This is a genomic window from Streptomyces sp. NPDC045022 (assembly GCF_056432605.1).
Window position 1 is genome coordinate 56,406 of record NZ_JBWKIR010000006.1, and the last position, 112,029, is coordinate 168,434.

Below are 112,029 nucleotides of genomic sequence, written 5' to 3' on the forward strand. Positions count from 1 at the left end.
CGTCGGTGAGGGATGCGGGGGTGGTCGGGTACGGGAAGGAGCCGGTGTCGGTGAGGGATGCGGGGGTGGTCGGGTACGGGAAGGAGCCGGTGTCGGTGAGGGATGCGGGGGTGGTCGGGTACGGGAAGGAGCCGGTGTCGGTCATGGGGGCGGGGGTCCCGGTGTTCACCATCGCCGGTGCCGGTGCCGGTGCCGGTGCCGCCGCCGTCGCGATCGCCGCCCCGCCGGATGTCGCCCACTGCTGCTGCCACTGTTCCGCCGCCTGCCCCACCTGCCCGACCAGCCCTGTCTGCCCCGCCTGGGCCATGGCGGGCTGACTCACCACCCGCTGCGCCCCGGTGTCCCAGGCGGTATCCGCGAGGACGGGCTGGACGGTGCGGGATGTGGCGAGCTGGGCGGTGTGCCGGGAGAGCAGATCGCGCGCCTTGGTGAGCTTGCGCCGATTGCCGGCCTTGGAGACGGCGGGGGCGGAGCGACCGGACGCGGCGGGGCCGGGCAGTGCCCCGGGCACCTGAACCGACGCTGCCTGCGCGGCGGGCAGCGCGGCGACCGGCAGCACCGCCGTCTCTCCGAAACTCCCTGCGGCCGGTTCCGCCGTACCCGGACCGGGCAGTCCGGCCATCGATCGGAGCCCGCCGGGACCGAGCGGCTCCGGTGCCGATCCGAGCGCCCCGAGAGCGGGGAACTCAGGCGCCGACATCGGCGCCGCGAGACCGAGCGGTCCCTGTGCGCCGACTGACTGCAGTCCCGCCGATCCGGGCAGCGCCAGTTCCGGCGTACTGCGGACACCCGGCTCGGCCGCTACCGATCCTGCCAACTCGCCTGCGGCGCCCGGCGCTTCGGGGCTCCATGCGCCGGGATGTGCCACGTGCCCGCTCTCCAGGGCCGCCAGGGGCCGACTCGCCGGGTCCGTCGCCGAACCGGCCGTCAGCTCGGCCACCGCGCGGCCGGCGCCCTGCTCCAACTCGGGCCGCCGTCCGGACAGGCCCGTTCCCAGGGCCGCCCGTTCACCGCCCGCAGGCCCGGGTACGTCTCGTTCCCCTCCCGGAAGAGCGAGGGCCCCTCTCTCACCGCCCGGGAGGGCGCCCCCCAACCTGTCCCGGGAGCGCGCCGACGCGGCCGGGCCGGCGGGCAGCCGGTCGGCGGGCAGGGCGGCGGGGACGATCGGGCCGAGTCTGGCGCGTGCCGCGTCGAACCACTGCCGGGCCACCTCGTCGAGCGCGGGATCCGGTTGCCCGCCCCGCGGCTTGGCCAGGGGCACGCCCCGTGAACGCCTCCGGGCCGCCATGGCCCTGGTCGCGTTGAAGTTCCCGGTCGCGTTCTCGGCCTGGTCGTAGAGGGAATCGATCCGCTGCCGCACCTCGTCGCGGCTCTCCGGCGCCATGGAAGACGTGCTCCTTCCTTGCCCTTTAGGGCAGTTGGGCCGTTGCGTCCGACCGTCGAGCACTCCGGTGCCGGACCACACGGCGGCCCGCCGGGGGTGAGCCGGGCGGCCTCGCGTCAACCTAGCCAACGTGTGTCCCTCGTGTGAAGGTTGAGGTGTGGAATGTCCGATACGTATTTGTGATGTTCGTGGTGACGTTCGACCGGGAACAGGTGGGGCTCGCGTTTTCCTGTGAGATCCCGGTGAATTCGCGATTCGGTTGAACACAGTGGCACCGTCCTCCGTATGAGGCGGGGGAACTCCATGCCCGACCCGCAATGACACACACAGGGGACGACCTTGGTACGCAACAGGCGCAGACGCCCGACCGGCGCACGACGCGCGACCTTCGCAGCGGTCGCCCTGATGCTGGGCGGAGGGGGGATCGTCGCGGCGAACGTCTATGCTTCGGCCACCGAGGGCTGGGGCGGCGGCTCGGACACGAACGCCCATGGGCGGGTCCTGTCCGGCATGGCGACGATCGACTGCCCCGACGTCGGCAGCCGGCTGACGACCGTTCCGGACGAGGCCCGAGCGGACGTCGACCGTGAACTCGCCGCGCTCGACCAGCAGACGGCGGCGGCCTACCAGCAGCTCCAGGCTTCGGGGCAGGCCGGGGGACAGGACACCGACTCCGTCGACGGCGCGATCATGAACCCGCTGAAGGAGAAGCGGACGGAGACCGTCGAGCGCATCGCCGACGCCATCGACCGCGCGGGGGAGCGCCCCGACGGCCTCGACGACCTGGCCGAGTGCACCCTGCGCCCCGGCGGCAGCGACAACGGCGGTCAGGCCACGGCCACTCCCGGTGACGGAGCCCAGCAAGGCGGCGACAGCCAGGGCGGCGCGGGTCAGGCGCCGGCAGGCGCGGGCCAGGGTGGGAACGGACCCGTCGTCTCCGACTACACGGACATCACCTCCGTCCAGCCCGAACTGCCGAACCCGCCCCAGCAGGCCGACGCCTCGCGCGGCACCTTCACCTCTGACTGCGGCGTCAACGCGAACGGCCTGTTCAACTCGGACAACGTCATCGTCGCTCCCGGCGTCTCCAACGGCGCGCACCACTTCCACGACTACGTCGGCAACCAGGGCAACAGTGCCTTCGCCAGCGACGAGGACCTGGCGAACGCCGGCACGAGCTGTGTCGACAAGGGTGACAAGTCCACGTACTACTGGCCGGTGCTGCGCCTGCAGAACGGCACCCAGGAACGGGACGCCGGAGCCCCGGGAGGCGGCACGGAGGGCAACGCGGGCCAGATCGTCACGCCGAAGCAGGTGACGCTGACGTTCGTGGGCAACCCGCGCGAGAAGGTCACCGCCATGCCCCGCCTGCTGCGCATCATCACCGGTGACGCCAAGGCCTTCGTCAACGGCCCAGGCAACGCCAACGCGTCCTGGAGCTGCACCGGTTTCGAGGACCGGCAGCTGAAGGACAAGTACCCGCTGTGCCCTCCTGGCAGCGACGTCGTACGCACTTTCCGGTTCCAGAGCTGCTGGGACGGCCGCAACATCGACAGCGCCAACCACCGCACCCACGTGGCTTTCGCGGCCGCCGACGGTTCCTGCCCGGCGGGCTTCCGTCCCGTCCCGCAGCTCGTGCAGCGCATCGTCTACGACGTCGACGCACCGAGTGTGCAGGACGGCGGCCGTACCGTGCCGCTGTTCGCGGTGGACTCCTTCCCGGAGCAGCTGCACAAGCCCGTGACCGACCACGGCGACTTCATCAACGTCTTCGACGACGGCCTGATGCGGGAGATGGTCGACTGCATCAACTCCGGACACAACTGCGGCCCCGACGGCAACGGGAACGGCAGTGGCGACGGCGGGAGCGGCAACGGCGGTAGCGGCAGCGGCAACGGCGGTAGCGGCAACGACGGTGGTGCGACCGCTACGCCGACGGAGAGCTCGGGCACCGGTGTGAGCGCCGCGCCCACGGCCGGTTCCGGCGGCGGTGCGACGCAGACCCCGGGCGGCGGTGCCACCACCGGTCCGGGCGCGAGCGCCACGTCCGCCCCGGCACCGTCGGCCTCCCCTCGGAGTGAGGCACCGAGGACCGACCCGACGACCGAGCCGCCCCGTACGACCAAGCGCGACGCCGGCGGCAAGGCCACGCCGGTCAGCTCCGCCAAGCCCGGTTCAGGGCCCGCCCGTTCGGCAGCGCCGGCTCGGTCGGCGCCATCCCCGTCCGCACCCGCCGCGTCGGCACCCGCCGCCTCCGCATCCAACGGGTCCGCGTCGGCCCCGGCCGCCGCGGCCGGACACACCCCGCCCGCGGCCGCGCAACCGCAACCCCAGGCGACACAGGGGGGACTCGCCGAGACGGGTGCCCACCTCTGGCCCGCGGCCATCGGCACGCTGCTCGCCATGTCAGGCCTGCTCATGCTGCTCCGGGCCAGGCGCCTCCGCTACTGACCAGCACACCCCCACACCCCACACCCCCACACCCCCACACCCCCACACCCCGTCCCACCGCTCCCGGCGACTGACGCCGGCCCCCGAACCGGCTTCCCGCGCGGCGGCCCGCCTCCATGAGGCGTGGTCGCCGCGTGTCGTTCGCGGGGGCGCAGCGGCTCGACCGGAGGTGGCCTCACCGGCTTTCGCGAAAAGCCCTTGTGGGAGCGCTCCCAAAGGGTCGAGGATGCCGGCATGTCCTCCCAGCATCCGAGCCCCGCGATCCGGCCCTACCGCCTCACCGACCGCGATGCCGTGGCCGACGTCTGCGTCCGCACCGCGCACAATGGCGGCGACTCCCGGGCGATCCACCCCGACCGGCGCCTCATGCCGTCGATCTTCGCCGAGCCGTACTGTCACTTCGACCCGGACCTCGCCTTCGTGCTGGACGACGGCACGGGCCGGGCCGTGGGGTACATCGTCGGCACCGCCGACACCGAGCGCTTCGTCAAGGACTTCCGGCGGACCTGGATCCCCCGGCTGGCCGGCCGTTACCCGGAACCCGCCGCGCCGCCCCGTACGCCCAGCGAGGAGATGATCCGCCTCCTGCACCACCCGGAACGGATGCTCGTACCCGAACTCGCCGCCTACCCCGCCCACCTGCACATCGACCTGCTGCCGCCGTGGCAGGGGCAAGGCCACGGGCGCCGGTTGCTGCACACCTTCCTGGACGCCCTGCACCAACAGGGCGTCCAGGCCGCCCACCTCGGCATGGTCACCGTGAACACCGCCGCCCGAGCCTTCTACGACCGGCTGGGCTTCCACGAGATCCCGGTCGCGGACGCCGGCCCCCTCACGTACCTCGGCCGGCCAACGACCGCCGACTGAGCCAGGCGTCGACTGAGTCCGGCGTCGACTGAGCCGGATGTCGACTGAGCGAGGCGCGGGCGGCGGCCCTCAGGCCAGCCTGAGCGTCTGCTTGGCGAGGTCGTAGGCGGGCCGCATCGCCTCGTGCTCCTCGGTGTCCATGCCGCCGAGGTGCAGGACGACCGGGCCGTCGGGAGTGCTGACCGCGAAGGCGCTCTCCTTCTTCGTCTCGTCCAGGAGCTTGCTCGTGTAGAGGTACTCCACCTCCACGCCGGGCAGGCCGCCGCCGGTCTTGAAGGCGTGGTACCTCGCCTTGCTGACGTTGTCCTCGGCGGCGACGAACTCCCGCAGCACGCTGCCCGCGTCGCCGTCGCCCGCCTTGCCGGTCCATACGCGAAGAAAGCCGATGTTGCCGGCCGGCTTGGCGTCGATCTCGCAGGCTGTGGTGACCGGCCCCTGGCGGAGGAAGGCATCGGCGAGCGCTCCGGTCAGATCGTCGTCGGAGCCCTTCGACGCCTTGGACAGCTCGGCCTCCGCGTCGACCGCCTTGGCCTTCCAGTCCTTGGCGATGGCGAAACTGACGGGCAGTTCGCAGGCGGAACCGGCCGCGCCGATCGTGCCACCGCGGGCGGTCGTCTCCGCCGGCTTCGACGCGCTGGACGCGCTCGACGTGCTCGGGCTCCCCTTGCCGCCCGGCCCGCTCGACTCGGAGCACCCGCTGAGTGCCGTCACCAACAGCGTCGTGCCCACTGCGACGCCCACCGCTGTGCTGCGCATGATCCCCACCTTGACCTGCACCTTCATCTCCCCATTGGTCCGGCCGGACACTGTAACCGAGGGGGCGGGCAACGAGCGGGGGAATAAGGGCCGGACTCCTTGCTGACAAGGATTCAATATTGCCCAACCGTGACCTCCCGTCGGCTACCGCCGGTAACTTACTCGAAAGTAAGGTCCCTGCCAGTCGCTTCGGAGCCCCCTGCCCCACCACGCCGCCCAGGAGGTCCACCATGCCCGTACGCACCCGTGTGCCCGCCCTCGCGATCGCCGTCGCCGCCTGCCTCGGCGCGCAGACCGCCGCCACGCTCCCCGCCACCGCCTCGGACACCGTGGCGTCCCGCGGCGTCACCATCCCCGCCTTCTACACCCCGCCCACCACGCTGCCCGCCGCCGACGGCACCGTGGTCCGCAGCGAGCGCCTGCCGTTGGCGCTGAGCCTGCCGGGCCTCGACGGCCCCCTGCCCGGCCGGGCCACCCGGCTGATGTACAAGTCGACCGACTCCACCGGACAGCCGGTCGCGGTGACCGGCGCCTACGTCGAGCCGACCGCCTCCTGGAAACACGGCGGACCGCGCCCCCTGGTCGCGGTGGCCCCCGGCACCATGGGGCAGGGCGACCAGTGCGCCGCCTCACTCGGTCTGGAACATCCTCTGAGACTCAACGGCCGCACGGTGTCCGTCGGTTACGAGGACCTGGCGATCTACCGGCTGCTCTCCGAGGGCGTGGCCGTCGTCGTCACCGACTACGCCGGACTCGGCGCGACGGACCGGCTGCACACCTACGTCAACCGCCTCGACGGCGCCCACGCGGTGCTGGACGCGGTGCGCGCGGCCCGGAACCTGGAGGGTGCCTCGGTGACCGCGGCCTCACCCGTCGGACTGTACGGCTACAGCCAGGGCGGCGGTGCGACCGCGGCCGCCGCCGAACTCCAGCCGTCCTACGCCCCCGACGTCACCCTGGCCGGCACGTACTCCGGTGCGCCGCCCGCCGATCTGACCGAGGTGACCAAGGCGATCGACGGCAGCGATCTGGCCGGCGCCCTCGGCTGGGCCGTCAACGGCTTCCTGCAGTCCGACCCGGCACTGAAGCCGATCGCCGAGCGGCACCTGAACCCGGCGGGCAAGGCGGCGCTGGCCGACCTGGCCACGATGTGCGTCGGCGACGCGATCCGGTCCTACAATTCCGCGCACAGCACGGCCTGGACGACCGACGGCTCCACTCTCAGCGACGTCATCAGGGCCGAACCCGCCCTGCGGGACTTTCTCGACCGGCAGCGCATCGGCACCGGCAAGCCGGCGAGCCCGGTACGCGTGGCGACCGGCATCAACGACGACCTCGTCCCGCACGCACAGGCCCGCCGGCTGGCCGTCGACTGGTGCCGCAAGGGCGCCCAGGTCACCTATGTGCCGGTGGCCGCACCGCAGTTGGGCCGGGCCCTGCTGAACCACGTCGCGCCGCTGCTGACCGACCAGGGCGACGTCATCGGCTGGCTCACCGACCGGCTCGCCGGCAGGCCCGCCGGTTCCACCTGCCGGTCTCTGCCCCTCCAGCCCTGACCGGCCTCACCCCGCGTCGCGCCCGCAGTGCAGGAACAGGTGCGGCTCGGGTACGGCGTCGGGGTGGGCCGGTGCGAACACGGCGTGCTCCTCGGCCAGCACCGACAGGCCCGCCCCGGTCACCAGCTCCGTGAACGCCCCGGCGGCGAAGCTGGTCACCCGCACCGGCTGCCCCATGAACACCCCCGCGACGTCCTCCACGTCGAGGGGCACGGTGGCCAGCGCGACCAGCCCGCCGGGCCGTACCGCCCGCGCCAGCCTCGCCACGACGTCGGCCTGTTCGGCGCGGGACATCTGCAGCAGCGAGAAGTACCCGCACACGGCGTCGAACGAGGCCTCGCTCAGCGGCACCTCACGAATGTCGGCGAGCCGGAACTCGGCCCCGGGCACCTGCCGGCCGGCCAGCTCCACCATGACCGGCGAGACATCGACGCCCAGCACCCGGTGCCCGGCCTCGGTGAGGGACTGCGCGGTCGGCCGTCCCGTCCCGCTGCCCACGTCCAGCACCCGGCTGCCCGGCGGCAGCCGCTCCAGGAGCCACCGCAGCGACGCCCGGTGCGGCTCGGACGCGGCGAACGCCTCCTCGTAGGCGAGCCCCAGCGCGTCGAACACCACAGCGGCCGGTGCCCGGCCGTCGTCCTCGCCCACCCTGTCTCCCTCCGTCGCCGCGTGCGTGCTGCCGGGCATCGTCCTACCCCGGACCGGTGCCCGCGACGCCCTGTCGTGCCCGTCGTTTGCGAGCGGTGGCAGACGCACGGCAGGGTGCGGGCTGTGCCTACCTTGCTGATCGTCCATCACACCCCGTCGCCCAACTGCCAGACCCTGTTCGAGGCCGTCGTGTCCGGCGCCACGGCACCGGAGATCGAGGGCGTCCGCGTCGTCCGGCGGGCGGCCCTGTCCGCCACGGCCTCCGACGTCCTCGAAGCCGACGGCTACCTGCTCGGCACCCCGGCGAACCTCGGCTACATGTCCGGCGCGCTGAAACACTTCTTCGACCAGATCTACTACCCCTGCCTGGACGCGACCCGGGGCCGCCCCTTCGGCTACTACGTCCACGGCGGCAACGACGTCACCGGCGCCGTCCGCGCCATCGAGGCCGTCACCACCGGCCTCGGCTGGCGCCGCGCGGCCGAGCCGGTGACCGTCACCGGCGAGCCCGGCAAGCCCGGCACGGAGGCCTGCTGGGAACTCGGCGCCACGGTCGCCGCGGGGCTGATGACCGACGGGTGAGGACGGGGGCACAGGGCGCGCGGCCACCGTAGTCCTCACCGGGCTGGTCCCGGCCCGGTGACAGCGGATCACGGCCCCCGGACAGCGAAACACGGCCCCCGGACAGCTGATCACAGCCCCCGTGCACACCGGGGCCGGTGACGCGGACGTCGCACAGGTCGGCCACCGGTGCGGTGGGCCGGCCGGCACGTCCACCTGTGCGGGGGCCGGCGGCACGTCCACGTGGCGACACCGCGCGGCCTCCACTCGATCACGACTACACCGGGCCCTCCCACGAGTTCCCGTCGTGCCACCTGCTCCGCGAGTACATCGAGCACCTGCGCACGGTCGTCCCCGAGACCCGCGAGGCCGTCGACGACGCACTCACCCCCTACCGGGGCCCATCGTGCGTACCCAGGCCTACCGGCTCAAGGACCGCGCCAACCCGCCCGAGGGCTACCCCTTCCTCACCCTGCCCACCACCTCCGTGCCCACCACGGCAGGCCCGGTCGTCGTACCGGTGCGGTACTACGACTCCCTCCTGCGCCGCCCACCTGTGCTTCCCCGTCGGCATGGACGCCGCCAGGGGCTTGCTGCCCCACGTCACCTGGCTGACACCGAGCCGGCTGGGCCGGCGGGCGCTCGCGATGCTGTCGCTGTACGAACACCGCTGCACCACGATCGGCCCCTACACCGAGATAGCCCTGTCCGTCCTGGTGGACGACCTGTGGCGGCCGCGCCCGTACGACGTCGCCACCGACCTGCTGCGCCGCGTCGACCTGCGCCGCACCGGGCGGTACGTCCTCTCCCCCCGCGGTCACCAGCGAGGAGGCCCGGGCGGTCGCCCAGGAGATCTGGGGCCAGCCCGCGATGCGGATGACCGCCGAGGCCGACCTGACGGGCCGGGGGATCGCCGCCCGCTCCCGGGACCTCGGGCTGGCCGTCGGGGGCCGTCCCGGACCGGGCGTCCGCTGCCCCGAGGCCGACTGGGTCCTCTACGGCCGCCGCGGCCAGAGCACCGTACGCACCCTGGTCCGGGCCCATGGCCGACCGCGGCTGCATGCCGGCGCCGGGGTCAGGGTACGGCTGGACACCGCGGCGGTCGAACCCCTCGCCGGGCAGCTGCGCCGACTTCGCATCGACGCCACCCGTCCCCTGTTCGTCCTGACCTGCCCCCGGTTCATGTCCACCGCAGCGCCGGAGCCGTCCTGCCGTGCTGAAGTCCCGCATCCGCCCAGCCGATTGGGAGCCGCCATGGTGACCGAGTCCCCCCGAGCGACCGTGACCGCGACCGGGATCGCGACGGCGACCACGGGTGAGGCCGACGATCTCCTCGCACACGTGGGCACCTTGCGCGCCGACGCCGATCCCATGGACGGCTACGCCCGCCGGCTGCTCGCCACCGCGGCCACGCTGAGGGGCTGCCCGACGGCACCCGAGTGGGGCCCGCCCGCCCTGGAGCAGCAGGCCGCGGCCTGCACCACGGCGGCGCGGTAACTCCGCACCACCGCCAAGATGTTGCTCACGCACACACGAGCAGGGTACTGAGCCCGACGAGCGTTCAGCGCCGACCACCGGGGACTGAGCCCACCCCGGTTCAGCTACGCGCCGGTGCACCGGCGCAACGGCCGTGCCCGGACACCCCGCGCCACGCCGCCGGCGCGCCACCGCGCGGGAGGCATGCTCCTCTACCGGGCCTTCCACGACCGCGGACCTCGAACATGTCCTGGCATCGGGCATCTATGCTGCGACCTGAGGCCACCGTCTGATCTTCTGTCTCCGCAGCGCAATGATCACCAGGGGCCGCCCCCCCGTTCCCGCACCAGCCCCGGCCAGCAAGACCACGATCTGGGGCGGAGCCAGCTGTGGAGTTGAACCGGCCCGATGGACATGTCTTCCCGAGAGATCCGCATCCCCCTCGACAAGGCCGTCGCGGTTTTGCTGGACCTGGAGGAGTTCGTGGTTTCCCTCGACCGACTCGGATCCCGCATGGCGGGCGGAGACGCCGACGAGTACACCGTCGGCAAATTCGTCGGCGACTGGGATGTCGCGCGGCGACTGGCCCGCGCCCGAGGCGTCCTCAGTCTCGCGCTGGATGAGGAACTCAGCTCGGACGAGAGACTCGAGTTCGAGGACCTGTGCGAGCAGGGCCGCTTCTACACGGACGACGTCGGCTACGCCTCCCCGGACCAGTCCAAGTCCAGCTGACACGGCGAGCGCGTCAGGCCGGAGGTGGCGCTAGTGGCTCTGCTCGAATCGCTGGCCGGGTAGCGGACCTCTCCGGGTTTTCCGATGTGGCCGGACGCTGCGGAGAAATTCGGCGACGGTTCTCGCGGGTCGTGCCAGTGTGAGGGTGTGGCAACAATCGAGTTGGCAGATGTGTTCGCGGCCGGACGCCGCGGTGGGGGTGGGAGTCTCTATGCGTATCGGGTGCGCGGGCTCGGCCGCAGCGCGGTAGTTCTGTGGATCGGTGGCGGGGGTGACGAACCCGATCAGGTGCTGGCGTTGCCAGAAGCTGATCGCTGGCAGGTGCCGGTGTTCATGACTGTTCGGCAGGCGCGGAAGTATGTAAGCCGGCGGGGGCGGAGGCTGGCGACTTCTGAGGTCGACACGCTGGAGCTCGCCCGTGTCCAGCATTGGCTGGAGGACCCGGTGCGCCGGCGCGTCCCCCCAGGTGCGGTGTTGGAGGCGTGGAACTTCTTCGAGGATCTGGCCCGAGGACTCGGCGGGGTCCACTGGCTGCCCCAGCAGGGAGCGGTGCATAGCAGCGCCTACGGGAAGCTGTTCGGAGGCGAGTGCGTCGCATGGACTCCCGACGAGCAACGCGCGGTACTGGAACTGATCACGGCCGGGGTGGAGCTGTGGATCTCCTGCCCAGTGATCGTAAAGCCCCGCTGGAGCATCGTCTTGCACAGTGGGCGAGGCGCCCCCCGGGGTTTGTGATCCGTGCGTCGGCCGGCTCGTGGGCTGCGCGAGCTGGGCCATCTGCCGGCCGACGCGCCGACGACGCTGCGGCTGCTGGGCCGGGTCACCACTGCGCCCCGCCGGTCGGCCCGCTCGACCACCGACTCCTCGAAGTCCAGGGACTCCAGGTCAGCCTCACCGGAACACAGGAGAAGCTCGCGCAGCTCGACGCCAGGCAGGACAGAAGGTCATCGAAGGCATTCCTCGGAGTCCCGTCGTTCGACCAGATCGGCACTCGCGATCTCGACGCTTCCGCTAGCAGCCAGGCAGACCGTGCTGGAGACCTTCCATCGGCTTGGCACGACAGGCGAGGGCATTGAGCGGTTCCGGATGGTCGCGCTGGACATCCCGCCGACGGCGGACCTTCCCCGGATCCGCAGGTTGCTGGAACACGGCGAAGTCGAGGAATGGTGGCACTGGGAGGAAGGGTGCGTCACCGCGGCCTGGACAGCTACGGCCTCGGACTAGGGCCAGGACAGCCGAGGTTTGATCAAGCCCTCGGTCGGCTCGCGGGGCAGCCGGTCGGGGACAAGAAGGGTGATGAGCACGGCTCCGGGTCCATTGGGCAGTCCTCCGGAGATATCACCCGCTCACACCACCTGCAGACCAAATCAGCTCGCGCACCAACCGCGTTGAGGCGCCTCGCGGCATCCACCGCGGCCTCGAACCATGTCCGATCCACAAGCGTCGTCGGAGCGGCTTCAAGCAGCTGCTTGGTTCGCCACGCGCTCAGCCCGGTCACTGACCGAATCGCCCGGACAAGGTCGAGCCCTCGGCCTCCGCTCGAGGCCAACAGCACGTCGAACTCTGGTTCCTCCACCATCCCCCCCATCGGATGCAACCACACCGTCTGGTGGGAAGACCCCACCACGGGGTGTCGGATCATGCTGCCGGGATCCACTCTGAGGCATCAACTTCAATAGTTCAGAGAAGCCTGCGTCCGCTGCTCTCTCCTCCGTCCCGATCCTGCCCAGCGTGACCGACTGGTGGAGATTCGTGGGCCCTCTCGCCGACGGCGTGCTTACTCCGGTCGCCGCGTCCAGGCCGGCGTCGTACACAGGTGTCATGAGCCAGGACAGCGACCAGGTTTTTTTTCACCCCGGTGAGATTGTGCCGATCTCCGGGATCCACGAGTGCGACTGCGGGCAGCGTCACGAGTACAGCACCGATGTCAACAGCACCGATGTCAAAGGCCACCGGTTCCCGCCTCTGCGCAATGGCGGCAGCGGCAGCGGCTGGAAGCTCAAAGCCGCTTCCCACCCCGACAGCTGATGCCGGCCGTCGGCGCCAACACCGTGGCTGCTCGGCTGGGTGATTGCCACCGGCGGGTCAGAGCCGGTCCGGTGAGTGCATCGCCTGGCCGTGTGTGGAGCCATTCAGTGAGACAGGGGGCAACAGTCATGCCGGGTCCGGAGGCGAGTGGCCCTCTTGCAGGACCGCGAAGAAGATAACTCGGGGCAGCCGATGAGAAGGGTCCAGTCATGCCGGTGTCGTGTCAGAGCGTTACGGGGCGGATCCGGACGCGCCGACGGAGATCGCGCAGCGCATGGCCCGGACACTTCCCGCTCGGCTCGCCGACAAGGCGGGTCAGGGGCGACGGTTCGACGTCGAGGTGGTCAGTGAGCCCTTCACCGCAGGGACCGAGGACCCGCACCGCGCCGGCGGCGACCTCATGGACCTGGCGATGCTGACCCGGGCCCTGAAGAACCACAACGGCCGCGGCCTCGGCCGCACCGTCGCCGCGACCGCCGCGGTCACCACCATCACGGCCACGGACCTCTACGCGGCCGTGACCCGCACCCGTAGGAGCGCCCTCATGGAACTGACCGCGACCACCACCGTGGGCAAACCTCCGGACGAGGTCCACAGCCTCTGCTCCGAGACCGACCGGCCGCACGCCCTGCGCCAGGCCATCCTGTCCTGCCGGAGCGGCGGCGTGGTGTCGGTCATCGGCGTCTACGGCGGGCTGATCGACAAGTTCCCGGCGGGTGCCTGGATGAACAGGTCCCTGACCCTGCGCACCGGGCAGTGCCATGTGCAGAAATACATGAAGCCCCTGCTGGGCCTGATCGAGCAGGGCAGGATCGACCCCACCCGGGTCATCACCCACCGGCTGCCCCTGACCGAGGCACCGACCGGCTACGACCTGTTCAAGAACAAGAAGGACCGCTGCGAGAAGGTCGTCCTCACGCCGTGAGGCCGCGCCGATGAACTTTGTCTTGCGCGGGCCCGGCTTCTGCTTCTGCCTGTGGAGGGGCGGCGTCGCCGCACGCGGTCAGCCGCGGCGGCGAAGCAGGCCACGGCGCTGCCTGCCCGCCTCTTGGCCGTGGTCCTCCTCTGGCTGCGGCGGTGCGGCGGCCTGGAGGCGGGCGGCTTCGACGGCGGCTTCCTCGCGGGCGTCGTCGCCGGCGTGACAGCTGCCGGACACGCGGGATCAGGACCCGCAGCGAGGAGAACATCGCCGGTGGCCTTGGCGGAACGAGCTCAGGGTCATCGGGTTCGAGATGACCTTGCCGACCACGCCGAGCTCGGCAAGGTCCTTGGTGTGACGCCTCTTACTGACGGCCGTCAGCCCGCGACCGGTCATCCGTCACCACCCGCACGTGAGGGGGTGAGCTGGACCTTCTCCGCAGAGGACGAGGAGCGGCTCCGACCTCTCCTGCAATCCCCTTCTTGTCCAGCCACTTGGTGATCTGCCCTGGGATCGGGTTCTCGGAGATTACTTTGTAATCTATCCCGCGCTCGGAAGTGATACCGGACTTCTGCCCTTCGGTGGAGAAAACTCCCCAACCTCTTGGGACCTTTCAAGGTGTTTTCGAAGAACTTCCCGGTTTCTGCCTCGCCCATCGTGACTGACCGGGCAAAAAAACTTGGTGGACGTTCCACGACCACCTCCAAGATCAGGCCTTGGACAGTGTGATGGTCGACGAGCAGCGGGTCGATTACTCGGCTGAGGCTGCGTGACGAGCCACTAGCATGGCTGAATGGGAAGAGCTGGGTGTCCGTGCATCCTCTGCACGCAGTCGTCGCACGAAGCGTCGTGGGATCAGCGGGACCGGGCGATAGCCGCCAGTACGCGGAACTATGGCTGGCATGTGATGGGAGTCGCCGCCGACGATGAACTTCCGGCCAGCTGGGCGTATTCCGTCGGTCTGTGGCACACGCTGCGCAGCCCGGAGATATGTGTCTTCGGGCTGGCGGTCGACACCATGATGTCCCTGATCAACGAGGCAGGCGAGGCCGTGCGCAACGGACCTCCTGTGGTGCCCGACCAGCGCCGGGACGACATCTTCGACAACTTTCCCGCCGTTATCCGGCCTGTGCACGAGAGCTGGTGCAAGGACTTCTTCGGCGCAGGGCTGGACTACTACCAGGTCTCGCCTCTGCCCGTGGCCCAGCTCTTCTGGCCCGACAGGGAAGGCCGCTTCCCCTGGGAGGACGGCGCTGCCGACTACTGCCGGGACAACCAGCCTCTGCTGTGGATCCCCAAGCCGGACACCCCCGGTCCGTGGGGAGCCAGCTGAATCCCGACTGATGGTCCTACAGCCGCGATGACCGGCCCGGTCAGTGAGGGCCATGGCAGAGACTGCCGATCAGTCGCCGACGAACCATACGTACCCATGCACCCCTTCCTCTGCTGTCCGGCACATGGCGCGCACCCGATCGACCCAGGGGCCGCTTCGCTTCGCGGGCAGTCGATCCAGCTCCTCCAGCAGCATGGGTCTCTGCCAGCTGTTGAAGACGGTGTCCGGGTTTGGGCACAGCCCGGCGAGCTTGGGGAACTGTGCTCGATCGATGTCCATAAGCGCCGCGTCCCGGGACACACCGCGGGAAGGCGCCAGGATGGTCCCGACCTCATCCCGAACCTGCAAGTCGATCACTGAAACAGGCTACCGCGCAATCAACCAACGGCCTCACTGACTCCAACCGTCTTGCGTCACAAGATCAGCGCCAGAGAGCAATCGTCAATGGTTGTGGATCAGTTCACCCTTCTTGATCTCCGCTCGGGAGGCCGGCATCCGGCTGCCTGCGTAGACGCCTGATCTCCGCGATGAGCCGAGGGTCAGCTTCCCGGGCGGTGGCGATGAACTGCACGTTCTCGTCCCAGCACTCGTCAGCGGTGTCGACGTAGCGGGGGCGCTGGACCAGAATCGCGGCCACGATCTCGCGATGGCCGAGTTTCCAGAGGGGCCGTGTCCGTCATGCCCCTGCAGCGCGTCATCAGCACCTCGAGTGCCTCGTTGAGATATTCGCGGAACACCCCGCCTTCCTCCGGGGGCAGCATCGAGGGCACAGCGTGGCCGAGTTGGGCGTGGCCCAGGTAGACGGTGTATGCGAGCAGTCCGCGGCGGCGGGCTTCCGGTTCGGGGAAGCCGAGGTCGGCGAAGAGCTGGGCGAGGTATGCCACCCTGCGCTCGGTCACCCGGCGCAGGGCCGCTGCGACCTGGGGTTGCGTCGCGGTGGCGAGCAGTGCGACCTCGAGCGGGTTGGCCGTGGCCGACGTGATGGCTTCGGCGAAGAGCAGATGGATCCGCTTCCTGGGGTCTGGTTCCGCCTCGACCTCGCTGATGGTGCCCTCGGTGTTGATCTGTGCCCAGCGGTCGAGAGCGGCCTCGATGAGCGCGTCACGGTTGGCGAAGTGCCAGTAGAAGCTGCCCTTGGTGGTGCCGAGCCGGGCCGCCAGGGGTTCCACGGCGACGGCCGCGATACCGCCCTCACCGATCGCGGTGAGCGCGGCGTCCGCCCAGTCCTGGGCGGTCAACCGGGGCTTCCTGTCCTGTCGTTGCTGCCGTTGCGCCATGACCGTACGCTACCGTATGGTCAACCATACGTCAGCGTATGGAGGTAGGCAATGACTGCGGTACGCAATGTCCACGAGCGTGTGATCGACGCCCCCGCGGCGGCCGTCGGCGCCCTGCTCGACCGCCTCTCCGCCGCGGACGACCCGATCTTCCCGACCCCGGCCTGGCCGCGTATGTGCCTCGACGGCCCGCTCGCCGGGGGCGCGGACGGCGGGCACGGCCGGATCCGCTACCACGTCACGGCGTACGAACCCGGGCGTCGCGGGCGCTTCGACACCCCGCCGGGCGGCGGCCTCGACGGATACCACGAGCTGACGGTCGCACCGCTCGGCGCCGAACGCTGCCGCGTACGCCATGTCCTCGAGTGCGAAGCGCGCGGCCTCGTCCGGCTCCAGTGGGCCTGCGTCATACGGCACATACACGACACAATGATCGAGGAGATCTTCGACAACATCGAGCGCGCGGCGGCCGACGGCGTTGCCCGCCCCATGCGCTGGTCACCGTGGGTGCGGCTGCTCCACCGGCTCGGCTGGGCCCGGCCCCAAGCCATCGCCAGACCGGCGGCGGCCCAGCTGATCCGCACCTCCCTCGACCGTACCGACTACGAGGACGCGTACCGGATGGAACTCCTGCCGGGCCTGCCGCGTGACCCAGCGGCCTGGACGGGCATTCTGCGCGACGCCTTCCCGGTCCTCGCCCAAGCGGGCGGAGAGCTGCTCCTGGACGTGAACACGGCGGGTCTGACGGCCCGCGCCTCGATCCTCATCGATGAGCGTTACGTCACCCTCAGCACGGCTGTGAAGGCCGACGGCCTGCGCGCGCGCCTTTACTGGGGTGTGGCCAAGCGCGTACACCCCTTCATGGCCCGCGCCATGTTCCGGCGTACACACCGCACGTTGGCCCTCGCAGCGCCGAGCGCCGGAGAACGGAGTCGGGCCGTCTCGCTCAGAGCGTCCGCCACTGGATCATCGGATGCGGGATGAGCGGCTGCGGACGTACCAAGGGCCTGGGTGGCTGCTTGCGCGAGTTCGTCGAGTTGGTTGAGTCCCCTCGCCGGGGGGCGGTTCCGGGGTGGTCATCAGGCCGCAAGCTCCTCTCGTTCCACGAACTGGCCATTCTCGAATCTCGCGCCCGCGCGGACCAGCGGGACCAGGTGGGCTCCGGCGATCGCTCGCCAGCGGGCCTGGGCAGACTCGACGAGCTTGAACACCATCGCCAGGGCTGCGGCCGGGCTGCCGGCCCCGCGGGTGACCTTGGTGCGGAGCTTGACTGTGGAGAACGCGGACTCGATGGGGTTCGTGGTCCGCAGGTGGACCCAGTGCTCGGCGGGGAAGTCATAGAACGCCAGCAGCTCGTCGACGTCATCGGTGATCTTCTTGACGGCCTTGGGCCACTTCCCGCCGTAGGTCCTCGCGAACGCCTCGACCGCCTTCCCGGCGTGCGTACGGTCCTCGGCGTTGTAGATCTCCTGCATCGCCTTCGTCGCGCCCGGCTGCGCGGACTTCGGCAAGGCGGTCGTGACATTCCGCGCCTTGTGAACCCAGCACCTCTGATGCCGGGCAGCGGAAAAGACCTCCCGAAGCGCCTTCCACAGGCCCATCCGATCGCGCCGTCGGCGACCACCAGTTCGGGGTCATGCATGCCCCGTCGGCGGCAGTCGCGCAGCAGGTCGGCCCACGACTCCGCCGACTCCCGCAGCCCCTCGGCCAGGGCGATAAGCTCCTTGCTGCCGTCCAGCCCCACCCCGAGCAGGACCAGCACGCACGAGTGTGCCTGGCCGAGCCGCACCTTCGGGTGCACCCCGTCGGCCCACACGTACACGAAGTCGCGGTCCGACAGGTCCCGCTCCTGGAACGCGGCGTGGTCATCCTGCCACTGCCTGGTCAGCCTCGTCACGGTGGCCGGCGACAGCCCGGCAGCCGAGCCGAGGAACTGCTCCAGCGCCGGGACGAAGTCCCCCGACGACAGCCCGTGCAGGTAGAGCAGCGGCAGCACCTCGGAGACCTTCGGCGACTTACGGCACCACGGCGGCAGGATCTTGGAGGAGAACCGCGTCCGCTCACCGGTCGCCTCGTCGATGCGCCGGTCGTTGACCCGCGGCGCCTTGACCTCGACCGGGCCTGCGGCCGTGGTCACCGACCGCTCGCGGTGGTAGCCGTTGCGGACCACCAGACGCCGGCCCACCTCGTCGCACTGATCAGCCAACCCGGCGATGTAGGCGTTGACTTAGGCTTCCAGCGCGGCGGCCAGCATCCGCCTCCTGCCCTCGCGGACGATGTCGTCGATCAGGGAGCCGGTCTCGGTGGAGCCTTCGGCATTCACTACGCTGAGCACGGGCGTGCCTTCCCGACCCGCGCGCCAACGCGGGCCTACTCGATGACCAGAAGTCGATCACTCGGGAAGGTACGCCCTTCGCATCCAATACGAGGCCGATCCACAGGTCTTGAGCATTGCTCGCGCCAGAGCTGAATCACGTGATCGCCCACACGGAAACCTGGCATCCCATCACCAAGATCACAATCCACGGCTGGAGTACTGGCCTCGCGCTTTCACGAGCCGAGCTCGCGAACGACGTCAGAAAGACTGTGGGAGTGCTTCGACCTGGCACGAACGTCGTTTCCGAGCTGGTGAACGGGTTGGGTCACCTGCACTTCCGGGGTGGAGTACGAGTTAGACGCCGTCCGTGCTGCATCAATATTCCTTGCACCGGGTCCGGAGACGTGCGGAGGATGACCTGTGCGGAAACTGGATGACTGGCTCGCTGACCGGCGAAAGGCTCTCAAGGCCACAGGTCGGGAGAAGATGACCTCCTTCGAGCGGGTCGCTGAGGCGCTGCCCACCTACTTGGCGGCCTTGGAGTTGACCGACCTCGGTCCGATGGTCGGCAGCCCACTGTCTCCCAACGTGCTCCGCGAGGTCCGACTGGATGATGGATCTGTCGCCGTTCTGAAGCTGATCGGAGAACCCCAGCACGCGGAGGCCGCGACGTTGGCGGCCTGGACGGCACACCGGGTGCCGTGCGCCCCTCTCCTCGACCACGGTGTTGGTGCCTATGCCCCAGATGTCACTCACCTGTTGCTGGGCAAGGTCTCGGGCGTCGGGCTGCTGCACACGGAGATGGCCGCAGCCACGGAACAGGTCGTCGGATTGTTCCACCAGGCGCACCTGACACCGCCGGCCGGAGTGCCGCGCTTGCAGGACTTCCTTGGGCCGAGGCTTCATAACGCGGTACGGGTCTGGCACGAGGCTGGACTGCCCTCGCCCGACGGCGTGTTGCACGCCCTTGAGGATCCGGCGATCGAGCCGGTTCTGCTACATGGAGATGCGGTCGGGCTCAATCTCCTGAGATCGGGGGGAGAACTCGCGCTCATCGACCCCGCAGGCGTGTGCGGACCTGCGGAGTTCGATGCCGCGCGCTGGGTGGCACGATCCCTGGCTGTCACCGGCCCGAGCGCCTTGGCTGGCCTGACTGAGACCGCACTATCCGCAGACCCGTCGCTGAGCCGGCGCTTGTTCGACACGTGCGTCGCGGTCGAGCTGGTGATTGAGGTCCGGCATCGGACCACCAGCCCCCACGTGTTTCTCAGTATCGGGGCTCCAGCCCAGACCTTCACCTCCGACACCCGTCGGCTCGCCGAGGCGGTGACCCATCGCCTGACAGGGGCCCGTTGATTGACCGAACGCCCTCAAACGGTGTGCCAGCCACGGTTGGTGGTGCTCTCGGCATGCGAGACCGCGGGTCGGGAGCACTGCGCCGGACGAGCTGGTGGGCCTTCCTGCCGCCTTCCTCGGCACGGGCGCGTACGCCGTGATCGCCACTCGGCGGGCTGTGCCGGACGAGGCCGCGAGCCTGGTGACGCGGGTCTTCTACCGCCTGCTCGTCGAACAGGGAGATGCCCGCTGCCGTGGCGCTGCGGCATGCTCAAATCCGGGTGCGCGACGTCGCGAACGCCGAGTTGACGGATACGGGTCTCCGACCGGAGACGGACGCGGCACACCTGGGGCCGGTGTCCCGCAGGATCTGGGACTCGAGTCGCGGGTTCGGCCATCCGACCGAGTGGGCGGCGTTTACCTACACCGGCGTCTGACCGCCGGCCCACGGGGCGTTCTGGCTGGTTGGTGATTCGCCGGCTGGTGCTGTGTCGCACCCCGCGCTCCGGCCAAGGGCGGGTTCTTCCACTCGGCGGGCGTGCGGCAGGCGACTTCTTCGGGTATTTCGGTTCTCCCGCAAGTCCCTTGCACCGAGGACGGATTGGAAGTGGGGTGCCGAGCCGGACGCGCCTGTCCTATGCTGGGGAATCGTCATGCGAGTCGTGGGATCGGTGCGCCCTCACCAGCGATCGCCGGTCGACCCGCGATGGGGCAGCAGCGCGCCGAGGACGTTCCTGGAAGGAATTTCTGGCCTTGCCTCAACCAGCGGAGCGATTCGACAAATGGATCCGCCGATTTCACCCGGCGCCGAACAGCGGAGCCCGACTCGTGTGCCTGCCGCACGCCGGCGGGTCGGCGAGCTTCTTCTTTCCGGTGTCCAGGGCGCTCACGCCCGCGGTGGAGGTGCTGGCGGTTCAGTACCCGGGGCGGCAGGACCGGCGTCACGAGCCGAACATCGCGAGCCTCACCGACCTGGCTGACCAGATATGCGCGGCGCTGCGCCAACTCGACGAGCGGCCGCTGGCCTTGTTCGGGCACAGCATGGGCGCCGTTCTCGCCTACGAAGTCGCGCTGCGCATGCGGGACGCCGGCCTTCCCTCGCCCGTACGGCTCTTCGCCTCCGGCCGACGGGCGCCCTCCTGCCACCGTGACGAGCGGATCCACGAGCAGTCGGACGCACAGATCGTGGCCGAGCTCAAGGCGCTGAGCGGCACCGACGCGGCCGTGCTGGCCGACCCGGAAATGCTGGAAATGATCATGCCGGCCCTCCGTAGCGACTACCGGGCCGTCGAGACGTACCGGTACCGGCCCGGCCGCAAGCTGGACTGCCCCGTGACGGTGCTCACCGGAGACAGTGACCCCCGCGTCTCGATCGACGAAGCGGCAGCCTGGCAAGAGCACACCACCGGACAGACAGACCTCCACGTACTCCAGGGAGGGCACTTCTTTCTCGTCGATCAGAGCGAGCGGGTGATCGGACTCCTGGCGGAGAAACTGGACCGTCAGGACGTCGATACGCACTAGACGGCCGCCGATGTGGCCGTACGGCTTCATCGCGCCGGACGACGGTGGGGAAGGCGCTTGTGCGGGCAGTTGCCGGTATGTCAGATTTCGATGGCAAGCGCTCGCACACGTCATGTTGCCAGAAGGGATGCAATGAGCACCGAGACGCTGGAGTTTCAGGCCGAGGCCCGGCAGCTCCTGCAGTTGATGGTCCATTCGATCTACTCGAACAAGGACATCTTTCTGCGTGAACTCATCTCCAACGCCTCCGACGCCCTGGACAAACGGCGCCTCGCCGGGCTGACGGACGACGGCCTCCGGGCCGACGACCCGCACATCGGCATCGAGGTCGACAAGGAGGCCCGCACGCTGACCGTGCGGGACAACGGCATCGGCATGTCGCGCGACGATGTGGTGGAACTCATCGGCACCATCGCCAGATCCGGAACGGCCGAGACGCTGCGCCGCCTCCGGGAGAGCAAGGAATCGGCCGAGCTGATCGGTCAGTTCGGTGTCGGTTTCTACTCCGTCTTCATGGTCGCCGACAAGGTCACCCTGCTCACGCGCAAGGCCGGCGAGGAGACCGGTGTGCGCTGGGAGTCCGACGGCGACGGCACGTACACGATCGAGACCGTCGAGGATGCGCCGGTGGGTACGGCGGTGACCGTCCACCTGCGTCCGGCGGACACCGAGGACGCGCTGTACGACTACGCCGACGAATGGAAGATCCGGGAGATCGTCAAGCGGTACTCGGACTTCATCTCGTTCCCCATCCGGATGGGCGACGACACCCTCAACTCGATGAAGGCGCTCTGGGCGCGGCCGCGGTCCGAGGTCAAGGACGAGGAGTACCAGGAGTTCTACCGGCACATCAGCCATGACTGGTCGGAGCCGCTCGAGGTCATCCAGATGAGGGCGGAGGGCACCTTCGAGTACGAGGCTCTGCTCTTCATCCCGTCGCGCGCCCCGCACGACCTCTTCCAGCGCGACGCCCGCCATGGCATCCAGCTGTACGTCAAGCGCGTGTTCATCATGGACGACAGCCGCGAACTCCTGCCCGGTCACCTCCGCTTCGTCAAGGGCGTGGTGGACGCCGCCGACCTGTCGCTGAACATCTCCCGCGAGATCCTCCAGCAGGACCGGCACATCCAGCTGATCCGCCGCCGCCTGGCGAAGAAGGTCCTGTCGACCATCAAGGACCTCATGCGCAACGACGCCGAGAAGTACCGCACTTTCTGGCGCGAGTTCGGCCCCGCCGTCAAGGAGGGCCTGCTCAACGGGAACGAGGACCACAAGGCGATCCTCGACATCGCCTCGTTCACCTCCACCGCGGGCGAGGATCCCACCACCCTGGCCGACTACATCACGCGGATGAAGGACGGCCAGGACAAGATCTACTTCATGACCGGCGAAAGCCGCGCGCAGGTCGAGAACTCCCCGCACCTCGAAGCCTTCAGGGCCAAGGAGTACGAGGTCCTGTTGCTCACCGACCCGGTGGACGAGATCTGGGTCGAGGCGGTGCGGGCCTATGACGGCCGGGAGTTCCAGTCGGTCGCACGGGGCTCCGTCGACCTGCCGTCCGAAGAGGAACTGTCACAGGAGAAGTCCGGTGCGTACGCGCCGTTGCTGACCTGGCTCAACGAGACGCTCGACGACGTGCAGGACGTACGGCTGACGACCCGTCTGACCAGCTCACCGGCGTGCCTGGTCAGTGATGCCGAGGGCATCACGCCGACTCTGGAGAAGATGTACCGGGCGATGGGTCAGGAACTCCCACCGGTGAAGCGCATCCTGGAGCTGAACCCCGAGCATCCGCTGGTCAGCGGGCTGAGGTCCGCGTACGAGCAGCGCGCCGCGGACCCGGAACTGACCGAAACGGCCGAGCTGCTGTACGGCACCGCGCTGCTCGCGGAAGGGGGCGACCTGGCCGACCCGGCCCGCTTCGCCAAGCTGCTCGCGGACCGCCTCGCCAGGACCGTGTGACCGGCACTCCGTCCGTCGTGGGCGGGGACGCCCCGCGCGGGATCAGCGGCAGCGGGAGGCAACCGCGGTGTCGTGCCGGTGCCAGACCGCCTCGACCACCCGGCCGTCGGGCAGGGTGTGCCGGGGCGGCCCCTGGTCCGGGACGAAACCCGCGCGGGCCAGGGCCCGCCGGCTCGCGGTGTTCCCGGTCTCGGCGCCCGCCCGGACGGTGGCCAGTCCGGTGTGGGTGTGCGCGAGCGTGACGCCCGCGCGGAACAGCTCCGCACCCAGGCCCTGGCCGCGGCAGCCCGGCGCCAGCCAGCCGCCCATCTCGCCCGATCGCTGGTCCAGTTCGAGGGCTCCGGCGTAGCTCAGGTCGGACCTGCGCACGCAGACCAGGATCATCGGGCTGCCGGGCCCGGGCACGAACGGCTCGGCCAGCAGCCGGGGGACACGGCGGCCGTCGTCGCCGGCGGGCCGCCACCGCAACAAGGCCCTGCGGGTACCGGGATCGGGCACGACCTGGTCCGCCTGGGTGCCGAGCCACCGCTGCGCCTCGGCGTCCGCGCACGCGGCGAGCGCCGCCGCCACGTCGAGGCGGTGCCGCGGCGTGAACAGCAGCAGCCGCTCCGTGGCGAGGGCGTGCCGGTCCAGCACGCACCGCCCGGGCACGGGCAGGCCGGATGCGGCTCGGACCCGGCGGATGAGCGACCAGACCATGAAACCCTCGAACCCCGACGGAACGGCTTGCGCGGCGGACGCGGAGCCCGTGGGGAGGCGAGCCGCCGACGGATGCGGACCACCCGCACCGGCGGTCGAATCTAGCGGGTATCGGAGTGGGGCGCCTTGTCCCGGGGTGTTTCGGACGCCATCCGCCCCTGGTGAGCCGAGAGGCCAGGGCAGGGGGTCTCAGCCGGCCTGCTCCTGGGAGCCGGGCTTGGGCCGGGTGCGGGTCCAGGACGGGTCGGCGGCCGGGGCGGGGTGGGGGGTGGTGTGGTGCATGTGAATCCTTCGGACAAGTGGGGGCGGTCCGTGGGGTGTTGGTGTCAGGAGTGGCGGCCGGAGGGCAGCTCCGCCCGGGGCGGGGTGCGGGCCGTCCGGGCCGGGGCGTCACACCCCGGCCACGGCTCAGTGCCTGGGCCGGCGAGAGCGCGCGCCCGTGCCGGCCGGCGGGTACAAGGCGCTGGGGACGGGGAGCGGGGTTCCGTACCCCGTGCCGGCCGGCGGGCCGAAGGTGGTCGGGACGGGGAGCGGGGCCCCGGAGGCGAGCCGGTCGGGACCGTCGGGCCCAGGGAGCCGACCGAGGCGCTCGCCTCCGGGGGGTCTGGAAACACCGGCCGGGACCGGCGGTCGGTGCGCACGGAGGGCGGGCAGGCGTGACAGCCCTTGTTCCAGGGGCGACCGGCCCGGTCTCCGGTCCTCGGGAAGCCGGTGAAGCGGTCGGGGGGAGGAGGGCCGAGCCATCGCCGTGTGCCTTTCGTCCGGCCTCGCGGGTGGGGGGTGTGCGGGTCGGCCGGCCGCTCGCGCTACAGACGGCACACCGCCTCCCCGGAGGTGTGTGCGGGCCGTTCTCCGCCAACGCGGCCGCGCCGACCGCTCCTTGGGCCGGCCGGAGCAGTGCCTCAACTGTGGCACCTGCCGACAACGACCCGCAACCGGCAAGTTGAAATTTGCAAGGAGCCAAGTGCATGCTGCTTCGGTCGGCCGGTGATCGAATGGCTCGGGGAATCGAGCGCGTGCCGGGCCGGCCCTGAGACCTGGTGAGGGGGTGGAGTGTGACCACGGAGACCGACTGGGGCGGAGCCCCCTCCGTCCTGCGTATGATCCTCGGCCGGCAGCTGGAGGAGCTGCGGACCCGGGCCGGTCTCGGCTACGCCGAGGCGGGCGCGGCCATCGGCGTCAGCCACTCCACGATCCGCCGCATGGAGGCCGCCAAGGTGGCCCGGCTGCGGCTCGCGGACGCCGAGAAACTGCTCCAGGTCTACGGCGTCACCGACCAGCAGGAGATCGACACCTTCCTGCAGTCCGTGCGCGAGGCCAACAAGCGCGGCTGGTGGCACACCTACCGGGATGTGATGCCCGACTGGTTCGCCGCCTACCTCAGCCTGGAACAGGCGGCTTCGCAGATCCGCGCGTACGAGAACCAGTTCGTGCACGGCCTGCTGCAGACCGAGGACTACGCGCGCGCCCTGCTCGCCGCGGGCAATCCGCACGCCTCCGCCGAGGCCACCGAACGCCGGGTCGCGCTGCGCATGCGCCGCCAGGAACTGCTGGCCAGGACGGCACCGCCGCGCGTGTGGGTCGTGATGGACGAGACCGTGCTGCGCTGGCCGGTCGGCGGGCCCGAGGTGATGCGCGCGCAGATCGACCACCTCATCGAGGTCAGCCGGCTGCCGCAGGTGACGGTGCAGCTCATGCCGTTCGCCAACGGGCCGCACCCCGCGATGCGGGCGGGCGCCTTCCACCTCTTCCGGTTCCGGGCCCCCGAACTGCCGGACATCGTCTACCTCAACGGCCTCGTCGGAGCCGTCTACCTCGACAAGGCCGACGACGTCGTGGTGTACCGCGAGGCACTGGACCGGGTGGGTGCCCAGGCCGCATCCGCCCGCAAGACCGAAGCGCTGCTCGGTGCGATCCGCAGGGAGCTGTGATGCTGCCCGCGGTGAGCGAACTCCCTCTCCAGCGGCCCTCGCTGTGCGAGTCCCCCACCCCCGACCCGAATGGGAGACACGGAGTGCCCGACAACGGATGGCCGGCCGACCGGATCGACACCGAGAACGCCCACTCCGCCCGTATCTACGACTACATACTCGGCGGCAAGGACTACTACCCCGCCGACAAGGAGGCGGGTGACGCCATGTCCCGGGAGTGGCCCGCGCTCCCGGTCCACATGCGTGCCAACCGCGACTTCATGAACCGCGCCGTGCGCTGGCTCGCCGAGGAGGCGGGCATGCGCCAGTTCCTGGACATCGGCACCGGCATCCCGACCTCGCCCAACCTGCACGAGATCGCGCAGGCCGTGGCCCCCGACTCCCGGGTCGTCTATGTCGACAACGACCCGATCGTCCTCACCCTCTCCCAGGGCCTTCTTGCCAGCGCCCCCGAGGGCCGCACCTCCTACCTCGAGGCGGACTTCCGCGACCCGGCCGCCATCCTGGACGCCCCCGAGTTGCGCGAGACGCTGGACCTGAACCGGCCGGTCGCGCTCACGGTGATCGCCATCGTCCACTTCATGCTGGACGAGGACGACGCGGTCGGCGTCGTACGCCGCCTGCTGGAGCCGCTGCCCTCGGGCAGCTACCTGGCCATGTCCATCGCCACCGCCGAGTTCGCGCCCGCCGAGGTGGGCCGCGTGGCCCGCGAGTACGCGGCCCGCGACATGCCGATGCGGCTGCGCACCATCGACGAGGCCCACGAGTTCTTCGCGGGCCTGGAACTGGCCGAACCGGGCATCGTCCAGGTGCACAAGTGGCATCCCGACGGCACCGGCGAGAAGAACGTCCGCGACGAGGACATCGCCATGTACGGCGCGGTCGCCCGCAAGCCGTGACAGACGCGGGGCCGGGGTCCGCACCCACCTTCCGGACCCCGGCCCCGTCCATGCCGTACGACGGGCCGGGCCGCCCCCTCCCGAGCCGGTAGCGTTGGTCCATGTACGCCACCCGAGCCACCCGGCACGTGCAGGCGCCCCCGCAGGCCGTCTACCGGGCCCTGCTGGACCCGGACGCGCTCGCGGCCTGGCGGGTCCCGGCCGGCATGACCGCCCACGTCCACACCTTCCAGGCTCATGAGGGCGGGGCCTTCCGGATCTCCCTCACCTACGGCGACGGCGGCACCGGCAAGTCCGGCGGGCACACCGACACCTACCACGGCCACTTCACCCGGCTCGTGCCCGGCGCCCTGGTCGTCGAGGTGTTCGCGTTCGACACCGGCGACGACGCCCTGCGCGGCACCATGACCATGACGACGACGCTCACCGCGAGCGGCGGCGGCACCGACGTGCGGATCCTGCACGAGGGAATTCCCGACGCCGTCCCCCGCGCGGACAACGAACTGGGCACCCGCATGGCCCTCGACAACCTCGCCCGGCTGGTGGAAGGGCGGTTCTCCCAAGGGGAATGACCGAAAGGGAGAGGCAACGCGTCCGGAATTCGCCACAACCTTTCCGGCACCTCAAGTACCCAGAATTGCTGGGGAAGAAAGAAGAAAGAAGCGGAACCGGAGCGAGGAAAACGGGGTCTTAAGGTCCGTCGACGGCCGGGATCGGACCGGTCGCGAAGAAACCGGGGGAATGAGACAGATGACCGTCCGCAGCCGCAAGACCCTCCTCACCGCCGTGGCCCTCACCGCCGGCCTGACCTTGGCCGCCGTGACGCCCGCCCTCGCGGGGAATGCCGCGAGCCACACCACCCGTGCCGCCGCCGTGTCGTCCGCCCAGGGTGACCCGCGCAACGTCACTCAGCACGTGGCCGACTTCTACGGGGCGTACATCGACTCCGTCTGGGCCAATGAGGACCCGTCCGCCGCTGCCAACGCCAAGGCGCTGCGTGCCTTCTACCTCTCCGCCGCCGCCCGGAAGACGGTCGCCGCCTACGAGAAGAAGGAGCACGCCGACGGCATCCTGTTCGCGCAGAACGTGCCGGTGAAGTGGAAGGTGACCTACACCGGTTCCGGTGCGGGCCACGCCACCAGCCGGGTGACGCTCACCTGGAGCGACGGGCCGCACGCCCAGGTCAGCAAGATCGATGTGCAGTCCGACCTGAAGACCCTCAAGATCACCGACCTCAAGCCGGTCGGCTGACCCGGAGGACAGGGCGTGCGGTCCCGCCCCGCCCCACTCGGGGCGGGGCGCACGCCCGCGGCGCCGGTCGGACGTGCCCGGCCCACGGATGCTCGCAACGGCTGGTGAGCCGGGCGACCCCGTAGACCGAACGCCGGCGCGAAGAGAGTGGAACGCGCGTGCCACCGGCCGCCGGGCGGTCGGCTGTCACTGCGGCAGGCCCGGCGGTGGCTGACGGTGGGAGCCGGGACCGGTGGCGTGGTGGGTGGTGTCGCCGCCGACCGCGCGTCCGTGGTGGCGGCGCCGCTCGGTGGGCGTGCGGTGCAGGGCGATGAGCGCGGCGTCGTCGTCCAGCCGGCCGCCGACATGGCTGAGCAGGTCGCGCCGCAGGTGGTGCATGAGCGCCTCGGGGCTGTCCTCGGTCCAGCGCGCTACCCGCTCGGCGAGCGGGTAGAACCGGCCGCGGGCGTCCCGGGCCTCCACGACACCGTCCGTGTAGAGCAGCAGCGTGTCGCCGGGTTCGAAGGAGAACACGTCGAGGATGTGCTCGGCGCTCGGGTGCACGCCGAGCGGCGGTGACGGGTGCAGGCTCGGGACCGTGACGACATGGCCGGGGCTCAGCAGCAGGGGCGGCGGATGACCGCAGCTGGTCATACAGGTGACCGGATCACGGTCCGGAATCTCCACCAGCAGGGCGGTGGCGAATCGCTCACCCGCCTCCTCGGGCGGTTCCAGGTCGGCCGAGTAGCGGCTGACGCTCTGGTCCAGGGTGGCGGCCAGCTCCGTCAGCGGGATGAGCCGGTGCGCGCTCTCCCGGAAGGCGCCGAGCAGCAGAGCGGCCTCGCCGATGGCGGGCAGTCCCTTGCCGCGGACGTCGCCGATCAGCACGCGTACAGCGCCCTCGCTGAGGGTCGCCGCGTACAGGTCGCCGCCGATCTGCGCCTCGTCCTCGGCGGCCAGGTAGAGGGAGGCGATCCGCAGGGGGCCGATCTGCTCGGGCAGCGGCCACATCAGCACGTGCTGAGCGGCCTCGGCGACCGTGCGGACCTGGGCCAGCTGGGCCTGCCGGCGCTTGCGCAGCGCGCTGTAGAGGACACAGAGCACCGAGAGCACCGCCAGGGTGATGATCTGCACGATGTGGTTCGTGGTGCCGAGGCCGCCGTGGGCGGCGCCGATCATGATCTGGGCGGCCAGCGCGAGCGCGCCGACGGCCGCCGTGGTCCGGGGTCCGGCGAAGGAAGGCGTGAGCGCGGGTGCGATCACCAGGGCAGGGCCGAGATGGATGCTGGTGGGCGCCTGCATGTCCACCACCGTGATGACCACGATGAGCGCGATCGGGAGCAGTATCAGGGCGTGCGCCGACTGCCACGGCGGCCGCCCGGCCGCGACCTTCAGCCCGGCTCTCATGCCTACCAGCGTGCTCCCGGGCGGGACGGGCGGCCACTCGCCGACCGGAGAGGGGCGCCGCCCCGTCACCGATGTGACGCGGTACCGGGCTGGGCCATCTGCCTGACCGCCCACGCGGAGCCCGTCGGCAGCCAGCGGAGTGCGCCCGCGTCCACGAGCGGTTCCGCACGCCCGGCCGGGCCACCGTCCGCGAACACGCCCCGGTCCGTGGGCAGGTCCTCGCGGCCGGAACGCCGGCGCTCCTCGCGGCGATTTCAGGCACACCGAACCGTTTCCCGGTGTGCCGTGTTGGTGCGGGCCCGCCGGGTACCCGTAGGAACCCCCGGCCGAACCGGCCGACCAGGGGTGCAGGGTGCCGCGAATGGAGAGGTCATGACGCACGACGGGGAGGACACCGCGCCCGCCCGGCGACCGGAGATCACGGAACTCCGGCTTGCCACGGACGAACTCGAACAGGGGGCCTCGCCGGCGCCGGAGACATCGGATCTGCCCCAGGACCGCAGCCAGGCGATCCTGGAGGCCGCTAAACAGATCGGCGCCCTCCTCAAGCGCGCGGGCCACCCGTTCGCCCTGGCCGGGAGCGTCGCCGTCTACGCCCACGGCGGCAGCCGCTACCTCCAGCACGACGCCGACTTCTGTGTCCTGCCCGACGACGCGGAGGCGGTGGCCGCCACACTGCGCGAGGCCGGACTCGCGGTACGGATCCCGCCCGAGGACTGGTTGCTGAAGACCACGTGCCACGGGCAGAACGTCGACATCATCTTCGCCCTGGCACACCAGCCCGTCGCCAAGGACATGCTCGACCGGGCCCATGTCCTTCCGGTCGACTCGGTGCTCATGCCCGTGCTGTCCCCCACGGACCTGATCGGCAGCCTGATCAGCGCCTTCTCGGAGCACTACTGCGACTTCGGGTCGGTCCTGCCGGTGGCCCGGGCCGTGCGCGAGAAGGTCGACTGGGAAGCGGTGCGGGCGACCTGCGGCGACCAGCCCATGCCGGCCGCGTTCCTCTTCCTCCTCGAACGGCTGAACGTGATCGACCCCCAGGAGGGGCAGTCATGACCGACACAAGCCCGCCGACACCGCCGGCGGCGGCGAACCTGGACTACCGCGTCGCACACGTCGCCGAGCACCTGGCCTCCGGACACCTGGGGGAACTCGGCGTCCGGCTGGAACCGCACGGTGACGCCGTCCTGCTGACCGGGACCGTGCCGTCCACCCAGTGCCGGGACGACATCCTGCGCATGGTTCGCGAGGAACTGGCGGGGCACCCGGTCCACTGCGACCTCCTCGTCGCCGGGACCTCCTCGCCCGACCACGGGGAGGAGCTGACATGATCCGCGTCGCGGCCGTCGGGGACATCCACATGGGCCCCGAGAGCCAGGGCACGCTGCGCCCTTCCTTCGAGACGCTGCCCGAGTGCGCCGACGTACTGCTGCTCGCCGGCGACCTGACCCGACACGGCACACCGGAGGAGGCCTCGATCGTCGCCCGGGAGATCAAGGACCTCGGGGTGCCGGTCGTCGCCGTCCTGGGTAACCACGACCATCACGACGAACGGCCCGAGGAGGTCACCGCGATCCTCCGGGACGCGGGCGCCCACGTCCTGGAAGGGCAGGCGGCCGTCGTCACCGCCGACGGGGCACGGATCGGGGTGGCCGGGACCAAGGGCTTCGGCGGCGGTTTCGTCGGCCGCTGCGCCGGGGAGTTCGGCGAACCGCTCATGAAGGAGTTCGTCCGCTACACCCGCCGCTGCGCCGGCGGCCTGCACGCGGCTCTGAAGGACCTGGGCGACTGGAACTGCGACGTGCGGATCGCACTGACCCACTTCTCGCCCGTGCCGGACACGCTGGCCGGGGAGCCGCCGGAGATCTACCCGTTCCTCGGCAGCTATCTGCTCGCGGAGGCCATCGACACCGGTGGCGCCGACCTGGCCGTGCACGGCCATGCCCACGCCGGCACCGAGCACGGCATGACCAGCGGGGGCGTCCGGGTGCGGAATGTCGCCCAGCCGGTGATCGGACAGGCGTTCCACGTGTACCACCTGCCGGGCCGGGAGGAGCACCAGGGGGCGTGAGCCCCGGGCGCCGCGTCAGGCGGCCGTGCCCAGGGCCGCCCGGCCGGTCACGTCGTCCCTCGCGGTCAGCGTCACCGGCACCGGGACGTCGCGCCGGCGGACCAGCAGGCCCGCGCCGATCGACCCCGCGATGAGCAGCCCACCGGCGACCAGGGCGCCGCGTGCCCCGGCCCACTCCATGAGCAGTCCCAGCAAGGGCGGCCCGCCGAGGCCCCACACCGTGCCGACGCTGCTCCACACGCCGAGCACCCGGCCCCGCAGATGGGCGGGCGGGTCGGTCTGCAGCACGGCCGTACCGGCGGTGTCGGAGACGGACTCCACCACGGCCATGGGCAGCACCAGTACGAGCAGGACGGCCAGCGACGGCGACAGCCCGGCGACGACCTGGAGCAGCGCGCCGGCCGCCGCGAGCAGACCCACGGTCCGGACGGACGGCTTGCGCAGCCGGGCGCCGAGCACCGCACCGAGGATGCCGCCCACGGCCAGCACCGTGGAGACCGTGCCGAACGCCCGGGCGCCGCCGGCGAGCGGACCGGTGACAAGGACGGCGAGCGTCAGGCCGTAGTTGCGGCCGAAGACGGAACTGATCCCGGTGATGCCGGCGAGCGCGACCAGACGAGGGCGGCGCGCGAAGAACACCAGTCCCTCGCGCACGGTCATCTCCGCGCCCGCCGGGACGGCCCGCACGTCGGTCACCGGCTCCTGGACGGCGCCGGGGGCGGGTCGCAGGAACGGCACGACCGACGCGACGAACAGGAACGACAGCCCGTTGGCGGCGTACGCGGCCGAGGTGCCGAGGAAGCCGACGGTCACACCGGCCAGGGCGGTGCCGGCCAGCCGGCCCGCGCTGTGCACGAGCGCGCCGACGCCGATCGCGGACGGCACGTCCTCGACGGGCACCAGATCGTTGCCGAGCAGCGCGCACGCCGGTCCGTCGACGGTGGCGATGACGCCGGTCACGGCGGCCAGCATCAGCAGCGCCGTCATGTCGATCCGGTCCAGCGTCACGAGCAGCGCCGTGGTGAACGCCACCGCACCGAGCAGGGCCTGGCTGACGGCGACCGTCAGCTTCCGGGGCCAGCGGTCCACGGCCGCACCGCCCAGCAGGCTGACGAACAGCGCGGGCGCCGCCTGCACGGACATCGACAGACCGGTCGCCGCCGCCGAGCCCGTGATGTGCAGCACCAGCAGGTTCTGCACCGTGAGCTGCATCCAGGTGCCGGCGTTGGAGACGAAGTTCGCGGCCGACCACCAGCGCATGCCGCGGTGGCGCAGGGACCGCCACGGCGAACGCGAGACGGCGGTACGCGGCACGGGCGTGGGCAGGGCAGGGGCAGCGGCGGGGGCAGCAGACACAGCGGAGTACTCGACAACCAGGGGAGTCAGAAGAGAGACCGGCGGAACCCGTCGGGCCTGCGGCGCTGCGTGGCCGGGCCGCCTGGTCAGGGCGACGACCATGGTGGCAGACGGCATGGGCGAGTCGGCACCGGCGCCCGCTGCCGACAGGGGCGCGAGAACGCAAAGTTCCCCGCGCGTACGTGACTTGGCCCCCGCGTGTGCTTCCTCACAGGATCGGACAGGCTGGTGACGCGGCTGGTGGCCGGCCGCCGAACAGCACACCTGGCTCCGGGAGCGGGGCTCGGCCTCGTCACGGCGGGAGCGGGGCGTGGCGGCCGCCCTGGGCCGGGCCCAGGCCCGGGCCCGCTGTCGGGAGCGCGCGCCCTAGCGGTGCCCTGTGGGTCACGTCACCCCGTACCCCACTCCCGCGCCCGGCTAGCGGTTGACCGCGCGCATCCCCGCCTCGTCGTACCGCTCGCCCGCCGCCTCGGGCAGCTCGGCGTCGATGCGGGCCAGGTCCTCCTTGGTCAGCTCGATGCCGACCGCGGCGGCGTTCTGCTCCAGGTAGGTGCGGCGCTTGGTGCCCGGGATCGGCACCAGGTCCTCGCCCTGGGCCAGCACCCAGGCGATGGCCAGCTGGGCCGGGGTCACGTCCTTCTCGGCGGCGATCTCCTTCACCTTCGCCGCCAGCCGCAGGTTCGCCTCCAGATTGGCGTCGGTGAAGCGGGGGTTGTTGCGCCGGAAGTCGTTCTCGTCCAGCTCGTCCGGGGAGCTGAAACGGCCCGCGAGGAAGCCGCGGCCGAGCGGCGAGTACGGCACGAAGCCGATACCCAGCTCCCGGCAGACGGGCAGCACCTCGGCCTCGACCTCCCGCGTCCACAACGAGTACTCGCTCTGCACGGCGGTGATCGGGTGGACGGCATGGGCGCGCCGGATGGTCTCCGCACTCGCCTCGCTCAGCCCGATGCAGCGCACCTTGCCCTCGGCGACCAGCTCGCCCAGCGCGCCGACCGTCTCCTCGATGGGTACGTCCGGGTCGACCCGGTGCTGGTAGTACAGGTCGATGCGGTCGGTACCCAGGCGCTCCAGCGAGCCGTGGACCGAGCTGCGCACATGCTCGGCCGAGCCGTCCTGCCGGCCGACCGTGCTCATGTCGCCGGGTACGGCGTCGTCCATCCGGTAGTTGAACTTCGTCGCGATCACGTACTCGTCGCGGTGCCCCCGTATCGCCTCGCCGACCAGCGACTCGTTGGTGAGCGGGCCGTAGACCTGCGCGGTGTCCAGGAAGTCGATCCCCAGTTCCAGGGCGCGCCGGATGGTCGCGATGCCCTCATCCTGGTCGGCGGATCCGTAGAAGGCGGACATCCCCATGCATCCGAGGCCGATGGCCGATACCTGGAGGTCCCGCAGACTGCGCTTCTGCATCTGATGTCCCAGCCTTTCGTGCACACTCGTCGGTCCTTCTCCGGGGCGCGAGGGCCTTCTTCCATCTAGCGACGGATCCCGGCACCCGGCATCCCGTGAGGGAGGCCGGGTGCGGCCGGCCGCGCGCGCCGTCTGCGACGCTACGAGTTGGAGCGCTCTCCAAGTCAAGGCGGTCCGGGGAAGGGCTACGGGTTCAGCCGCACCGGCAGCTCGAACAGGTCGTTCTGCGTGACCACCGGCTTGTTGCGCAGCTCGGTCACCGGTACCGCGAGGTCCAGGCCGGGGAAGCGGGCGTACAGCGCGGGGAGCGCCACACCCGCCTCCAGACGGGACAGTGCGGCACCCGGGCACACATGCGGGCCGTGGCCGAAGGAGATGTGCCGGTTCTTGGTCCCGCGGGTGATGTCGAACTCCCCGGCGGTCGGCCCGTGCGCGTTCTCGTCCCGCCCGATCGCGCCGTACGACACGATGAGCGCGTCCCCGGGCGGGATCACCTTGTCGCCGACCGGCACGTCCTCGGTCGCGAACCGGATCAGGACATGGGAGGTGGGCGTGGAGTGGCGCAGGGCCTCCTCCACGACCGCCGGCCAGCCGGCCTCACCGGACAGCACCAGGGCGCGCTGGTCGGGGTGCGTGGAGAGGTAGACGACGGCGTGACGATCAGGGAGATCGTCGTGAACTCCTGTCGGGGCTGGCCCGCCCGCGCGGACGGGTCGGCGTACCGGTTCTTGACGTGCTGCACCAGCGTGATCAGGAGGCTGGCGCGGCAGCCGTCCGATGTCCTCGGTGGCGCTCTCCAGCCGGCGCCGGATGCCGCGCCGGCCCGCAGGGCGTGTGCGGCCGTGGCCACCGCGGCGCTGAGCACGACCGCCACCGCGCCCCGCCCCAGGCGAGCGGGGCGCGCACCGAGTCCGGTGCCGCCGACACGGCCGCGCAGACCACGAGCGCCGACAGGACACCGGTCACGGCGAGGGGCTGAGACGAACGTGCGGAGGGAAGGTCGGTCGCCGGGATGGGTGGGCCGGTCATCGGTCCGGACTGGTCCTCGCGGCAGAGACGGGCAGGTGAGGGCTGGCACAAAGCGTTCGGGTGGTGAGGCGTGACACTCGTTGGCGAACTGGCGGTCACCATACGAGAGTTCGTGATCAAAAAATGAAGGATCCGCGCCCCTTCCATGGTGGGACGGTCATGCCCGCCGAGAGCCTGAACCGCAGGACGTGTCAAAGGGGACGAAGGTTGCCTCTCGGCACCCGATTCCAGCGTGGGTCTTCCCACCCGTAACGAATCTTGACGCCCGCCTCCCGGGTCGCTGAACTGTCACCGATCGGGCCTTATCACCACCAAGGCCCGTCATGACGGAGCCGATGTACGTGACGGGGGAACCGAAGGTGATGGGCTGCCGTGTCTCATGACCACTGAAGGGCACGTCGAGCGCTTGCGCCCGCTGTCCGCCCGGCTCGCCCGGTTGACCGGGCGCACGCTGCGGGCCGAGTGGCACGCCGTCGTCGTCGACCCGGTGCGACGGCTCGCGCGGCGCGGACTGTCCGGGCTGCTGCTGGGGTTCGTCGCCGCGTTCGGCGTCATCTTCTTCCACGACATCGCCCAGCACCGCACCGGCGCGTTATGGGTACGGCGGCTCGGTGGTGTCATGGCCGACCTCCCGCTGTGGCTGTCCCTGCTGCGCACCCCTGTGTCGCTGTACGTCCCCGCGCTGGACCTGCCGGTGTGGGCGGGCATCACACAGCTCTTCCTCGCCTTCGCGCTCGCCGAGCTGGCTCTCGGCCGCGCCCGCACCCTGGTGATCGCCTACGCCACCACACTGGCCGGCACCCTCACCGCCCGACTGATGATCGCGCTCGGGCCCGGCTGGTGGGGGTTGGGACTGCCGCCCGAGTGCGGGCAGGTGCTGGACACCGGGCCCTCCGCGGCCGTCGTGGGCCTGTTCACCTATCTCGCGGTCACCAAGCGCGCCCCCGTGGTGTTCGCGCTGACCGGCGGCTCCATGGTGTGGGAGTCCATCGCCGTCCCCAACCTGGCCGGCCGTGAGCACCTGATCGCCGTGGGCGCGGCGATCGTACTCGGGCTGCTGCACGGCCGCGGCAAGCGGCTGCGCGCCGCCGTACGGTCCCTGCTGTCCCCCCGGGGCACCGAACGCCCGCCCGTGCGCTGCCGGCCGGCCCCCGCACCCGCCCGCACCGTCCCGGCCCCCGCACCCGCCCGCACCGTCCCGGCCCCGGCGGCATCCGCCGACCGCCCCGGAAACGCCGGCCCCAGGGTTCCGACGAGTTCCCTCGAACGCTAGTCCGGATTCGCGGAATCATCCCCCTGGGCCCTCGCCCCGCCACCCCGGCCGGCACGGCGCGCCCCTGTGGCGCCGACCACCCCGTCGATGTGATGGTTTTCGCACGTCGACCTGTGCGGGCACCCCCTAGGGTGGCCGCGAGGCAGGGCAGAGCGTGGCTGACACCAGGGTGTTCGTCGCCGGCAGGCAGCTGAAGGGAATCCAGGATGTTCCGCAAGGTGCTGGTCGCCAACCGTGGAGAGATCGCGATCCGCGCGTTCCGGGCGGGCTACGAACTAGGCGCGCGCACCGTCGCCGTGTTCCCGCACGAGGACCGCAACTCGCTGCACCGGCTCAAGGCCGACGAGGCGTACGAGATCGGAGAGCCGGGACATCCGGTGCGGGCCTATCTCTCCGTGGAGGAGATCGTGGGCGCCGCCCGCCGGGCGGGCGCGGACGCCGTCTACCCGGGATACGGCTTCCTGTCCGAGAACCCCGAACTGGCCCGCGCCTGCGAGGAGGCGGGCATCACCTTCGTCGGCCCCAGCGCGCAGACCCTGGAGCTGACCGGCAACAAGGCCCGCGCGGTCGCCGCCGCCCGCGCGGCCGGTGTGCCCGTGCTCGGCTCGTCGCAGCCCTCCAACGACATCGACGAACTGGTGCGCGCCGCCGAGGAGATCGGCTTCCCGGTCTTCGTCAAGGCGGTCGCGGGCGGCGGCGGGCGCGGCATGCGCCGCGTGGAGGACCCCGCCCAGCTGCGCGAGTCCATCGAGGCCGCCTCCCGCGAGGCCGCGTCCGCGTTCGGCGACCCGACCGTCTTCCTGGAGAAGGCGGTCGTGGACCCGCGCCACATCGAGGTGCAGATCCTCGCCGACGGCGAGGGCAATGTCATCCACCTCTTCGAGCGCGACTGTTCGCTCCAGCGCCGCCACCAGAAGGTCATCGAGCTGGCGCCCGCGCCCAACCTGGACCCGGGGCTGCGCGACCGGATCTGTGCTGACGCCGTCCGTTTCGCCCGCGAGATCGGCTACCGCAACGCGGGCACCGTGGAGTTCCTCCTCGACCGCGACGGCAAGCACGTCTTCATCGAGATGAACCCGCGCATCCAGGTCGAGCACACCGTGACCGAGGAGGTCACGGATGTCGACCTGGTCCAGGCCCAGCTGCGCATCGCCTCCGGCGAGACCCTCGCCGACCTCGGCCTGTCCCAGGAGACCGTCACCCTGCGCGGCGCCGCCCTCCAGTGCCGTATCACCACCGAGGACCCCGCCAACGGCTTCCGCCCGGACACCGGCCGGATCAGCGCCTACCGCTCTCCGGGCGGCTCCGGCATCCGCCTCGACGGTGGCACCACGCACGCCGGTACGGAGATCAGCGCGCACTTCGACTCCATGCTGGTCAAGCTCACCTGCCGGGGCCGGGACTTCAAGGCCGCCATCGGCCGCGCCCGGCGCGCGGTCGCCGAGTTCCGCATCCGCGGCGTGGCCACCAACATCCCGTTCCTGCAGGCGGTCCTGGACGACCCGGACTTCCAGGCGGGCCGGGTCACCACGTCCTTCATCGAGCAGCGTCCACACCTGCTCACGTCCCGCCACTCGGCGGACCGCGGTACCAAGCTGCTCACGTACCTCGCCGAGGTGACGGTCAACAAGCCGCACGGCGAACGCCCGAACCTGCTCGACCCGGTCACCAAGCTCCCGCCGCTGCCGGCCGGCGAACCCCCTGCGGGCTCCCGGCAACGCCTCGTGGAACTCGGTCCCGAGGGCTTCGCCCGGCACCTGCGCGAGTCGCCGACGATCGGCGTCACCGACACCACCTTCCGCGACGCCCACCAGTCCCTGCTCGCCACCCGGGTGCGCACCAAGGACCTCCTCGCCGTCGCCCCGGTCGTCGCCCGCACCCTGCCGCAGCTGCTCTCCCTGGAATGCTGGGGCGGCGCCACCTACGACGTCGCGCTGCGCTTCCTCGCCGAGGATCCCTGGGAGCGGCTGGCCACCCTGCGCGAGGCCGTACCCAACATCTGCCTCCAGATGCTGCTGCGCGGCCGCAACACCGTCGGCTACACCCCCTACCCGACCGAGGTGACCGACGCCTTCGTACAGGAGGCCGCCGCCACCGGCATCGACATCTTCCGGATCTTCGACGCCCTCAACGACGTCGGCCAGATGCGGCCCGCCATCCAGGCCGTACGCGAGACCGGCACCGCGATCGCCGAGGTCGCCCTCTGCTACACCGCCGACCTCAACGACCCGGCCGAGCGGCTCTACACCCTCGACTACTACCTGCGCCTCGCCGAGCAGATCGTCGACGCCGGCGCCCACGTCCTGGCGATCAAGGACATGGCCGGTCTACTGCGCGCCCCGGCCGCCGCCAAGCTCGTCTCGGCGCTGCGCCGCGAGTTCGACCTGCCGGTGCACCTGCACACCCACGACACCGCCGGCGGCCAGCTCGCCACCTACCTCGCCGCGATCCAGGCGGGCGCGGACGCGGTGGACGGGGCGGTGGCCTCGATGGCCGGTACGACCTCGCAGCCGTCGCTGTCGGCGATCGTCGCCGCCACCGACCACTCCGAGCGGCCCACCGGACTCGACCTGCAGGCGGTCGGCGACCTGGAGCCGTACTGGGAGGGCGTCCGCAGGATCTACGCCCCGTTCGAGGCGGGCCTCGCCTCCCCGACCGGCCGCGTCTACCACCACGAGATCCCCGGTGGCCAGCTCTCCAACCTGCGCACCCAGGCCGTCGCCCTCGGCCTCGGCGACCGCTTCGAGGACATCGAGGCGATGTACGCGGCCGCCGACCGCATCCTGGGCCGCCTGGTCAAGGTCACCCCGTCGTCCAAGGTGGTCGGCGACCTCGCCCTGCACCTGGTCGGCGCCGGAGTCACCCCGGCGGACTTCGAGTCGACCCCCGACAAGTTCGACATCCCCGACTCGGTCATCGGCTTCCTGCGCGGCGAGCTGGGCACTCCGCCCGGCGGCTGGCCGGAGCCCTTCCGCACCAAGGCGCTCCAGGGCCGCGCCGCGCCCAAGCCCGTCCCCGAGCTGTCCGCCGAGGACCGCGACGGGCTGGCCAAGGACCGGCGGGCCACCCTCAACCGGCTGCTGTTCCCCGCCCCGACGCGCGAGTTCGAGACGCACCGCCAGGGCTTCGGCGACACCAGCGTCCTCGACAGCAAGGCCTTCTTCTACGGTCTGCGCCCGGGCAAGGAGTACGCCGTCGACCTGGAGCCCGGGGTCCGGCTGCTGATCGAGCTGCAGGCGATCGGCGAGGCCGACGAGCGCGGTATGCGCACCGTGATGTCGACGCTCAACGGCCAGCTCCGGCCGATTCAGGTCCGGGACCGGGCGGCGGCCTCCGACGTCCCGGTGACGGAGAAGGCCGACCGTTCCGACCCGGGCCATGTCGCGGCGCCCTTCGCCGGTGTGGTGACCCTCGCCGTGGCCGAGGGTGACGAGGTGGCGGCCGGTGCCACGATCGCCACCATCGAGGCCATGAAGATGGAGGCGACGATCACCGCGCCGAAGGCGGGCCGGGTGTCCCGGCTGGCCATCAACCGGATCCAGCAGGTGGAGGGCGGCGACCTGCTGGTGGAGATCGCCTGAGACGACGCGCTCGCCGCGACCGGCACGACCGGCCGCGGCGAGCGTGCGGCGCGGGTGGGAGAGGGCACAAGAGCTGCCGCCGGCGGACGGCTCAGTCCCAGAGCGGGTAGGTCATGACCGGCTTGAAGCCCTCCGGCCGGGCGCCGGAGTAGGTGAGGCTCATCCGGGTGAAGTGCTGCACCTTGGGATCCTTCTTCCACGCCTGTGGGCGGTCCAGGCGCACGGTCACCTGGTAGTAGCGGAACGTGCCGGCCGCACAGTACGGCTTGCAGTCGTTGACCAGGTTCACGCCCACTGCCGTCGCCGTATCGAAGCCCCACTGCTTCCACTCGAGCCCCGCCAGCCGGCTGTTGCCGTCACCGCAGGCGAGGATGAAGTCGACCGGGCGGATGTCGCGCTGCCACTGGCAGCCGACGAGCACGGGCGGCGGCGGCTCGGCCTTCGGGGCCGTGGCCGCCGGGCTGGCCGACGCCGTGGTCATGGCCGCCGTGAGCAGGACTCCCGCCGCCAGCGTGACCGCTGTTCGAACCACTGATCCGCGCATGGCCGCTCCTGCCCGTCGTGCTGTGTCGGACCGCACATCGACGCTACGACCGTCCGCCCGAATGCACCAATCGCGCAGGTCGCAGCGCGTGTCAGCCGTGCGAGACGGTCAGGCCGTAGAACCCCACCCGGGCACCTTTCGTGGTGCTGTCCGAGGAGGACTGGTTGTAGGAGCCGGCCTTGAAGTACTGCTTGTAGGGCTTGAACGAGGACGGGATGCCGTAGTGGGTGGTGGTGCCGTTCACCGTCAGGCCGATGGTGTTCCCGCCGGAGACGGCGATGGTGTAGGTCCAGGTCTTGCCGACGGACACGTGCCCGACGGGGTGCTGCGTCTGGCCGCCGGACGGTGAGTCCTCGGTGCCGAGGACGATGTCCCCGTTCGCGCGGTAGTACAGCTCCAGCAGCGGCTTGGTGGAGGAGCCGCCGGTGCCGAGGTGGATCTGGCCGACGCACACGTTCTGGGTCACGGACACCACGCGCAGGGTCGCGCTCATACGGTGGGAGCCGGCGAGCGGCCAGTCGGCGGCGGTGCCGTCGCGGTTCATCTCACGCAGCTCGGAGCGGGCGTAGTTCGAGTTCGGCGTGGTGACGCCCTTCTCGGGCGCCCAGAAGGTCATGGCGCCGTCACGGGTGTCCGTGTAGAAGTACGCGTCCTGGTAGCCGTTCGGGCCCTGCAGCCGGGACGAGGGGATGGTGGGGGGCTTGCCGGGGGAGCCGACGGGCTCCTGGAGCTGCCACACGGACAGGTCGAAGTTGCCGCCGGGCGCGACATGCGGATCGGCCGCGTCCGCGCCGCCGGTGCCGAGGACGGTGAGAGCGACGGCGAGGGCCGCGGTGGTGGCCGCCGCGAGAAGCCGGGGTCGGGTCATGTGGGGGTCCCTTCGTCGGACCGGGGATGCGTTCAACATGCTGAACGCTGAACGCATCCTTGGTCGCCGGTGACCCGAGAAGCTAAAGGTCTGAACCTGACACGTCAAGAGGTTCGGCAGGTCCAGCAGGCTCAGCAGGCGCCCTCGTCCTGCCACGGCCCCCATTCCGAGGCGCCCGGCACCTCGTTCTGGGTCCACCACTTGGCCTTCCAGTTGTGCTTGTCGTACGAGACCTCGTTCCCGGTCGTGTAGACGGCCGACGAACTCCAGGCCGTCTTGCAGGAGCCGGGAGTCGGCGTCGGCGTCGGAGTCGGCGTGGGGGTGGGTGTGTTGGTCGGCGGGGTGACGCCGGCGAACTTCACCGAGTACTTGGCGAAGTCCCAGGCGTTCTGCGCCACGCTGGAGCACGTGCCCGAGGTGCGGCCCCCGTTGTCGGCCGGGGTGCACTGCCGGTCCCGGTTCAGGGACCAGAACGTGAACCGGTCCATGTGGTGGCCGGTCGCGTAGTCGAGCACGGTCTGGAAGTCCGCCTGGGTGAAGTACTCGCCCGTGTCACTGCGGCCGTTCATGCCGGAGAAGCCCTCGTGGGCGTACGCGGTCGCCTCGTCCCAGCCGAAGGTGGACCGCAGGATCGAGTTGAAGTTGGTCAGCGCGCCGGTCTGGCTCGCGGCACCGTTGAAACCGCCGTCGAACGGCATGATGGAGAAGTTGTTCGGGGTGAACCCCTGCGACTTGGCCTCCAGCAGCATCTGCTTGCCGAACCATCCGGTGCCGTCCGCCGTACCGGCCGTCGTCACCGACACGTACAGCCCCGGGTTGTTCTGCTGGAGGATCTTCGCGGCGCCGATCTCGTTCTTGATGGCCGCGCTGTTCTCGTACTCCGGTTCCTCGAGGTCGAAGTCGATGGCGTGCAGCCCGTACTTGGTGACGACCTGCTGGTAGGCCGCCGCCGTGGCGGCCGCGTCCGTGCAGGCCTGGCCGAGCTTGGTGCCGCCGTAGCCGCCGATGGAGACGGAGACGTCACCGCCCTTGGCGCGGATGGTGTTGATCACCGACTGCACGGCCGTGTCGGAGGAGACGGACGCCGTACCGCCCCAGGTCGGCGTGCAGCCACCGCCGCTGGGGGCGAGGACGAAGGCCAGCTGGAAGGCCTTGAGGCCGGTGGCGTCCATGATGGCGGCCGGGTCCGGCGGGTCGTTGTCCAGCGGCATCAGATAGGGGGCGGCGGCGTACCAGCGGTTGCTGAGCCCGCTGGTCGCGCCCGAGGCGTTGCTCGCGACCAGGGCGGTCGTGCCCGTGGCGGCGAGGGTGACGGCCGCCGCCGCGCCCAGACATGCCCGAAGACGTCTCACTGCGTGCCTCCAGAGGGTGGGGGTGGGGAGAGCCCCGGAGTGGGGGAGCCCCACCCTCTGGGAGGTGTTGCGACCACGTCAATAACTTGGACTAGACCAACTTCCTCTTTGGACTAGACCATACGATCTCTTTACCTCTCGTCGACCAGCCGGAGGGTGAAGCCCCGGTCCAGTGAGCGGCTCGGCGTCGTGAGGGTCGTGACGTGCGTGCCGGCGTCGTACGACCAAGCGGAGCCCGGGAGTTGGCGCCCGTCGAGGAGGACGCGCGCGGGTGCGCGGTCGCCGTGCACGGTGAACCTGTACGTCCGCGCGTCCACCTTGCCCGCGTAGTCGCCCTTGCTCGCGCCCACCGCCACGGTCGTTCCCCCGGCGTCGGCGCGCACCGACACCCGCTGGGCGGCGGCGGAACCCTTGGCGAAGTCACGCGTCACGCCGTCGTCCTCGTACAGCGTGTAGTGGCTCGTGCCGTGGGCGGACGGGTACAGGTCCCAGTCCAGCTCGTGCCGGTCGCGGGTCTGCCAGCTCGTCGTCCCCTTCGGCCACATGGGCACGATCGCGCCCTCGCGCACGAACAGCGGGAGCGTGTCCAGCGGGGCGTGGTAGCCGTTCAGCGTGGTCGGGCCCTGATAGGTGCGCCCGGTCCAGTAGTCGGTCCAGGTTCCCTTCGGGAGGTAGATGCCGTCTCGGGTGTCGGAGTCCTGGTAGACCGGGGCGACGAGGAAGTCGCGGCCCGACAGGAACTCGTACCTGGCCTGCTCGCCGAGGGTGGCGGCGTCGTCCGGGTACTCCAGCCACAGCGGACGCACCGCGCCGACGCCCGACTTCGCCGCCTCGGCGGACAGGGTGTACATGTACGGCAGCAGCCGCTCCTTCAGCTGCAGGTACTTGCGGTTGACGGAGGTGTACGGCTCGCCGTCGAGCCAGGGCTGCTGGTCGGCCGGCTTCTTGGTCGTGAGGTCGGTGGCCCAGCCGTCCATCGTCATGATGGTCGGCAGGAACGCCTTCCACTGCAGGTCGCGGGCGTACATCTTGGCGTCGTGACGGTAGATGCTGCCCACGTCACCGGTGTTGTAGGCGATGCCGGACATGGTCGCGCCGGCGTAGGTCGGGATCTGCCAGCGGATGTAGTCCCAGGACAGCTTCTGGTCGCCGCTCCACAGCACCCCGCACCGCTGGGCGCCCGCCCAGGACACCGGCAGCCATACGAACCCGCGGGCGTCGCTGTTGTCCTCGATCCCCTTCTTCGCCGCGTCGCAGGCGTCCAGCGCGAACTTGTAGCCGTTGCCGACCCAGGCCACGTCCAGCTTGGCCACCCGCTGACCCGCCTTGACCTGGTCGGCCAGCTTGCCGATGCCGTCCTGGGTCCACAGGCCGAGCTGGGCGTGGTGGTCCCGCAGGCCCTCGGCGGTCTGCTCCAGGTTCTCGTACCCGCAGCCGTAGCCGTCGTTGACCAGCATCCAGCCGAGCGGCATCCGGTGCTCGGTGTACCCGTCGGCGATCTTCAGCGCGTCCAGGGTGTGCCGCTCGCCGCGGTTGGCGTTGTGCAGGTAGCAGTCGGAGTCGCCGGGTTCGAGACCGTAGACCGGCGGCATGAACGGCTTGCCCACCAGCGCGGTGTACTCACCGATGACCCGCTTGGCGTCACCGAGGAAGTAGTAGGCGTCCAGGCGCCGTTCCTGCTGCCCGGTGGTGACCGGTGAGCCGAAGGTGTACACGCCTGGCGCGAAGGTGTTGCGGAAGACGCCGTAGCCGGCGCTGGAGAGGTAGAACGGCTGGGAGTTGTTGTAGCCGCCTTCGTCCCAGTCGAAGCTGTTGGCCACGTACATCGTCCGCCCGCGGTGCGAGAAGCTGCCGTTCTGTTCGCCGCCGCCGAAGAACTGCTCGTCCGGGCCCCGCGTCAGACTCTGCCGCATGCCGCCCGTGGACCAGCGCAGCGGCTTGTCCTCCTGCCAGATCCGGGTGCGGTTGTCGCGCCGGTACAGGCCGAACCGCAGCGGCTGCTTGTACACGCGCAGGACCGCCTCGGGGGAGCGGATGCCGTAGTAGTCACCCGCGTCGAAGGACGAGGTGTGCCGCTGGAGGGCGGGCTGTTCGCGCACGATCGCCGTACCCGCCGGATCGCTCAGCGAGCCGGACGGATCGGCCTGGAGCCGCAGCCGGCCTCCCTTCAGGAAGTCGGCGCGGGCCGTGAGTCCACCGGCCCCGATGGTGTAGCTGCCGTCACCCCCCGAGAAGGAGGTGAGGTTACCGGCGTCCGTGGTCGCGGGCAGGTACGCGGTGCCGGTGAAGGAGTTGTCGTGCACGTCGTACGGCACGACGAGCACGTGGTACGTGCCCGAGGCCCGCGGGATGACCGTGGCCTCGGGGTCGGCGGTGCCCGCGCTGGACGCCACCTGCTTGCCGTGGTCGTCGTAGACGTACAGGTCGAAGTCGTCCGAGGGGTGCTCCCACTTGACCGACAGCGGGATGCCGCCCTCGGGGTTGTCGTCCCAGTAGCCGTCCGGCACCGAGACGGTCAGGTCGAAGCGGTCGCAGACCGTGTTGCCGGGGTCGGCGGCCGCATCGGGGCAGCTCTCGGTGCCGCCGCCGGTGCCTTTGGCGTAGACCGGGCTCTGCCAGCTGACGCTGCTGTGAGCGGGGTCCAGTACGGCGCCGGTGGCGGTGGCGGCGGCCTCGGCGGGCGCCGGGCCGGCGAGCAGGGTCCCGGCCAGGGCGGTCGCCAGCCCCAGCGGAATCCAGACCGGCCACGGCACACGATGTCGGAGTCTTCGCACGGCGGAACAGCTCCCCTCGCACCCTTGCGGATTGTCTGTCCTTGCTGAGAATGCTCGGAGACGCTTGAAAAGAGCGGCCTTCGAGCAACTTCACGCACGAAGCCTCGGGGTTCATGCAGGTTCATGTCAATACCGGCGGACCTTCCGTCGCCTGAGGCACCCTTGACAGCGTGCGTGCTGTTTCGCCAGGTTTGAGCCATGTCCCACGCGGCGGGGATCGGCGGACACAGGAACCAATGGCAGGACGCGCCCGGCGCGTCATGGGGGGAGCGATCGCCCATGCGATCCATGAGCCATGAGCCACACGCATCACCGGCCTGTGCCCTCTGCGGCACACCGTCCACCGACCCGGCGGAAGGGCGGTGGAGCTGACGTGCGGATCACCATCCACAGACCCGGCGAGCTGACGTCCGAGCTGCGCGGCGCCTGGCACCGGGCCATGGACGAGTCGCCCGAGTACGCCAACCCCTTCCTGGCACCGGAGTTCGCGATCGGGGTCGGCCGGTTCCGGCGCGGGACCCGGGTGGCCGTGCTGCGCGCGGGCGCGGAGCCGGTCGGCTTCCTCCCCTACGAGCGGGGGCCGTTCGGCACCGGGCGGGCCATCGGGCTCGGCCTGTCCGACTGCCAGGCCCTGGTGCACCGGCCCGGAGTCACCTGGAACCCGCGGGAACTGCTGCGGGCCTGCGGGCTCAGCATCTTCGAGTTCGACCATCTCGTCCAGGAACAGCGGCCGTTCGCCCCCCACGTCACCGGCACCTTCGCCTCACCGGTGATCGATGTGAAACCGGGCGACGGCAGCTACCCGGAGTGGCTGCGCGGCGCCTATCCGGGGCTCGCCAAGACGACCCTGAAGAAGGAACGCCGACTCGGCCGGGACGTCGGCGAGGTGCGGTTCGTGTTCGACGAACGCGACCCGGACGCGCTGCGCACCCTCATGCGGTGGAAGTCCGCGCAGTACCGCAGGACCGGCCGCATGGACCGGTTCTCCCGGCCGTGGATCGTCGGCCTGGTCGACCACCTGTTCCACGTCCGTGAGGAGCACTTCACCGGGGTGCTGTCCGTGCTGTACGCGGGCGACCGGCCGGTCGCGGCCCACTTCGGGCCCCGGTCGAGCACGGTGCTGGCGGCCTGGTTCACCGCGTACGATCCCGAACTGCAGTATTACTCGCCCGGGTTGATGATGCACCTGAGGACCGCCGAGGCGGCCGCCCGGCACGGGGTGACCCTCGTCGACCTCGGGCGGGGCGACAAGGAGTACAAGGACTGGCTGAAGACCCGCGAACTGCGGGTCGGGGAAGGGTTCGCCGACCGCCCGCATCCGGTGGCGCTGACCCAGCGGCTGTGGCGCAGACCGGTCCGCGGCCTGCGCAACACGGTGCTGGCCCACCCGCGGCTGCGCGACCCCGCCGACCGGCTGCTGAGAACCGTGGGCACACTGCGCACACGCGGTCAGGAGGCCGCCCGTACGCGCCGCGGTTGACCGGGCGGACGACCTCGCGACGATCGGCGCGTGACTCAGCCGCCGCGCACCACCCGACCGACCTCCGTGCGCAGCGCCACGAAGCCGGGCAGACTCCGCGTGGTGATCTGATCGCGCTCGCCCGGGAGGTCGACCGGCAGGTCCCGGACGACGCGGGAGCCGGGACCGGGGGAGAGGACGACGACACGGTCACCGACGTACACGCTCTCGTCGATGTCGTGCGTGACGAACACGATGGTCGTGCCGTCGGCGCGGTGGACCTCCAGCAGCAGGTCCTCCAGGTCCTCGCGGCTGCGGGCGTCCAGGGAGCCGAACGGCTCGTCCATGAGCAGCAGGGCGGGGCGGCAGACCAGGGCACGGGCGATGGCGACGCGTTGCTGCATACCGCCGGACAGCTCCCGGGGCCGGTAGCGGGCGACCCCGGGCAGGCCGACGCGTTCCAGGATCGTCTCGGCCTCGGCGCGGCGGGCGGCCCGGCCCAGGCCCCGGCGTCGCAACGGCAGGGCCACGTTGTCCCGGACGGTGAGCCAGGGCAGCAGCGAGCGGCCGTACTCCTGGAAGACAACCGCGAGCCGCTCGGGCACGCCCGTCACCGGGATGCCGTCCACCGTGACCGTGCCCTCCTGCGCCGGCAGCAGCCCGGCGATGGTGCGCAGCAGCGTGGACTTGCCGCAGCCGGACGGCCCGACCACGGACAGGAGCTGGCCCTCGGGGACGGTGAGGCTGACGCGGTCCAGGACGTGATGGTCGCCGAAGCGCCGGCTCACGGAGTCGAGGCGGAGCATCGCTCACCGGGCCCAGGGCTCGTACAGGGTGCCCGCGCTGCCGGCGACGCGCAGGTGCAGCAGGAAGGGGCCGGCGTCGTCGCCGCGGCCCAGGGCGTGCTTCAGGGCGGCCGGCAGCTCGCCGGGGTGTTCGGCGCGGGCCGCGGGGCAGCCGAGGGACTCCGCGAGCGCCGCGAAGTCGATGCCGGTGATGTCGGTGCCGGGGACGGGCGCGATGCCGATGCGGCGGCCCAGCGCGCGGACGGCCGCGTAACCGCCGTTGTCGAGGAGCACGTAGGTGACCGGAGCCGCGTGCCGGACCGCGCTCCACAGGGCCTGCACCGAGTACAGCGCCGAGCCGTCACCGACGACGCACACCACCCGGCGCCGGTCGGCGAGCGCCCGGCCGACCGCGAGGGGCAGGCCCCAGCCGAGTGCCCCGCTGCCCGTGGTCAGGAAACCGCCGCTCATCTCGACGGGCACGCGCGCGTGCAGCGTGTCGCGGTGACTCGGCGCCTCCTCGACGAGGACCCGGTCGCGCGGCAGCCGAGCGCGGAGCAGGTCGAAGAACAGCTCCGGGGTGATGTGCCCGTCGGCGCGGACGGCGGCAGGCGCGGGGCGGGGCGGCGGGGGCTCGCGGTCCGATTCCCTCAGCAGCTCGGTGAGCCGGGTCAGGGCGGGCCGCAGAGTGGTGACGAGACTGGTGCCGGTGGGCAGCCAGGCGGCCTGGCCCGGATCACAGTCCAGATGGAACAGCTCGGTGCCCGGCGCCAGGAGCGGACCGTCGTCGGCCACGTGGTAGGTGAACAGGGGCGTGCCGAGGGCCACCACCACGTCGTACGGGGCCAGGCGGGCGGCCAGTTGCCCGGCGACCGGCGGCAGGAACCCCTGGAACAGCGGGTGCGACTCCGGGAACCCGGAGCGGCCGGACAGCGGGCTGATCCACACCCCGGCGCGGATCCGCTCGGCCAGCACCCGGACCTCGTCCAGCGCGTCCTCGTCGTCCACGCCCGGACCGACCACGAGGGCCGGGCGCGCACAGCTCTCCAGCCGGGCGGCGAGGGCGCCGAGCGCCTCCGGGCCGGCCGTGAACGCCGTATGCACGCCGCGGGGCGCGACGGGCTGGGCGGGCCGGTCCCAGTCGTCCTCGGGCACGGAGACGAAAACCGGGCCGCGCGGAGGTGTCATCGCGATCCGGTACGCCTCGGCGAGCACGGCCGGCACGTCCTCGGCCCGCTCCGGCTGACGGGCGGCCTTCACGTACGGGCGGGGGAAGAGCGCCGGGTCGTCGGCGCCCAGGAACGGGCGCAACTGGACGAGCGAGCGCGCCTGCTGGCCCGCCACGATCACCAACGGCACCCGGTCGCGGAAGGCGTTGAAGACGGCACCGAGCGCATGCCCCACCCCACCGGCCGAGTGCAGGCTGACGAAGGCCGCGCGCCGGGTGCCGAGCGCGTGCCCGGCCGCCATGCCGACGACGACGGACTCCTGCAGGCCCAGCACATACGTGAAGTCGTCCGGCCAGTCGCGCAGCATCCGCAGTTCCGTGGAGCCCGGATTGCCGAAGACCGTCGTCATGCCGGTGTCCCGCAGGAACCGTACGACCGCAACCCGGACCGTGGCCGTCGTCATGTCGTCCTCCCTGGGCCGACGAGCCGTTTCTCGACCGCCAGCAGACCGGTGTTGAGCAGGAATCCCAGTGCCCCGAGCAGCAGCAGCGCGGCCCAGACGGTGAGCAGGTCGGAGCGCGTCTGCGCGTCGGTGAGTGTGAAGCCGATGCCGTTGTCGCTGCCCGGCAGCAGCTCCGAGAACACCATGAGGATCAGGCACAGCGACAGGCTGAGCCGGAGCCCCGCGAAGATCCGGGGCAGTGCCGACGGCAGGATCAGGAACCACAGCCGCTCGGGCCACGTCAGCCGCAGCACCGCGGCCACCTGCAACCGCAGCGGGTCGGTGGCACGGGCGCCCTCCGCCGTGTTCAGCAGTACCGGCCACACGGCGCTGAACACGATCGACGCCACCTGCATGGGTGTGCCGAAGTCGAACACGACGACGAAGACCGGGACCAGCGCGGGCGGCGGCACGGCGCGGGCGAACTGGAGCACCGGGTCGCACAGCGCGTACGCCCGCCGTGAGCGGCCCACCGCGATCCCGAGGGCGACCCCGGCGACGGCGGCGAAGCCGAACCCGGCCGCCATGCGGCCCAGGCTGGGCAGGATGGTGTCGACGGCCGCCCGGGTGAGGAACAGATGGCCGGCGGGCCCCGAGAACCACAGGTGGCGGGCGTGGCGGACAATGCGCAGCGGCGGCGGGAAGTACACACTGCCCCGCGCGCGGGCGGCCGCCTCCCAGGCGGTGACGCAGAGCAGGAACACGGACCAGCGCAACAGGACGGGGACGGCGGTACGGGGCGGGCGGCTCGCGGCACCGCCGGGGCCGGAGCCGGCAGGGCGGGGGCGGCGCCGGAGGGCCCCGGGAGAGGCGGAGGCGTGCCGGGTGGAGCGGCCGTCCGGTTCCGGATTCATGCCCGCTTCCCCTGCCTACGCCGCCCCGACGGGCGCGTCCGGCCTCCGGGCTCGTGGGCCCACACGAACAACCGTCGCTCCGCGCCGACCAGCACGCCGTTGACGACCAGCCCCAGAACCCCCGCCCACACCACCCCGGCCAGAACATCGCGTGTGCCGTCCGTGGCCGTCTGGGCCTGCGCGATGAAGGTGCCGAGCCCCTGACCGAAACCGGAGAGGATCTCGGTCGCGACGGCCAGGATGAGCGCGACCCCGGCGGAGATCCGCACCCCGGCCGCGATGAACGGGGCGGTGCCCGGCAACTCCACCCGCAGCAGCACCGCGAGCCGCCCGAAGCCGAACGCCCGCAGGGTGTCCCTGGCCAGCGGATCGGTCTCGCCGAGGCCGTAGACGGTGTTGAACAGCACCGGCCACAGGGACGCGTACGCGATCAGCGTCACCTCGGTCTCGGTGCCCGAACCGAGCAGCAGCGACACCAGCGGGCTCAGCGCGACGGACGGCAGGGGCCGCAGGAACTCGACGACCGCGCGCACGGCTGCCTCGGCGACCGGCACCGTACCCAACAGGAGTCCGAGCGGTACGGCGATCGCGCAGGCGAGGCCCAGGCCCAGCGCCCATGCCCGCAGCGTGACCCCGATCCCGTCGAGGAAGGCCCGGTCGCCCGCCAGCCGTACGGCCCGGGCGAGGACTTCGGAGGCGGGCGGGAGATAGCCGCGCCGTACGAGCCCGGCCCGGGAGACCGCCTCGCAGACGCCGAAGGCCAGGACCGCGCCCAGCAGTCCGAGCAGTGCTTCCTGACGCCGTGTCATCTCACCAGCAGGGGCGCGGGATCGATGTCCTTCTGGAGCAGCCCCTGGCTGTGCATGAGCCGGATGAGCCGGCGCAGCCGTGTGGCGTCGGCGGTCGCCGGATAGGCGGGCAGATGCAGCGCCTCGGCCTGGTCCGCGGTCACCTTGGTGTACTTCGGCAGCTCGGCGCGCACGGCTCCCGGGTCCTCGGCGGCGATCCTGGAGGCCGCCTCGATGGCGCGCCGGAAGCCCTCGGCGGCCTTCGGGTACTTCTCGACGAAGGCGCGCGTGGTGACGTACCCGCTCGCGGGCAGGCCGCGCGCCGGTCCCGAACCGCCGTCCAGCAGCACCCGTGCGCCCAACTCTCCCTGGATCGCGGTACTGAAGGGCTCGACGGCGTGCACGGCGGCCACCTGTCCCTTCTCGAGGGCGGGGCCGATCTGCGGGAAGAGGATCTGCCGGTATGCGGGGCGGCCGGCGCCCTCGGCGTCGAGGATCGCGTTCAGCGTCAGGGACTGGATGTTGTTCAGGACGGCGACGGCGACCTTCTTGCCCGCGAGGTCCGCGGGCGTCCTGAGCGCCGAGTCCTTGGCGACGAGGACGTCCATCATGTGCGGGGCGATGCGGACGCCCTCGGCGAGGATACGGAGGTCGAGGGTGCCCTTCTCGTACGCCTGGAAGTAGGTGACGTAGTTCGCGCTCGCGATCACGTTCACCTGGCCCTTGAGCAGCGCGGGCAGGGCCTGGATGCTCTGCTGCACGGGCTGGACGCGCACCTCCAGACCCTCCTTGGCGAACAGCCCGCGGTCCCGGGCGAGATAGAGGGCGGCCGAGTCGGTGAGCGGCAGCGCCGCCACGGTCAGCCGCTGCCGTCCGCCGTCGCCGGAGGACGTGCCACCGCTGTCGCAGCCCGCGAGGACCAGTGCCGCCGCGGCGACGAGAGCGGCGAGCCGTTTCGTTCCCGATCGTGATCGACGTAAAGCCATACGGGCATGCCTACCCTCCATTTGTCATGATCGCTACACGCGGAAGGGTGGTTCAGCGGTCCCGGGCTAGGCGGACGGAGTCGCGATGCGCAAGGTCGTCGAGGGCGGTGGCGTCGCGGAGTCGGTGGTCCCGATGACGTCCGTCCACCAGTCGGCGCCGTCCTCGATGTAGCGGAGCAGGACACCCTCGCGGATCGCCCACGGGCAGACCACGGCCCGGCGCAGACCCATGAGCTTGAGCGCCGTGTGCCCGACCACGGCACCGGCCAGGCTCTGTGCCGCCCGCGGCGCGGAGATCCCGGGCAGCTGGGCGCGCTCGGCGGCGGGCAGCGCGGCGAGGGTGTGCACCGCCTCGCGCAGGTCCCGGCAGCTCAACTCGCGCTCCACGAACGGGCCGAACCGCCCGGGCGCGGCCCCGCACAGCCGGGCCAGCTGCTGGAACGTACGGGAGCTGACGGCGGCGGTGCGCGGCAGCTCCCAGCGGATGCGCGAGGCCACGTCCCGCAGTTCATGGCGGATCCGGCGGCGCAGCTCCTTCAGCTCGCCCGGTCCGGGAGGATCCTGGACGCCCAGGTGCTCCCGGGTCAGCCGGCTCGCGCCGAGCGGCAGGGAGGCGGCGAAGTCGGGCAGCCGCCCCCTGCCGAAGGCCACCTCCAGCGAGCCACCACCGATGTCGAGCAGCGCGAGCGGCCCCGCGTTCCAGCCCAGCCAGCGACGGGCGGCCAGGAAGGTCAGTTCGGCCTCGGTCTCACCCGGCATGGTGCACATGCGGATTCCGGTGCCGGACGCGACCCGTTGCAGGACGTCCTGGCGGTTGGGCGCGCCGCGGACCACCGTGGTCGCGAAGGCCAGCGGACCCGCCGCATGCCACCTGCGGGCCGTGGCGCCCGCCGCGGCCACCGCCTTGACCAGACACTCCACCGCCTCGTCGGCGATGGTGCCGTCCGGGCCCACATGTTCGGACAGGCGCAGCTTCCACTTGACGGTGTGCACCGGCAGCGGAACACCGCCCTCCACATCCGCGATCACCAACCGGACCGTGTTCGACCCCGCATCCACCACGCTCACTCGCATGGCCGGGAGGTACCCACTCCACCGGCAACGACCCTTCGCACGAGGGGCGCGCCGGTGCACGCAGTCCCGGCGCCCGCCTCAGGACCGGTTCGCGCGGCAGTCCGACGCGGACCGGTGGCGCGACACGCACGGACCGGAGTCCAGCGGGCGCCCGTCGCGCGGCAGCGTACGCGCGCACCACCCGCCCACCCGCGCACCATCCGCACACCGCCTCCACCCCGGCTCCGGCGGCAGCACACTGAACCCCGGTTCCTCCACCCGGCGCCCCCTTCCACCTCGCCCGCGACTCCCGCCGGAGCGTGTCCGGATCTCGGCGCTTCCGGGCCCCGCTCGCCCCGCGCTGCTCTTAGATGGTCATGACCACAGTCAGCACGGGGAGCGGCACGTGACCGGAGCGGATGCGACGAGGGTACTGGTGATCGGCGGCGGCATCGCGGGTACCGCGACCGCGCTGGGCCTGCACAAGGCCGGCCACGACGTCACCGTGTTCGAGGCGCATCCCGACACGGCCGAGGACATCGGCGCGTTCCTGACCCTGGCGAGCAACGGCATGCGCGCGCTGGCGCAGCTCGACGCCACGGACGCCGTCACCGCCATCGGTTTTCCGCTGACTTCCCTCCGGCTGCTCGACAGCCAGGGCACCGAGGTGACGTACGCGCCGCTCGGCGAGGCCACCGATCCCGCCCTGCGCTACCGCTGCCTGCGCCGTGGCGAGCTGAACGCGGCCCTGCAGGGCGAGGCGGCCCGCCGCGGCATCCCGCTGCGTCACGATGCCCGGCTGGAATCGGTGACGGACGGCCCGGACGGCGTCACCGCCCGTTTCGCCGACGGCACCAGCGCCACCGGCGACCTGCTCATCGGCGCCGACGGGCTGAACTCGACCGTGCGCAGGCTCATCACGCCCGGAGTCCGGCCCCGGTACGCGGGCCAACGCGTCTTCTACGGCTACACCCCCGCCGCACCCGGGGCCGGACCGACCGGCGCCATCACCATGGTGCGGGGCAGCGAGGCCGCCTTCGGGTACGCGGTGTCGCCCGAAGGGGAGACGTACTGGTTCGCCCGCGTCGGCGGGGACTCGCTGCCCGCGGGCGCCCCCGCGGAGCCGTCCGCCGCGCTGCGCGAGCAGTTGCTGCCGCTGCTGCGCGCGGACTCGACACCCGCCGCCGGCCTCGTCGACGCCGCCGGTGACGCGATCACGGTCACCAACGCCACCGAGCTGCCCCTCGGCGCCACCTGGCGGTGCGGACGCGTCCTGCTCGTCGGTGACGCGGCCCACGCGGCCTCCCCGGCCACCGGCCAGGGCGCCTCGATGGCGCTGGAGGACGCCGTCGTCCTCGCCAAGGCACTGCGCGATCTGCCCGACTCCGAGAGCGCGTTCACCGCGTACGAGCGGCACCGTCGCCCGCGGGCGGAGCACAACATCACCGTCAGCGGCGGCATCTCCCGAGGCAGCCACACCCCGTCACCCCGCCCGGCTCCCGCCATGGCCCGCCCCGTGGCACCGGACCAGGCACTCACCCGCCAACTGGCCTGGGACGCACCGCTTCCCGCGGACCCGCCCGAGAAGCACTGAGCCTCACGTTCCCACGCGGACGCGCCTCGCACGGGACGTCCTCCCGCACACGTCAGCGCCCGGGTGGCGCACGTCCGCTCGCGAAAGTGCAAGAGGCGCGGCACTGGAGTCCATTGCCGGGGAAACCGCCGGGGCCGGATCGTTCCGTGCAACCGGACCTTCGGCAACAAGGAGCAACGTTGCGACTCTTGAGCAGAGCAGGCGGCGCCATGGCCGCGACCGCCGCCCTGGTCCTGGGCGGTGGCACAGCGTCCCCGGCGTCGGCCGTGCCTCCCACCGACACCACCTATACCGTGACCGTGGGGACCCCGGTACCGTTCGCCCACCCCACGGACACCCCCGCCACCCCGTACGTCGACAGGGACGGCACCTTCCACTACCAGCAGTCCGCCGCCCTCTACGGCGCCACGGACCCGCGCGTCTGGGACTTCTACACCGGCGAGGACTTCGACACCGCCACCTACGACAAGACGCTGAGCGAGGCGGTGAACCCGGCCGACCCCGCCGACCGCAACGACGACACCACCTGGCGCTGCAACAACAGCCCCACCGGCCGGGAGGCGACGTACGCCCCGAGCGGCTCGGGCTACGCGCAGAAGAACTACTGCGACCTGTCCGGGGTGTGGGTCGACCCCGACACCGGCGACTGGTACGGGCTGGTGCACAACGAGTTCACCCCGCGGCCCTTCGGCGACGGACTGCACTACGACGCCGTCGACTACGCCGTCTCCACCGACCGGGGCCGCACCTGGACCATCAAGGACCACGTGATCACGTCCCCGTACAGCACGAAGCGGGGGGACACGGCGGCCTTCCCGAACCAGACGTACTCCTACGGCGACGGCGACCAGCGCCTGTTCGTCGACACCGCCTCCGGATACTTCTACGTCTATTACGGCTCGCGGATCGTCGACAAGAGCGGCGGCTGGAAGGCGTTCTACGAGCACGTGGCGCGCGCCCCGATCGCCGCGAAGATGGCGCCCGGCTCCTGGCGCAAGTGGTACGACGGCGCCTGGTCCCAGCCCGGCACCGCCGGCCGGGAGAGCAACATCGTCCCGGTCGACAGCGGTCACCCCGCCGGCTACACCCCCGCCGCCGCCGAGTACGACCCGGCCGGCACCGGCACCGCCGCCGAGCAGATCGCGTCCGGGAAGATGCCCCCGACCTCGCCGCTGTTCGTCATGAACATCGCCTACGACGCCTATCTCGGCCTGTACATCGGCGAACCCCAGGCCGTCGACCAGAGCGGCGACTCACCGCAGTACCTGTACGCCACCGACGACCTGACCGGCCAGAAGTGGCACCTCCTCGGCGACACCGGCGGCTACACCAACGCCTCCTGGTACCGCTGGTTCCTGGACCGCGCCAACCGCACCAGTTCCACGATCGTCGGCAGGACGTTCCGCTCCTACTGCTCCTTCGGCTGCTCCCACGACGCCTCCGGTGAGTACGTCGACATCACCATCGGCGCCGCCACGCCCGCCGCCCCGCCCGTGGACACCGGCCGCCGCTACCGTATCGCCAGTGGCGCGGGCCGGTACCTCGCCCAGGCGTCCGGCGGTTCCGCCACCACCTCGATCACGAGGCCCACCGGGTCCGGCCGTGACGCCTGGATCTTCGCCCCGACCGGCGACGGCGCCCTCACCGTCGCCAACGCCGCGAGCGGCCGCTTGCTGGGCGTCGACTCCACCGGCACCGCCGGCCGCGCCTGGGGTGCCAGGCCCACCGCCAACGCGGCACGGGCCGGCCGGCCCGCCGTCGGACAGCAGTGGTTCCTGATCCCGGCCTCCTCCGGCGGCGGCTACCGCCTGGTCAACCGTTACAGCGGCCTCGTGCTCGGCCTGACCGGAACCTCCGGCCGGCTCGCCGAGACCACGCCCCTGCGCAACTGGACGGACCGGAGCGGAAGTTCCGTCGGTGGCGGCCGAACAGCGGCCGAACAGACCTTGTCCCTCACCCCGGCCGGGGCGTAGCAGCCCACACCCGGTCCGCGCAGGCACTCCCGCCTGTGCGGGCACGGGCGCGACTCCATCGATCGCCCGACCGCTTCCGCCTATCCTGCGCCCATGTCGATCAGCAACGAGGAATCCGACGCCCAGCTGGCCGTGACGGCGGCACAGGCCGGCGCGGCCGTGGTGCGTGACCTGTACGGCAAGCGGCTCGCGCGCTATGAGAAGTCCGCCGGTGACTTCGCGACGGAGGCGGACCTCGCCGCCGAACGGGCCATCCTCGACGTCCTGCGCGAGGCCCGCCCCGAGGACGCGGTGACAGGAGAGGAGAGCGGACGTACCGGCGCCGCCGGCGCCCGGCGCAGCTGGCTGGTCGACCCGCTGTGCGGCACCCTCAACTACGCCGTGCACACCATGCTCGTCGGCGTGAACGTCGCCCTGCGCACGGGAGCGGAGGTCACGGCCGCGGCGACGGCCGACCCGTTCAGCGGCGAGGTGTTCTGGACCGACGGCGCGCGGGCCCGGGTCCGCCGGGACGGCACCGACGAGGAACTGACGCCCTCGGCCCGGTCCGCGCTGGTGGACGTCAACCTCGACCCGCCGTTCCCCAACGCGCCCGGCTTCCAGGCCGCACGCCTGCTGGCCGACCCGGGCTTCGCCGACCGGTTCCGGCCCCGCGTGGTCTCCAGCACCCTCGCCGTCGCGTGGGTCGCCGCCGGGCGCAGGGCCGCCTATGTGACCGACGGCGACCTGCGCGACAGCGTGCACTTCGCGGCCGGGATCGCGCTGTGCCGGGCGGCGGGCTGCACGGTGACCGGCCTGCACGGTGAGCCCGTACTCACCGGTGCGGGCGGGCTGATCGCCGCGGCCGACGCGCAGACACATGCCGCGCTGCTGGAGCTGGTCGAGAGCCAGGGGAGTCGGCGCTGTTGAACCATTCGGCTTCCGAAGGCTTGTGAACCGCTTGGTTCATCACTTAAATCAAAACATGAACTAAGCCGGAGGGTCAGCCCCTTGACCCCAGAAGCCGTATGGAGCCGCCGCATGAGAGCACGTCGGACGACCGAACGTCGTACGAGACCGAGACCTCTGGGAGTCGCGTTCGCCGCCCTGGCCGCGCTGATCGCCCTGCCCCTCACCCACGCACCCGCCACCGCGGCCGAAACCCCCTTGTCCCAGGGGAAGACGGCCACCGCGTCCTCCCAGGAGAGCTACGGCACCGCAGCCGCCGGCGCCGTCGACGGGAACACCGGGACCCGCTGGTCCTCCGCCGCCACCGACGACCAGTGGATCCAGGTCGACCTCGGGGCCACCGCCTCGGTCAGCCAGGTCGTCCTGAACTGGGAGGCCGCCTACGGCAAGGACTACAAGGTCCAGATCTCGAAGGACGGCACCACCTGGACCGACCTGAGGTCCGTCACCGGCGGTGACGGAGGCGTCGACACGCTCGACGTGTCCGGACAGGGCCGCTACGTGCGCCTGCTCGGTGTGCACCGCGCGACCCAGTACGGCTACTCCCTCTGGGAGTTCCAGGTGTTCGGCAGCACGAGCGGCACCCGGCCCACCTGCGGTACGGCCGACTCGGCCCAGGGCAGGCCCGCTTCGGCCTCCTCCACCGAGAACGCCGGCACCCCCGCCTCCGCCGCGTTCGACGGCAGCACCTCGACCCGCTGGTCCAGCCAGGCCACCGACCCCCAGTGGCTGCAGGTCGACCTCGGCTCCGTCGAGGAGCTGTGCAAGGTGGACCTGAACTGGGAGGCCGCGTACGGCAAGGACTTCCAGATCCAGGCCTCCTCCGACGGGCAGAGCTGGAGCACCCTGAAGAGCGTCACCGGCGCGACCGGCGGCACGGCGTCGTACGAAGTCAGCGGCTCCGGCCGGTACGTCCGGATCTACGCCACCGCGCGCGGCACCGGCTACGGCTACTCCCTGTGGGAGGTCGCCGTGCACACCGGCTCCACCGGCGTCCCGCCCGTCCAGGGCGGCGGCGACCTCGGCCCGAACGTCATCGTCGTCGACCCCTCCACCCCGAACCTGCAGCAGAAGTTCGACGACGTCTTCGCCCAGCAGGAGTCGAGCCAGTTCGGCACCGGCCGCTACCAGTTCCTGCTCAAGCCGGGCACCTACAACGGCATCAACGCCCAGATCGGCTTCTACACCTCGATCTCCGGCCTCGGCCTGAACCCCGACGACACCCAGATCAACGGCGACGTCACCGTCGACGCGGGCTGGTCCAACGGCAACGCCACCCAGAACTTCTGGCGTTCGGCGGAGAACCTCGCCATCAAGCCGTCCAACGGCACCGGCCGCTGGGCGGTGGCCCAGGCTGCCCCCTTCCGCCGCATCCACGTCCAGGGCGGCCTCAACCTCGCCCCGAACGGCTACGGCTGGGCCTCCGGCGGCTACATCGCGGACTCGAAGATCGACGGCACCGTCGGACCCTACTCCCAGCAGCAGTGGTACACCCGCGACAGCTCGGTCGGCGGCTGGACCAACGGCGTGTGGAACATGGCCTTCTCCGGAGTCCAGGGCGCCCCGGCCACCAACTTCGACAGCGGCCCGTACACCACGCTGGACACCACTCCCGTCTCCCGCGAGAAGCCCTTCCTCTACCTGGACGGCTCCACCTACAAGGTGTTCGTCCCGGCCGAGCGCACCGGCGCCCGAGGTGTCTCCTGGCCGGCGAACGCGGGCACGTCCCTCCCGCTCGACCAGTTCTACGTCGTGAAGCCGGGCGCGACCGCGGCCACCATCAACGCCGCCCTCGCCCAGGGCCTCAACCTCCTCTTCACCCCCGGTGTCTACCACCTCGACCAGACCATCGACGTCACCCGCGCCGACACCGTCGTCCTCGGCCTCGGCCTCGCCACCCTGGTCCCGGACAACGGCGTCGACGCCATGCACGTGGCCGACGTCGACGGCGTGAAGCTCGCCGGGTTCCTCATCGACGCGGGCCGGGTCAACTCCGACACCCTGCTGCGCATCGGTACCCCCGGAGCCGGCGCCGACCACTCCGCCAACCCCACCACCATGCAGGACGTCTTCATCCGCGTCGGCGGCGCGGGCCCCGGCCTCGCCACCAACTCGGTGGTGGTCAACAGCAACAACGTCATCATCGACCACACCTGGCTCTGGCGCGCCGACCACGGCAGCGGCGTCGGCTGGGACACCAACCGCGCCGACTACGGACTGCGCGTGAACGGCAACGACGTCCTCGCCACCGGCCTGTTCGTCGAACACTTCAACAAGTACGACGTGTACTGGAACGGAGAACGCGGCCGGACGATCTTCTTCCAGAACGAGAAGGCGTACGACGCCCCGAACGCCGCCGCCATCACCCACGACGGCATCGTCGGCTACGCGGCCTACAAGGTCGCCGACACCGTCACCGACCACGAGGCATGGGGCCTGGGCAGCTACTGCAACTACACGGCCGATCCGTCGATCGTCCAGGCCCACGGCTTCCAGGTGCCCACGGGCTCCGGCATCAAGATGCACGACCTGCAGGTGATCTCCCTCGGTGGCATGGGCCAGTACGCCCACGTCGTCAACAGCACCGGCGCACCCACCTCGGGGACCAGCACCGTCCCCTCCAAGGTGACGTCCTTCCCGTGACCGGCCCGTGTCCCCGGGACGGAGCACGCTCCCTCCCGGGGACCCTGTTCGCCAACCGCACAGCGCGTACCGTCACCGGGGCCGCGGGGGCGATGCCGACGACCCTTCGGCGCGGCGCAGGTCCTCCCACGCCCGGTGGCGCAGGTCCGCGCCCCGCAGCACGTCCACGGCCGTGCAGGCCAGCGCTTCCACGACGGCCAGGAGGACACGGCGGCCACGCTCCGAGGCCGCCGCCTCGGCGAACTCCGGTGTGTGATCGGATCCGTCCGCACCCATGATTGCGACAAAAGGGTGGATGGCGGGCACCCGGCCGCTGACGTTGCCGATGTCGGACGAGCCCAGATAGACGCCCGGAGCGGGCGGGGTGAGCGTGATGCCGGCCCGGTCCAGATGCCCGGCGAACCGCTCGGAGAGCACCTCGCTGTCGCGGAAGTGCTCGTACCGCACGCTCGCGCGGTCCATCGTGACGGTCGTGCCGGTCGCCCGGGCGACGCCCTCGGCGGCCGTGCGCAGCTGAGCGGCGAGGTCGTCCAGGGCGCCGGTGGTGAGCGCCCGCAGTCCGAAGCGGCCCTCGGCGTACTCGGGCACGATGTTCGTGGCCGTGCCGCCGTGGCTGATGATGCCCTGGACGTGGGACCCCTGCGGCAGCCGCCGGCCGAGTGCCGACAGCACGTTGAACAGCTCGATCAGCGCCGCGAGCGCGTCGACGCCCTCGGTCGGATTGCCCGTCGGATGTGCGGCCCGGCCCCGGAATCCGACCCGGTACTGCTCCTGCGCGGTCAGCGGCGCCCGTACCCAGTCGTACACCCCGGGGTGGAACATCAGGGCGGCGTCCACGTCGTCGAAGACCCCGGCCTCCACCTCCAGAGCCTTGCCGCCGCCGCCCTCCTCGGCGGGCGTCCCCACCGCCAGCACCGTTCCCTCGCTTCCGTCCAGCACGGCCTTCGTGACCAGGGCGGCCCCCAGCCCCGCCGCCGCGATCAGGTTGTGCCCGCAGGCGTGCCCCAGGCCGGGCAGGGCGTCGTACTCCAGGGGAAAAGCGACGACGGGCCGCCCCCGGCCCGCGCGGGCCGTGAACGCCGTGGGCAGGCCGGCCGTCTCCCGCCGCACCTCGAAACCCGCGCGCTCCAGCTCGCCGGAGAGCAGCGCCGCCGCCCGGTGTTCGGTGAACGCGGTCTCCGGGTCTGCGTGCAGGGCACAGGCCACGGCCCACAACGCGTCGGCGCGCCGCGCGACCTCCTTTCGGACAAGGCGGTGCTGCGACACGAGGCCTCCTGCGGCTCGGCGGGTTCCTTCCGTGCCGGACCGGGTTCCACCCGGACGGGCTCCCGACACCGGCTCGCGTGTTTGGAGTGCGCGGCAGGTGCAACACGGTCGGTGCGGCACCGACCGGCTCAGGAGGACAGCAATGGACCACTCACGCGTACCCGTCCTGGAGGCCCTGCAGGAGTTCCGGCGACGAGGTGACGTGGCGTACGGGCCGCCCGGGCACAAACAAGGCCGCGGTACCGACCCCCGGGTCGCCGAGATCCTCGGCCTGGACGTGTTCCGCTCGGATGTGCTCACCCTGAACGGGCTGGACGACCGCCGTCAGTCGCAGGGGGTGCTGGAGCAGGCGCAGGAGCTGATGGCGGACGCCGTCGGCGCCGAGCACGCGTTCTTCTCGACCTGCGGCAGCTCCCTCTCGGTGAAGACCGCGATGTGCTCGGTCGCCGGCCCGGGGGAGAAGCTGCTGCTCTCCCGCAACGCGCACAAGTCGGTCATCGCGGCCGTCATCATCAACGGCGTGGAGCCGATCTGGGTGCACCCCAAGTTCGACGCCGAACGGCACATGGCCCATCCGCCCGAGCCCGACGACGTGCGCGACCGGCTGCGGGAGCACCGGGACGCCAAGGGCATGCTGCTCATCACGCCCACCGACTGGGGCACCTGCGCCGACATCCGCGCGGTGGCCGACGCCTGCCACTCCTTCGACGTGCCGCTCATCGTGGACGAGGCGTGGGGCGCCCATCTGCCCTTCCATCCGGGGCTGCCCGCCTGGGGCATGGACGCGGACGCCGACCTGGTCGTCACCAGCGTCCACAAGATGGGCGGCGCCGTCGAACAGAGTTCGGTCTTCCACCTCCAGCACGACCGGGTCTCACCCGACGTGCTCAAGCAGCGCGAGGACCTGCTCGGCACCACCAGCGCCTCCAGCCTCGTGTACGCGTCCCTGGACGGCTGGCGGCGGCAGATGGTGGAGCAGGGGCACGCGCTCCTGGACGCGGCCCTGCACCGGGCCGAACGCGTCCGGGCCCAGCTGCGGGAGCTGCCGGGGCTGCGGGTGATGGGCGGGGAGATCATCGAGGAGGGGCTGGCCGCCGAGTTCGACCCGCTGAAGATCGTCGTCGACGTACGCGGTCTCGGCGTCAGCGGCATGCAGGCGGCCGAGTGGCTGCGGGCCAACTGCCACATCGACGTGGGCGGCTCCGACACCTGCCGGATCAGCGCCTCCATCACCCACTCCGACGACGACGAGACCGAGAAGCTCCTCGTGGAGTCCGTGCGCTCGCTCGTGGAACGCGCCGACTCCATCGAACGGCAGTCCGCCGTCCGGTTGCCCGAGCCCCGCGCGCTCGAACTGGAGCAGGCGGTCCTGCCCCGCGACGCCTTCTTCGGGCCCGCCGAACAGGTGCCCGCCGAACGGGCCGCCGGGCGGATCGCCGCCGAGATGATCTGCCCCTATCCGCCGGGCGCGCCGGTCGTGGCGCCGGGCGAGGTGATCACGGCGGAGATCATCGACTACCTGCGCAGCGGTGTCGAGCACGGCTTCCTGATCGCCGGCGCCGCGGACCCGTCCCTGAAGACCGTGCGGGTCGTGGCCCGTCCATGATCGTCCTGTCCCGAACTGCGCGGATGGGGGCCGGCGCTTAGGGTGGCGTGTGCGGGCGGCCCGGTGCCTGCCCGCCCCGGGTCAAGAAGCCGGCCCCTCTGGCGAAGTCACCCTCGGCAGGGGGCCCTTGGCCCTGTCCGGTGGTCTCCGGGTCCGGATCAGTGTGTCCGGCGGGCCTGCTGTCCCGGCAACGCGCTATGAGACGGCCCGACTTCACCCCGACCGGGAAATCCCCGTGATTCCCGGTTTCGGACGCCCCGGCCCGGGGACCTCCGTACGAGGGCCGCGTCGACCCCTTTCAGCGTATTTCTCCCTGATGTGATGTGTTCAAGCCGTCGGCTGCATGCCCCGGGCGAGGCCGCCGCGCGTCGGATCCCGCATCCGGCCCGGGCCGGGCCCGCCCGCCCCGATGACCAGCGAAGGAAGGGTATTGATGAGCGAGACCAACCCTCTCAGGCGAGCGGCGGACAAGGTGGCGGACGCCCTCAAGGGTGAGCACACCGGACCGGAGGACGGCATCCCCGGAAAGCCGGGCCCCGCGTCGCCGTCGGTCGCCGAGCCGACCGAGGCCCGGGAGCCGCTGCCCCCGAAGCCCGACCAGAGCGGCCCCGACACCGTCTCGCCCACCGGGCAGCCCACCGGCGCCGACCAGGCACGGATGGCGCAGAGCGGCAGTTATCTCACCAACGCCCAGGGCACCCGGCTCCACGACACCGACCACTCGCTCAAGGCGGGTCCCCGCGGCCCGGTGCTCCTGCAGGACCACCATCTGCGGGAAAAGGTCATGCACTTCGACCACGAACGCATTCCCGAGCGCGTGGTCCACGCCCGCGGCGCCGGAGCGCACGGTGTGTTCCGCAGCTACGGCACGGCGGCCGGCGTGACGAAGGCGGCCTTCCTCGCCGAGGACGTCGAGACACCCGTCTTCGTGCGCTTCTCCACCGTGCTGGGCTCCCGCGGCTCCTCCGACACCGTCCGCGACACCCGGGGCTTCGCGACGAAGTTCTACACCAGCGAGGGCGTCTTCGACCTGGTCGGCAACAACATCCCGGTGTTCTTCATCCAGGACGCGATCAAGTTCCCGGACGTCATCCACGCCGGCAAACCGCACCCGGACCGGGAGATCCCGCAGGCCCAGAGCGCTCACGACACCTTCTGGGACTTCGTCACCCTGCACACCGAGGCCACCCACCACACCCTCTGGAACATGTCCGACCGGGGCATCCCGCGCTCGTACCGCACGATGGAGGGCTTCGGCGTCCACACCTTCCGCCTGGTCAACGCCGCCGGCGAGACGACCCTGGTGAAGTTCCACTGGAAGCCGAAGCTGGGCGTGCACTCGCTGGTGTGGGAGGAGGCGCAGATCGCCAACGGCGTCGACCCGGACTTCCACCGCCGGGACCTCGCCGACGCCATCGAGGCGGGCGCCTACCCGGAGTGGGAGTTCGGCATCCAGACCTTCCCCGACACCCCCGACCAGACCTTCGAGGGCATCGACCTGCTGGACCCGACGAACATCGTCCCCGAGGAACTCGCGCCCGTGCAGCCCATCGGGCTGCTCACCCTGAACCGCAACCCGTCGAACTTCTTCGCCGAGACCGAACAGGTCGCCTTCCACGTCGGCCATCTCGTCCCCGGCATCGACATCACCGACGACCCGCTGCTGGCCGGCCGGCTCTTCTCCTACCTGGACACGCAGATCACCCGCCTGGGCGGCCCCAACTTCCCGCAGCTGCCCATCAACCGGCCGCAGGCCCCGGTCAACGACATGCTGCGCGACGGCATGCACCAGACGGCGGTGCACCGGGGCGTGGCCCCCTACCGCCCCAACTCCCTCGACGGTGGCTGCCCGTTCACGGCCGGCGCGGATGTGGGGGCGTACATCGAGACCCCCGTCCGGGTCCCGGAGGCGACCAAGGTCCGCGAGGCGCCGGAGTCCTTCGACGACCACTTCAGCCAGCCGCGCCGCTTCTGGCTCAGCATGAGCCCGGTGGAACGCGAGCACATCATCGGCGCCTACACCTTCGAACTCGCCAAGTGCTACGAACAGGCCATCCGGGAACGGGCGTTGCAGGTGCTGGCCAACGTCGACCCCGAGCTGTGCGCGGGCGTCGCGGCCGGCCTCGGCCTGCCCGCCCCCGAACCCACCGTGCCCCTGGCCGACGTCGAGCCGAGCCCCGCTCTCTCCCAGGTCGGCCACACCTGGCCCACCGACGGCCGGATCATCGGCATCGTCACCGGCCCCGACGGCGACCTCGACGGCGTACGGGCCGTGCGCCAGGAGGTGCTGGACAGCGGCATGGTCCCGCTCATCGTCGCACCGGCCGGCGGCACCCTCGGCGCCGGCCCGGACGCCCTGACCGTCCAGCGGACCTACGCCACCGCACGCTCCGTCGAGTTCGACGCCCTGCTGGTGGCCGGCACGCCCGGGGTCGGCGCCGACGCCTACGGCGCCCGCGACGCCAAGGCCGGCCTGCCCGCGACCCAGCAGGCCACCCCCGACCCCCGGGTCGGACTGCTGCTGGCGGAGGCGTTCCGGCACGGCAAGGCCATCGGCGCGGCCAAGGGCGGCGAGGCCACGCTGGAGGCGGCCGGCATCCCGCTCGACGCCCCGGGTGTGGTCGCGGGCGACGGCGCCACGGGCGTACTGCAGGAACTCACCCAACTGCTCGGCGCCCACCGGGTCTGGGAACGCTTCCCGTCCGCCGCCTGACCGACACGGCGGGGGCAACCACTGCTCCAGCCAGTGACAAGAGCCGTGCGCCGGCTGCTCTCGGAGAGGAGCCGGCCCACGGCTGTTCAGGACGTGGTGGTGCGGCAGAGCAACAGGCAGATGTCGTCGTCGTGTTCGGAGTCGTGCAGCATCGGCTTCAGCAATGAGTCGGCCGCCGTGTCCAGGCCCTCCAGATCCGCCCCGCCCAGCGCCCCGATGGCCTCCGCGAGCCGGTCGATGCCCGCGTCGATCCCGGCCGACCGCCGCTCCACCAGACCGTCGGTGTAGAGCGCGAGTGTGGAGCCCACCGGCAGTTCGACGGTGTGCTCCTCGTACTCGTAGGGCACCGGCACGCCCAGCATGATCCCCGGTTTGGCCTCCAGCACCCGTACCTCTCCCCCCGGCCCCCGGGTGAGGGCGGGCGGATGCCCGGCGGCGGCCAGGACCACACCGGGCGCACCGGGCGTGAACCGGGCGATCGCGCAGGTCGCGTACAACTCGGGTTGCTGGTGCCGCAGCATTCGGTGCAGCAGGGTCAGGATCCGGGCGGGTCCGTTGCCCTCGACGGCGTACGCGCGCAGGGCGGTGCGCAGCTGCCCCATGATCACCGCGGCCCGCAGTCCGTGCCCGGTGACGTCCCCTATCACCGCCAGCACACTGCCGTCCGGCTGTGGGAAGGCGTCGTACCAGTCGCCACCGATGTTCAGGCCATGCGTGGCCGGCAGATAGCGGGCGGCCAGCGCGAGGCCCGGGGTGGCGGGCAGGTCGGTGAGCTGGGCCCGTTGCAGGGCCTCGGCGACGTTCCGGTGCTGCTCGTACCGGCGGGCGTTGTCGAGCGCGATGCCCGCCCGCCGGGCCACCTCCAGCAGCATCACGGTGGTGTCCGGATCGAAGCGGTCTCCGGGCGCGGCCAGCGTCAGCACACCCTGCACGGTGCGGGCGCCGAGCGGCAGGCACAGCAGCGGCCGGTCCGGGGACAGCGCGGAGGCCGGCAGGTCGTCCACCCCCGGAAGTTCACCGGGGTGCGGGCCGGCGTGCTGGGGGCGGCCGGTGCGTGCCGCCGTCACCGTGGCCGCCGCCCGACCGCCCGGCGGTGTCCGTTCGTCGTCCACCAGCCAGATGTCCACGTGCCGGGCGTACTCCGGGACCAGCAGCTCGGGCAGCCGGCGCAGGATGTCCTCGTGGTCGAGGGAGGCGTTGAGGGCGGCGCTGGCATTGGCCAGGAAGGTCAGCAGCCGCCGGGCGTTCTCGGCCTCCGCGCGCGCGGCCCGCTCGGCGTCGAGGAGTTCGCGCTGTGCCACCGCGGCGGCCTCCAGCTCGCCGTGCAGCGCCAGCACGCCCTGGTTGGTCTGGTGCAGCTCCTCCCGGTGGAAGCGGACCAGTTCCTCCGTCTCTTCCAGGCTCGCCAGGACGGCGGCCGCGTCCTCGTCGGCGGCCAGCAGCGCCTCGGCCAGCCGGGCGTCGTCCAGGCCGGCAGGATCGGGCAGCGGGCCGGACACGGGGGAGGGGCAGACCAGCGTGTGCCGCCACGGCTCGGGCCCGGCCAGGCGGATGTCCAGTTCCCCGTCCGGGTGGGCGGTCAGGGTCAGTGCCGTGCTGCCCGCCGTGTCCAGGCCGCGGCGCAACCGGGCGCCGAGCGCGGTCAGGAAGCGGGCACGGTCGAGCGCGGGCACGCCGGCGTCCGCCGCGAGCCGCGCCAGCAGGGCACGGGCGCGGACCGCGTCGGCGGCGGAGGCGATGGTCCAGGTGTCAGAGGCGGCTGTCATGGGCGCTGGTCCGGCGGTCGGGGGCCAGTACGGCCACGCTGGTGTCGTCGCGTACGGGGCGGGCGGGGCTGCCGGCGTCACGCAGGATCGTCGCGGCCACCACCGACGGATCGTGGCCGAGCAGCTGGGGGTCCTCCGGCGGGGTCCAGCGGCTGGGCAGTCCGTCACTGTGCAGGACGAGCAGACTGTCCCGGCGCCACGGCATCCTGCGCAGGGGGACGTGCGCCGGGAAGTACGCCCCGACGATCCCCGGGTGGGAGACGAGGGACGTCCAGGTGCCCCCGGTGCACAACCGGGCGCCGACGTTGCCGACCCCGGCGAAGCTGAGTTCCGCCCGGCCCGTGTCCAGCTGGGCCACGGAGACCGCCGCGCCCCGGGTGGGCCGCAGCGCCGTGTGCAGCCGGCGCAGGATCTCCGGGGGCGGCAGATGCGCGGCGCGGCGCAGCTCCGCCAGCGCGGCGCCGGCCGCGTGCGCGGCCTTGGGGCCGTGCCCGAGGCCGTCGGCGAGCAGCAGCGTCAGCAGCCCGCCGGAGCGCACCCAGCTCCAGGCGTCCCCGCACTGCTCGGCCTGCGCGAGGGCGACGGTGATCCCGCCCGCGGGCACGTCGCCCGCCGGTGTCCCGCGCCCGCCGGGCTCCGGGTCGATCCGGGCCGTCGCCACCGTCCCCCGGCCCGGCCCGCTGTACAGACGGAAGGCGTTCGCGCTCCGCAGGCAACTGCCCAGGCCCGCGCCGAGGGAGACGTCCGCGGTGGTGTAGCCGTCCCGCAGCGCGGCGGCCACATCGGCGATGCCCGGCCCGTGATCGAGCGAGAAGAGCTGCACGGACGTACCCGCGCCACCCGCCGGCGGCACGACCAGGTTCACCACCATGAGGCCCCCGCCCGCGTACTTGAGCAGGTTGGTGGCCAGCTCGGTGGCGACCAGCTCCGCCACCGCCGTACGCGGCGCCACCAGTCCCGCGTGAGCGCACGCCTCCCGCGCGGCCATCCGGGCGTCCCGGACCCGCGTGGAATCGTGCACCGGGACCTCCCACACCCGGCTCATCCGGCCCCCGTACGCGAGGAGGGCACCTGCGCCACCCAGGCGACGGCCGTGACGGTCGTACCCCGGCCCGGCTCGGTGTCCACGCTGAACTCGTACACCAGCCGCTTCGCGCCGCTCAGCCCCAGCCCGAGGCCGCCCCCGGTGGTGTAGCCGTCCGTCATGGCCAGCTCCAGGTCGCGGATGCCCGGACCGCTGTCGATGAAGCACATCCGCAGGCCCCGGGTACGGCCGTTGTCCAGCGGAGTGATCTCCGCCCGCCCGCCGCCGCCGTACACCAGGGTGTTGCGGGCCAGCTCGCTCGCCGCCGTGACCAGCTTCGTCTGCTGGACCAGGCCGAAACCGAGCTGCGCCGCGCACTGCCGCACCTGCTGCCGGACCCAGGCCAGATCCGCGTCCGAGCCGATGGGCAGGCTGGTCGCGGAAGCCTGGCCGGTCGTCTGCATCATGTCCCCCTCTGGGACAGCAGTTCCATGGCACGGTCGACGTCCAGGGCGGTGACCAGCCCGGGCAGGGTCAGCCCCAGCTCGACCAGGGTGATCGCCACGGCGGGCCGCATCCCGGCCAGCACGGTACGCGCCGCCAGCAGCCGGGCCGTGGAGGCGATCTCGGCGAGCACCCGGCCGAGGAACGAGTCCACGATGTCCACCCCGGAGATGTCGATCACCACACCGGTCACCCTGTCGGAGGCGATGCGGCTGGTGATGTCGTTCTGGAGCTGCTCGGCCATGCCGTCGTGCAGCTCGCCCTGCAGCGAGACGAGAAGGACGTCGCCCAGGGCGAGCACCGGGATCTGGGTCGGCTGACCGGGAGTGGGCTGGTTCACCGGGCGCTCGCACCCGTGTCCGCGCGGGAGACCTCGATGCCCTGCCGGCTCAGCGCGTAGGCCAGCGCGTCGGCCAGCGAGGCACGCGTGAGCACCGAGCCCAGATCGATGCCGAGCTGCACGATCGTCTGAGCGATGGCCGGGCGGATGCCGGAGACGATGCACTCGGCGCCCATCAGCCGCGCGGCCGCCACCGTCTTCATCAGATGCTGCGCGACGAGCGAGTCGACCGTGGGCACACCGGTGATGTCCAGAATGGCGTACCGGGCTCGCTGGTCGACGATGGCCTCCAGCAGCGACTCCATGACGCCCTGGCTGCGCGCGCTGTCCAGGGTCCCTATCAACGGTACGGCGACCGTGCCCTCCCACAGCTTGATGACCGGGGTGGCCACTTCGAGCAGCTGCTGCCGCTGCCGCTCGATCAGGTCAGAGGTCGCGTCCAGCGCCGTCTCCATCACCACCAGGCGCAGCGTGCCCATCAGCAGGGTCAGCACCAGCACACTCTCCTGGGCCTGCGGGGCAGCGGGATCGGCGAACTCCTCGCGCAGCAACTCGACCACGGGGGTGCGCAGTTGGGCCACCTCGTCGGCGATCTGGGCCGGCGTGGAGCCGTTGCGCGCCCGGGTCTGGGTCATCCGCCCCAACTGGTCGCGCACCGGCCCGAAACCGGACGCCCTGGTGTCCTCCAGCCGTCCGCTCACCGCCACTTCGGACAGCGCGTCCACCACGGCCTTGCTCGCCTCGACCGACTCGTCGCGGGAGACGGTGAAGACCGAACGGAACAGCTGGGCGTCGGCCCAGCGCTGGGCGATCTGTTCGCGGCGCCCCTCCAGGAAGGAACTCACCACCTGCGGCGCCGATTCGGCCCCGTCCTGCTCCGGCACTCTCATCTCTCCTCTCGTACAGCCAGGCGCCGCCGGTCGGCCGGCTCCGAGCCGATCATTGCCGTCCGGCAACAGTAGCCGCCGGGTTCCGGCCCGGCCAAACCCCGCGGCGGGCTCCCCGGCCGTCAACCGTGGGAACACCAGGTCACTCCCGGCCGGCGGGCCCGGCTCCGAGGCCGGGCACTCACGGCCGGACGGTACGGGCGTGGCCGAGGGGCCCGACGCGGACGTCCGGACCGGCGCCCCGCTGCGATGCGGCGCCACCTAGTACCCTGACGACCTCAGTGCCTGCGAAAGGGGGACCGTGGCCGCCTTCCGCACCCGTCCACCGTCCGACGAGGCCGCCAGGGTGACCGCCACCGCCGCGGAACTGCTGGAACTGCTGTCGGGACGCGTCCCCACGGCACCCGCGTCCACCTCACAGGTACGCGTGCTCCTCGTCCTGGAACAGCACGACGGCATCAATCTGCGCACGCTCGCCAACAGCCTGGGCGCGGCACCACCGTCCGCGAGCCGGCTGTGCGACCGGCTGGAGACCACCGGGTTTCTCGAACGCGAGCCCGGCGCCGCCGATCGGCGCGAGGTACGGCTGCGCCTCAGCGGCAGCGGCCGCTCCTTCCTCGCCGACCTGCGCTCCCGCAGGGAGGGTGAGGTGCGGGCGGTCCTGGCCGCCATGCCGTCGGCGAAAAGGGAGGCGCTGCTGGAGGGACTGGAGGCGTTCTGTTCCGCCGCGGCCCTCAGGATCCTGGGCCAGGAGACCTCTTGAGCCACGGCCCGCGCCACCTTGACCTCATGCGGCCACCGGCGTAGGGCGTGCGTGGCCGGCTGCCGGTGCGAGGGAAGAGCCCCCGGCTGCCGCTGCGAGTGAAGGGCGCCCGCCCGCGGGTACCCGCGAAGGGCGCCTGCCCACCGGTACGGGCGGAGGGCAGGCGCCCGCCGGTACCAGGGGTGGGCGCTCGGCCGCCGGCGCGGAGGATCGGCGGTGGACGGGTCGGCGTCCGTCCGCCGGCACGCCCCGGTCTCTTTCCCACGCACGTCGAAACGGCTCCTTCGTTGCGTCAAGCGGTGTCGGCCCGGCGGCTTCCGCCGCCGGGCCGGTGTCGGGGAGCCGTCTACCCCGGATCACGCCGGACTCTCCTGGCTGTTGCCGACGTCACCCGGGAGTGCGACCGATCAGAACACGTCGCTGCCGCCGGGGCCGCCGACCTCGCCGCGCCACGCCCCGGTCTCCTGGCCGCCGCGCTCCTCGATGAACTTCTTGAACCGGTGCAGATCCCCCGAGACGCGCCGCTTGACCAGGCCCAGCTTGTCGCCGACCGTCTCGGTCACGCCCTCGGGCTCGAAGTCGAGCTGGAGCATCACCTTGGTGGTGGCGTCGTCGATGCGGTGAAAGGTGACCACACCGGCCTGCCGCGCCGACCCGTCCACCGTGGTCCACGCGACCCGCTCGTCGGGCCGCTGCTCGGTGATCGCGGCGTCGAACTCCCGCCGCACTCCGCCGATGTTGGTCACCCAGTGCGTGAGGGTGTCGGTCCGCTGCTCGATGCGCTCGACGCCTTCCATGAACGCCGGGAAGGTCTCGAACTGGGTCCACTGGTTGTAGGCGGTGTGCACCGGCACCTCGACCCGCACGGATTCCTCGACCTGAGACATGAGTGATCCCTCTCGTTCGTCGACTGCGTGAGAGGACCGGGTTCCTGTCTGAGCGCGGGATATGCCTGGGCCGGGCGAGGAAACGAGCCCCTCCACGGAAACGGCTCGCCGAACAGCGTGGACCCGGCCGGTTCCTGACGCTTCCCCAGCGCAGAACGCACACCATCCCGTCCCGGTCGGCGGCGGACCCGCGCCGACGTGTCCCCGGGTCCGTCCGGCCCGGCTCAGTCCCGCGCCTCGGCCGGGGCCTCGGAACGGGCCGGCTCCGGCGCCGGGGAGGACGACCGGCGCGGCCGCAGCAGCAGCCGTCGCGCCGGGCACTCCACCGCCTCGTACAACACCCACGACAGCGCGAGCGACACGACGAACACGGCCGTCGTGACGGCCAGCCCCGCCAGGACGCCGAAGTGCGGCTTCGTACCCAGCAGAAGGGTCGCGGCGCGCAGCACCAGCAAGTGGATCATGTAGAAGGCGAACGACAGCTCCCCCAGCCGCACGAGCCGTCGGTGCCGCCACAGCGAGGGCAGCCCGTGCAGGTCCGCGACGGCCGCCGCCGGAATGAGCAGCGTGAACCCGATGAGGGTGCAGAGGGTGGCGGTGTAGCCGGGCGTGACCTGCGGGACGAAGAAGTAGCCGATGAGCGCCAGGGCGAGCGAGGCCTCGAGACCGGGCCCGCGCCACCGGCCGAGCAGCAGCAATCGCGCGGTGACCGCGCCGAGCACGAACTCGGGCAGCCGGGCGGCCGGCAACGAGTACAGCGTGTAGGTCCACCAGTGGTGGGCGTCCGTCCAGGCCAGCACCAGGACCGCCGCCGCCGACAGCCCGCCCAGCGCGGTCGACCCGCGCGGGCCGAGCCGGCGCAGCAGCAGGATCAGCAGCGGGAAGGCCGCGTAGAAGAACGCCTCACAGGTTAGGGACCAGCTGACCGGGTTGAGCGTCTGCCACCACGGGTGCCACCAGGAGTGCAGCAGCAGCCCGTTGGCCGCCGCCTGCTTCAGCGTCGGCCGCGGCTGGTGCACCGGCGTGTACGCCATGAGCAGGGCCACGGCCAGGGTGGCCAGGTGCACCGGGTAGACACGCGCGACGCGCCGACGCCAGAAGGCGACCGCGCGGTCGCCGGGCCGCGCCGACCAGGTCAGCACGAATCCGGACAGCACGAAGAAGAACGACACTCCGGTGGCACCGGCACCGAATCCCCAGGACACCACGCGGCCGCCGGTGCCTCCGAAGTAGCCGAAGTTGTTCACGTGCAGTCCGAACACCAGCAGTGCCGCCATCCACCGCAGCCCGGTGAGGGACGGCAAGGAGGGCATGGCGGCGGATGGGGAGAACCCGGCGGTCCGCTCGCCGGCTCTCGTGGGCGGCGTCCGGAGCGCCCGGGGCGTCGCCGTGGTCATCCGATCACCTGCCGCAGGGGGTTCGGTTCACGTGGGGCATGAGGGGGAACGTTGCCCGTTCACGCCGGTCCCTCACGTCGCCTGGCAAACATCACACTCCTGCCGAACGACCCAGTCCCCCGTATGCCACGGACGGCCGGATCCGGTGCACCCGTAAGAGCGACCGCCTCCACGGCGTGGATCAGCCCGCCCCCGCCCCGCCCGTGACGAGGGCGGCCTCGCACTGCACGCCGCCGGTCAGGCCGCGGCCCCACGCCGGCCGAGGGCCTCGGCGAGCTGCTCCCGGGTCATCTTCGACCGGCCCGGAACGCCCGCCGCGCTCACCCGCTCGTAAAACTCCGCCTTCGACAGCGACGCCAGGTCGTCGGTCGCCTTTCCGCGGGCCGTCTCCTTCCCGTGGGTGGCCGCCTTCCGCCGGTGGCCGCCTTTTCGCTGCCGGTCTGCTTCCTGCCGGCGGTCTCCTTCCGGCCGCCGCGCGCCGTCCACCGGCGGCACGCGGCCCGCGCCCGGCGCCGCCGCCCGCACGGCCCCGGGACCGGCTCTCCTCGACGCTCCGGCTGAGCGCCTCCATGAGGTCGATGACGTTGGTCGCCTCCGGGGCTCCGCTTCGCCGACGACCTCCTCGCCCTGTTCCACGACCACGTACTCGCCGTCACCCAGTTCGTACCCCTTGACGATCCGGCCGGTGTCGACGTCCTTGCCCGTGCGTTCGTTGACCCGCTTGTTGCGGACGCGGTCCGAGGTGCCGGGCTGGAGCTGGTGGAAGTGCACGGTGTGGTCCGCGGTCGCGGTGTACAGGCCCACGGGCAGCGTGACCAACCCGAAGGTCAGGACGCCGGTCCAGATGGGTCGCGCCATGGCTCCTCGCTTTCCGTGGAGGTGCCTGCTCGGCCGGTCGTCCGGCCGGTCCGGCCTCGGGGGCTATGGGGCCTCTCGTTTGGATCATGCCGGGCTCGCGGGGCCTGGCAGGCCCTGGCCGGGGGCCAGTCGTTCCAGCTGTGCGGCGGCCGCGCCCGCCCGGCGCCGGGCCTCGCGCACGACCCGGTCCGCCTGCCGTGCCCGTTCCCGCGCGGCCTGCTCACCGGTGCGGGCCTGCCGCTGCTCGTCCTCGGCGCGCCGCAGCTCCGCGCGCAGTCCACGCACCCGCTCCTCCAGCTCGGCCACCCGGGCGCCGGCCTCCTCCACCTCCCCCTCGGCGGCCTCGGCCTCCTTCTCCCGGATGCGCAGCTCCCCCTCGGCGGCCTCGGCCTCCTTCTCCCGGATGCGCAGCTCCCGCTCGGCGTCCCGGGCCTGCCTGCGGGCCTCGGCCAGGCGGCGGCGCTCCTCGTCCTGGGCGCGGTCCGCGCGGCCCCCGGGCTCCTCGTCCCGGGCACGCTCCTTCGGCTTGGCCGCGGATACGGCGGGCCGGCGTTCGAGTACGGCCCCGTCGGCCGTCGGAAACCCGATCGTGGATTGGAGCGGTTTCGCCAGCCGGCCCGCCGCCCACTCCCGTGCGGCCTCAGGGTCGGCGAGTACGGCGTGCAAGGTCTCCTCGACCTCACGCTGGACGCCCTCGCCGACCGGGTGCCCGGCCTGCGCGGCCAGCCGCCGGGCCTGCCGGCCGAGCGCGCCGATCACCTCCGTCTGCCGGCGGGCGAGCCGGCGCAGCTGCGGACCGTCCAGTTCGCGGTGGGCGCGGCGCAGCTCCTCACCGAGGGCGACCAGCGGCTGGACCTCCTCCGGCTGCCGGCGCACCAGGAGGTTGCTGACCCAGGCGGCCAGGCTCGGCCGCCGCAGGGCGCCGATCTCCTTGGCCAGAGCCTGATCGCCGGACCGGCGGGCGTCCAGGGCGCGCCGGTCACGGGCGGCGACGAATTCCTCGGGCCGCAGCGCGTACAGCTCGTCGGCGACGGCGTCCAGGTCCACCAGCGTCCCTCTCGACTGCCACCCCGGTGATGATGTCCGGGTTTCACATCTTATAAGGCTTATATTCCTTGCCTGGTGGTTCATTCGAGTGGTCGCCCGGCCGACGTGAGTGCGACGTCCGGCACCCGACCCCCACCTTCGGTTTTCGTGCCGTAGACGGCCGGCCCCGGACCGCAGACGTCGGCGAACGGCGGGGGAGTGCCGGGGCTCGGCGGGTTGGCGACCTCGGGGGCGGGGCTTCGGCATCTCGGAGCCGGGCGACCCGAGGCCCGGGGGCCCGGAAGCCCCGCCCCCGGGATCCCGGGCCCCGGAAGCCCCGCCCCCGGGATCCCGGGCCCCGGAAGCCCCGCCCCCGGGATCCCGGGCCCCGGAAACCCCGCCCCCGAGGCCCGGAGCCCGGAAACCCCGTCCCCGAAGCCCGGAGGCCCGGGAGTCCTGTCCCCGAGACCCGGGAGCCCTACTCCCGAGACCCCGAGACCCCGAGACCCCGACACCCCGAGGGTCGGCTGCCTGGAGGCCCGGCGGCCCCGAAGCCCCCCACCCCCCCGCCGCCAGGCGCGCTGGGGGAAGCGGAGGGCAAGCGCCTCCCCGAGGCCCCGCCCCCGAAGCCCAGGCCCGAAGCTCCGTTCCGGAGGTCCCAGCCGCCTAGAGGCCCCGCGGCCCCGAAGCCCCCCCGCCCGAGGCCCTCCATCCGAGGCCCCGTCCCCGAAGCACTGAGACCCCGAAGTCCCGACGCCCCGAAGCCCCGCCCCCGAGGGGCGAGACCGCGAGGCCCCGGGCTCGCCCGTTCGGGGGAGGTCCCGGCTTGGCGTGCGGTGATGGGTGATCCTCGGCCGCATCATGCGTGCATGCCTGCGTCGGACCGCCGGCCCGCCTCCGCCCGCCGTCGAGGGCGAAGTCACGCGGGGGCAAACATCGGGCGACGGCGCGGGCATGAAATTTGTATTGCTCGTTTTCTTGAACCGTTCGTGTTTATGAGGGTAGGTTGCCTCCATGACCGCCTCCCCGACCCCGACCACCGCCGAGCAGCTCCGCGGTGCCGGCCTGCGCGTGACGGCAGCCCGCGTCGCGCTGCTGGAGACCGTCCGGGACGGCGACCACCTCGGCGTCGAGGCGATCGCCTCCGGGGTCCGCGACCGCGTAGGCCACATCTCCCTGCAAGCCGTCTACGAGGCCCTCCACGCCCTTACCGCGGCGGGACTCGTGCGCCGCATCGAGCCGGCCGGCCATCCGGCCCGGTTCGAAGGACGTGTGGGCGACAACCACCACCACCTCGTGTGCCGGTCGTGCGGTGCCGTCGCCGACGTCGACTGCGCGGTCGGCGACGCGCCCTGCCTGACCGCCTCCGACGACCGTGGCTTCTCCATCGACGAGGCCGAGGTCGTCTACTGGGGCACCTGCCCCGACTGTTCCCCCGGCCGCAGTTCCTGAGACCGAGTTCCGTCCCGTTCGGAAGGATTTCCATGACTGAGAACCACGACGCGATCGTCACAGACTCGAAGTCGGAGGGGGGCAGCGGCGGTTGCCCCGTCGTACACGACCGCGCCCTGCACCCGACCCAGGGCGGTGGCAACCGTCAGTGGTGGCCGGAGCGGCTCAACCTGAAGATCCTTGCCAAGAACCCGGCCGTGGCCAACCCGCTCGGTGAGGACTTCGACTACGCCGAGGCGTTCAGGAGCCTGGACCTTCCGGCCGTGAAACGGGACATCGAGGAGGTGCTCACCACCTCCCAGGACTGGTGGCCGGCCGACTTCGGGCACTACGGCCCGTTCATCGTCCGTATGGCCTGGCACAGCGCGGGCACCTACCGCATCAGCGACGGCCGCGGCGGCGCCGGCGCCGGCCAGCAGCGCTTCGCCCCGCTCAACAGCTGGCCGGACAACGCCAACCTGGACAAGGCCCGCCGACTGCTGTGGCCGGTCAAGAAGAAGTACGGCCAGCGGCTCTCCTGGGCCGACCTGCTGGTCCTCGCGGGCAACGTGGCCCTGGAGTCCATGGGCTTCGAGACCTTCGGCTTCGCCGGCGGCCGTGCGGACGTGTGGGAGCCGGAGGAGGACGTCTACTGGGGTCCCGAGACCACCTGGCTCGACGACAAGCGCTACACCGGCGACCGCGAGCTGGAGAACCCGCTCGGCGCCGTCCAGATGGGCCTCATCTACGTCAACCCCGAGGGCCCGAACGGCAACCCGGACCCGCTCGCCGCGGCCCGCGACATCCGTGAGACGTTCCGCCGGATGGCGATGAACGACGAGGAGACCGTCGCCCTGATCGCCGGCGGCCACACGTTCGGCAAGACCCACGGCGCGGGCCCGGCCGACCACGTCGGCGCCGACCCCGAGGCCGCCTCGATGGAGGAGCAGGGCCTCGGCTGGAACAACACCTTCGGCACCGGCAAGGGCGCCGACACCATCACCTCCGGCCTCGAGGTCACCTGGACCGCCACGCCGACCCGGTGGAGCAACGGCTTCTTCGACAACCTCTTCGGCTACGAGTGGGAGCTGACCGAGTCCCCGGCCGGCGCCAAGCAGTGGCGGCCGAAGGACGGCGCGGGCGAGGGCACGGTCCCGCACGCCCACGACTCCTCGAAGAAGATCGCGCCGAACATGCTCACCACCGATCTGGCGCTGCGCTTCGACCCGGTCTACGAGCCGATCTCCCGCCGGTTCCACGAGAACCCGCAGGAGTTCGCGGACGCCTTCGCCCGCGCCTGGTACAAGCTCACCCACCGCGACATGGGCCCGAAGTCGCTCTACCTCGGCCCGGAGGTCCCGGAGGAGACCCTGCTGTGGCAGGACCCGCTGCCGGAGCGCGAGGGCGAGCTGATCGACGACGCCGACATCGCGAGCCTGAAGGCCAAGCTGCTCGACTCGGACCTGACCGTGTCCCAGCTGGTCACCACCGCATGGGCGTCCGCCTCCACGTTCCGCGGCAGCGACAAGCGCGGCGGCGCCAACGGCGCCCGTATCCGCCTTCAGCCGCAGCGTGGCTGGGAGGCCAACGACCCCGACCAGCTGGCCCAGGTGCTGCGCACCCTCGAGGGCGTCCAGCAGGAGTTCAACGCCTCCTCCGGCGCCAAGAAGGTCTCCCTGGCCGACCTCATCGTCCTCGGCGGTGTCGCGGCCGTGGAGAAGGCCGCCAAGGAGGCCGGGTTCCAGGTCGAGGTCCCCTTCACCCCGGGCCGGGTCGACGCGACCGAGGAGCACACCGACGTCGAGTCCTTCGAGGCCCTGGAGCCGACCGCGGACGGCTTCCGCAACTACCTGGGCAAGGGCAACCGCCTGCCGGCCGAGTTCCTGTTGCTCGACAAGGCGAACCTGCTCACCCTGAGCGCTCCCGAGCTGACCGTCCTCGTCGGCGGCCTGCGCGTCCTGGGCGCCAACCACCAGGGCTCGCAGCTCGGTGTCCTCACCAAGACGCCCGGCGTCCTCACCAACGACTTCTTCGTCAACCTGCTCGACCTGGGCACGACGTGGAAGGCGACCTCCGAGGACCAGACCACGTTCGAGGGCCGTGACGCCGCCACCGGTGAGCTGCAGTGGGCCGGCAGCCGTGCCGACCTCGTCTTCGGCTCCAACTCCGAGCTGCGCGCGCTCGCCGAGGTGTACGCGAGCGACGACGCCAAGGAGAAGTTCGTCAAGGACTTCGTCGCCGCGTGGGACAAGGTCATGAACCTGGACCGGTTCGACCTGGTCTGAGTCACCTGAACAGGACGTCCGGGTCCGCCCCGCGGGGCAGGCCCGGACGTTCCGCTGTCCTGGCCACCTCGGACGGCGCGGGGGTGGCCGGGTCAGCGGCCGAGCGCCGCGGCTCCCGCCTGCGCGTACTTCTCGTCCAGGTCACCCGACGGGGCGCCCGCGACGCCGATGCCCGCGACCGGGGCGCCCTTGGCGGTCACCGCCTGCCGCACGCGAGGAACAGCGTGCCCGGGATGTCCTTCAGCTTCATCAGTGAGGCCACGGTCAAGACCCACCTGCGCCGCCTCTACGACAAACTCGGCGTGGACAACCGCGCGGGCGCCGTCGCCGTGGCGAAGGAACAGCGGCTGCTGCCCTGACAGCGCACGCCGCCTGCGTGATTCAGGTTTCTTGCCGCCGACCGACGGACTCAGCCGACCGGGTCGCCCGGGGCCACGGGGTGCGCCTCCAGGTCCGGGGCGGCCAGCAGGTCCGCGATCAGTGCCGGGGACCCGCCGACGTAGCTACTGACCAGGTCCACGTCGCCGCCCAGGCACCAGGCGCGGTCCTCGGGCCACCACAGGTCGGGCAGCTCGGCGAACTCGTCCAGGCGCACCGGGGAGACCGCGTCGGCCAGGGTGCCGGCGAGCAGCACCTCGTCCCGGCCGGGCGTCTCGAAGACCGGGAAGCCGTCGAAGTCCCAGCGCCCGTACCCGTGCCACAGCCCGAACCAGCAGCGCTCCGGGGTGCGGGTGTGCCGGGCCAGCACGGGAATGAGCGCCTCGGCGACGGCCGGCGGTGTCGGGCCTTCCCACGGGTGTTCGTCCCAGACGCCGGGCAGGCCGTACCCGGAGGTGTTGTGATAGTCGAGGGGCATGCCGATGACCTCGTGCCACCGCGTGCCCGGTGCCACCCGGGTCCCGTGTGCCGCGGCCACCGTCGACCAGCGCACCGGCCGCTCGTCCAGGGTGGCCGGGTGCAGGATCCGCGCGTACGCGGCGAAGCCCGGCGCCGCGACGCCCGCCACTGTGCCGAAGTCGCCGTAGCCGGGGTGCCGTTCGGTGAGCCAGTGGGCGGGGGACAGGTCGGTGGTCCGGACGCGCAGGCGTCCGTACCACTCCGGAGCGGGATCCCGCTGGATCGGGCGATGGTCGTTCACCCGTCCAGTGTGCCTTGCCCCACCGGCCGCGCCCCGGTGCGGGCTTCGGCGTCCCGCGCCGGTCACCGGCCCGGCGATGCCGTCCGCGGCCCGGGGCGCGCACGGCCCGCGGACAGGCGGGTCAGGTGGCCCGGTGCGCCACGCGGCCGCCGGTCACCGTCAACACGGCGGGCGCGTCCGCCAGTTGGTCGCCGGGAGCATGCACCGGGTCCACGGACAGCGCGGTGAGGTCCGCGCGGAAGCCCGGCGCGATGCGGCCGGCGACGGCCGACTCACCGGCGGCCGCGGCCGCGTGGCTGGTGCAGCTGCTGCGCGAGCGCGTCTGCTCCGCGATCGCCCCGGCCACCCTCGATCTGACCCCGTGGGACGCGGCCGTCGAGGCCTGGGCCCGCTCCTACCGCGCCGCGTTCGCCGCGCACCCCCGGGCCATTCCGCTGCTGATGACGTCACCCGTACGAGCGCCCCGGGTCCTGGAGCAGTACGAACGGGCGGTCGCCCTCCTGCTCGCGGCCGGGTTCGACCGCGCCGGGATCATGCCGTTGGTCATCGCCCTGGAGAACCTGGTGCTCGGCTCGGCCCTCGACCTCGCCGCACCGGAGACCATGTGGGAGCTGACGGACAGCATCCCGACCCCCCACCTCGCGGAGGCACTCGCCGCGGTGGCCGCCGGGCGGGCCGACCGTGCTTTCGAGGTGGGCCTGACCGCGTTCATGAACCACGCGCGGTCCCTGCGTGACGACCGGCCCCGGTGATCCCGCCGGCACGTTCACGCTCGGGGGGCGCGGCGTACCACGGTGAGCGAGCTGACGCTGGGCGGGATCGTCAAGCACCTGGCCCAGCACGCGGGTCACGCGGACATCAGCCGGGAGGCACTGGACGGAGCCAGTACGACCGCACAGCGGTGACGAGACCGACGGCGTCAGTACGAGTTTCCCAGTACCGCCAGTAACATGATCACCTTGTCTCTGGGTGTACCAGTCAGTCAACTCGGCGCCGTCCCAGGACGGCCCTGCCCGGAGAAGTCCATGTCTTCTGTCAACGACGCGTTGGAAAACGCGCGCCTCACGTACGAGCAGCACATGCGGACGTGCCGCCAGTGCCATGCCGATGCCGCGCTCTGTGCCGTGGCGAAGCACCTCCTGCGGATCTACAACAGCGCCCGCCGGGACCGGATGCGCGCCACGGGCCCCGACGCGCCGACGGCCTGACGCGCACCGGCGGGGGCTCACGCCGTCCGGGACGCCCGCCGCGGAGCGTCCTCGCAGCTCGGTGGCTTTCGGCGGGCCCGATCCGGGAACCCGTTCGGCTGTCCTGTCCGCCCGAGACGCAGGAGGCCGCCGTGACGGACCAGCACGGTGACCGGCCGAACCCGGTCACACAGCACGCCCGCCCTGACTTCCCCTCCCAGGACCAGCCGCATCCGGGCTGGACCGGCCCGATGGACCCACCGCCCGACCACGGCGAGGAGTCCTACCGCGGCGCCGGCCGGCTGGACGGCCGCAAGACCGTGATCACGGGAGGGGACTCCGGCATCGGACGGGCGGTGGCGCTCGCCTTCGCCCGCGAGGGTGCCGATGTGCTCTTCACCCATCTCGCCGAGGAGGTGGACGAGGCCCGCGAGACGTCACGTCTGGTCGAGGACGCGGGCCGCAAGGCGGTCGCCGTGTCCTGCGACATCCGCGACGAGGACAACTGCCGTTCGCTGATCGAGCGGGCGGTGTCCGAGTTCGGCCGCATCGACGTCCTCGTGAACAACGCCGCCTACCAGATGTCCCAGCCGGACGGCATCGAGGCGATCAGCACCGAGCAGTTCGACCGGGTGATGCGGACGAACCTGTACGGCATGTTCTGGCTGACCAAGTTCGCCCTGCCGCACATCCCGTCCGGCGGCTGTGTCATCAACTCCACGTCCGTGCAGGCGTACCAGCCCAGCCCGCACCTGCTGGACTACGCGATGACCAAGGGCGCGATCGTCACCTTCACGCAGGGGCTGGCACAGATGGTCGCCGAGCGTGGAGTGCGGGTCAACGCGGTGGCGCCCGGGCCGGTGTGGACGCCGCTCATCCCCGCGACCATGCCGGACACGAAGGAGTTCGGGAAGCAGGCTCCGCTGGGCCGCCCGGCCCAGCCCGCCGAACTGGCCCCGGCCTACGTCTATCTGGCCTCGCCCGAGGCGAGTTACATCACCGCGGAGATCCTCAACGCCACCGGCGGCACCCCGCTGCCCTGACGTAGGCCCCGCTCGCGCCCACCCGGTCCGTGCATCCGGCCACCGCGTCCGGTGATCCGGCCGGGCGCCGACCTGGCATGGACCGCGGGCGCGGACGGCCCGGCGAGCGGGGCAAGCCCGGCGGGGACATGCGGCGCCGTGGGGACGCGGCCGTCAGCCGATGGCGGGCCGCTTCCACTCCAGCCGGCCTCCCCGGCCGGACCGGCCCCCGCGGCCGGCCGGTTCGTCCACATCTGTCAGAAGGGTGGATCGTTGAGAAGTTCGAGCAGCCACTGGGCGCCCTGCTCGGCTCCCGGCTCCGGGCCGGAGGTGCCGGGGAACATACGGCCCCAGGAGGCGGCACGGCCCAGCGCGCTCAGGCGCCAGGCGAGACTCGCCGCGCGACGCAGGTCCGCCGCCGTACGGCCCACGCCCGTCCAGGGCTCCAGGTAGGCGTCGAGCAGCCGGGCCAGCACCCGCGGCCCGTACCGGTCGCACGCCCGCTCGGCGGGGACCCGAAGGCTGCAGAACGGGTGGGAGACGGTGGCGTCGCCCCAGTCGAAGAACGTGAACCGGCCCGGTGCCGGATGGAACAGCTGGCCGTCGTGCAGGTCGGCGTGGTCGAGGGTGTCCTCGACACCGACGGCGGCGAGTTCCGCGCACCAGTCCGCGACGCGGGGCCGGAGACTGCCGAGCCGGGCGCGCTCGTCCGGACGCAGCGCGGTGTTCCCGGCGAGCAGTCTGTCGAACACCTCGGGCAGATCGAGGGTCCGGGCGGAGGGAACGCCCAGCCGCTCGATCTCGCGCGCGTGCGGAACCAGGGCGTGCTGCGTGCCCGCGTACTGGCGGAGCAGGTCCTCCCAGGTCGTCGGCTGGACCGGCCCCCGGGCGAGCACGTCGCGGAACAGCGCGCCCCCGTCGGGCAGCAGCGTCCAGCCGCGCCCGGCGTCGACGGCCAGCGGCTTCAGCACATGCCCGGGCACCCAGCGGGCCAGCGCCGCGGTCAGCGGGCCCTCGAACGCGCTGGCCGGCGGATTCGCCTTGAACCAGACCGCGTCCGGTCCCGCCACGGGTACCCGTACCAGCACGGACCACGGGCGCAGCCGGACCTCGAGGTCGCCTGTCGCGTGCAGGCCGTGCGCGGTGAGCCGGTCCGCCACCCAGCCGAGGGCTGAGGCACGCCAGGACTCCAGCTCCCACGGAGTCACCGCGTCCTGGTACTGACCCCGGTCCACGATCGCCGAACGTTCCTGCCGCATCGTGCCATCCCAGCATCGCCGCAGATCGGATGCCATCGAATTTCGCCAGACGTCCTGGCGTCTCAGCCCTTCAAAAAAGCCAGTACCGCCAGCACTCGCCGATTGGCCTCGGGCGACTGCGCTATCCCCAGCTTTCCGAAGATCGACGCGATGTGTTTCGCCACCGCGCTCTCGCTGATGTGCAGGCCTTGGGCGATCGCCGTGTTGGAGCGGCCCTCGGCCATCAGGGCGAGGACTTCGTGCTCGCGCACCGTCAGGGAGTCGACGCGGCCACGCTTCTCGCTGCGGGTCAGGAGCTTGGCGATGACCTGGGGGTCCATCACCGTGCCGCCGGCAGCGACCGTGCGCAGGGCGTCGAGGAACTGGCCGGTGTGGGTGACCCGGTCCTTGAGCAGGTAGCCGACGGCGCCCTCGCCGGAGGCCAGCAACTCGTGGGCGTAGAGCTGGTCGACGTACTGGGAGAGGATCAGGACGGGCAGGCCGGGATGCACGCGGCGGGCGGCGAGCGCCGCCTTCAGACCCTCGTCGGTGTGGGTCGGTGGCAGGCGGACGTCGATGACCGCCACGTCGAGGTCCGTCACAGCCAGCGCCCGTGCCAGCGCGGGGCCGTTGTCGACCGATGCGACCACCTCGCAGCCGTGTTCGCGCAGGGTGCGGGTCAGGCCGTCGCGGAGGAGGAAGAGGTCTTCGGCGAGGACGACACGCACGGAATCTCCAGGGTCACGATGGTCGGTCCGCCCGGCGGACTGCGCAGGGCGAGTGTCCCGTCGAAGGTATCCAACCGGCGCCGGACGCCGAGCAGTCCGGTCCCGGCGGCCGGGTCCGCGCCGCCGTGGCCGTCGTCGGTGAGGCCGATGAGCAGGACCTCGCCATCGTGCGTGAGTGAGATGTCCACCCGGGTCGCGCCCGCGTGTTTGGCCGCGTTGGCGAGCAGCTCGCAGACCGCGAAGTAGGCCGCCGACTCGACGGGAGCGGGGAGACGGGCCGGTGGCAGGCGTACGTCCACCTCGACGTCCAGGTGGCTGTCCAGGGCCAGGGAGCGGACGGCGTCGGCCAGGCCCCGGTCGGCCAGGACCGGGGGATGCATACCGTGCACGAGGTCGCGCAGGTCCTCGAGGGCACGTTCGGAGGTGGCGCGGACGTCACGCAGGAGGGTGCGAGCGCCGTCAGGGTCCGTGTCGAGCAGGCGCGTCGCCCGGTCCAGGGTGAGCCCCAGGGCCACCAGCCGTGCCTGGGCGCCGTCGTGCAGATCCCGTTCGATACGGGTGAGTTCGGCCGCGTGCGCGTCCAGGGCCGTGGCCCGGGTGTGGGCCAGCCGGGCCACCCGCCGGGCCAGTTCGGTGGAACGCGGTGCGGACAGCAGACGGCGGATGAGGCGGGCGTGCAGGAGGGCCGCGACCGGTGCCAGGCGCAGGCCCGCCGCCATGAAGGCCAGACCCAGCAACAGGGCGGCGACCATCGTGGGCACGGAGGTGACGGGAACGAAGGCGTACCAGTTGCCCTCGCCCAGCCGGCGCCACACGAACGGCTGGACCAGCACGCCGAACGCCCCGTACTCGACCAGCGCGAGCGGCACCGCCGCCAACAGCCCGCCCGTGCAGGGCTCCAGCCAGGCCCAGCGCAGGTCGTGCCAGAAACCGTCGTCTCCCAGGATCGCGGCGCTGCGCCGGCGGGCCGTGGTGCCGTGGGGGAGGGGGCCGGGCGGGCTCAGGGGACGGCCGCTGTGCAGGGTCGCGCGGGCGCGGTAGTGGTCGGACACGCGGCGCAGGACCGAGGCGGCCGGAGGCAGCAGCCGCAGACCGGGCCCCAGCGGCAGCAGCGCCAGAGCCCCGCCCACCAACAACCCGGCACCGGACGCCAGGAAACCGGTCAGCCAGATGACCTGGCACCGACCGAGCGCGACCCAGTCACCGCGCCGGAACCGCTCAGCCACATCCGCCCCTGCCGTCATCGCGACCCGCCTCCGGCCGGTCATGGCAACCGGCCCTGGCCGAGCGCTGCCCCGTCACTGCCGGCCCAGCCGCGGCACGACCCCGCCCCGTACACCCGTCCCACTCACCCCGCAGTCGCCGGGATCGTAACAACCGGCCGCCGCCCGGACCGCCACACCCACGGCACCGCTGCCACCGCGCACGCCAGCCCGAACAGGACCATGGGCACCGCCCTGCCGGTCTCCTCGTCCATGAACAGCAGCATGCCGAGGTTGACCAGGGCGTGGAAGCCACCGGCGAGCAGCAGGCGACGGCCTCCCGTCTCCGCCTCCAGGGCCCGCCCCAGTACGACGGACATGGCGATCGTGGCCAGCAGGAAGCCGGCCGCGTACACGGGGCTTCGTGTCAGTACCTGGACGTGCCACAGACCCCACATCACCCCGACCGCCGCCGACGCGGTGAGCGGACCGAACCTGGTCCGCAGCAGGGGCTGCAGCAAGCAGCGCCAGCCGATCTCCTCGCCGCACGCGCCGACGAGTTGGGCGACGGCGATCAGCGGGAACGGGTGGTGCAGGGTGCGCGGGTCGGTGATGTGGGCGGTGCCGGTCAGGAGGGTGTAGGGGCCCGCCGACAGGAGGATCACCAGGGGCGGCGTCATGAGCAACGGCCACCACCGGCCCACCGCACGTCCTGCCGTCCCGGCGAGCAGCCCCCTTGTCCGGGCCGGCCACAGCAGGGCCGCCGCGGCCACGCCCAGGGCCGGCCCGAACTGGGTGAGCTGGACGACCTCAGCCGGTATTCCCGTGGCCGGCTGTACGGCTCCCAGTGCTCCGGCCGCGACGAAGGCGATCGTCAGATAGACCCCTGCCAGTGCTGTCCACCGCTGTCTCTTCCGCATGGCTACGACGATGCCGGGCGGGCGGTGCGCGCGGACTGCACCTGATTGCCGAATCAGCCTGTACCCAGCTCCACCCCCGCCGCCCGTGTCCAGGGTGTGTTCGTCGAGGAAGCGCTACTCGGCGTCTGTGCCGGGCCGTTGACGAGGGACCGCTTCCTCGGGTGGGCGGAAACAGGCGGTGACGGTCTTGCCACGGGGGCAGGGGCGGGCCTCCCACTCGTCGGCCAGCGCGTCGACGAGGAACATGCCCCGCCCTCCGAGGCGTTCCGTGCTGGGCGTTCGCGGCGTCGGCAGCTCACTGGAGGCGTCGTGGACGGCGATGTGCAGGCACTGGTTGTCCCAGGCCAGTACCAGCTGCGCGTTGCTGTGCGCGTGGGTGTGAGCGTTGGTGACCAGTTCGGAGACGGTCAGCAGGACCGCGTCCACCATGTCGGGGGCGCTGGTGGTCCACCCCAGGGAGTCGAGGTGCTCGCGCGCCCAGTCCCGCGCCGCTTTCACCTCGCTGTTCAACGGCAGTGAGCGCGCCCAGCCCACTGCTCGGAGCGACGATCCGTCCACTGTGCGACCTTTCCTCATCCGACCTGACCGTCTTCAGGTACCCAGGAACCACCGCCGATGCCGCAGAGTCGGTGGATCCGTTCACCGGCGACCGGGTTCTTCGTGTGCGGAGCGACGTCCGGGACCGGATATCGAAGCGAGGTATGAGTGTCGTGAGGCGAGGGGGGGCAGCTGGTCGACGGCGTGCGCGGTTGTCGACGAGCGTGGCGGGCCGGCCGGCAGAGCGGGACATGGTCGCCGCAGCGGATCGGTCCCCGACCGCGTCGACCCGGCGCGCGTGGTGTACGCCGGGGCACTCGGCCGGCGGCCGGCCGGCCCTGTGGGCCGGTGTCCGGCACCGGCTGCCCGGCGACGCACCCGGCCTGGCGGCCACTGCTCCCGCGACGCTCGGCGTGCCGGCCCTCGCCCCCACGGCCGACCTGGCGTGGGCCGACGAACCGGGCAGCCGACGCACCGGGCAGCGGGCGAGGCGCGGTCGCGGGCCTGCTCGGCGGCGGACGGACCGACGTACCGGATCGGGTGGGCCGCCGCCGGTCCCGCGGCACTGGGCGGGCCCGTCGGCCGTACGGTCGTCGTCCACGGCGCCCTGGACGAGGCGCTGCCGGTGGCCATGGTCCGCCGCTGTGCCGAGACGACCGGCGCGACCCTCCATGAGCTGCCCGGATGAGGGCACTTCGATGTCATCGCCCCCGACTCCGCTGCCCGGGGTCACCGGCGCGCTGCGCGCCCTCGTTACCGCGGACCACGCCCCTGCCCCCCCCGACGGCACCGCCGCACCCGCTGACCCGACGGGGCCGGACCCCGAGCCGGACGGTCGGTGAAGCTCCTTGCCGGGACGGTCCGTTCAGCGAACCGGGAAACCGAAGGAGTACCCCTGCTGCTTCAGCCAGGGCAGCAGGGTGCGCAGCGCGGTCACGGTCTGGGAGCGGTCGCCGCCCGCGTCGTGGAAGAGGATCGTGGGCCCGTTGGTCACCTCGGACTTGACGGTGGTGACGATGGAGGCGGTGCCCGGCCGCTCGAAGTCCTTGGAGTCGACGTTCCAGCCCAGCGGCCGCATCCCGTGCGAGGCCGCCAGCTGCCTGCTGTACGGGGTGAAGGCGCCGCCCGGGGCCCGGTAGTACATCGGGCGCACGCCACCGGACGCCTTGGTGATCTGCCGTTCGGCGTCCAGGATCTGCTGCGACTGGTAGGCCTCGGACTTGGTGTCCATGGTGGTGTCGTGCGAGACCGTGTGGTCGCACAGGCGGTGTCCGGCCGCCACCACCTGCTTGACCAGATCCGGGTGCGCCTGCGCCTGGGTGCCGACCATGCAGAACGTCGCCTTCACGCCGTTGTCCCGCAGCAGTTGGAGCACCTGCGGGGTCCACACCGGGTCCGGGCCGTCGTCGATGGTGATGTTGACCGCGTGCTCACCCCGGTCGGAGGCATGGGCGATGGCGGCGGAAACCGACGCCGGTTTCGGCGCGGCGGGCCGCGCCGCGGCGCCCGGGCGGGCCGATCCCCCGTCCGGCTGGCCGGCCTGCGCGGTCCACACCGAGGTGGCGGCCGCCACCGCCGTGACGCCGACCGCCGCCGCGACCACCCGGCCGTACCATCCCCGCCCGCTATGCCGCGCCATGTCCGCCCCGCCCCTTGCCGTCTCGATCGGTTCCCCTGCACCTGTCAGGACGGCCAGGTAGGATCACGGGATCCCGCTGTTACCGATCACGGACAATTCCGCGGCGGTTCCGCGACAGACCCCTCCGGGGGCGGGGCCGGTCGTCTCCCCGCGCCCCTCGGGATGCTCCGGCACACCACCCCTGGCAAGGGCGCCCCGTACCGTCAACGGAATTTCGGATACCGGCGATCGGGTCGGCAGCGTGTCATTCCAGAACGTCCTTCGGACGACCGGCGGCAGCCTCGCCTGAGGCGTCGACAGGCATCGCCGGAAAAGGGGGACGAGGACGGAGCCCCGGTTGTGCCACGCCGGCCCGCCGGCGGCATCCGCACCCTGCCGTGACCAGCCGTCCGTTCAGGAGCGTCCGATGACGACACCGCCCCGACTGCTTCCCCTGCCGGCCCAGTTCGACTTCGCGCGCGAGCGCCTCGCCGGCCGACTGAGCGGCCCGGTCATGGACAGCGGCGACGCCTGGCCGGCGGCGACGCATGGGGCCGTGACGCCGCAGCGTCCCCGCACCCCTGGCCGCCGCCGGTCACCACCATCGCCTGACGGCTGAGCCATGTCACCGAGATGCCGGCCCTGCGCGCGGTCCACACCGCCGGCACCCACGCGTGGTGGGTCAACCAGGAACTGCTGCACCACGGAGCCGAGATCGCCCTCCTCCGTGACCTCCACGGCGCGCGCCGGCAGGCCTGACGCTGACAGGACGGGGCGGCGGGCGTGGTGGTTCGCTGCCGAGCGATCGGATGATCACTTCAGGGGCTGGTGTCCGGTCACATCACCACCGGGGTCGTCCGCGAGCATCACCGAGGCGGTCGTACGCTTGCCGACCGGTTCTCGGCGTACCTCGAAGCTCTGGCACACGGCCATCACGATCTCCAGGCCGTGCTGGCCCACCCGGCCGGGATCGGCGGCGCGGGCCACCGGCAGCACCGAAGCGCTGTCCCACACCGTGACCTGGACGCTGCCCCCGGCCAGTTGTAGATCAAGCAGGCACGGCCCGGGCGCGTACTTGCAGGCGTTCGTCACCAGCTCACTGACCACGAGCTGCACCATGGCCAGTGCCCGGTCCGACACCGGCAGACCCTGCACCGCCTGGACGCGCGTCATGAAGTCGCGGGCCAGATCACGCGCCCGGGCGATGTCGGGCGGTCTGCCCTCATATGCCTGCGACGCGCGGACCCTGTCCAGGTCACGCTGGTCATCCCGGTTCCGGGCAGACTCGTCCATGCCCACCGCCCTCTTCCTGAGCGTCTCGTGCCAGGCCACCCACCTACCCCCAATGCAGAGCAATAGCAGCAATCGTCGGCCACGACCACGGAAAGGGGCGAGTGACCGCAACCACTGCGTGAGGGCGGGCCGGGGGCGTGGCAGACCGCGGTGCCCGACGGAGGTCAGATTCGTGCGGCGGTGGCCGTGGCGTGCAGGTGTTCCAGGGCGTCCAGGACGACCGTGCTCCAATGCCAGGACAGCCAGCGCCCGGCGTCCATGCCTGTTTGCTCCAGTGCCGCCAACTGCGCTCGGGTGAATCCTCGCAGCGGCCGTTCATGGTGGGAGGAGACCATGCCCAGCACCTTGCCCGCCCTGCTGACCAGGGGAACGCTGTGGGCGGCCCGGCTGCCCGCCTGCAGAATGGCGTGGCGGGAGGCTTCGTCGAACACGGCCGCGGTCGCCACATCGGTCACGGTGACCTGCCGGCGCTCGGCCGCGGCCTGCGAGCAGGACGTGGTGGGGGCGTCGACGAAGGCGAAGAAGTCGGTGAAGTACTTGTTCAGTCCGGTGTGCCGGGCCAGATGCAGCCGTCCGCTCCCGGCCAGTTGCACGTTGCCCATCGGGGTCTGTGTGATGGACAGCACCCGGTTCAGCACCGCCTTCATCACAGCTCCCTGACTGCCCTGTGAGCCGCGGTCGAGGCTGAGGCCGGGCAGCCGGGGCGGGCTGTGGCGAGCACGGCCCGGGAACCACAGCGTCGTGTCCTGGTCGGGAGCGGGCGTGCGGACCACCGCGTCGGCCAGTGTGTGCAGCTTGACGTTGTACCGCTGAGAAGCGGTCTTCAGCAGGCTCAACGCCTCCTGTTCGGAGGTGAGGCGGTAACGCTTGACCAGGATCTCCTGAGCGCCGGCGACTCCGGCGTGCCCGAACAGCCGGTTGCGGGCGTCGAGTTCGTCCTGTGACCGGAGCAGAACCTCGGCCTCGCCACAAGCGGAAGGCGCCTCCTCGACGAATTCTTCCTCGGGTGACCAGGGCAACTGGCTCATGAAAGCGCTCCATACATAAAACGGCAGACATCACGGACATGCGCAACCGAGCCCTACCGGCTCTGCGCGCAGGTGCCTGCTTCCCAAGCACTCCCCTTCGGAGCCTAACCAGCTCCCCGGCTCACAAACACGCAGGCCCCAGGCTCGGGGAATCGCCATCCACCTGAGGCGGCGAGGTTCACCGGAGTCCAAGCCCGTCGGGGCGTCCCACTCCGCCACCCGGCCCGGCACGTGGACGAGAGCCACCGGACCTGAACCCTCGCGCCGCGGGCGAGAAGCCTCGCCGTGGACAGATCAAGGACCTCTCGCCCCAGGTCCTGAGGAGCCTGTGACGAAGGCCCCCTGCCGCTCACACCCGGCGCCGTGTCAGTCGGTGGCCGCGGGGTCGGGCACCCCTGCCAGAACCGCGGTGCCCGTGGTCGGAGCGGCTCGGGGGCCGAGCCACTCGCACACCAGGATGGTGGCGTCGTCCCGCAGCTGGTAGTGGCGCAGATGGGCGCGGATGAGACGGCGGAGGGTCTCGGGGACGGAGAGGCCGTCGAAGTGATGGCGGACCAGGAAGTCGACGAAACGGGTGAGCCCGAATTCCTCACCGCCGGGGCCACGGGCCTCGGTGATGCCGTCGGTGTAGAGGACGAGGCGGTCACCGGGCTGGAGCTGCTCGCGGCACAGGGTGGTGGGCAGCCGCAGATCGCTGCCCATGGGATGCGCGGGCGGACAGTGCAGAAGCGTGGTCCAGCGTCCGTCACGGATCACGACGGGGGGCTGGTGGCCGCGGTTGACCCAGGTCAGCACGCCGGTGGAGGTGTCGAGGTCGGCGAGGATGCCGGTGACATAGCGGGTCGGGCCGAACTGTTCGAGCAGCACCCGCTCGATGGCGTCGCCCAGATCGCCCAGCCCTGTTCCCTGCCTGCGGTGGTTGCGGCAGGCGCCCATGGCGAGGTTGGCGGTGAGGCCGGCCGAGGTGTCGTGTCCCATGGCGTCGAAGATCGACAGATGGACGACGTCGGCGGCGGTCGCGTAGTCGTAGGCGTCGCCGCTGACCTCGTACGCGGGCTCCATGACGGCCCCGATGATCACCCGGTTGTCCGCGTACGTGCGGGGCGGCATCAGCGTCCACTGCATCTCCGCGGCGACGTTCATGGGCTGGATGCGGGTGAGACGGGCGTACGAGTCACTGGTGTCGCGGCTACCGGTCACCAGCATCGCCACCAGGGAGGCCAGCGCCAGCATGTCCTGGCGGACGTCCTCCCCGTCCTCGTCGGAGGTCATGTACAGCACGCCGAGACGTTCGGTGCCGTCCAGGAGCGGCACCCACCATCCGTAGGCCCCGTCCTCGGTGTCGGCGGCGGGCACGATGGATCCGTACTGGAAGGCACGTCCGGCGACCGTACCCTCCACGGACAGCACGGCCCTGCCCTCGGGCGCGCCCTCGGCGGCGTCCAGTCCCTTGCCGGTGAGCAGCCGCAGGGCGTCGCGCTGGAGGTCCCCCAGGTAGATGAGCACTTCGGAGATGCCGGCCAGCGCGGCGTGCTCCGCCACCCGCGACGGCAGGCGTTCGAACGGCATCACATGACTCTCGGCCAGCAACCCCGTCAGCATGCGCCGCATCGCAGTGTCCCGCTGTGTCAAGGGGCACCTCCTACCCTCACCGGTCCCGTAGCCCCCGTTCAGCCACGTGTACCCGCTGACCGCCGAGACACATAGTGGCTCGGCGTTTCGCCGGACCGGGGCCCCCTCAGGGCCGAGGCTGCAGGGGGCGTCCGTCCGGGGGCGGGCTTCCGCTGACGCTGGTGAGCAGCTCCCTGCACAGGTCGCGGAGTTTGATGTTGCGGTGTTGGGACGCCTTGCGCAGCACGGTGAACGCTTCGTCGGCCGGACACCGCTGCTGGCCCATGATCACACCGATCGCCTGGTCGATGATGCTGCGGGACGCCATCGCCGTCTGCAGGTCGGCGGCGTACTGCTGCGCGTCGGCGATGCGCTGCGCGAGCGCGATGGCTCCGGTGGCCTGGGCGGCGAGCGCGCGCAGCCCGGTGCAGTCGGCGTCGGCGAAGGCGGAGACCTTCGGGGAGTACATGTTGAGCGCGCCGGCGGTGTGGGTGTGGGCGGCGATCGGCAGGGAGTAGGACGAGCGGGTCCCGCAGGCGGCGGCGTACGCCGGGTAGGGCCCCCAGCGCTCCTCCTCCAGCATGTCCACCACGACGACTTCCTCACCCGTGCGCAGTGCCTGCAGGCAGGGCCCGTCGTCCTGCCCGTACTGGGCCTCGTCCAGTACGGGAGCACTGGTGCCGGCGCTGACCACGGTCAGCGGTCGCTGCTGCCGCTCCAGGGTGATCCCCACACCGTCGAAGACAGGCGCCAGGTTCAGCGCGCTGTCCGCGAGAACCTGGAGGAACTGTTCCAGGGAGTCGGTGCTCAGCAGCAGGGCGGTGACGTCCGGTTGAAATGGCGCATCGGTCATGGTGGCTGCATCCCTTCCGGGCGCGAGGCCCGGATCGGCATCGTGTGTGCCGCCGGGGACCACGGGGTTCCAGCCCGAAGAGATACCTCCAGCGAGACGGCCGGCCGCTCCGGAGGGAGACAGGAGCGACGGCCCCTACCACTGCCACTATCCTCGCTTTTCCCGCGAACCTCCCCCTTTCCCGGATCGGGATCCGCCGGCTGCCGCTCAAGGGGGAAGCTGACGTCTCGTTGCGGGCCGGACGGCCCCGGCCGGTATGCGTCCGCCCCCGCGGGTACCCAGAGCGGCGCCACGGGTGTGTCACCCCACACGTCCGCATCGAGCAGTGAGGGAGCCGGCCATGGGAGGGAAGGGGCCGCGGGCCGAGCAGGACCGGGTCACGCGCCTGAGCGAGGTCGCCGCCGACGTGTTCGGCTGGGACACTCTGCTGCCCGAGCAGCTCACCGCCATGCAATGGGTGCTGGACGGCGAGGACGCCCTCGTCGTGATGCCGACCGGGTCCGGCAAGTCCGCCGTCTATCAGGTCCCTGCCTTGCTGCTGTCCGGACCGGTCGTGGTCGTGTCGCCGCTGCTGGCCCTCCAGCGGGACCAGATCGAGGGACTGCCGGACGGCGAACGCGGCCCCGGTGCCGTCGCGGTCAACTCCGACCTCGGTGCGGCGCGGACGGAGGCCGCCTGGGCGGCGGTGCGCCGGGGTGAGGCGCGCCTGCTGTACCTGGCGCCGGAGCAACTGGCCAAGGACGAGGTGGTGGAGCGGCTGGCGGAGGCGCGTCCGGCCCTGTTCGTGGTGGACGAGGCCCAGTGCGTGTCGTCGTGGGGCCACGACTTCCGCCCCGACTACCTGCGCCTGGCCCAGGCGGTACGCCGCCTGGGCGGACCACCGTTGCTGGCCCTGACCGCGACCGCCGCCCCGCCGGTGCGCAAGGAGATCGCCGAGCGGCTCGGCATGCGTCGGCCGCGGCTGATGGTGACCGGCTTCGACCGGCCGAACATCGGGCTGGAGGTCCGCCGCTTCCTGGACGAGGACGACCGGCGCCGGGCCGTGGTCGAGCGGGCCGCCGCCGAGCCCAAGCCGGGCATCGTCTACGCCGCGACCCGCAAGGACAGCGAGTACTACGCCGGGGAGCTGGCCTCCCTGGGACTGGCTGCCGAGGCCTACCACGCCGGACTGCGGGCCGCCGAACGCGCCCGGGTCCACGACGCCTTCCTCTCGGGCGCGGCGGACGTGGTCGCGGCGACCTCGGCGTTCGGCATGGGCATCGACAAGGAGGACGTACGGTTCGTCCTGCACGCCTCGCTGCCGGGTTCCCTGGACGCCTACTACCAGGAGATCGGCCGCTGCGGCAGGGACGGGCGCCCCGCCCTCGCCGTACTGCACTACCGGCCCGAGGACACGGGGATGCAGACCTACTTCGCCGGCCGTACCCCGAGCCATGACGTCCTGTCGGACGTGGCCGGCGCCGTCCACGACCACGGCGGGGACCCGGCCGACCTGGACGAGCTGCGCCAGGACACGGGCCTGTCCAGGAACCGGGTCACCGCCGCGGTCAACCTGCTGGAGGAGGCCGACGCCGTCGCCACGGGAGAGGAGGGCGAGGTCCGTCCGGCCCCTGGTGTCTCTCCCGACCAGGCTGCCGAGCGGGCCGCGCGGACCGCGCGGGCGCATCGCCGGACCGATCGGACTCGGGTCGAGATGGCCCGGGCGTACGCCGAGACGACCGGCTGCAGACGGCACTTCCTGCTCGGCTACTTCGGCGAGGACTACTCGGCACCGTGCGGGAACTGCGACACGTGCGAAGCGGAGCACGCCGAGAACGGCCGGGAGGAGCGGCCCGCCCACCCCGCGGCGGCGGCCTATCCCGTCGGAACGGAAGTGCGGCACGAGCAATGGGGCGAGGGCACCGTGCTGAGCGAGGACCAGGACCGCATCACGGTGCTGTTCGCCCAGGCCGGTTACCGCACGCTGGCGCTGGAGGCGGTGGCCGGGCGCGACGACCTGCTCACGGTGGTGCGCAGGCCGGGTGAGGACCGGTCCGCCGGCTGACGCGTGGCCGTTTCCGCTGTCCGCCCCAGGGAACCCGGCGAAGACCCCGACGACGAGGGGAGCGACGGACATGACCGGCGAGAAGGATCATCGCGGGGACCGCTACGACCGGGCACGCAGCCCCGACGAGCCCGGGGCGCACTCGGGTGCGGAGAGCCAGCCGCAGGAGCGATCCGTACCGGGCACGGCGAGTGCCGAAGAGGGCTACCAGACGGAGCACGGTACGACGGCCGGCAAGCCCCTGGAAGGTGTCGAGACCGAGGAACGCTCCCGGCGGGAACCGGACGCCGAGGGCGGCGGGGAATCCACCGGCCGCTGACGCCGAGGCCGGCGGCACGGGAATCCACCGGCCGCTGGTCGGACGCCCCGCCGGGGAACACGCGCGGCGCTGTCCGCGATCGACTGTGCCGTGGCGACCGGATCTGCCCAGAAGACCGGATCCGCCCAGGTCAACGTACCCCTCCTCGCGGCTTCATCGGTACGTGCGGCAGCTCCGGCGCGGGGAGCGGGTCCCCCTCGTAGCCGTGCACCTCGCCGAAACGGGTCCCCTTCATCCAGTCCTCGCGCGCCTGCACGATCTCGTCGTGTGACCGGCCGATGAAGTTCCACCACATCACGATCTCCTCGCCGAAGGGCGGACCGCCGAGCAGCACGAGGCGGGCGGTGCCGTCGGACTCGTTGGCGAGGGCGAGGGTGTCACCGCCGTCGGGCACATAGCCCAGCTCGGCCGGCCGCAGCGGGGTGCCGGCGGCGCGGACGTCACCCCGGTCGACGAGGACGCCGTGCTCGAAGCCGGGGTCGACCCGCAGGGTGAGGGTGGCGCGCGGTTCCAGGACGATCTCGGCGCCGAGCAGCGGCGTGAAGGTCCGCACCGGGGAGACCGCTCCGGCGAGGGAGCCCAGGAAGACCCGCAGCACGGCGCCCTCGACGCGCACCGGCTCGGGCACATGATGCTGGAAGTCCCGCGCGGTGTGCAGGTGTTCACCGGGGAGTGCGACCCACAGCTGGACGCCGTGCAGCACGGTGGTGCGGGGTGTGGAGACCTCGGAGTGGCTGATGCCGTGCCCGCCGGTCATCAGGTTCAGTTCGCCCGGCCGTACGAGGGCGTGGCTGCCCAGGCTGTCCCGGTGCTCGATCTCCCCGCTGAACAGCCAGCTCACCGTCTGCAGCCCGGTGTGCGGGTGTGGCGCGACGTCCATGCCGCCGCTGTGGGCGACGTCGTCGGGGCCGTAGTGGTCGGCGAAGCACCAGGCACCGATCAGGCTGCGGGCCCGCTGGGGCAGGGTGCGCCGTACCGTCATCGCGCGGGGGCCGCCGAGCGGCACGTCGCGGGGCGTCAGGATCTCGGCCCGCGAGGCCGTGCCGGGCAGGTGTCCCTCGGCGGGGGAGCCGCACCGCGTTTCGGCGGGCCTCGCCTCGGTGTTGCTCACCGGAGCCCACCTCCCATCCGTGGTAGTTTCATTTTCAACAACTAGCCGCGATCATAGCCCCGAAACCGGTTCCACGCACCACTTGGGCGAGGAGCCGGCGACGGCACCCGGAGGAGTCCAGGTTGACCAGTCCCGTTCCGGCCGGCGCCACCCGGCGCATCCACATCGACAAGCAGAGCCCGAAGGCGTACGACGCCCTGGTGCAGACGTCCGAGGCGGTCCGGGCCGTCGCCGCCGACGCCGGTCTGGACCGCGCCCTGGTGGAACTGGTCAACCTCCGCGTCTCGCAGATCAACGGCTGCGCCTACTGCCTGCACATGCACACCCGCGCCGCGCTCCGGGCGGGCGAGACGCCCCAGCGCCTCGGCGTGCTTGCCGCCTGGCGGGACACCGACCTGTTCACGCCCGCCGAACGGGCCGCCCTGGCCCTGGCCGAGGCGACGACCACCGCCGCGGACGGCGCCGCGCAGGACACGGCCTACGCGGCCGCACGCGAAGCGCTCACCGACGATCAGATATCCGCGGTGATCTGGGTGGCCGTCACCATCAACGCGTTCAACCGGGTCTCGATCATGAGCAGGCATCCGGTCCGGCCGGAGCGGTGACCGCCCCTTGACCTCCGCGCTCCCGGCCGACCGTCGCCAGCAGGTGCCCGACCAGGGGATTGCGGTCGTTCCTGCGCCACGCCACGGCGACCCGGGTGCGGGCGGTGCCGGGATCGATCCGGCGGAAGGCGACGCCCCTGAGCCGGATGCGGCGGATGCTCGCCGGCGCCACGGACACACCCAGCCCGGTCTCCACAAGGGCGCACACCGTCTGCCACTCCACCGCGTGCTGCGACATCCGGGGCGTGAACCCCGCGGCCTCGCACAGGCCGGTGATCCGGTCGTACAACTGTGGGCCGACCGCGCGCGGCAGCAGCACGAACGGTTCTTCGGCCAGCTCCGCCAGCCGCACGGTCCGCCCGGCGGCCAGCGGGTGGGCGGACGGCAGCACGGCCACGAAGGGCTCGCTCAGTACGGTACGGAAACCCAGCTCGGTCTCCCCGGCCGGGGGTTCCCGCAGCAGGCCGATGTCGATCGTCCGGTCGCGCAGGGCGTCCAGCTGCGGTGCCGTGGTCATCTCGCGGATGTCCAGACGCGCGTCGGGGAACCGCTGCCGGAAGTCGCGCAGCAGGCCCGGCAGGACGGTCAGGGCCAGGGAGGCGGCGAAACCGATTCGCAGCCGGCCGGCCCGTCCGCTGCCGACGGCCCGTGCCGCGGCCAGCCCGTCGGCCAGCCCGGCCAGGGTCCGGCGGGCGGCCGGCAGCAGGGCACGGCCGGCCGGCGTGAGCGTCACGCGCCCCGGCGCCCGGTCGAACAGCGGATGGCCGACCTTCTCCTCCAGCCGGCGGATCTGCTGGCTCAGCGGCGGCTGGGCGACGCCCAGGCGGGCGGCCGCACGACCGAAGTGCAGTTCCTCGGCGAGTACGACGAAGGCGTGCAGTTGCGGCAGAGGCAGTTCGGGGCGCTCCATATCACCAGAGATATCACCCGATCCCGATTCTTGTATTAGACGTATTCATGCTGGTCACCTAGCGTTCCGCGGATGACAGAGCGACGTGCGATCCTCAGTGGCTCGACCTTCGAGGAGCAGATCGGTTACGCCCGTGCCGTGGTCGACGGCGACTGGGTGCATGTCTCCGGGACCACCGGTTTCGACTACGCCACCATGACGATCCCGGACGACGTGGTCGAGCAGGCCGAGCAGTGCCTGCGCAACATCGGGGCCGCGCTCGCGGAGGCGAAATGCACCTTCGCGGACGTCGTGCGGGTGCGCTATCTGCTGCCCGACCGCGCGGACTTCGAGCCCTGCTGGCCTGTGCTGCGCCGCTGGTTCGGCGAGGTCCGCCCGGCCGCCACCATGCTGGAGTGCGGCCTCGCCGACCCCCGCATGAAGATCGAGATGGAGGTGTACGCCCGCCGCCGCGCCGACTGACCCGGCGAGCGCGGCTCACCGGTCCGAATCCGGGCCCGGCGTCGAGCCGGCCGACGAACCGCCGGGTCGAGCCGGCCGACGCACCGCCGGACGGAGACTAGGCGTACGACCGGGAACGCCTCGCCGCGCAGCGTCACCGCGTGCCCGCTCCCGACCGCGTGCCCACCGGGTCCGGTGGGTGACCAGGCGAGCGACGGTGCCGGGCGACGGCGTGGAGGGACGCGCGGCGGCTCAGCGAAACGCCGCGATGTTGCGCGCCGCCCAGGTGGCGAAAGGTGTGGCGGGCCGGCCGAGCAGCCGCTCCACATCCGGGCCGGCCGCCCGCTCCTCGGGGGTGGGTTCGCCGAGGATGGCCAGCGTGCCCTCGGCGACCGCGCGGGGCATGACACGGACCATCTGCGCCAGGGCCTCCTCCCGGCTCTGCTCCACGAACGTCACCGGGTCGCCGAGGGCCTCCGCGATGGCGGCGGCCCGCTGCCGTGGCGTGGTGCCCGCCGGGCCGGTCAGTGTGTACGTGGCACCGTCATGACCGTCCTCCCGCAGTACGGCCGCGGCGACCGCGGCGACGTCACCCGGGTCGACGAACGGCAGCGCCACGTCGGCGAAGGGCGCGGCCGCGGTGCGGTACCGGCGGACTGGCTCCGCCCACGCGAGCGCGTTGGAGGCCATCCCGCCCGAGCGCAGGATGGTGAAGGCCGGCCCCGAACCGGCCACGGCCGCCTCGAAGGCCGCGGCGTGCTTGTACGTCTCCGGCCGGGTTCCGACTCCTTGCGACGACAGCAGCACCACCTTCGTTACCCCGGCGGCGGCGGCCCGCCGCAGCACCCCGGCCGGATCCTCGCCCGCTACGAGCAGGAACAGGGCCTTGGCCCCTTCCAGTGCGGAGACGAGGCTCTCCGGCCGCCCGAGATCGGCGGCCACGGCCCGCACCCCCGGCGGAACGTCCTCGTCCCCGATCCGCCGCGCGACAGCCGTCACCGACTCCCCGGCCGCGATCAACTCGGTGACCAGGCTCCGCCCGACGTTCCCTGTGGCGCCCGTGACAACGATCATGAGAGTTCCCTCCGATGTGAGTCAGTTGACTAACTAAGTTGAGACGATAGTCCGCGCCACCGGTGGATGTCCACCGTTGGCTATCCTCAGTCAGGTGACTGACTCAGCATCCGACGCGGCGGTCAAGGCACCGCGACCGAGCCGATCCGGGCGGGGTGGCAAGCGTGAGCGCCTCGTGAACGCCGCCGTCCAGGTCTTCCATGAGCAGGGCGTGGAGAAGACCACCCTCGGCGACATCGCCCGCACGGCCGGCGTACCGCTCGGCAACGTCTACTACTACTTCAAGACCAAGGACCAGCTGGTCGAGGCCGCGGTGGACGCCCACTGCGACCAACTCGGCACCCTCACGGCACGGTTGGACGCGCTCCCGGACCCGGCGGCCCGGCTGAAGGCGCTCGTCGCGGGCTGGGTCGAGCAGCGTGAGACGGCTGCGCGCTTCGGCTGCCCCTTCGGCACCCTCGCCAGCGAACTCGACAAGCGCGACGACGGCCTCGGTCAGGTCGCCGCGAAGGTCATGCGGGTCCTGCTGGACTGGGTGGAGTCCCAGTTCGCCCAGCTCGGCCGCTCCGACGCCCCCGCGCTCGCCGTCGAACTGGTCGCGGCCTACCAGGGCATGTCGGTTCTCACCCACACCCTCCGGGACCCGGGCCTGATGGCCGCCCAGGGTGACCGACTCCGGGCCTGGATCGACGGGATCGGCGGCACCGCCGGGCAGCGGGACTGAGGGCGGAGCGGCATCCGGCCAATCTCCGACCGGTGGAGCGGTGGAGCGGTGGAGCGGTGGAGCGGTGGAGCGGTGGACGGCCGGCCGGTCCGCGTCCGCTGTCGCCATCGAGTCGTCCGGCATCCGGACGGTCGGTACCGCCCGCCATCAGCGCGGAAAGTCCCGGAGGCATGTGCGGCTGCGGCCTGCCACGGCTCCGCGTCACAACGGATCGCCGGTGATCGGACAAAGTCCTGAATCGACCGCCTGGAAGGGTTTTCGAGTCCTGGAGTGATTACCCGGTGATCGGAGTAGGGAAGTTTCCCGGGGTGACCGGCACGTGATCTTCGCGGGCCCGTCCGGCGCCGACGCGTGTCACTCGCGCGCACCACCGTGTTCGCCCCGCGGCTCGCCGCACTCATCGGTGACCACCTGGGCCGGGACGTCTTCCGGCTGGAACCCGACACGATCGGCGTCGCCGGACACCGGAGGCGCCGGCCAGCAGTGCGGCGCGCCGGGCCGGGGCCGTCCCCGGTCGGCGAGGAGAACGGCCGCGGCCATCACACCGGCACACAGGGACAGGGCCGGGATCCACCGGACGAGGGGCGCGTGCGCGGTCGCGCCGTGCGGGGCGGCGGCAATGAGCAGCACGGCGAGCCCCGCCACACAGCCGCCGACTCCCCACCAGCCCGAGCGGGGCAGCCGCCGGTGCATCAACGGGGCGGCGACGAGCAGCGCGAAGGGCAGCTCCAGAATGAACAGCGGCTGGACCAGCGCGAGCGGGCCGTTGATCAGGGCCAGGCTCTGGAACAACGCGGCGCAGATCACGCCGGCCATGCCGATCATCCAGAAGGGCCGGCGCACCAGCTCCCCGAGCAACCGGATCCCGCCGCGGCTGCTGGCGGAGGCCGCCTTGCGCTGGAAGGCGGTGCCGACGGCGTTGCTCGCGGCTCCCGCGACGGCGAACGCCGCCGCCAGTTCCATCACGACCGTCTCCCACCTGCGGGCAGCCCTCCCGGAGGAGGATCGGGCCCCTTCAGCCTACGAAAGGCGGCTCCGCCGTGCCCGGTCCGGCCGTGGCACGGACGACCGCCCGGCCTTCGCCGGTGCCGTCGTGCGGGCGCCGGGAGGCCGGCGGGTCCTTCGCCATCGGGCCCCGGGCGCCGGGGCCGGGCGGTCGGACGCCGAGTCCGTCGGCACACAGGCGGTGTCCGGACGAGCGATACGGCCGGATCCGGGGTACCTGCCCGACGAGCACGGTCGGGTGAGGGACTTGGAGGTACGCATGGCTCAGGCGGTCCGCGAGATCATGACCTGCAATCCGGTCGCGGTGACGCCGGACACCCCGGTCTGCGTGGTCGCCGCCCGCATGCGCGACGAGGACATCGGCGCGGTCCTGGTCTGCGCCGGCGACCGGCTGCGCGGGCTCGTCACCGACCGGGACCTGACCGTGCGGATCCTGGCCGAGGGCGGGGACGTCACCGGGCGTACGGTGGCCGAGGCGTGCAGCAGCGAGCTGGTCACCGTGGCCCCGGACGACGACGTGGACCGTGCCGTGCAGCTGATGCGGGGCAAGGCGTTGCGCCGGCTGCCGGTCGTCGAGGACGGGCGCGTGGTCGGGATCATCGCCCTGGGCGACGTGGCCGTCGAGTACGACCCCGAGTCCACGCTGGGTCTGATCAGTGCGGCCGGCCCCACCCGATGACGTGAGGCCGGAGCCGGCCGGGCGGACGGGTCAGGAGACGGCCAGGTCGTCCGCGTACACGGCGCCCTGCCCGTAGCAGCCGTGGACGTACACGGTGACCGTGCCGGAGGCGCCGGTGGGAACGGCACCGTCAGCTTCGACCACGACGAGGGCGACGCCCAGGTACTGGCGGTCGCGCCGCCGCTGACGCCGAGGTAGGCGTATGGGTGCGGGACGGCGCCCTGCTCGCGGGATCATGCGGCGTCCCGGCCGGGCGTCCGCAGGGCCGCCTCGGCCTGGCGTGCGCGCCAGTGCTCCACGGTCTCCTGCTGGCGCCTCGCCCGGTCGAGGAGCGTGTCGAGCAGCGCGGCGTCCAGGCGTTCGTCGGCCGGGGTGAGCCGGCGGAGGGTGGTCCATCCGGCCGCCTTGCCCTCCACCCCCAGCCGCAGCGCTTCCAGCTCCAGCACGGTACTGAGCGGGGAACGCCGCACCAGGCGGCCGTTGCCCTTCAGCCGGGCCGCCTTCTCGGCTGCCCAGGCCGCCCAGACCTTGTAGCGGCGCACCGGGACGTCCAGGTCCCGCATGATGTCCAGCAGCGCCGCCCGGTCCTCGCCGATCTCGGCGGCGACCGGGCCGAGGGCACGGCCGAGCGGGGAACCGCGGGAGGCGCGAGCCAGGTGGCCGGCCCGCTGGACGCCCGCGGTGGCGCCGGCGAGATGGTCGTTGAGATAGACACCGAGCAACTTCATGTCGGTGCCGCCGGTGGACTCGGCCCCGGGTGTACCGGAGCGCGGTGGGCCGTTCATACCGGGCCTCCCTCGGGGGTGCGGACGGAGGCGTCCACGGCGTCCGGGCGTGCGCGGCGCACTCACCGTCGTCGTGACGCGTACCAGGCAGGGGGTGCGGGGCGTCGAGCCGAAACCGAACCGTACGGCGGGCTCAACGGGTGCGAGGGAGCCGAGGTCCCGCCCTTCGTGGACCGCGGTCACCGCGGTGATCCGGTGCAGGTCGCGCGCGCCGTACCACTCGCGCCGGCCGCCGCCCGCGCTGCCACGGGTCCGCGCGCCCAGCAGCAGGTGGGCGAGTGGGTCGGTCACCACCGTCCAGCAGGCCCGGGCGGCCAGGGCGCCGGGGACGGCCCTCAGCAGAAGCCCCGGCAGACTCCTACGGCCGACGGTGAGACGCAGGCCGAGCAGTGGACCCGCGGTGACCGTCCACTGGCCCGCGGTGACGCGGACCCGTACCGGCACGACCCGTACCTCGTCGAAGGCGTAGGTGCCGGCGATGAAGTCCGCCGTACGCCGGGTCGGGGCCAGCAGCAGGCGGTGGCCGTCCTCCCGTTCCAGCATCACGTCGCTGAACGGGCCGAAGGGCGAGCGGGGCCAGTGGCCGAGCACCACGCGGGTGCCGGACGCCGTCCCGATACCGGCGATCCAGCCGTCGAAGCGCAGCCGAGCGGTCCGGGCGGGGCCCGGCCGGGACGGGTTCATCCGCCCGGGACGGGACGGTGGCGGACCCGGCCCCGCCGCACCGGGTGCGAGACGCCCAGGCGCACGTTCCGGACCCCGTCCGAGAAGTGCACGAGCGGCTCCGTCTCGGGTGGGGGCAGCCCCGCCGCCCGGGTGAGGGTCTCCTCCAGCCCGTCCAGGCGCGCCGCGCGCAGGGGCCAGGGTGCATGCTCGACCGGCGTCTCCCAGAGCGCGCCGAACCGCCGGGTGAAGGCCCGCCAGCGCGAGGTCAGCCACACGTCCAGGCGGATGGGCCGGATCGGCTCGCCCGGCCGGACGGACAGGTGGTAGCGGGGCCCGCCGCTCCGCCGGGCGCCGGTGTAGGCCACCGAGCCCTCGCGCCGCGCCAGCTCCAGGCGGCCGGCGTGGTACGGCACCCCCACCGTGCGGGCGGCCAGCATCACCGGGCAGGCCACCTCGATGGACAGGAACCACAGGCCGTCCCGGCCGTCCGGGCCACGCACATAGGTGCGCAGATTGGTCTCCGCGAAGGGCGGCAGGGCGACGGGGGACCCCGGCGGGCGCACACCGGCCATGACGAACGGCGTGAGGCTCACCCACGCCGATCCGTCGCACGTGTCCACGGCGAGCCCCCGCGGCAGCAGGAGCTGGACCTGATCAGGGGAGTAGGCCCAGTGCACGAACGTCTGGGTCAGCCAGTCGGCCCGCAGCGCGGGGACCCGCACACGCTGCTCCGGTCCATACGAGACCACGCGCACCGACTCCCCCGGAGACAGATGCCGAAACCCGGCGTGCCACTTCCCGGTGGGCTCAGCCGCCCCACACGGACCAGGACGTCGTTGTGTGCGCGGACGCCAGGACGGCGAATACGACCAGGTCCGCGACCCCGAGCCCCAGTCCGAGGAGCGCGCGGAACCGGCGTGGGGTGTCCCGGCGCAGGGCGATGACGGCCAGCACGATGGCGATGGGACCGAGGACGAGATTGAGGACGAGCAGCCCGACGAGTCCGAGGACGAAGGAGGCCACGGCCATGCCTTCGGTGTCCTGCCGGCCCGTCCGGCGCGCGGGTGGAGCGGTCAGCCGCATCGTCATGCCCTCCTCGTCCGATTGCGGCGCCGCCGCTCGCGTCCCGCGAAGACGACGAGCCAGACGGCGATGAGCGAGCCGAACACCAGCGTGAGGGGCCAGGGGAGATAGGCGGCCGCTCCCACGACGATGCCCAGCAGAAGCAGGGCGACGACCAGGAAGAGCACGCCTACCACCCCGCTTCGGTCGCGGTGGCCACGGCCGGTGGTTTCCCCACCGGTGCCGTCGCCTGCTTCCCCGGCTGCCTGTGCTGCGGCTGCGGTGGCCGCTTCTTCAACGCGTTCATGACATCGCGGGTTACCCATGGGCGGCCGTCTCACGCAGCTTTTCGCCGTGCATGGCGTACTTATGACGGTCCATCAGCGGTTGCGAGGGGGCGGTGAGTGCTTCATGTCGGCGCCCGGAGCGGGCACCTGACGGACATGAGTCCACCGAAGACACTCAGAGTCACGGACTGGGGCCCGCCCTGCTGATCGGCCTTGTCGTGACGCCACTGGCGCTGCTGGTATCGGCCGGCCGGGACCGGCTGAACGCCAAGGCCGGGGCGGCCGGGGAGCGCTGGCGTGAGCGTCGGCAGCGGCGAGCAGCCCGGTGACGTCGCCCACGCCGAACGGCCGCAGGGCTCCGGCGTCGTCGAGGACCCGGTGCCGGGCGACCGTGTCCTCGTCTCCACGGGCCGCCTCCGCCTCGTCCGCCCGGCTCAGGTGGCGCGTGTTCCACCGCCCCGGCGGATGCGGCCGAGCAGGTCGCGGTGGTAGGCCGCGAGTTGGCCGGCCGGCACCGGGGCCGGGCCCCCGGCGAGGGTGTACCAGGTGTCGCTGCCGGAATGCTGGACGGCGACACGCACACTGTGGCCGTCGGACAGGAGGATGGTCGCGACGGTGAGATCGCCGGTGATGACGCCGGCTTCGTCGGTCATCGCCCCGCCGGGGCCGGCCGTGACCCGGTCGACGTAACTGTTGATGCTGGGAGGGTTGTTCATGAGGCGCAGGTTTCCATCAACCTGACCGGCAAGCCCCGCACCGCGCAGGGGTCGCCCGCGCTTGTCCCCACGTTGGGCGTGCGGCCGGGGCGCCGGCCGACCCTCAGCCGAACAGCGGGAACCGGTCCGCCGCCGCGCCCAGGGCAGCGCGTTCGGCGTCGGTGAGCGCGGCCCGCCCGGTGCCCACGCGGGCGTAGTGGCCGTCGCTCCATTCCGGCAGGGCGGGCCGGCCGAGCAGACCGTCCAGCGTGCCGCGCACGGCGGCCAGGCCCTCGGGCGAGGGTCCCGGGGCGAGCGGGAGCCGGACGGTCAGGTCGAGATGGTGAACGGTCGCCTCCACCGCGAGGGTGGTGATCAGGTCGCCGGCCGTCAGCGCGTGCCCCTGCGTGGCCACGACCCGGGCGGGATCGGCCGCGTCCGCCGCGTGCACGGCCGCCGCGAGCGTCTCCAGGTACAGCTCCCGCAACTGACCGAAGTCCAGGGACATGCTCCCGTTCACGCGCGTCCAGCGGCGGCCGTTCGCTGCCCCGGCGGAATCCGGCCGCCAGTCCTGCCAGTACGTCACCGCGTCGCGGTCGACGGGCCCGTCCGACGGCGTGTGCAGGGCCACCAGAGCGCGCTGCGCGTCCTGAAGGCAGTGGAAGACGAGGTCGCGGACCGCCCAGCCCGTGCAGCCGGTCGGCAGCCACGACTCCTCCTCGCCCAGGTCCGAGACCACGGCCGAGGCGGCGTCATAGGCGGCGCGCAGCGTCCGCGCCCGGCTCGTCGGGCTCTGCGTGGTCATGCGGTCTCCTGACGGTGTGCGGTGGTGGGCCGTCTGAGCGTGGCGGAAGGAGCAGGAGGCGCCAATCCGAACACGGGCCGGCGTGGGGACAGCAGGGCGCGCCTGGTGCGCTCACGCTCTCTCAGCGGCGGCATGGCGTGCAACAGCGCGGCCACGCCCACCGTGTGGGATGGCTCGTTCGCCGGCTGTTCCACCCGCTCCCCCCCGGTCAGCTGCGACGCGTACGCCCGCGACGACCCACGCGTACGCCCACGACGACCCAGTGGTCCCATTCTGGCAAGGGCGGCACGGGGTTTCAGGCCGAACACCCAAGCCCGCCCCGCGGTGGCCGCGACATCACCGGCCGCGCACCGCTCACACCCGGCTCGACGTGGCCGTGTCCGCGGACAGGCGCTGGGCGACGTAGATCGGGACGACGGACAGCAGGACGAGGACGGCGGCCACGACGTTCACCACCGGCGCCTGCTGCGGGCGGGTCATGTTGCCGAAGATCCAGATGGGGAGGGTCTCGACGCTGGGCCCCGCGGTGAACGTCGTGACCACGATCTCGTCGAAGGACAGGGCGAAGGCGAGCAGACCGCCGGCCAGCAGCGCGGAGCGGACCAACGGGAACGTGACATCGGCGAACGCGCGGAACGTGGTCGCGCCGAGGTCCATGGCCGCCTCCTCGTACGAGGCCGCCGTACGCCGGAGCCGCGCCACGACATTGTTGAACACCACCACGATGCAGAAGGTGGCGTGTCCGACGATCACGGTGAACAGCCCGAGACCGACGCCGAGCGGTTCCAGGACCGTACGGAAGGCCGAGTTGAGGGCGATGCCCGTGACGATGCCCGGCAGCGCGATCGGCAGGACCACGATGAAGGAGACGGTGCCGCGGCCGAAGAAGCGGTGGCGGGCCACGGCGAAGGCGATGAGGGTGCCGAGGACGAGCGCGATCGCGGTGGCGCCGAGCCCCGCCCGCACCGAGACCCACAGTGCCTCGCGGGCGCCGGAGTTGTGCGCGGCCACCGACCACCAGTGCGGGGTGAGCCCCGGCGGCGGCCAGCTCGCGCTGCGGTCGGGGTTGAGGGAGTTGACGAGGACGAGCAGCAGCGGGACGTAGATCACCGCGAAACCGAGCCCGGCGCCGATGCGCAGGGCGATGCGCGCGGTGCGGCTGAGATGCATGGCGCTCTTCCTCTCCAGGCGTTCGGGCGGGCTACAGGCTGTTCAGGGCGCCGGTACGGCGGATCGCCAGCAGGTACAGGACGATCACGACCACGGGCACGGCCGCTTCCACGTCGAACTCGCCGCCGCCGCCCAGTCCGCCCGGCTCACCCGCGAACAGGTCGCGCTGCAGAGCGAGGTGGGTGCCCTGCTCTGTCTCGTCCTGGCCGACGACGCATATCGTGAAGAAGTTGCGGACCGTCACCGCTCCGTGATTTCCGCCGTGCAGGATGGGGCCCACGAAACCGCCGGCACGCTGGCCGAGCGGTGCGTCCGGGAGTCGACGGCGCGGCTCGTCGCCGTACGCCTCACCCTCTGACCGCGCCGCGTCCGGTTCCCGTCCGCTGGAGGACATCATGGGCTGGAGCCCCGGGCTCGCCACCCTCGACTCGGAAACGGAGACGTGGGTGGCCGGGCAGGTGGGCGGTGCGCTGGAGGCCGTCTTCGACACGGTCGCCGCCACCCGTAGGGACACCACGGCTCTCCTCGACCGGGTGGCCGCGCGGGGCCGGCGGCCCGCCAGCGCCGACCTGGCCGCCCTCCGCCCCGGACTGCACCTGTGCCTGACCCGCGAGGAACTCGTCTCCGGCGTCGGCTTCGTCGCCGCCCCCGGGCTGCTGACCGACGTACCCGCCTGGCTGGAGTGGTGGCAGGGTGCCGAAGGCGAGGTGCGCCCGCTCCTCCTCGACCTCGATCCCGGCCGGTCGGCGTACTCCGACTACACCCACTGGGACTGGTTCGCGCTGCCCCGCGACACCGGGCACCGAGCCGTGGCCGGACCATACGTCGACTACCTCTGCTCCGACGAGCACAGCCTCACTCTGTCTGAACCGGTGCACGTCCAGGGACGGTTCGCCGGAGTGACCGCCGCCGACGTGTACCTGCGGCACTTCGAAGCCGCTGTCCTGCCGCTGCTGCGGCGCCTGTCCCGCCCGGCCCGTCTGGTGAACGCCCGCGGCCGGGTCGCCGCCTCCGCCGACCCCGCCCACCTGGCCGGCTCCCTCACCAAGGGCCCGGACTTCGGCGCACTCCTCAGCCGGGGCCGCCCCGGCACGTACGACGACATGCGCCTGGTCCCGTGCCGCGGGATCCCGCTGGTGCTCGTGCTGGCCTGAGCGCGCGAGCCTTCACGGGCGCGGGGCCCGGGCCGGCGCGCGGTGACGTGCCGCGTCACGGGCCGGACTTGAGGGCCTCGGCGCCCTGATGCCCGCCGGGATCACAGTGATCCTGGCCGTGTACTGCCCGCGCGACCTGCCGGTCGCCCACCCGGCCGTGTCGGCCCCGCCGGCGGCCCCGGACGGTCGTACCGCCCTGGCCGGAGGTGTATACGGTGAGCCGGTCCCCGCCCCAGTGGGCCGTGGGCCGTGGGCCGTGGGGCGTCACCGGCGCGGTGCACCTGTGACGCCGTGACGCCCCGCCGAGCATGCTCGCCTGCACCGCCGTGCATGTCACGCCGCCAGTACGGTCTTCGCGCGCTGAAGTCGCCGCGACCCGGGCCCGCGACGACGGGCACCCCGGTCGGGAGCGGTCTCAGGCCGCCGGGTGCTCGGCGAGCCGCTTCGCCCTCGCGGCCGCCTCCTCGAGGGCGCGGTCCCGGGAGGCCTCGAACAGCGGGACCAGTTCGGCCATCGCCGGGTTGTGCGGGGCCATGGTCAGCTCCGGGACGATGAAGTCCAGCTCCAGGCCCAGGGTGTCGGCAAGGATGGCCGTGAGGTAGTTCTGTACGTACTCGTACGGCTCGCGCGGGGTGCCCGGCGCGTAGGAGCCGCCCCGGCTGGCGATGACGGTCACCGGGGTGCCCTTGGCGGACGGTGTGGCGCCCGCGGTGCGGCCGAAGAGGATCACGTTGTCCAGCCAGGCCTTGAGCGTCGAGGGGATCGTGTAGTTGTACATCGGGGCGCCGATCAGCACCGCGTCCGCCTGCTCCAGCTCCTCGATCAGCCGTACCCGCTCGGCGAAGGCGGCGGCCTGCTCGGGCGTGTGGGAGGCCGGGTCGGCGAAGCCGGCGGTGTGCGCGGCCGCGTTGATGTGCGGGACGGGCTGTGCCGCCAGGTCGTGGTGGATGACCGTGCCGTCCGGGTGCTGCTCCTGCCAGTGCGAGCGGAAGGCCGCCGTCACGGCGCGCGAGGCCGACGCCTCGGCCGGGAACACGGAGGAATCGATGTGCAGCAGGGTCGCCATGGGTGTCTCCAGAAGACGGAAGGGGCAGCCCGGGGCCGGAGCGAGTGGGCTGACGTTTCGTACCTAACTATCTCTAGCACAGGGACTTACTTTTTTTCACCCCCTCACGTCGGGGTAGTACCCTGATCCCATGGCGGCGGACCAGAACCACGACAGCGCGGCGTGCAAGCGGGTGGACGAGGGCATCACCCGTGTCTTCCAGCTGCTCGGAAAGCGCTGGAGCGGCCCGATCGTGGCCGTCCTCGTGGAGCAGCCCGCGCACTTCGCCGACCTTCGACGGGCGGTTCCCGGTATCAGCGAGCGCATGCTGTCCGACCGGCTGGCGGAACTCGGCGCCGCCGGCCTGGTCCTGCGCGAGGTCGACGAGGGCCCGCCGCTGCGGGTCTCGTACCGGCTGACCGAGTCCGGGGCCGCGCTGGAGCCCGCGCTCAGGGAACTGGCGGAGTGGGCGAAGACCCACCTGCCGGACGCCGAGCCGTGTGCCGGCGTGGGGCGGGAGCGGCCGGCCGGCACGACGGCATAGCGGGACGCGCCGGTCGAGATCACGGCGCGATGGGCCGGGGCCTCCCGGGCGAAGCGGTCGCGCGGCGGGATGGCCGCGGCCCGCCGCGACGCCGTACGGACCGGATCCCTCTCCGGGCCGGCCGTACGGGTCGGCGGGGCGGGGTGCGGCCCGGCTGCGGACGGCTCTTGTGCGTCCGTCGGGCGAGGAGTACCTGACCCGCACCGGCCGTACCTTCGACGGCACCGGTATCCCGTCGCGGCTGACCGAACCGGTCCTCACCGAGGAGGCGTTCGCGACTCGGCGTCCGACCCGGCGGTGACCGTCCTGGCACCGCGCGCCCGAGATGGGTCAGTCGACCGGCCAGGTGTGCACCGGGGCGTTGAGGTGCATGTAGTCCATGTACAGCTGCGTCATCCGCCGCAGCGCCTCGTGGCGGCCGGAGTGCGTGAAGGCGTCGAGGTGATGGAACATCTCCTTCTGCCACACCGCGCCGTTGCGTGCCGTCACGCACCGCTGCTCGATGATCCCGAGCAGCGGCTCCCGCCACGCCGCGTCCATGCCGGAATGCTCCAGGCCGCGGTGCGCGAGCGGCAGCAACCGGCGCAGGACCAGCTCCGGCACCGGCACCTCGCCCATCCCCGGCCAGTACAGCAGCGCCTCGATGCCGTGCCGGGCGGCGGTGTGCAGGTTGTCCTCGGCGGCCGCGAAGGACATCCGCGACCACACCGGCCGGTCCTCCTCGACCAGCGCCCGGGTGAGACCGTAGTAGAAGGCGCCGTTGGCGAGGGTGTCGGCGACGGTCGGCCCGGCGGGCAGCACCCGGTTCTCCACCCGGATGTGCGGTACGTCGTGGGCGACGGCGTAGACCGGGCGGTTCCAGCGGTAGATCGTGCCGTTGTGGAGGGTGAGTTCGCCCAGTTCGGGAACGTCACCGCGGTCCAGGGTCTCTCCGGGGTCCTGCTCGTCGCACAGGGGGAGGAGGGCCGGGAAGTAGCGCAGGTTCTCCTCGAACAGGTCGAAGACACTGTTGATCCACCGCTCTCCGAACCACACCCGGGGCCGCACCCCCTGCACCTTGATCTCCTCCGGGCGGGTGTCCGTGGCCTGCTCGAACAGCGGGATACGGGTCTCGTGCCACAGCTCCTTGCCGAACAGGAACGGCGCGTTCGCCGCCAGCGCCACCTGGACCCCGGCGATCGCCTGCGCCGCGTTCCAGTACGCGGCGAACTCCTCCGGCGACACCTGCAGATGGAACTGGGTGCTGGTGCACGCGGCTTCCGGGGTGATCGTGTCCGCGTAGGTCCGCAGCCGGTCCACGCCGTCCACCTCGATGCGCAGATCCTCGCCCCGGGCCGCGAACACCTGGTCGTTGAGCAGCCGGTAGCGTGGGTTCTCCGACAACGCCCCCTCGCCGATGTCCGGCTGGCGCAGCGTGGGCAGGATCCCGATCATGATCAGCCGGGTGCCGACCGACCTGGCCCGCTGATCGG

General features: G+C 72.0%; 103 protein-coding genes and 8 pseudogenes (1 of these 111 cut by a window edge). 51 read left to right on the plus strand and 60 right to left on the minus strand.

All coding sequences use genetic code 11. The features are described 5' to 3' along the window. Positions 1-1,384: hypothetical protein (locus AC07C1_RS13215; protein WP_478938779.1), on the minus strand; the 1,384-nt coding region annotated here is incomplete at its 3' end. Positions 1,385-1,789: 405 nt separating this feature from the next. Here AC07C1_RS13215 and AC07C1_RS13220 point away from each other — a divergent pair. Continuing rightward, complete coding sequence (locus AC07C1_RS13220) at positions 1,790-3,835, plus strand: DUF1996 domain-containing protein (protein WP_478939019.1); 2,046 nt, start codon at positions 1,790-1,792, stop codon at positions 3,833-3,835. Positions 3,836-4,069: 234 nt separating this feature from the next. Next, positions 4,070-4,702, plus strand: a complete 633-nt coding sequence (locus AC07C1_RS13225) for a GNAT family N-acetyltransferase (protein WP_478938780.1) — start codon at positions 4,070-4,072, stop codon at positions 4,700-4,702. 69 nt (positions 4,703-4,771) lie between these two features. On the opposite strand, the gene AC07C1_RS13230 is transcribed toward AC07C1_RS13225, so the two are convergent. Further along, positions 4,772-5,458, minus strand: coding sequence for a lipoprotein (locus AC07C1_RS13230; RefSeq protein ID WP_478938781.1), 687 nt, complete (start codon positions 5,456-5,458; stop codon positions 4,772-4,774). 230 nt (positions 5,459-5,688) lie between these two features. On the opposite strand from AC07C1_RS13230, the gene AC07C1_RS13235 reads away from it, so the two are divergent. Continuing rightward, complete coding sequence (locus AC07C1_RS13235; protein WP_478938782.1) at positions 5,689-7,014, plus strand: lipase family protein; 1,326 nt, start codon at positions 5,689-5,691, stop codon at positions 7,012-7,014. Positions 7,015-7,020: 6 nt separating this feature from the next. Here the strand turns inward: AC07C1_RS13235 and AC07C1_RS13240 are convergent, their stop codons facing one another. Next, complete coding sequence (locus AC07C1_RS13240; RefSeq protein WP_478938783.1) at positions 7,021-7,701, minus strand: class I SAM-dependent methyltransferase; 681 nt, start codon at positions 7,699-7,701, stop codon at positions 7,021-7,023. Between the two features lie 84 nt (positions 7,702-7,785). On the opposite strand from AC07C1_RS13240, the gene AC07C1_RS13245 reads away from it, so the two are divergent. The 5 genes from AC07C1_RS13245 (at position 7,786) to AC07C1_RS13265 (ending at position 11,655) form a co-directional block, all read left to right on the plus strand. Continuing rightward, positions 7,786-8,244, plus strand: coding sequence for a flavodoxin family protein (locus AC07C1_RS13245; RefSeq protein WP_478938784.1), 459 nt, complete (start codon positions 7,786-7,788; stop codon positions 8,242-8,244). An 849-nt stretch (positions 8,245-9,093) separates the two neighbouring features. Beyond that, complete coding sequence (locus AC07C1_RS13250; protein WP_478938785.1) at positions 9,094-9,720, plus strand: hypothetical protein; 627 nt, start codon at positions 9,094-9,096, stop codon at positions 9,718-9,720. A 387-nt stretch (positions 9,721-10,107) separates the two neighbouring features. Next, complete coding sequence (locus AC07C1_RS13255; RefSeq protein ID WP_478938786.1) at positions 10,108-10,431, plus strand: hypothetical protein; 324 nt, start codon at positions 10,108-10,110, stop codon at positions 10,429-10,431. A gap of 147 nt (positions 10,432-10,578) precedes the next feature. Then, on the plus strand, positions 10,579-11,166 hold the full coding sequence (locus AC07C1_RS13260; protein ID WP_478938787.1) for a hypothetical protein: 588 nt from the start codon (positions 10,579-10,581) through the stop codon (positions 11,164-11,166). Between the two features lie 3 nt (positions 11,167-11,169). Beyond that, complete coding sequence (locus tag AC07C1_RS13265; RefSeq protein WP_478938788.1) at positions 11,170-11,655, plus strand: DUF4265 domain-containing protein; 486 nt, start codon at positions 11,170-11,172, stop codon at positions 11,653-11,655. A gap of 22 nt (positions 11,656-11,677) precedes the next feature. Here AC07C1_RS13265 and AC07C1_RS13270 read toward each other — a convergent pair whose 3' ends face one another. Continuing rightward, entirely contained in the window at positions 11,678-12,073 is a 396-nt protein-coding gene (locus AC07C1_RS13270; protein ID WP_478938789.1) for a ribosomal protein L7/L12, read from the minus strand. 179 nt (positions 12,074-12,252) lie between these two features. Here AC07C1_RS13270 and AC07C1_RS13275 point away from each other — a divergent pair, with 179 nt between their 5' ends. From AC07C1_RS13275 to AC07C1_RS13285, 3 genes and pseudogenes are all read left to right on the plus strand, one after another. Next, positions 12,253-12,459, plus strand: a complete 207-nt coding sequence (locus AC07C1_RS13275; protein WP_478938790.1) for a hypothetical protein — start codon at positions 12,253-12,255, stop codon at positions 12,457-12,459. A 274-nt stretch (positions 12,460-12,733) separates the two neighbouring features. After that, a pseudogene (locus tag AC07C1_RS13280) lies at positions 12,734-13,078 on the plus strand (hypothetical protein); the annotation flags it as partial. A gap of 1,093 nt (positions 13,079-14,171) precedes the next feature. Beyond that, the gene (locus AC07C1_RS13285) at positions 14,172-14,711 is read left to right on the plus strand and encodes a DUF4262 domain-containing protein (RefSeq protein WP_478938791.1); all 540 of its coding nucleotides are present in this window, start codon (positions 14,172-14,174) and stop codon (positions 14,709-14,711) included. Between the two features lie 69 nt (positions 14,712-14,780). On the opposite strand, the gene AC07C1_RS13290 is transcribed toward AC07C1_RS13285, so the two are convergent. Beyond that, complete coding sequence (locus AC07C1_RS13290; protein ID WP_478938792.1) at positions 14,781-15,068, minus strand: hypothetical protein; 288 nt, start codon at positions 15,066-15,068, stop codon at positions 14,781-14,783. 233 nt (positions 15,069-15,301) lie between these two features. Further along, positions 15,302-15,988 (minus strand): TetR/AcrR family transcriptional regulator, encoded by a 687-nt coding sequence (locus tag AC07C1_RS13295; protein WP_478938793.1) that lies wholly within the window; start codon positions 15,986-15,988, stop codon positions 15,302-15,304. Positions 15,989-16,039: 51 nt separating this feature from the next. On the opposite strand from AC07C1_RS13295, the gene AC07C1_RS13300 reads away from it, so the two are divergent. Further along, entirely contained in the window at positions 16,040-16,972 is a 933-nt protein-coding gene (locus AC07C1_RS13300) for a DUF2867 domain-containing protein (protein ID WP_478938794.1), read from the plus strand. 95 nt (positions 16,973-17,067) lie between these two features. On the opposite strand, the pseudogene AC07C1_RS13305 reads toward AC07C1_RS13300, so the two are convergent. After that, positions 17,068-18,323, minus strand: a pseudogene (locus tag AC07C1_RS13305) (IS256 family transposase). Positions 18,324-18,725: 402 nt separating this feature from the next. Between AC07C1_RS13305 and AC07C1_RS13310 the strand changes: the two are divergent. The 4 genes from AC07C1_RS13310 (at position 18,726) to htpG (ending at position 23,126) form a co-directional block, all read left to right on the plus strand. Then, positions 18,726-19,661 (plus strand): hypothetical protein, encoded by a 936-nt coding sequence (locus AC07C1_RS13310; RefSeq protein WP_478938795.1) that lies wholly within the window; start codon positions 18,726-18,728, stop codon positions 19,659-19,661. Positions 19,662-19,752: 91 nt separating this feature from the next. Beyond that, positions 19,753-20,112, plus strand: coding sequence for a hypothetical protein (locus tag AC07C1_RS13315; protein ID WP_478939020.1), 360 nt, complete (start codon positions 19,753-19,755; stop codon positions 20,110-20,112). 356 nt (positions 20,113-20,468) lie between these two features. Beyond that, complete coding sequence (locus tag AC07C1_RS13320) at positions 20,469-21,164, plus strand: thioesterase II family protein (RefSeq protein ID WP_478938796.1); 696 nt, start codon at positions 20,469-20,471, stop codon at positions 21,162-21,164. 132 nt (positions 21,165-21,296) lie between these two features. Next, a complete protein-coding gene (htpG, locus tag AC07C1_RS13325; RefSeq protein WP_478938797.1) occupies positions 21,297-23,126 on the plus strand; it encodes a molecular chaperone HtpG in 1,830 nt (609 codons plus the stop codon). A gap of 42 nt (positions 23,127-23,168) precedes the next feature. Here htpG and AC07C1_RS13330 read toward each other — a convergent pair whose 3' ends face one another. After that, positions 23,169-23,825 (minus strand): GNAT family N-acetyltransferase, encoded by a 657-nt coding sequence (locus AC07C1_RS13330; protein ID WP_478938798.1) that lies wholly within the window; start codon positions 23,823-23,825, stop codon positions 23,169-23,171. Positions 23,826-24,880: 1,055 nt separating this feature from the next. Here AC07C1_RS13330 and AC07C1_RS13335 point away from each other — a divergent pair. The 4 genes from AC07C1_RS13335 (at position 24,881) to AC07C1_RS13350 (ending at position 27,906) form a co-directional block, all read left to right on the plus strand. After that, complete coding sequence (locus AC07C1_RS13335; RefSeq protein WP_478938799.1) at positions 24,881-25,756, plus strand: helix-turn-helix domain-containing protein; 876 nt, start codon at positions 24,881-24,883, stop codon at positions 25,754-25,756. An 83-nt stretch (positions 25,757-25,839) separates the two neighbouring features. Continuing rightward, positions 25,840-26,655: an SAM-dependent methyltransferase gene (locus tag AC07C1_RS13340; RefSeq protein ID WP_478938800.1), complete on the plus strand. Its 816-nt coding sequence runs from the start codon at positions 25,840-25,842 to the stop codon at positions 26,653-26,655. Between the two features lie 101 nt (positions 26,656-26,756). Then, the gene (locus tag AC07C1_RS13345; RefSeq protein ID WP_478938801.1) at positions 26,757-27,227 is read left to right on the plus strand and encodes an SRPBCC domain-containing protein; all 471 of its coding nucleotides are present in this window, start codon (positions 26,757-26,759) and stop codon (positions 27,225-27,227) included. Positions 27,228-27,396: 169 nt separating this feature from the next. Next, positions 27,397-27,906: a hypothetical protein gene (locus tag AC07C1_RS13350; protein WP_478938802.1), complete on the plus strand. Its 510-nt coding sequence runs from the start codon at positions 27,397-27,399 to the stop codon at positions 27,904-27,906. A gap of 186 nt (positions 27,907-28,092) precedes the next feature. Here the strand turns inward: AC07C1_RS13350 and AC07C1_RS13355 are convergent, their stop codons facing one another. After that, on the minus strand, positions 28,093-29,292 hold the full coding sequence (locus AC07C1_RS13355; RefSeq protein WP_478938803.1) for a PP2C family protein-serine/threonine phosphatase: 1,200 nt from the start codon (positions 29,290-29,292) through the stop codon (positions 28,093-28,095). 372 nt (positions 29,293-29,664) lie between these two features. On the opposite strand from AC07C1_RS13355, the gene AC07C1_RS13360 reads away from it, so the two are divergent. Genes AC07C1_RS13360 through AC07C1_RS13370 form a run of 3 tightly spaced genes read left to right on the plus strand, consistent with a single transcriptional unit; the run spans position 29,665 to position 31,366 of the window. Next, positions 29,665-30,351, plus strand: a complete 687-nt coding sequence (locus AC07C1_RS13360) for a nucleotidyltransferase family protein (protein WP_478938804.1) — start codon at positions 29,665-29,667, stop codon at positions 30,349-30,351. Beyond that, a complete protein-coding gene (locus AC07C1_RS13365; protein WP_478938805.1) occupies positions 30,348-30,626 on the plus strand; it encodes a BON domain-containing protein in 279 nt (92 codons plus the stop codon). Before AC07C1_RS13360 ends, AC07C1_RS13365 begins: the two co-directional genes overlap by 4 nt. Beyond that, entirely contained in the window at positions 30,623-31,366 is a 744-nt protein-coding gene (locus AC07C1_RS13370) for a metallophosphoesterase family protein (RefSeq protein WP_478938806.1), read from the plus strand. Before AC07C1_RS13365 ends, AC07C1_RS13370 begins: the two co-directional genes overlap by 4 nt. 15 nt (positions 31,367-31,381) lie before the next feature. On the opposite strand, the gene AC07C1_RS13375 is transcribed toward AC07C1_RS13370, so the two are convergent. The 3 genes and pseudogenes from AC07C1_RS13375 to AC07C1_RS13385 all read right to left on the minus strand — a co-directional run. Further along, a complete protein-coding gene (locus tag AC07C1_RS13375) occupies positions 31,382-32,626 on the minus strand; it encodes an MFS transporter (RefSeq protein ID WP_478939021.1) in 1,245 nt (414 codons plus the stop codon). Positions 32,627-33,139: 513 nt separating this feature from the next. Continuing rightward, on the minus strand, positions 33,140-34,129 hold the full coding sequence (locus tag AC07C1_RS13380; RefSeq protein WP_478938807.1) for an aldo/keto reductase: 990 nt from the start codon (positions 34,127-34,129) through the stop codon (positions 33,140-33,142). Between the two features lie 185 nt (positions 34,130-34,314). Then, positions 34,315-34,805 (minus strand): annotated as a pseudogene (locus AC07C1_RS13385) (cytochrome P450); the annotation flags it as partial. 732 nt (positions 34,806-35,537) lie between these two features. Here AC07C1_RS13385 and AC07C1_RS13390 point away from each other — a divergent pair. Beyond that, positions 35,538-36,431 (plus strand): hypothetical protein, encoded by an 894-nt coding sequence (locus tag AC07C1_RS13390; protein ID WP_478938808.1) that lies wholly within the window; start codon positions 35,538-35,540, stop codon positions 36,429-36,431. 206 nt (positions 36,432-36,637) lie between these two features. After that, positions 36,638-40,012 carry a pyruvate carboxylase gene (locus tag AC07C1_RS13395; RefSeq protein ID WP_478938809.1) on the plus strand — a complete coding sequence of 1,125 codons (3,375 nt, stop codon included), beginning with the start codon at positions 36,638-36,640 and terminating at the stop codon, positions 40,010-40,012. 91 nt (positions 40,013-40,103) lie between these two features. Here the strand turns inward: AC07C1_RS13395 and AC07C1_RS13400 are convergent, their stop codons facing one another. The 4 genes from AC07C1_RS13400 to AC07C1_RS13415 all read right to left on the minus strand — a co-directional run bounded on the left by AC07C1_RS13400 (position 40,104) and on the right by AC07C1_RS13415 (position 45,079). Then, positions 40,104-40,556, minus strand: coding sequence for a hypothetical protein (locus tag AC07C1_RS13400; RefSeq protein WP_478938810.1), 453 nt, complete (start codon positions 40,554-40,556; stop codon positions 40,104-40,106). A gap of 91 nt (positions 40,557-40,647) precedes the next feature. Then, positions 40,648-41,424 carry a polysaccharide lyase family 7 protein gene (locus tag AC07C1_RS13405; RefSeq protein WP_478938811.1) on the minus strand — a complete coding sequence of 259 codons (777 nt, stop codon included), beginning with the start codon at positions 41,422-41,424 and terminating at the stop codon, positions 40,648-40,650. A 131-nt stretch (positions 41,425-41,555) separates the two neighbouring features. Continuing rightward, positions 41,556-42,776, minus strand: coding sequence for a carbohydrate-binding protein (locus AC07C1_RS13410; RefSeq protein WP_478938812.1), 1,221 nt, complete (start codon positions 42,774-42,776; stop codon positions 41,556-41,558). 131 nt (positions 42,777-42,907) lie between these two features. Then, the gene (locus tag AC07C1_RS13415; protein ID WP_478939022.1) at positions 42,908-45,079 is read right to left on the minus strand and encodes a glycoside hydrolase family 31 protein; all 2,172 of its coding nucleotides are present in this window, start codon (positions 45,077-45,079) and stop codon (positions 42,908-42,910) included. Positions 45,080-45,923: 844 nt separating this feature from the next. On the opposite strand from AC07C1_RS13415, the gene AC07C1_RS13420 reads away from it, so the two are divergent. Further along, a complete protein-coding gene (locus tag AC07C1_RS13420; RefSeq protein WP_478938813.1) occupies positions 45,924-47,030 on the plus strand; it encodes a GNAT family N-acetyltransferase in 1,107 nt (368 codons plus the stop codon). A 35-nt stretch (positions 47,031-47,065) separates the two neighbouring features. On the opposite strand, the gene AC07C1_RS13425 is transcribed toward AC07C1_RS13420, so the two are convergent. From AC07C1_RS13425 to AC07C1_RS13450, 6 genes are all read right to left on the minus strand, one after another. Continuing rightward, positions 47,066-47,815: an ABC transporter ATP-binding protein gene (locus AC07C1_RS13425; RefSeq protein ID WP_478938814.1), complete on the minus strand. Its 750-nt coding sequence runs from the start codon at positions 47,813-47,815 to the stop codon at positions 47,066-47,068. A 3-nt stretch (positions 47,816-47,818) separates the two neighbouring features. Continuing rightward, on the minus strand, positions 47,819-49,426 hold the full coding sequence (gene mdlC, locus AC07C1_RS13430) for a benzoylformate decarboxylase (RefSeq protein WP_478938815.1): 1,608 nt from the start codon (positions 49,424-49,426) through the stop codon (positions 47,819-47,821). Then, positions 49,423-50,319 carry an ABC transporter permease gene (locus AC07C1_RS13435; RefSeq protein WP_478938816.1) on the minus strand — a complete coding sequence of 299 codons (897 nt, stop codon included), beginning with the start codon at positions 50,317-50,319 and terminating at the stop codon, positions 49,423-49,425. Before AC07C1_RS13435 ends, mdlC begins: the two co-directional genes overlap by 4 nt. Continuing rightward, on the minus strand, positions 50,316-51,128 hold the full coding sequence (locus AC07C1_RS13440; RefSeq protein WP_478938817.1) for an ABC transporter permease: 813 nt from the start codon (positions 51,126-51,128) through the stop codon (positions 50,316-50,318). The genes AC07C1_RS13435 and AC07C1_RS13440 overlap by 4 nt, the downstream gene beginning before the upstream one ends. Next, positions 51,125-52,093, minus strand: a complete 969-nt coding sequence (locus AC07C1_RS13445; RefSeq protein WP_478938818.1) for an ABC transporter substrate-binding protein — start codon at positions 52,091-52,093, stop codon at positions 51,125-51,127. The genes AC07C1_RS13440 and AC07C1_RS13445 overlap by 4 nt, the downstream gene beginning before the upstream one ends. Positions 52,094-52,159: 66 nt before the next feature. After that, positions 52,160-53,167, minus strand: coding sequence for a Ppx/GppA family phosphatase (locus AC07C1_RS13450; RefSeq protein WP_478938819.1), 1,008 nt, complete (start codon positions 53,165-53,167; stop codon positions 52,160-52,162). Between the two features lie 385 nt (positions 53,168-53,552). Here AC07C1_RS13450 and AC07C1_RS13455 point away from each other — a divergent pair, with 385 nt between their 5' ends. The 4 genes from AC07C1_RS13455 (at position 53,553) to AC07C1_RS13470 (ending at position 60,304) form a co-directional block, all read left to right on the plus strand. Next, the gene (locus tag AC07C1_RS13455; protein ID WP_478938820.1) at positions 53,553-54,740 is read left to right on the plus strand and encodes an FAD-dependent oxidoreductase; all 1,188 of its coding nucleotides are present in this window, start codon (positions 53,553-53,555) and stop codon (positions 54,738-54,740) included. Positions 54,741-54,928: 188 nt separating this feature from the next. Next, positions 54,929-56,713 carry an RICIN domain-containing protein gene (locus AC07C1_RS13460; protein WP_478938821.1) on the plus strand — a complete coding sequence of 595 codons (1,785 nt, stop codon included), beginning with the start codon at positions 54,929-54,931 and terminating at the stop codon, positions 56,711-56,713. Between the two features lie 93 nt (positions 56,714-56,806). Further along, positions 56,807-57,622 carry an inositol monophosphatase family protein gene (locus AC07C1_RS13465; protein WP_478938822.1) on the plus strand — a complete coding sequence of 272 codons (816 nt, stop codon included), beginning with the start codon at positions 56,807-56,809 and terminating at the stop codon, positions 57,620-57,622. A 111-nt stretch (positions 57,623-57,733) separates the two neighbouring features. Next, entirely contained in the window at positions 57,734-60,304 is a 2,571-nt protein-coding gene (locus tag AC07C1_RS13470; protein ID WP_478938823.1) for a discoidin domain-containing protein, read from the plus strand. A 72-nt stretch (positions 60,305-60,376) separates the two neighbouring features. Here the strand turns inward: AC07C1_RS13470 and AC07C1_RS13475 are convergent, their stop codons facing one another. Continuing rightward, positions 60,377-61,570, minus strand: coding sequence for an amidohydrolase (locus AC07C1_RS13475; RefSeq protein WP_478938824.1), 1,194 nt, complete (start codon positions 61,568-61,570; stop codon positions 60,377-60,379). Positions 61,571-61,712: 142 nt separating this feature from the next. Here AC07C1_RS13475 and AC07C1_RS13480 point away from each other — a divergent pair, with 142 nt between their 5' ends. After that, positions 61,713-63,176, plus strand: a complete 1,464-nt coding sequence (locus tag AC07C1_RS13480) for an aminotransferase class I/II-fold pyridoxal phosphate-dependent enzyme (RefSeq protein ID WP_478938825.1) — start codon at positions 61,713-61,715, stop codon at positions 63,174-63,176. A 433-nt stretch (positions 63,177-63,609) separates the two neighbouring features. Next, positions 63,610-65,889: a catalase gene (locus AC07C1_RS13485; protein ID WP_478938826.1), complete on the plus strand. Its 2,280-nt coding sequence runs from the start codon at positions 63,610-63,612 to the stop codon at positions 65,887-65,889. Between the two features lie 86 nt (positions 65,890-65,975). Here AC07C1_RS13485 and AC07C1_RS13490 read toward each other — a convergent pair whose 3' ends face one another. From AC07C1_RS13490 to AC07C1_RS13510, 5 genes are read right to left on the minus strand one after another with little or no spacing between them, the layout of a single operon-like run. Continuing rightward, positions 65,976-67,655, minus strand: a complete 1,680-nt coding sequence (locus AC07C1_RS13490; RefSeq protein ID WP_478938827.1) for a PP2C family protein-serine/threonine phosphatase — start codon at positions 67,653-67,655, stop codon at positions 65,976-65,978. Further along, positions 67,639-68,700 carry an anti-sigma regulatory factor gene (locus AC07C1_RS13495; protein WP_478938828.1) on the minus strand — a complete coding sequence of 354 codons (1,062 nt, stop codon included), beginning with the start codon at positions 68,698-68,700 and terminating at the stop codon, positions 67,639-67,641. The genes AC07C1_RS13490 and AC07C1_RS13495 overlap by 17 nt, the downstream gene beginning before the upstream one ends. After that, positions 68,697-69,143 (minus strand): ATP-binding protein, encoded by a 447-nt coding sequence (locus tag AC07C1_RS13500; protein WP_478939023.1) that lies wholly within the window; start codon positions 69,141-69,143, stop codon positions 68,697-68,699. Before AC07C1_RS13500 ends, AC07C1_RS13495 begins: the two co-directional genes overlap by 4 nt. Continuing rightward, complete coding sequence (locus tag AC07C1_RS13505) at positions 69,143-69,523, minus strand: STAS domain-containing protein (protein ID WP_478938829.1); 381 nt, start codon at positions 69,521-69,523, stop codon at positions 69,143-69,145. Before AC07C1_RS13505 ends, AC07C1_RS13500 begins: the two co-directional genes overlap by 1 nt. Further along, positions 69,520-70,413, minus strand: a complete 894-nt coding sequence (locus AC07C1_RS13510) for an STAS domain-containing protein (protein ID WP_478938830.1) — start codon at positions 70,411-70,413, stop codon at positions 69,520-69,522. The genes AC07C1_RS13505 and AC07C1_RS13510 overlap by 4 nt, the downstream gene beginning before the upstream one ends. A gap of 298 nt (positions 70,414-70,711) precedes the next feature. Here AC07C1_RS13510 and AC07C1_RS13515 point away from each other — a divergent pair, with 298 nt between their 5' ends. Next, complete coding sequence (locus AC07C1_RS13515) at positions 70,712-71,173, plus strand: MarR family winged helix-turn-helix transcriptional regulator (protein WP_478938831.1); 462 nt, start codon at positions 70,712-70,714, stop codon at positions 71,171-71,173. A gap of 407 nt (positions 71,174-71,580) precedes the next feature. On the opposite strand, the gene AC07C1_RS13520 is transcribed toward AC07C1_RS13515, so the two are convergent. From AC07C1_RS13520 to AC07C1_RS13535, 4 genes are all read right to left on the minus strand, one after another. Further along, on the minus strand, positions 71,581-72,060 hold the full coding sequence (locus tag AC07C1_RS13520; RefSeq protein WP_478938832.1) for an SRPBCC family protein: 480 nt from the start codon (positions 72,058-72,060) through the stop codon (positions 71,581-71,583). Between the two features lie 224 nt (positions 72,061-72,284). Then, on the minus strand, positions 72,285-73,457 hold the full coding sequence (locus AC07C1_RS13525) for an acyltransferase family protein (protein ID WP_478938833.1): 1,173 nt from the start codon (positions 73,455-73,457) through the stop codon (positions 72,285-72,287). Positions 73,458-73,694: 237 nt separating this feature from the next. Further along, positions 73,695-74,315, minus strand: a complete 621-nt coding sequence (locus tag AC07C1_RS13530; RefSeq protein WP_478938834.1) for a Ku protein — start codon at positions 74,313-74,315, stop codon at positions 73,695-73,697. An 84-nt stretch (positions 74,316-74,399) separates the two neighbouring features. Beyond that, positions 74,400-75,362: a hypothetical protein gene (locus tag AC07C1_RS13535; RefSeq protein ID WP_478938835.1), complete on the minus strand. Its 963-nt coding sequence runs from the start codon at positions 75,360-75,362 to the stop codon at positions 74,400-74,402. A 993-nt stretch (positions 75,363-76,355) separates the two neighbouring features. Here AC07C1_RS13535 and AC07C1_RS13540 point away from each other — a divergent pair. Both AC07C1_RS13540 and katG read left to right on the plus strand, forming a co-directional pair. Further along, positions 76,356-76,793, plus strand: a complete 438-nt coding sequence (locus AC07C1_RS13540; protein WP_478938836.1) for a Fur family transcriptional regulator — start codon at positions 76,356-76,358, stop codon at positions 76,791-76,793. 32 nt (positions 76,794-76,825) lie between these two features. After that, the gene (gene katG / locus AC07C1_RS13545) at positions 76,826-79,057 is read left to right on the plus strand and encodes a catalase/peroxidase HPI (RefSeq protein WP_478938837.1); all 2,232 of its coding nucleotides are present in this window, start codon (positions 76,826-76,828) and stop codon (positions 79,055-79,057) included. Between the two features lie 92 nt (positions 79,058-79,149). On the opposite strand, the pseudogene AC07C1_RS13550 reads toward katG, so the two are convergent. Beyond that, a pseudogene (locus tag AC07C1_RS13550) lies at positions 79,150-79,307 on the minus strand (heme-binding protein); the annotation flags it as partial. On the opposite strand from AC07C1_RS13550, the pseudogene AC07C1_RS13555 reads away from it, so the two are divergent. After that, a pseudogene (locus AC07C1_RS13555) lies at positions 79,300-79,416 on the plus strand (response regulator transcription factor); the annotation flags it as partial. The pseudogenes AC07C1_RS13550 and AC07C1_RS13555 sit on opposite strands and share 8 nt — an antisense overlap. 50 nt (positions 79,417-79,466) lie before the next feature. Here the strand turns inward: AC07C1_RS13555 and AC07C1_RS13560 are convergent. Further along, the gene (locus tag AC07C1_RS13560) at positions 79,467-80,195 is read right to left on the minus strand and encodes a hypothetical protein (protein ID WP_478938838.1); all 729 of its coding nucleotides are present in this window, start codon (positions 80,193-80,195) and stop codon (positions 79,467-79,469) included. 121 nt (positions 80,196-80,316) lie between these two features. Continuing rightward, positions 80,317-80,499 (minus strand): annotated as a pseudogene (locus AC07C1_RS13565) (amidohydrolase family protein); the annotation flags it as partial. Between AC07C1_RS13565 and AC07C1_RS13570 the strand changes: the two are divergent. The 3 genes from AC07C1_RS13570 to AC07C1_RS13580 all read left to right on the plus strand — a co-directional run bounded on the left by AC07C1_RS13570 (position 80,447) and on the right by AC07C1_RS13580 (position 82,425). After that, the gene (locus AC07C1_RS13570; protein ID WP_478938839.1) at positions 80,447-80,947 is read left to right on the plus strand and encodes a TetR/AcrR family transcriptional regulator C-terminal domain-containing protein; all 501 of its coding nucleotides are present in this window, start codon (positions 80,447-80,449) and stop codon (positions 80,945-80,947) included. The pseudogene AC07C1_RS13565 and the gene AC07C1_RS13570 sit on opposite strands and share 53 nt — an antisense overlap. 273 nt (positions 80,948-81,220) lie before the next feature. Further along, a complete protein-coding gene (locus AC07C1_RS13575; RefSeq protein ID WP_478938840.1) occupies positions 81,221-81,403 on the plus strand; it encodes a hypothetical protein in 183 nt (60 codons plus the stop codon). A 131-nt stretch (positions 81,404-81,534) separates the two neighbouring features. After that, positions 81,535-82,425, plus strand: a complete 891-nt coding sequence (locus tag AC07C1_RS13580) for an SDR family oxidoreductase (protein WP_478938841.1) — start codon at positions 81,535-81,537, stop codon at positions 82,423-82,425. A gap of 236 nt (positions 82,426-82,661) precedes the next feature. Here the strand turns inward: AC07C1_RS13580 and AC07C1_RS13585 are convergent, their stop codons facing one another. From AC07C1_RS13585 to AC07C1_RS13605, 5 genes are all read right to left on the minus strand, one after another. After that, complete coding sequence (locus AC07C1_RS13585) at positions 82,662-83,663, minus strand: phosphotransferase (protein WP_478938842.1); 1,002 nt, start codon at positions 83,661-83,663, stop codon at positions 82,662-82,664. A 62-nt stretch (positions 83,664-83,725) separates the two neighbouring features. Continuing rightward, positions 83,726-84,370: a LuxR C-terminal-related transcriptional regulator gene (locus AC07C1_RS13590; RefSeq protein ID WP_478938843.1), complete on the minus strand. Its 645-nt coding sequence runs from the start codon at positions 84,368-84,370 to the stop codon at positions 83,726-83,728. Beyond that, a complete protein-coding gene (locus tag AC07C1_RS13595; RefSeq protein ID WP_478938844.1) occupies positions 84,322-85,596 on the minus strand; it encodes a sensor histidine kinase in 1,275 nt (424 codons plus the stop codon). The genes AC07C1_RS13590 and AC07C1_RS13595 overlap by 49 nt, the downstream gene beginning before the upstream one ends. A gap of 122 nt (positions 85,597-85,718) precedes the next feature. Continuing rightward, entirely contained in the window at positions 85,719-86,492 is a 774-nt protein-coding gene (locus tag AC07C1_RS13600; protein ID WP_478938845.1) for a CPBP family intramembrane glutamic endopeptidase, read from the minus strand. 114 nt (positions 86,493-86,606) lie between these two features. Further along, the gene (locus tag AC07C1_RS13605) at positions 86,607-87,050 is read right to left on the minus strand and encodes an ATP-binding protein (RefSeq protein ID WP_478938846.1); all 444 of its coding nucleotides are present in this window, start codon (positions 87,048-87,050) and stop codon (positions 86,607-86,609) included. Positions 87,051-87,474: 424 nt separating this feature from the next. Between AC07C1_RS13605 and AC07C1_RS13610 the strand changes: the two genes are divergently transcribed. Beyond that, positions 87,475-87,717 (plus strand): hypothetical protein, encoded by a 243-nt coding sequence (locus AC07C1_RS13610; protein WP_478938847.1) that lies wholly within the window; start codon positions 87,475-87,477, stop codon positions 87,715-87,717. 177 nt (positions 87,718-87,894) lie between these two features. Here AC07C1_RS13610 and AC07C1_RS13615 read toward each other — a convergent pair whose 3' ends face one another. Beyond that, positions 87,895-88,668, minus strand: coding sequence for a polysaccharide deacetylase family protein (locus tag AC07C1_RS13615; RefSeq protein ID WP_478938848.1), 774 nt, complete (start codon positions 88,666-88,668; stop codon positions 87,895-87,897). A gap of 406 nt (positions 88,669-89,074) precedes the next feature. Here AC07C1_RS13615 and AC07C1_RS13620 point away from each other — a divergent pair. Further along, positions 89,075-89,406, plus strand: a pseudogene (locus AC07C1_RS13620) (hypothetical protein). A 54-nt stretch (positions 89,407-89,460) separates the two neighbouring features. On the opposite strand, the gene AC07C1_RS13625 reads toward AC07C1_RS13620, so the two are convergent. The 4 genes from AC07C1_RS13625 to AC07C1_RS13640 form a co-directional block, all read right to left on the minus strand. Then, positions 89,461-89,940: an ATP-binding protein gene (locus tag AC07C1_RS13625; protein WP_478938849.1), complete on the minus strand. Its 480-nt coding sequence runs from the start codon at positions 89,938-89,940 to the stop codon at positions 89,461-89,463. Between the two features lie 164 nt (positions 89,941-90,104). Beyond that, the gene (locus AC07C1_RS13630; RefSeq protein ID WP_478938850.1) at positions 90,105-90,968 is read right to left on the minus strand and encodes an ANTAR domain-containing protein; all 864 of its coding nucleotides are present in this window, start codon (positions 90,966-90,968) and stop codon (positions 90,105-90,107) included. Positions 90,969-91,334: 366 nt separating this feature from the next. Further along, positions 91,335-92,570, minus strand: coding sequence for a PP2C family protein-serine/threonine phosphatase (locus AC07C1_RS13635; RefSeq protein ID WP_478939024.1), 1,236 nt, complete (start codon positions 92,568-92,570; stop codon positions 91,335-91,337). A gap of 136 nt (positions 92,571-92,706) precedes the next feature. Next, the gene (locus AC07C1_RS13640) at positions 92,707-93,432 is read right to left on the minus strand and encodes a GAF and ANTAR domain-containing protein (protein WP_478938851.1); all 726 of its coding nucleotides are present in this window, start codon (positions 93,430-93,432) and stop codon (positions 92,707-92,709) included. Between the two features lie 340 nt (positions 93,433-93,772). On the opposite strand from AC07C1_RS13640, the gene AC07C1_RS13645 reads away from it, so the two are divergent. Both AC07C1_RS13645 and AC07C1_RS13650 read left to right on the plus strand, forming a co-directional pair. After that, on the plus strand, positions 93,773-95,476 hold the full coding sequence (locus AC07C1_RS13645; protein WP_478938852.1) for a RecQ family ATP-dependent DNA helicase: 1,704 nt from the start codon (positions 93,773-93,775) through the stop codon (positions 95,474-95,476). 70 nt (positions 95,477-95,546) lie between these two features. Continuing rightward, complete coding sequence (locus AC07C1_RS13650) at positions 95,547-95,795, plus strand: hypothetical protein (RefSeq protein ID WP_478938853.1); 249 nt, start codon at positions 95,547-95,549, stop codon at positions 95,793-95,795. A gap of 130 nt (positions 95,796-95,925) precedes the next feature. On the opposite strand, the gene AC07C1_RS13655 is transcribed toward AC07C1_RS13650, so the two are convergent. Further along, entirely contained in the window at positions 95,926-96,906 is a 981-nt protein-coding gene (locus tag AC07C1_RS13655; RefSeq protein ID WP_478938854.1) for a pirin family protein, read from the minus strand. A 122-nt stretch (positions 96,907-97,028) separates the two neighbouring features. Here AC07C1_RS13655 and AC07C1_RS13660 point away from each other — a divergent pair, with 122 nt between their 5' ends. Further along, positions 97,029-97,511 carry a carboxymuconolactone decarboxylase family protein gene (locus AC07C1_RS13660; RefSeq protein WP_478938855.1) on the plus strand — a complete coding sequence of 161 codons (483 nt, stop codon included), beginning with the start codon at positions 97,029-97,031 and terminating at the stop codon, positions 97,509-97,511. Here AC07C1_RS13660 and AC07C1_RS13665 read toward each other — a convergent pair. Continuing rightward, entirely contained in the window at positions 97,477-98,421 is a 945-nt protein-coding gene (locus tag AC07C1_RS13665) for a LysR family transcriptional regulator (protein WP_478938856.1), read from the minus strand. The two genes, AC07C1_RS13660 and AC07C1_RS13665, sit on opposite strands and share 35 nt — an antisense overlap. Positions 98,422-98,493: 72 nt before the next feature. On the opposite strand from AC07C1_RS13665, the gene AC07C1_RS13670 reads away from it, so the two are divergent. Further along, entirely contained in the window at positions 98,494-98,883 is a 390-nt protein-coding gene (locus AC07C1_RS13670; RefSeq protein ID WP_478938857.1) for a RidA family protein, read from the plus strand. 231 nt (positions 98,884-99,114) lie between these two features. Here the strand turns inward: AC07C1_RS13670 and AC07C1_RS13675 are convergent, their stop codons facing one another. Then, positions 99,115-99,936, minus strand: a complete 822-nt coding sequence (locus tag AC07C1_RS13675; protein WP_478938858.1) for an NAD(P)H-binding protein — start codon at positions 99,934-99,936, stop codon at positions 99,115-99,117. Positions 99,937-100,030: 94 nt separating this feature from the next. Here AC07C1_RS13675 and AC07C1_RS13680 point away from each other — a divergent pair, with 94 nt between their 5' ends. Beyond that, entirely contained in the window at positions 100,031-100,660 is a 630-nt protein-coding gene (locus AC07C1_RS13680) for a TetR/AcrR family transcriptional regulator (RefSeq protein WP_478938859.1), read from the plus strand. Between the two features lie 354 nt (positions 100,661-101,014). Here AC07C1_RS13680 and AC07C1_RS13685 read toward each other — a convergent pair whose 3' ends face one another. Further along, positions 101,015-101,623, minus strand: a complete 609-nt coding sequence (locus tag AC07C1_RS13685; protein ID WP_478939025.1) for a DMT family transporter — start codon at positions 101,621-101,623, stop codon at positions 101,015-101,017. A 301-nt stretch (positions 101,624-101,924) separates the two neighbouring features. On the opposite strand from AC07C1_RS13685, the gene AC07C1_RS13690 reads away from it, so the two are divergent. Continuing rightward, complete coding sequence (locus AC07C1_RS13690) at positions 101,925-102,344, plus strand: CBS domain-containing protein (RefSeq protein ID WP_478938860.1); 420 nt, start codon at positions 101,925-101,927, stop codon at positions 102,342-102,344. 30 nt (positions 102,345-102,374) lie between these two features. Here AC07C1_RS13690 and AC07C1_RS13695 read toward each other — a convergent pair whose 3' ends face one another. The 9 genes and pseudogenes from AC07C1_RS13695 to AC07C1_RS13735 all read right to left on the minus strand — a co-directional run bounded on the left by AC07C1_RS13695 (position 102,375) and on the right by AC07C1_RS13735 (position 107,814). Further along, entirely contained in the window at positions 102,375-102,581 is a 207-nt protein-coding gene (locus AC07C1_RS13695) for a hypothetical protein (RefSeq protein ID WP_478938861.1), read from the minus strand. Continuing rightward, positions 102,578-103,129: a hypothetical protein gene (locus AC07C1_RS13700; protein ID WP_478939026.1), complete on the minus strand. Its 552-nt coding sequence runs from the start codon at positions 103,127-103,129 to the stop codon at positions 102,578-102,580. Before AC07C1_RS13700 ends, AC07C1_RS13695 begins: the two co-directional genes overlap by 4 nt. Positions 103,130-103,183: 54 nt before the next feature. After that, a pseudogene (locus AC07C1_RS13705) lies at positions 103,184-103,813 on the minus strand (hypothetical protein); the annotation flags it as partial. Then, positions 103,810-104,544: a YqjF family protein gene (locus AC07C1_RS13710; RefSeq protein WP_478938862.1), complete on the minus strand. Its 735-nt coding sequence runs from the start codon at positions 104,542-104,544 to the stop codon at positions 103,810-103,812. The gene AC07C1_RS13710 and the pseudogene AC07C1_RS13705, both read right to left, overlap by 4 nt. 58 nt (positions 104,545-104,602) lie before the next feature. Further along, positions 104,603-104,878 (minus strand): DUF4190 domain-containing protein, encoded by a 276-nt coding sequence (locus AC07C1_RS13715; protein WP_478939027.1) that lies wholly within the window; start codon positions 104,876-104,878, stop codon positions 104,603-104,605. A gap of 2 nt (positions 104,879-104,880) precedes the next feature. Beyond that, positions 104,881-105,045: a hypothetical protein gene (locus AC07C1_RS13720; RefSeq protein WP_478938863.1), complete on the minus strand. Its 165-nt coding sequence runs from the start codon at positions 105,043-105,045 to the stop codon at positions 104,881-104,883. A gap of 533 nt (positions 105,046-105,578) precedes the next feature. Then, positions 105,579-105,860 carry a hypothetical protein gene (locus tag AC07C1_RS13725; protein WP_478938864.1) on the minus strand — a complete coding sequence of 94 codons (282 nt, stop codon included), beginning with the start codon at positions 105,858-105,860 and terminating at the stop codon, positions 105,579-105,581. A gap of 103 nt (positions 105,861-105,963) precedes the next feature. Continuing rightward, on the minus strand, positions 105,964-106,644 hold the full coding sequence (locus tag AC07C1_RS13730; RefSeq protein WP_478938865.1) for a maleylpyruvate isomerase N-terminal domain-containing protein: 681 nt from the start codon (positions 106,642-106,644) through the stop codon (positions 105,964-105,966). Positions 106,645-106,998: 354 nt separating this feature from the next. Continuing rightward, positions 106,999-107,814 carry an ABC transporter permease gene (locus AC07C1_RS13735; RefSeq protein WP_478938866.1) on the minus strand — a complete coding sequence of 272 codons (816 nt, stop codon included), beginning with the start codon at positions 107,812-107,814 and terminating at the stop codon, positions 106,999-107,001. Between AC07C1_RS13735 and AC07C1_RS13740 the strand changes: the two genes are divergently transcribed. After that, positions 107,813-108,172 carry an FCD domain-containing protein gene (locus tag AC07C1_RS13740; RefSeq protein WP_478938867.1) on the plus strand — a complete coding sequence of 120 codons (360 nt, stop codon included), beginning with the start codon at positions 107,813-107,815 and terminating at the stop codon, positions 108,170-108,172. The genes AC07C1_RS13735 and AC07C1_RS13740 overlap by 2 nt on opposite strands. Before the next feature lie 37 nt (positions 108,173-108,209). Continuing rightward, the gene (locus AC07C1_RS13745; RefSeq protein WP_478938868.1) at positions 108,210-108,968 is read left to right on the plus strand and encodes a PDC sensor domain-containing protein; all 759 of its coding nucleotides are present in this window, start codon (positions 108,210-108,212) and stop codon (positions 108,966-108,968) included. A 415-nt stretch (positions 108,969-109,383) separates the two neighbouring features. Here AC07C1_RS13745 and AC07C1_RS13750 read toward each other — a convergent pair whose 3' ends face one another. After that, positions 109,384-110,034 carry an FMN-dependent NADH-azoreductase gene (locus tag AC07C1_RS13750; protein WP_478938869.1) on the minus strand — a complete coding sequence of 217 codons (651 nt, stop codon included), beginning with the start codon at positions 110,032-110,034 and terminating at the stop codon, positions 109,384-109,386. 130 nt (positions 110,035-110,164) lie between these two features. On the opposite strand from AC07C1_RS13750, the gene AC07C1_RS13755 reads away from it, so the two are divergent. Beyond that, positions 110,165-110,557 (plus strand): winged helix-turn-helix transcriptional regulator, encoded by a 393-nt coding sequence (locus tag AC07C1_RS13755; protein WP_478938870.1) that lies wholly within the window; start codon positions 110,165-110,167, stop codon positions 110,555-110,557. A 169-nt stretch (positions 110,558-110,726) separates the two neighbouring features. Beyond that, complete coding sequence (locus AC07C1_RS13760) at positions 110,727-110,858, plus strand: hypothetical protein (protein ID WP_478939038.1); 132 nt, start codon at positions 110,727-110,729, stop codon at positions 110,856-110,858. 29 nt (positions 110,859-110,887) lie between these two features. Here the strand turns inward: AC07C1_RS13760 and AC07C1_RS13765 are convergent, their stop codons facing one another. After that, on the minus strand, positions 110,888-112,029 hold the 3' portion of the coding sequence (locus AC07C1_RS13765; RefSeq protein ID WP_478938871.1) for a glutamate-cysteine ligase family protein. The gene runs 337 nt beyond the window's last position; only the last 1,142 of its 1,479 coding nucleotides appear in the window; its start codon lies off the right edge, out of view; its stop codon occupies positions 110,888-110,890.

Bases quoted from the DNA above. Each gene is read 5' to 3' on its own strand.
- AC07C1_RS13220 (WP_478939019.1), top strand. From the start codon at position 1,790: ATGCTGGGCGGAGGGGGGATCGTCGCGGCGAACGTCTATGCTTCGGCC.
- AC07C1_RS13225 (WP_478938780.1), top strand. From the start codon at position 4,070: ATGTCCTCCCAGCATCCGAGCCCCGCGATCCGGCCCTACCGCCTCACC.
- AC07C1_RS13230 (WP_478938781.1), bottom strand. From the start codon at position 5,458: ATGCGCAGCACAGCGGTGGGCGTCGCAGTGGGCACGACGCTGTTGGTG.
- AC07C1_RS13235 (WP_478938782.1), top strand. From the start codon at position 5,689: ATGCCCGTACGCACCCGTGTGCCCGCCCTCGCGATCGCCGTCGCCGCC.
- AC07C1_RS13240 (WP_478938783.1), bottom strand. From the start codon at position 7,701: ATGCCCGGCAGCACGCACGCGGCGACGGAGGGAGACAGGGTGGGCGAG.
- AC07C1_RS13250 (WP_478938785.1), top strand. From the start codon at position 9,094: ATGCGGATGACCGCCGAGGCCGACCTGACGGGCCGGGGGATCGCCGCC.
- AC07C1_RS13255 (WP_478938786.1), top strand. From the start codon at position 10,108: ATGGACATGTCTTCCCGAGAGATCCGCATCCCCCTCGACAAGGCCGTC.
- AC07C1_RS13270 (WP_478938789.1), bottom strand. From the start codon at position 12,073: ATGATCCGACACCCCGTGGTGGGGTCTTCCCACCAGACGGTGTGGTTG.
- AC07C1_RS13275 (WP_478938790.1), top strand. From the start codon at position 12,253: ATGAGCCAGGACAGCGACCAGGTTTTTTTTCACCCCGGTGAGATTGTG.
- AC07C1_RS13285 (WP_478938791.1), top strand. From the start codon at position 14,172: ATGGGAAGAGCTGGGTGTCCGTGCATCCTCTGCACGCAGTCGTCGCAC.
- AC07C1_RS13295 (WP_478938793.1), bottom strand. From the start codon at position 15,988: ATGGCGCAACGGCAGCAACGACAGGACAGGAAGCCCCGGTTGACCGCC.
- AC07C1_RS13300 (WP_478938794.1), top strand. From the start codon at position 16,040: ATGACTGCGGTACGCAATGTCCACGAGCGTGTGATCGACGCCCCCGCG.
- htpG (WP_478938797.1), top strand. From the start codon at position 21,297: ATGAGCACCGAGACGCTGGAGTTTCAGGCCGAGGCCCGGCAGCTCCTG.
- AC07C1_RS13330 (WP_478938798.1), bottom strand. From the start codon at position 23,825: ATGGTCTGGTCGCTCATCCGCCGGGTCCGAGCCGCATCCGGCCTGCCC.
- AC07C1_RS13345 (WP_478938801.1), top strand. From the start codon at position 26,757: ATGTACGCCACCCGAGCCACCCGGCACGTGCAGGCGCCCCCGCAGGCC.
- AC07C1_RS13350 (WP_478938802.1), top strand. From the start codon at position 27,397: ATGAGACAGATGACCGTCCGCAGCCGCAAGACCCTCCTCACCGCCGTG.
- AC07C1_RS13355 (WP_478938803.1), bottom strand. From the start codon at position 29,292: ATGAGAGCCGGGCTGAAGGTCGCGGCCGGGCGGCCGCCGTGGCAGTCG.
- AC07C1_RS13360 (WP_478938804.1), top strand. From the start codon at position 29,665: ATGACGCACGACGGGGAGGACACCGCGCCCGCCCGGCGACCGGAGATC.
- AC07C1_RS13365 (WP_478938805.1), top strand. From the start codon at position 30,348: ATGACCGACACAAGCCCGCCGACACCGCCGGCGGCGGCGAACCTGGAC.
- AC07C1_RS13370 (WP_478938806.1), top strand. From the start codon at position 30,623: ATGATCCGCGTCGCGGCCGTCGGGGACATCCACATGGGCCCCGAGAGC.
- AC07C1_RS13375 (WP_478939021.1), bottom strand. From the start codon at position 32,626: ATGCGCTGGTGGTCGGCCGCGAACTTCGTCTCCAACGCCGGCACCTGG.
- AC07C1_RS13380 (WP_478938807.1), bottom strand. From the start codon at position 34,129: ATGCAGAAGCGCAGTCTGCGGGACCTCCAGGTATCGGCCATCGGCCTC.
- AC07C1_RS13390 (WP_478938808.1), top strand. From the start codon at position 35,538: ATGACCACTGAAGGGCACGTCGAGCGCTTGCGCCCGCTGTCCGCCCGG.
- AC07C1_RS13395 (WP_478938809.1), top strand. From the start codon at position 36,638: ATGTTCCGCAAGGTGCTGGTCGCCAACCGTGGAGAGATCGCGATCCGC.
- AC07C1_RS13400 (WP_478938810.1), bottom strand. From the start codon at position 40,556: ATGCGCGGATCAGTGGTTCGAACAGCGGTCACGCTGGCGGCGGGAGTC.
- AC07C1_RS13405 (WP_478938811.1), bottom strand. From the start codon at position 41,424: ATGACCCGACCCCGGCTTCTCGCGGCGGCCACCACCGCGGCCCTCGCC.
- AC07C1_RS13425 (WP_478938814.1), bottom strand. From the start codon at position 47,815: ATGCTCCGCCTCGACTCCGTGAGCCGGCGCTTCGGCGACCATCACGTC.
- mdlC (WP_478938815.1), bottom strand. From the start codon at position 49,426: ATGACGACGGCCACGGTCCGGGTTGCGGTCGTACGGTTCCTGCGGGAC.
- AC07C1_RS13435 (WP_478938816.1), bottom strand. From the start codon at position 50,319: ATGAATCCGGAACCGGACGGCCGCTCCACCCGGCACGCCTCCGCCTCT.
- AC07C1_RS13440 (WP_478938817.1), bottom strand. From the start codon at position 51,128: ATGACACGGCGTCAGGAAGCACTGCTCGGACTGCTGGGCGCGGTCCTG.
- AC07C1_RS13445 (WP_478938818.1), bottom strand. From the start codon at position 52,093: ATGGCTTTACGTCGATCACGATCGGGAACGAAACGGCTCGCCGCTCTC.
- AC07C1_RS13450 (WP_478938819.1), bottom strand. From the start codon at position 53,167: ATGCGAGTGAGCGTGGTGGATGCGGGGTCGAACACGGTCCGGTTGGTG.
- AC07C1_RS13465 (WP_478938822.1), top strand. From the start codon at position 56,807: ATGTCGATCAGCAACGAGGAATCCGACGCCCAGCTGGCCGTGACGGCG.
- AC07C1_RS13470 (WP_478938823.1), top strand. From the start codon at position 57,734: ATGAGAGCACGTCGGACGACCGAACGTCGTACGAGACCGAGACCTCTG.
- AC07C1_RS13480 (WP_478938825.1), top strand. From the start codon at position 61,713: ATGGACCACTCACGCGTACCCGTCCTGGAGGCCCTGCAGGAGTTCCGG.
- AC07C1_RS13485 (WP_478938826.1), top strand. From the start codon at position 63,610: ATGAGCGAGACCAACCCTCTCAGGCGAGCGGCGGACAAGGTGGCGGAC.
- AC07C1_RS13490 (WP_478938827.1), bottom strand. From the start codon at position 67,655: ATGACAGCCGCCTCTGACACCTGGACCATCGCCTCCGCCGCCGACGCG.
- AC07C1_RS13495 (WP_478938828.1), bottom strand. From the start codon at position 68,700: ATGAGCCGGGTGTGGGAGGTCCCGGTGCACGATTCCACGCGGGTCCGG.
- AC07C1_RS13500 (WP_478939023.1), bottom strand. From the start codon at position 69,143: ATGCAGACGACCGGCCAGGCTTCCGCGACCAGCCTGCCCATCGGCTCG.
- AC07C1_RS13510 (WP_478938830.1), bottom strand. From the start codon at position 70,413: ATGAGAGTGCCGGAGCAGGACGGGGCCGAATCGGCGCCGCAGGTGGTG.
- AC07C1_RS13520 (WP_478938832.1), bottom strand. From the start codon at position 72,060: ATGTCTCAGGTCGAGGAATCCGTGCGGGTCGAGGTGCCGGTGCACACC.
- AC07C1_RS13525 (WP_478938833.1), bottom strand. From the start codon at position 73,457: ATGACCACGGCGACGCCCCGGGCGCTCCGGACGCCGCCCACGAGAGCC.
- AC07C1_RS13530 (WP_478938834.1), bottom strand. From the start codon at position 74,315: ATGGCGCGACCCATCTGGACCGGCGTCCTGACCTTCGGGTTGGTCACG.
- AC07C1_RS13540 (WP_478938836.1), top strand. From the start codon at position 76,356: ATGACCGCCTCCCCGACCCCGACCACCGCCGAGCAGCTCCGCGGTGCC.
- katG (WP_478938837.1), top strand. From the start codon at position 76,826: ATGACTGAGAACCACGACGCGATCGTCACAGACTCGAAGTCGGAGGGG.
- AC07C1_RS13570 (WP_478938839.1), top strand. From the start codon at position 80,447: ATGCGGCCGGCGACGGCCGACTCACCGGCGGCCGCGGCCGCGTGGCTG.
- AC07C1_RS13575 (WP_478938840.1), top strand. From the start codon at position 81,221: ATGTCTTCTGTCAACGACGCGTTGGAAAACGCGCGCCTCACGTACGAG.
- AC07C1_RS13585 (WP_478938842.1), bottom strand. From the start codon at position 83,663: ATGCGGCAGGAACGTTCGGCGATCGTGGACCGGGGTCAGTACCAGGAC.
- AC07C1_RS13600 (WP_478938845.1), bottom strand. From the start codon at position 86,492: ATGCGGAAGAGACAGCGGTGGACAGCACTGGCAGGGGTCTATCTGACG.
- AC07C1_RS13615 (WP_478938848.1), bottom strand. From the start codon at position 88,668: ATGGCGCGGCATAGCGGGCGGGGATGGTACGGCCGGGTGGTCGCGGCG.
- AC07C1_RS13625 (WP_478938849.1), bottom strand. From the start codon at position 89,940: ATGGACGAGTCTGCCCGGAACCGGGATGACCAGCGTGACCTGGACAGG.
- AC07C1_RS13630 (WP_478938850.1), bottom strand. From the start codon at position 90,968: ATGAGCCAGTTGCCCTGGTCACCCGAGGAAGAATTCGTCGAGGAGGCG.
- AC07C1_RS13635 (WP_478939024.1), bottom strand. From the start codon at position 92,570: ATGCTGACGGGGTTGCTGGCCGAGAGTCATGTGATGCCGTTCGAACGC.
- AC07C1_RS13640 (WP_478938851.1), bottom strand. From the start codon at position 93,432: ATGACCGATGCGCCATTTCAACCGGACGTCACCGCCCTGCTGCTGAGC.
- AC07C1_RS13645 (WP_478938852.1), top strand. From the start codon at position 93,773: ATGGGAGGGAAGGGGCCGCGGGCCGAGCAGGACCGGGTCACGCGCCTG.
- AC07C1_RS13650 (WP_478938853.1), top strand. From the start codon at position 95,547: ATGACCGGCGAGAAGGATCATCGCGGGGACCGCTACGACCGGGCACGC.
- AC07C1_RS13665 (WP_478938856.1), bottom strand. From the start codon at position 98,421: ATGGAGCGCCCCGAACTGCCTCTGCCGCAACTGCACGCCTTCGTCGTA.
- AC07C1_RS13670 (WP_478938857.1), top strand. From the start codon at position 98,494: ATGACAGAGCGACGTGCGATCCTCAGTGGCTCGACCTTCGAGGAGCAG.
- AC07C1_RS13675 (WP_478938858.1), bottom strand. From the start codon at position 99,936: ATGATCGTTGTCACGGGCGCCACAGGGAACGTCGGGCGGAGCCTGGTC.
- AC07C1_RS13685 (WP_478939025.1), bottom strand. From the start codon at position 101,623: ATGGAACTGGCGGCGGCGTTCGCCGTCGCGGGAGCCGCGAGCAACGCC.
- AC07C1_RS13690 (WP_478938860.1), top strand. From the start codon at position 101,925: ATGGCTCAGGCGGTCCGCGAGATCATGACCTGCAATCCGGTCGCGGTG.
- AC07C1_RS13695 (WP_478938861.1), bottom strand. From the start codon at position 102,581: ATGATCCCGCGAGCAGGGCGCCGTCCCGCACCCATACGCCTACCTCGG.
- AC07C1_RS13700 (WP_478939026.1), bottom strand. From the start codon at position 103,129: ATGAACGGCCCACCGCGCTCCGGTACACCCGGGGCCGAGTCCACCGGC.
- AC07C1_RS13715 (WP_478939027.1), bottom strand. From the start codon at position 104,878: ATGCGGCTGACCGCTCCACCCGCGCGCCGGACGGGCCGGCAGGACACC.
- AC07C1_RS13725 (WP_478938864.1), bottom strand. From the start codon at position 105,860: ATGAACAACCCTCCCAGCATCAACAGTTACGTCGACCGGGTCACGGCC.
- AC07C1_RS13730 (WP_478938865.1), bottom strand. From the start codon at position 106,644: ATGACCACGCAGAGCCCGACGAGCCGGGCGCGGACGCTGCGCGCCGCC.
- AC07C1_RS13740 (WP_478938867.1), top strand. From the start codon at position 107,813: ATGGCGCTCTTCCTCTCCAGGCGTTCGGGCGGGCTACAGGCTGTTCAG.
- AC07C1_RS13735 (WP_478938866.1), bottom strand. From the start codon at position 107,814: ATGCATCTCAGCCGCACCGCGCGCATCGCCCTGCGCATCGGCGCCGGG.
- AC07C1_RS13745 (WP_478938868.1), top strand. From the start codon at position 108,210: ATGGGCTGGAGCCCCGGGCTCGCCACCCTCGACTCGGAAACGGAGACG.
- AC07C1_RS13750 (WP_478938869.1), bottom strand. From the start codon at position 110,034: ATGGCGACCCTGCTGCACATCGATTCCTCCGTGTTCCCGGCCGAGGCG.
- AC07C1_RS13755 (WP_478938870.1), top strand. From the start codon at position 110,165: ATGGCGGCGGACCAGAACCACGACAGCGCGGCGTGCAAGCGGGTGGAC.